The sequence below is a fragment of the Alkalisalibacterium limincola genome (genome assembly GCF_008017755.1).
Classification (GTDB): domain Bacteria; phylum Pseudomonadota; class Gammaproteobacteria; order Xanthomonadales; family Xanthomonadaceae; genus Alkalisalibacterium; species Alkalisalibacterium limincola.
Map to the genome: position 1 here is coordinate 56,279 of NZ_VRTS01000003.1, position 114,086 is coordinate 170,364.

Annotated in this window: 96 protein-coding genes, 1 other RNA gene and 11 pseudogenes (2 of these 108 running past the window's edge); 59 read left to right on the forward strand and 49 right to left on the reverse strand. The window is 68.8% G+C overall.

Annotated elements, in window-relative coordinates:
- Window positions 1–1,611 carry the 3' portion of an alpha/beta hydrolase family protein gene (locus tag FU658_RS05395; RefSeq protein WP_147891148.1) on the forward strand. Its footprint begins 666 nt before the window's first position, so 1,611 of the gene's 2,277 nt are visible here — the last part of the coding sequence; its start codon lies beyond the left edge, outside the window; its stop codon occupies window positions 1,609–1,611.
- A gap of 22 nt (window positions 1,612–1,633) precedes the next feature.
- Here FU658_RS05395 and FU658_RS05400 read toward each other — a convergent pair whose 3' ends face one another.
- The 4 genes from FU658_RS05400 to ypfJ all read right to left on the reverse strand — a co-directional run bounded on the left by FU658_RS05400 (window position 1,634) and on the right by ypfJ (window position 7,254).
- Complete coding sequence (locus FU658_RS05400; RefSeq protein ID WP_147891149.1) at window positions 1,634–2,143, reverse strand: hypothetical protein; 510 nt, start codon at window positions 2,141–2,143, stop codon at window positions 1,634–1,636.
- An 87-nt stretch (window positions 2,144–2,230) separates the two neighbouring features.
- The gene (locus FU658_RS05405) at window positions 2,231–3,610 is read right to left on the reverse strand and encodes a DUF3999 family protein (protein WP_147891150.1); all 1,380 of its coding nucleotides are present in this window, start codon (window positions 3,608–3,610) and stop codon (window positions 2,231–2,233) included.
- Window positions 3,607–6,291 carry a DUF2339 domain-containing protein gene (locus FU658_RS05410; RefSeq protein WP_147891151.1) on the reverse strand — a complete coding sequence of 895 codons (2,685 nt, stop codon included), beginning with the start codon at window positions 6,289–6,291 and terminating at the stop codon, window positions 3,607–3,609. The genes FU658_RS05405 and FU658_RS05410 overlap by 4 nt, the downstream gene beginning before the upstream one ends.
- A gap of 114 nt (window positions 6,292–6,405) precedes the next feature.
- Window positions 6,406–7,254, reverse strand: a complete 849-nt coding sequence (gene ypfJ / locus FU658_RS05415) for a KPN_02809 family neutral zinc metallopeptidase (protein ID WP_147891152.1) — start codon at window positions 7,252–7,254, stop codon at window positions 6,406–6,408.
- Between the two features lie 235 nt (window positions 7,255–7,489).
- Between ypfJ and FU658_RS14695 the strand changes: the two genes are divergently transcribed.
- The 4 genes from FU658_RS14695 to FU658_RS05430 are packed head-to-tail and all read left to right on the forward strand — an operon-like array spanning window position 7,490 to window position 8,960.
- On the forward strand, window positions 7,490–7,630 hold the full coding sequence (locus FU658_RS14695; protein ID WP_222708361.1) for a hypothetical protein: 141 nt from the start codon (window positions 7,490–7,492) through the stop codon (window positions 7,628–7,630).
- The gene (locus FU658_RS05420) at window positions 7,618–8,352 is read left to right on the forward strand and encodes an SDR family oxidoreductase (RefSeq protein ID WP_147891153.1); all 735 of its coding nucleotides are present in this window, start codon (window positions 7,618–7,620) and stop codon (window positions 8,350–8,352) included. The genes FU658_RS14695 and FU658_RS05420 overlap by 13 nt, the downstream gene beginning before the upstream one ends.
- Before the next feature lie 37 nt (window positions 8,353–8,389).
- Complete coding sequence (locus tag FU658_RS05425) at window positions 8,390–8,617, forward strand: ChaB family protein (protein WP_147891154.1); 228 nt, start codon at window positions 8,390–8,392, stop codon at window positions 8,615–8,617.
- 52 nt (window positions 8,618–8,669) lie between these two features.
- A complete protein-coding gene (locus FU658_RS05430; protein ID WP_147891155.1) occupies window positions 8,670–8,960 on the forward strand; it encodes a hypothetical protein in 291 nt (96 codons plus the stop codon).
- Between the two features lie 45 nt (window positions 8,961–9,005).
- Here the strand turns inward: FU658_RS05430 and FU658_RS05435 are convergent, their stop codons facing one another.
- Window positions 9,006–11,114, reverse strand: a complete 2,109-nt coding sequence (locus tag FU658_RS05435) for a catalase (protein WP_147891156.1) — start codon at window positions 11,112–11,114, stop codon at window positions 9,006–9,008.
- Between the two features lie 455 nt (window positions 11,115–11,569).
- On the opposite strand from FU658_RS05435, the pseudogene proB reads away from it, so the two are divergent.
- From proB to FU658_RS05450, 3 genes and pseudogenes are all read left to right on the forward strand, one after another.
- Window positions 11,570–12,688, forward strand: a pseudogene (gene proB, locus FU658_RS05440) (glutamate 5-kinase); the annotation flags it as partial.
- A 101-nt stretch (window positions 12,689–12,789) separates the two neighbouring features.
- The gene (locus FU658_RS05445; protein ID WP_147891158.1) at window positions 12,790–14,052 is read left to right on the forward strand and encodes a glutamate-5-semialdehyde dehydrogenase; all 1,263 of its coding nucleotides are present in this window, start codon (window positions 12,790–12,792) and stop codon (window positions 14,050–14,052) included.
- 90 nt (window positions 14,053–14,142) lie between these two features.
- On the forward strand, window positions 14,143–14,409 hold the full coding sequence (locus FU658_RS05450) for a DksA/TraR family C4-type zinc finger protein (RefSeq protein WP_147891159.1): 267 nt from the start codon (window positions 14,143–14,145) through the stop codon (window positions 14,407–14,409).
- Between the two features lie 24 nt (window positions 14,410–14,433).
- Here FU658_RS05450 and FU658_RS05455 read toward each other — a convergent pair whose 3' ends face one another.
- The 3 genes from FU658_RS05455 to FU658_RS05465 form a co-directional block, all read right to left on the reverse strand.
- Window positions 14,434–14,772 (reverse strand): YkgJ family cysteine cluster protein, encoded by a 339-nt coding sequence (locus FU658_RS05455; protein ID WP_147891160.1) that lies wholly within the window; start codon window positions 14,770–14,772, stop codon window positions 14,434–14,436.
- Window positions 14,773–15,010: 238 nt separating this feature from the next.
- The gene (locus tag FU658_RS05460; RefSeq protein ID WP_147891161.1) at window positions 15,011–15,400 is read right to left on the reverse strand and encodes a DUF1622 domain-containing protein; all 390 of its coding nucleotides are present in this window, start codon (window positions 15,398–15,400) and stop codon (window positions 15,011–15,013) included.
- Between the two features lie 114 nt (window positions 15,401–15,514).
- On the reverse strand, window positions 15,515–17,923 hold the full coding sequence (locus FU658_RS05465) for an SUMF1/EgtB/PvdO family nonheme iron enzyme (protein ID WP_147891162.1): 2,409 nt from the start codon (window positions 17,921–17,923) through the stop codon (window positions 15,515–15,517).
- A gap of 404 nt (window positions 17,924–18,327) precedes the next feature.
- Between FU658_RS05465 and FU658_RS05470 the strand changes: the two genes are divergently transcribed.
- Complete coding sequence (locus FU658_RS05470; protein WP_147891163.1) at window positions 18,328–18,765, forward strand: hypothetical protein; 438 nt, start codon at window positions 18,328–18,330, stop codon at window positions 18,763–18,765.
- On the opposite strand, the gene FU658_RS05475 is transcribed toward FU658_RS05470, so the two are convergent.
- Both FU658_RS05475 and FU658_RS15115 read right to left on the reverse strand, forming a co-directional pair.
- Window positions 18,648–25,385, reverse strand: a complete 6,738-nt coding sequence (locus tag FU658_RS05475; RefSeq protein ID WP_255505436.1) for a glycoside hydrolase family 94 protein — start codon at window positions 25,383–25,385, stop codon at window positions 18,648–18,650. The genes FU658_RS05470 and FU658_RS05475 overlap by 118 nt on opposite strands.
- On the reverse strand, window positions 25,279–27,471 hold the full coding sequence (locus FU658_RS15115; protein ID WP_255505437.1) for a protein kinase family protein: 2,193 nt from the start codon (window positions 27,469–27,471) through the stop codon (window positions 25,279–25,281). Before FU658_RS15115 ends, FU658_RS05475 begins: the two co-directional genes overlap by 107 nt.
- Before the next feature lie 137 nt (window positions 27,472–27,608).
- Here FU658_RS15115 and FU658_RS05480 point away from each other — a divergent pair, with 137 nt between their 5' ends.
- Together FU658_RS05480 and FU658_RS05485 are read left to right on the forward strand one after the other, a co-directional pair.
- Window positions 27,609–28,157: a YaeQ family protein gene (locus tag FU658_RS05480; protein ID WP_147891164.1), complete on the forward strand. Its 549-nt coding sequence runs from the start codon at window positions 27,609–27,611 to the stop codon at window positions 28,155–28,157.
- Between the two features lie 8 nt (window positions 28,158–28,165).
- Window positions 28,166–29,068 carry a pseudouridine synthase gene (locus FU658_RS05485; protein ID WP_147891165.1) on the forward strand — a complete coding sequence of 301 codons (903 nt, stop codon included), beginning with the start codon at window positions 28,166–28,168 and terminating at the stop codon, window positions 29,066–29,068.
- 4 nt (window positions 29,069–29,072) lie between these two features.
- On the opposite strand, the gene FU658_RS05490 is transcribed toward FU658_RS05485, so the two are convergent.
- Window positions 29,073–29,489: a hypothetical protein gene (locus tag FU658_RS05490; protein ID WP_147891166.1), complete on the reverse strand. Its 417-nt coding sequence runs from the start codon at window positions 29,487–29,489 to the stop codon at window positions 29,073–29,075.
- 140 nt (window positions 29,490–29,629) lie between these two features.
- On the opposite strand from FU658_RS05490, the gene FU658_RS05495 reads away from it, so the two are divergent.
- The 3 genes from FU658_RS05495 (at window position 29,630) to FU658_RS05505 (ending at window position 31,705) form a co-directional block, all read left to right on the forward strand.
- Entirely contained in the window at window positions 29,630–30,565 is a 936-nt protein-coding gene (locus FU658_RS05495; protein WP_147891167.1) for a substrate-binding periplasmic protein, read from the forward strand.
- Between the two features lie 82 nt (window positions 30,566–30,647).
- Window positions 30,648–30,869, forward strand: a complete 222-nt coding sequence (locus tag FU658_RS05500) for a hypothetical protein (protein WP_147891168.1) — start codon at window positions 30,648–30,650, stop codon at window positions 30,867–30,869.
- A gap of 14 nt (window positions 30,870–30,883) precedes the next feature.
- Window positions 30,884–31,705: a spermine/spermidine synthase domain-containing protein gene (locus tag FU658_RS05505; protein WP_147891169.1), complete on the forward strand. Its 822-nt coding sequence runs from the start codon at window positions 30,884–30,886 to the stop codon at window positions 31,703–31,705.
- Here FU658_RS05505 and FU658_RS05510 read toward each other — a convergent pair.
- Window positions 31,697–32,476, reverse strand: a complete 780-nt coding sequence (locus FU658_RS05510; protein WP_147891170.1) for an N-formylglutamate amidohydrolase — start codon at window positions 32,474–32,476, stop codon at window positions 31,697–31,699. The two genes, FU658_RS05505 and FU658_RS05510, sit on opposite strands and share 9 nt — an antisense overlap.
- A gap of 60 nt (window positions 32,477–32,536) precedes the next feature.
- Between FU658_RS05510 and FU658_RS14700 the strand changes: the two genes are divergently transcribed.
- The 4 genes from FU658_RS14700 to FU658_RS05525 are packed head-to-tail and all read left to right on the forward strand — an operon-like array spanning window position 32,537 to window position 34,710.
- Window positions 32,537–33,241, forward strand: a complete 705-nt coding sequence (locus FU658_RS14700) for a hypothetical protein (RefSeq protein ID WP_222708362.1) — start codon at window positions 32,537–32,539, stop codon at window positions 33,239–33,241.
- The gene (locus tag FU658_RS14705; protein ID WP_222708363.1) at window positions 33,196–34,092 is read left to right on the forward strand and encodes a peptide ligase PGM1-related protein; all 897 of its coding nucleotides are present in this window, start codon (window positions 33,196–33,198) and stop codon (window positions 34,090–34,092) included. The genes FU658_RS14700 and FU658_RS14705 overlap by 46 nt, the downstream gene beginning before the upstream one ends.
- Before the next feature lie 56 nt (window positions 34,093–34,148).
- Window positions 34,149–34,520, forward strand: a complete 372-nt coding sequence (locus FU658_RS05520; RefSeq protein ID WP_147891171.1) for a DUF2237 family protein — start codon at window positions 34,149–34,151, stop codon at window positions 34,518–34,520.
- A gap of 7 nt (window positions 34,521–34,527) precedes the next feature.
- A complete protein-coding gene (locus tag FU658_RS05525) occupies window positions 34,528–34,710 on the forward strand; it encodes an oxidoreductase-like domain-containing protein (RefSeq protein WP_255505438.1) in 183 nt (60 codons plus the stop codon).
- A gap of 1 nt (window position 34,711) precedes the next feature.
- Here the strand turns inward: FU658_RS05525 and FU658_RS05530 are convergent, their stop codons facing one another.
- A complete protein-coding gene (locus FU658_RS05530; protein WP_147891173.1) occupies window positions 34,712–35,323 on the reverse strand; it encodes a hypothetical protein in 612 nt (203 codons plus the stop codon).
- 144 nt (window positions 35,324–35,467) lie between these two features.
- Between FU658_RS05530 and FU658_RS05535 the strand changes: the two genes are divergently transcribed.
- Window positions 35,468–37,498 carry a S9 family peptidase gene (locus FU658_RS05535; RefSeq protein WP_187265941.1) on the forward strand — a complete coding sequence of 677 codons (2,031 nt, stop codon included), beginning with the start codon at window positions 35,468–35,470 and terminating at the stop codon, window positions 37,496–37,498.
- Window positions 37,499–37,548: 50 nt separating this feature from the next.
- Here the strand turns inward: FU658_RS05535 and FU658_RS05540 are convergent, their stop codons facing one another.
- Both FU658_RS05540 and FU658_RS05545 read right to left on the reverse strand, forming a co-directional pair.
- Entirely contained in the window at window positions 37,549–40,047 is a 2,499-nt protein-coding gene (locus tag FU658_RS05540; RefSeq protein WP_147891175.1) for a M14 family zinc carboxypeptidase, read from the reverse strand.
- A gap of 113 nt (window positions 40,048–40,160) precedes the next feature.
- Complete coding sequence (locus FU658_RS05545; RefSeq protein WP_187265942.1) at window positions 40,161–40,943, reverse strand: TrmH family RNA methyltransferase; 783 nt, start codon at window positions 40,941–40,943, stop codon at window positions 40,161–40,163.
- Between the two features lie 109 nt (window positions 40,944–41,052).
- On the opposite strand from FU658_RS05545, the gene FU658_RS05550 reads away from it, so the two are divergent.
- From FU658_RS05550 to FU658_RS05565, 4 genes and pseudogenes are all read left to right on the forward strand, one after another.
- A complete protein-coding gene (locus FU658_RS05550; RefSeq protein WP_222708372.1) occupies window positions 41,053–42,732 on the forward strand; it encodes an ABC1 kinase family protein in 1,680 nt (559 codons plus the stop codon).
- Window positions 42,733–42,761: 29 nt separating this feature from the next.
- Entirely contained in the window at window positions 42,762–43,127 is a 366-nt protein-coding gene (locus FU658_RS14345; protein WP_187265943.1) for a DUF6164 family protein, read from the forward strand.
- A gap of 120 nt (window positions 43,128–43,247) precedes the next feature.
- A pseudogene (locus FU658_RS05560) lies at window positions 43,248–43,969 on the forward strand (YiaD family glycine zipper/OmpA-like lipoprotein).
- A 64-nt stretch (window positions 43,970–44,033) separates the two neighbouring features.
- Window positions 44,034–45,209, forward strand: coding sequence for an aminopeptidase (locus FU658_RS05565; RefSeq protein ID WP_255505440.1), 1,176 nt, complete (start codon window positions 44,034–44,036; stop codon window positions 45,207–45,209).
- On the opposite strand, the gene FU658_RS05570 is transcribed toward FU658_RS05565, so the two are convergent.
- Window positions 45,122–45,556 (reverse strand): FKBP-type peptidyl-prolyl cis-trans isomerase, encoded by a 435-nt coding sequence (locus FU658_RS05570; RefSeq protein WP_147891179.1) that lies wholly within the window; start codon window positions 45,554–45,556, stop codon window positions 45,122–45,124. The genes FU658_RS05565 and FU658_RS05570 overlap by 88 nt on opposite strands.
- 86 nt (window positions 45,557–45,642) lie before the next feature.
- Here FU658_RS05570 and FU658_RS05575 point away from each other — a divergent pair, with 86 nt between their 5' ends.
- Together FU658_RS05575 and FU658_RS05580 are read left to right on the forward strand one after the other, a co-directional pair.
- Window positions 45,643–46,332, forward strand: coding sequence for a TVP38/TMEM64 family protein (locus FU658_RS05575; protein WP_187265944.1), 690 nt, complete (start codon window positions 45,643–45,645; stop codon window positions 46,330–46,332).
- Window positions 46,333–46,393: 61 nt separating this feature from the next.
- Window positions 46,394–47,356, forward strand: coding sequence for an aldo/keto reductase (locus FU658_RS05580; protein WP_147891181.1), 963 nt, complete (start codon window positions 46,394–46,396; stop codon window positions 47,354–47,356).
- Window positions 47,357–47,371: 15 nt separating this feature from the next.
- Here FU658_RS05580 and FU658_RS05585 read toward each other — a convergent pair whose 3' ends face one another.
- The gene (locus tag FU658_RS05585) at window positions 47,372–49,162 is read right to left on the reverse strand and encodes a M14 family zinc carboxypeptidase (protein WP_147891182.1); all 1,791 of its coding nucleotides are present in this window, start codon (window positions 49,160–49,162) and stop codon (window positions 47,372–47,374) included.
- Between the two features lie 69 nt (window positions 49,163–49,231).
- Window positions 49,232–50,008, reverse strand: a complete 777-nt coding sequence (locus tag FU658_RS05590; protein ID WP_147891183.1) for a ferredoxin--NADP reductase — start codon at window positions 50,006–50,008, stop codon at window positions 49,232–49,234.
- 127 nt (window positions 50,009–50,135) lie between these two features.
- Here FU658_RS05590 and FU658_RS05595 point away from each other — a divergent pair, with 127 nt between their 5' ends.
- From FU658_RS05595 to FU658_RS05605, 3 genes are all read left to right on the forward strand, one after another.
- A complete protein-coding gene (locus tag FU658_RS05595; protein WP_147891184.1) occupies window positions 50,136–51,719 on the forward strand; it encodes a protein adenylyltransferase SelO in 1,584 nt (527 codons plus the stop codon).
- A 161-nt stretch (window positions 51,720–51,880) separates the two neighbouring features.
- Entirely contained in the window at window positions 51,881–53,110 is a 1,230-nt protein-coding gene (locus tag FU658_RS05600; protein ID WP_187265945.1) for a cyclic di-GMP phosphodiesterase, read from the forward strand.
- 19 nt (window positions 53,111–53,129) lie between these two features.
- The gene (locus tag FU658_RS05605; protein ID WP_147891186.1) at window positions 53,130–54,362 is read left to right on the forward strand and encodes a putative bifunctional diguanylate cyclase/phosphodiesterase; all 1,233 of its coding nucleotides are present in this window, start codon (window positions 53,130–53,132) and stop codon (window positions 54,360–54,362) included.
- A gap of 33 nt (window positions 54,363–54,395) precedes the next feature.
- Here the strand turns inward: FU658_RS05605 and FU658_RS05610 are convergent, their stop codons facing one another.
- The 3 genes from FU658_RS05610 to FU658_RS05620 form a co-directional block, all read right to left on the reverse strand.
- Entirely contained in the window at window positions 54,396–54,587 is a 192-nt protein-coding gene (locus FU658_RS05610) for a hypothetical protein (RefSeq protein ID WP_147891187.1), read from the reverse strand.
- 147 nt (window positions 54,588–54,734) lie between these two features.
- Window positions 54,735–55,628: a PhzF family phenazine biosynthesis protein gene (locus FU658_RS05615; protein WP_147891188.1), complete on the reverse strand. Its 894-nt coding sequence runs from the start codon at window positions 55,626–55,628 to the stop codon at window positions 54,735–54,737.
- A 24-nt stretch (window positions 55,629–55,652) separates the two neighbouring features.
- Window positions 55,653–57,056, reverse strand: coding sequence for a mechanosensitive ion channel family protein (locus FU658_RS05620; RefSeq protein WP_147891189.1), 1,404 nt, complete (start codon window positions 57,054–57,056; stop codon window positions 55,653–55,655).
- Window positions 57,057–57,182: 126 nt separating this feature from the next.
- Here FU658_RS05620 and FU658_RS05625 point away from each other — a divergent pair, with 126 nt between their 5' ends.
- Window positions 57,183–57,902, forward strand: a complete 720-nt coding sequence (locus tag FU658_RS05625) for a pseudouridine synthase (protein ID WP_147891190.1) — start codon at window positions 57,183–57,185, stop codon at window positions 57,900–57,902.
- 3 nt (window positions 57,903–57,905) lie between these two features.
- On the opposite strand, the gene FU658_RS05630 is transcribed toward FU658_RS05625, so the two are convergent.
- Window positions 57,906–58,907: a cysteine synthase A gene (locus FU658_RS05630; RefSeq protein ID WP_147891191.1), complete on the reverse strand. Its 1,002-nt coding sequence runs from the start codon at window positions 58,905–58,907 to the stop codon at window positions 57,906–57,908.
- Between the two features lie 127 nt (window positions 58,908–59,034).
- Between FU658_RS05630 and FU658_RS05635 the strand changes: the two genes are divergently transcribed.
- Window positions 59,035–59,622, forward strand: a complete 588-nt coding sequence (locus FU658_RS05635; RefSeq protein ID WP_187265947.1) for a bifunctional nuclease family protein — start codon at window positions 59,035–59,037, stop codon at window positions 59,620–59,622.
- Here the strand turns inward: FU658_RS05635 and FU658_RS05640 are convergent.
- The 11 genes and pseudogenes from FU658_RS05640 to FU658_RS05685 form a co-directional block, all read right to left on the reverse strand.
- Window positions 59,612–60,793, reverse strand: coding sequence for an MFS transporter (locus FU658_RS05640; protein WP_187265948.1), 1,182 nt, complete (start codon window positions 60,791–60,793; stop codon window positions 59,612–59,614). The genes FU658_RS05635 and FU658_RS05640 overlap by 11 nt on opposite strands.
- Before the next feature lie 100 nt (window positions 60,794–60,893).
- Complete coding sequence (locus tag FU658_RS05645) at window positions 60,894–61,283, reverse strand: DUF4785 family immunoglobulin-like domain-containing protein (RefSeq protein WP_147891194.1); 390 nt, start codon at window positions 61,281–61,283, stop codon at window positions 60,894–60,896.
- Complete coding sequence (locus tag FU658_RS15955; protein WP_425477592.1) at window positions 61,283–61,744, reverse strand: DUF4785 domain-containing protein; 462 nt, start codon at window positions 61,742–61,744, stop codon at window positions 61,283–61,285. The genes FU658_RS05645 and FU658_RS15955 overlap by 1 nt, the downstream gene beginning before the upstream one ends.
- Before the next feature lie 26 nt (window positions 61,745–61,770).
- Window positions 61,771–62,145 (reverse strand): annotated as a pseudogene (locus FU658_RS15960) (DUF4785 domain-containing protein); the annotation flags it as partial.
- A gap of 11 nt (window positions 62,146–62,156) precedes the next feature.
- Window positions 62,157–63,001, reverse strand: a pseudogene (locus tag FU658_RS15725) (hypothetical protein).
- 180 nt (window positions 63,002–63,181) lie between these two features.
- The gene (locus FU658_RS05660) at window positions 63,182–63,865 is read right to left on the reverse strand and encodes a DUF2461 domain-containing protein (RefSeq protein WP_147891196.1); all 684 of its coding nucleotides are present in this window, start codon (window positions 63,863–63,865) and stop codon (window positions 63,182–63,184) included.
- Complete coding sequence (locus tag FU658_RS05665) at window positions 63,862–64,152, reverse strand: hypothetical protein (RefSeq protein WP_147891197.1); 291 nt, start codon at window positions 64,150–64,152, stop codon at window positions 63,862–63,864. The genes FU658_RS05660 and FU658_RS05665 overlap by 4 nt, the downstream gene beginning before the upstream one ends.
- A 23-nt stretch (window positions 64,153–64,175) precedes the next feature.
- The gene (gene sbcB, locus FU658_RS05670) at window positions 64,176–65,618 is read right to left on the reverse strand and encodes an exodeoxyribonuclease I (RefSeq protein ID WP_147891198.1); all 1,443 of its coding nucleotides are present in this window, start codon (window positions 65,616–65,618) and stop codon (window positions 64,176–64,178) included.
- A pseudogene (locus tag FU658_RS05675) lies at window positions 65,615–67,013 on the reverse strand (FAD-dependent oxidoreductase). Before FU658_RS05675 ends, sbcB begins: the two are co-directional and overlap by 4 nt.
- Before the next feature lie 26 nt (window positions 67,014–67,039).
- The gene (kynU, locus tag FU658_RS05680) at window positions 67,040–68,317 is read right to left on the reverse strand and encodes a kynureninase (RefSeq protein WP_147891199.1); all 1,278 of its coding nucleotides are present in this window, start codon (window positions 68,315–68,317) and stop codon (window positions 67,040–67,042) included.
- 25 nt (window positions 68,318–68,342) lie between these two features.
- Entirely contained in the window at window positions 68,343–69,353 is a 1,011-nt protein-coding gene (locus FU658_RS05685; protein WP_147891200.1) for an amidohydrolase family protein, read from the reverse strand.
- A 73-nt stretch (window positions 69,354–69,426) separates the two neighbouring features.
- Here FU658_RS05685 and FU658_RS05690 point away from each other — a divergent pair, with 73 nt between their 5' ends.
- A complete protein-coding gene (locus FU658_RS05690) occupies window positions 69,427–69,954 on the forward strand; it encodes a hypothetical protein (RefSeq protein ID WP_147891201.1) in 528 nt (175 codons plus the stop codon).
- Here the strand turns inward: FU658_RS05690 and FU658_RS05695 are convergent.
- The 11 genes and pseudogenes from FU658_RS05695 to asnS form a co-directional block, all read right to left on the reverse strand.
- Window positions 69,942–70,463, reverse strand: coding sequence for a 3-hydroxyanthranilate 3,4-dioxygenase (locus tag FU658_RS05695; RefSeq protein ID WP_147891202.1), 522 nt, complete (start codon window positions 70,461–70,463; stop codon window positions 69,942–69,944). The two genes, FU658_RS05690 and FU658_RS05695, sit on opposite strands and share 13 nt — an antisense overlap.
- Before the next feature lie 31 nt (window positions 70,464–70,494).
- Window positions 70,495–71,460 carry a sodium-dependent bicarbonate transport family permease gene (locus tag FU658_RS05700; RefSeq protein WP_147891203.1) on the reverse strand — a complete coding sequence of 322 codons (966 nt, stop codon included), beginning with the start codon at window positions 71,458–71,460 and terminating at the stop codon, window positions 70,495–70,497.
- 7 nt (window positions 71,461–71,467) lie between these two features.
- Window positions 71,468–71,896, reverse strand: a complete 429-nt coding sequence (locus FU658_RS05705) for a RidA family protein (protein ID WP_147891204.1) — start codon at window positions 71,894–71,896, stop codon at window positions 71,468–71,470.
- Window positions 71,893–72,575 (reverse strand): annotated as a pseudogene (gene can, locus FU658_RS05710) (carbonate dehydratase). Before can ends, FU658_RS05705 begins: the two are co-directional and overlap by 4 nt.
- 3 nt (window positions 72,576–72,578) lie before the next feature.
- A complete protein-coding gene (locus FU658_RS05715) occupies window positions 72,579–74,024 on the reverse strand; it encodes an aldehyde dehydrogenase (RefSeq protein WP_147891205.1) in 1,446 nt (481 codons plus the stop codon).
- A 53-nt stretch (window positions 74,025–74,077) separates the two neighbouring features.
- Window positions 74,078–74,200: a hypothetical protein gene (locus FU658_RS15135; protein ID WP_255505443.1), complete on the reverse strand. Its 123-nt coding sequence runs from the start codon at window positions 74,198–74,200 to the stop codon at window positions 74,078–74,080.
- Between the two features lie 71 nt (window positions 74,201–74,271).
- Window positions 74,272–74,400 (reverse strand): annotated as a pseudogene (locus FU658_RS15965) (PilZ domain-containing protein); the annotation flags it as partial.
- A gap of 12 nt (window positions 74,401–74,412) precedes the next feature.
- Window positions 74,413–75,198, reverse strand: a complete 786-nt coding sequence (locus FU658_RS05725; RefSeq protein WP_147891206.1) for an SDR family oxidoreductase — start codon at window positions 75,196–75,198, stop codon at window positions 74,413–74,415.
- Between the two features lie 67 nt (window positions 75,199–75,265).
- On the reverse strand, window positions 75,266–75,571 hold the full coding sequence (locus tag FU658_RS05730) for a hypothetical protein (RefSeq protein ID WP_147891207.1): 306 nt from the start codon (window positions 75,569–75,571) through the stop codon (window positions 75,266–75,268).
- Between the two features lie 19 nt (window positions 75,572–75,590).
- A complete protein-coding gene (locus FU658_RS05735) occupies window positions 75,591–75,875 on the reverse strand; it encodes a hypothetical protein (RefSeq protein WP_147891208.1) in 285 nt (94 codons plus the stop codon).
- Window positions 75,875–77,275, reverse strand: coding sequence for an asparagine--tRNA ligase (asnS, locus tag FU658_RS05740; RefSeq protein ID WP_147891209.1), 1,401 nt, complete (start codon window positions 77,273–77,275; stop codon window positions 75,875–75,877). The genes FU658_RS05735 and asnS overlap by 1 nt, the downstream gene beginning before the upstream one ends.
- Window positions 77,276–77,428: 153 nt before the next feature.
- On the opposite strand from asnS, the gene FU658_RS05745 reads away from it, so the two are divergent.
- The 11 genes and pseudogenes from FU658_RS05745 to FU658_RS05795 all read left to right on the forward strand — a co-directional run bounded on the left by FU658_RS05745 (window position 77,429) and on the right by FU658_RS05795 (window position 89,969).
- Window positions 77,429–77,767 carry a HesB/IscA family protein gene (locus FU658_RS05745; protein WP_147891210.1) on the forward strand — a complete coding sequence of 113 codons (339 nt, stop codon included), beginning with the start codon at window positions 77,429–77,431 and terminating at the stop codon, window positions 77,765–77,767.
- Window positions 77,768–77,933: 166 nt separating this feature from the next.
- Window positions 77,934–78,380 carry a 30S ribosomal protein S6 gene (rpsF, locus tag FU658_RS05750; RefSeq protein ID WP_147891211.1) on the forward strand — a complete coding sequence of 149 codons (447 nt, stop codon included), beginning with the start codon at window positions 77,934–77,936 and terminating at the stop codon, window positions 78,378–78,380.
- Between the two features lie 25 nt (window positions 78,381–78,405).
- Window positions 78,406–78,635 (forward strand): annotated as a pseudogene (gene rpsR / locus FU658_RS05755) (30S ribosomal protein S18).
- Between the two features lie 95 nt (window positions 78,636–78,730).
- Window positions 78,731–79,183 carry a 50S ribosomal protein L9 gene (gene rplI / locus FU658_RS05760; protein WP_147891212.1) on the forward strand — a complete coding sequence of 151 codons (453 nt, stop codon included), beginning with the start codon at window positions 78,731–78,733 and terminating at the stop codon, window positions 79,181–79,183.
- 222 nt (window positions 79,184–79,405) lie between these two features.
- Complete coding sequence (locus tag FU658_RS05765) at window positions 79,406–80,794, forward strand: replicative DNA helicase (RefSeq protein ID WP_147891213.1); 1,389 nt, start codon at window positions 79,406–79,408, stop codon at window positions 80,792–80,794.
- A gap of 81 nt (window positions 80,795–80,875) precedes the next feature.
- Window positions 80,876–81,961 carry an alanine racemase gene (alr, locus tag FU658_RS05770; protein ID WP_147891214.1) on the forward strand — a complete coding sequence of 362 codons (1,086 nt, stop codon included), beginning with the start codon at window positions 80,876–80,878 and terminating at the stop codon, window positions 81,959–81,961.
- 444 nt (window positions 81,962–82,405) lie between these two features.
- Window positions 82,406–84,064: a S8 family serine peptidase gene (locus tag FU658_RS05775; protein WP_187265949.1), complete on the forward strand. Its 1,659-nt coding sequence runs from the start codon at window positions 82,406–82,408 to the stop codon at window positions 84,062–84,064.
- Window positions 84,065–84,141: 77 nt separating this feature from the next.
- Window positions 84,142–84,789, forward strand: a complete 648-nt coding sequence (locus tag FU658_RS05780) for a PPC domain-containing protein (protein WP_147891216.1) — start codon at window positions 84,142–84,144, stop codon at window positions 84,787–84,789.
- Between the two features lie 234 nt (window positions 84,790–85,023).
- Window positions 85,024–86,868, forward strand: a complete 1,845-nt coding sequence (locus tag FU658_RS05785) for a S8 family serine peptidase (protein ID WP_147891217.1) — start codon at window positions 85,024–85,026, stop codon at window positions 86,866–86,868.
- A gap of 148 nt (window positions 86,869–87,016) precedes the next feature.
- Window positions 87,017–88,465 carry a cryptochrome/photolyase family protein gene (locus FU658_RS05790; RefSeq protein WP_147891218.1) on the forward strand — a complete coding sequence of 483 codons (1,449 nt, stop codon included), beginning with the start codon at window positions 87,017–87,019 and terminating at the stop codon, window positions 88,463–88,465.
- A gap of 49 nt (window positions 88,466–88,514) precedes the next feature.
- Window positions 88,515–89,969 (forward strand): WS/DGAT/MGAT family O-acyltransferase, encoded by a 1,455-nt coding sequence (locus tag FU658_RS05795; protein ID WP_147891219.1) that lies wholly within the window; start codon window positions 88,515–88,517, stop codon window positions 89,967–89,969.
- 45 nt (window positions 89,970–90,014) lie between these two features.
- Here FU658_RS05795 and ssrA read toward each other — a convergent pair.
- Both ssrA and smpB read right to left on the reverse strand, forming a co-directional pair.
- Window positions 90,015–90,374, reverse strand: a transfer-messenger RNA (tmRNA) gene (gene ssrA / locus FU658_RS05800).
- Window positions 90,375–90,451: 77 nt separating this feature from the next.
- Window positions 90,452–90,949 carry an SsrA-binding protein SmpB gene (gene smpB / locus FU658_RS05805; protein ID WP_147891220.1) on the reverse strand — a complete coding sequence of 166 codons (498 nt, stop codon included), beginning with the start codon at window positions 90,947–90,949 and terminating at the stop codon, window positions 90,452–90,454.
- 61 nt (window positions 90,950–91,010) lie between these two features.
- Here smpB and FU658_RS05810 point away from each other — a divergent pair, with 61 nt between their 5' ends.
- Together FU658_RS05810 and FU658_RS05815 are read left to right on the forward strand one after the other, a co-directional pair.
- On the forward strand, window positions 91,011–91,439 hold the full coding sequence (locus FU658_RS05810; RefSeq protein WP_147891221.1) for a type II toxin-antitoxin system RatA family toxin: 429 nt from the start codon (window positions 91,011–91,013) through the stop codon (window positions 91,437–91,439).
- Complete coding sequence (locus tag FU658_RS05815; RefSeq protein ID WP_147891222.1) at window positions 91,432–91,719, forward strand: RnfH family protein; 288 nt, start codon at window positions 91,432–91,434, stop codon at window positions 91,717–91,719. Before FU658_RS05810 ends, FU658_RS05815 begins: the two co-directional genes overlap by 8 nt.
- 20 nt (window positions 91,720–91,739) lie before the next feature.
- Here the strand turns inward: FU658_RS05815 and FU658_RS05820 are convergent, their stop codons facing one another.
- Window positions 91,740–92,066 carry a hypothetical protein gene (locus FU658_RS05820; protein WP_147891223.1) on the reverse strand — a complete coding sequence of 109 codons (327 nt, stop codon included), beginning with the start codon at window positions 92,064–92,066 and terminating at the stop codon, window positions 91,740–91,742.
- 34 nt (window positions 92,067–92,100) lie between these two features.
- Window positions 92,101–92,475, reverse strand: coding sequence for an outer membrane protein assembly factor BamE (locus tag FU658_RS05825; protein WP_147891224.1), 375 nt, complete (start codon window positions 92,473–92,475; stop codon window positions 92,101–92,103).
- A 100-nt stretch (window positions 92,476–92,575) separates the two neighbouring features.
- On the opposite strand from FU658_RS05825, the gene fur reads away from it, so the two are divergent.
- Window positions 92,576–92,983 carry a ferric iron uptake transcriptional regulator gene (fur, locus tag FU658_RS05830; RefSeq protein WP_147891225.1) on the forward strand — a complete coding sequence of 136 codons (408 nt, stop codon included), beginning with the start codon at window positions 92,576–92,578 and terminating at the stop codon, window positions 92,981–92,983.
- A gap of 41 nt (window positions 92,984–93,024) precedes the next feature.
- Here fur and recN read toward each other — a convergent pair.
- A pseudogene (gene recN / locus FU658_RS05835) lies at window positions 93,025–94,715 on the reverse strand (DNA repair protein RecN).
- Between the two features lie 131 nt (window positions 94,716–94,846).
- Here recN and hrcA point away from each other — a divergent pair.
- The 14 genes and pseudogenes from hrcA to FU658_RS05905 form a co-directional block, all read left to right on the forward strand.
- A complete protein-coding gene (gene hrcA, locus FU658_RS05840; protein ID WP_147891226.1) occupies window positions 94,847–95,896 on the forward strand; it encodes a heat-inducible transcriptional repressor HrcA in 1,050 nt (349 codons plus the stop codon).
- Window positions 95,897–95,974: 78 nt separating this feature from the next.
- A complete protein-coding gene (gene grpE, locus FU658_RS05845; RefSeq protein ID WP_147891227.1) occupies window positions 95,975–96,529 on the forward strand; it encodes a nucleotide exchange factor GrpE in 555 nt (184 codons plus the stop codon).
- A gap of 111 nt (window positions 96,530–96,640) precedes the next feature.
- Window positions 96,641–98,568, forward strand: a pseudogene (gene dnaK, locus FU658_RS05850) (molecular chaperone DnaK).
- A gap of 100 nt (window positions 98,569–98,668) precedes the next feature.
- Window positions 98,669–99,793 carry a molecular chaperone DnaJ gene (gene dnaJ / locus FU658_RS05855; protein WP_147891228.1) on the forward strand — a complete coding sequence of 375 codons (1,125 nt, stop codon included), beginning with the start codon at window positions 98,669–98,671 and terminating at the stop codon, window positions 99,791–99,793.
- A gap of 50 nt (window positions 99,794–99,843) precedes the next feature.
- Complete coding sequence (gene dapB, locus FU658_RS05860; RefSeq protein WP_147891229.1) at window positions 99,844–100,563, forward strand: 4-hydroxy-tetrahydrodipicolinate reductase; 720 nt, start codon at window positions 99,844–99,846, stop codon at window positions 100,561–100,563.
- A 177-nt stretch (window positions 100,564–100,740) separates the two neighbouring features.
- Window positions 100,741–101,871, forward strand: a complete 1,131-nt coding sequence (carA, locus tag FU658_RS05865) for a glutamine-hydrolyzing carbamoyl-phosphate synthase small subunit (protein ID WP_147891230.1) — start codon at window positions 100,741–100,743, stop codon at window positions 101,869–101,871.
- A 27-nt stretch (window positions 101,872–101,898) separates the two neighbouring features.
- On the forward strand, window positions 101,899–103,827 hold the full coding sequence (locus FU658_RS05870; protein ID WP_147891231.1) for a S9 family peptidase: 1,929 nt from the start codon (window positions 101,899–101,901) through the stop codon (window positions 103,825–103,827).
- A 4-nt stretch (window positions 103,828–103,831) separates the two neighbouring features.
- Window positions 103,832–107,067, forward strand: a pseudogene (gene carB, locus FU658_RS05875) (carbamoyl-phosphate synthase large subunit).
- A gap of 52 nt (window positions 107,068–107,119) precedes the next feature.
- On the forward strand, window positions 107,120–107,596 hold the full coding sequence (greA, locus tag FU658_RS05880; protein WP_147891232.1) for a transcription elongation factor GreA: 477 nt from the start codon (window positions 107,120–107,122) through the stop codon (window positions 107,594–107,596).
- A 6-nt stretch (window positions 107,597–107,602) separates the two neighbouring features.
- Complete coding sequence (locus FU658_RS05885) at window positions 107,603–108,535, forward strand: phosphoglycerate mutase (RefSeq protein WP_147891233.1); 933 nt, start codon at window positions 107,603–107,605, stop codon at window positions 108,533–108,535.
- Window positions 108,532–110,256, forward strand: coding sequence for a single-stranded-DNA-specific exonuclease RecJ (gene recJ / locus FU658_RS05890; protein ID WP_147891234.1), 1,725 nt, complete (start codon window positions 108,532–108,534; stop codon window positions 110,254–110,256). The genes FU658_RS05885 and recJ overlap by 4 nt, the downstream gene beginning before the upstream one ends.
- A 72-nt stretch (window positions 110,257–110,328) precedes the next feature.
- Window positions 110,329–111,454, forward strand: a protein-coding gene (gene prfB, locus FU658_RS05895) for a peptide chain release factor 2 (RefSeq protein ID WP_147891235.1) whose coding sequence is annotated in 2 segments (ribosomal slippage) — window positions 110,329–110,403 and window positions 110,405–111,454 — 1,125 coding nt in all. Because the reading frame shifts where the segments join, the coding sequence is not laid out codon by codon here.
- Window positions 111,455–111,534: 80 nt separating this feature from the next.
- The gene (gene lysS, locus FU658_RS05900; RefSeq protein WP_147891236.1) at window positions 111,535–113,046 is read left to right on the forward strand and encodes a lysine--tRNA ligase; all 1,512 of its coding nucleotides are present in this window, start codon (window positions 111,535–111,537) and stop codon (window positions 113,044–113,046) included.
- A gap of 78 nt (window positions 113,047–113,124) precedes the next feature.
- Window positions 113,125–114,086, forward strand: the 5' portion of a protein-coding gene (locus FU658_RS05905; RefSeq protein WP_425477593.1) for a response regulator. Its footprint extends 100 nt past the window's final position; only the first 962 of its 1,062 coding nucleotides appear in the window; its start codon is at window positions 113,125–113,127; its stop codon lies beyond the right edge, outside the window.

Sequence of the window (114,086 nt, forward strand, 5' to 3'; positions counted from 1 at the left end):
GAGGAAACGGCCGACGGCGGCCGCAGCTTCAGCCAGAAGCGCTTGCCGGTGGGCATGGTGGTGCATTTCCTGCCACGTGAGCCCAACCACATCCTGTATGCCTCGCAACTGCGCCGAAACAGCAGTGGAACGGGCGGCGGCATGATGGTGCATCGCATGGACATTTCCAGCGACGCGGCCATCGACGCGTTCAGGTCGACCATGAACACGCGTTTGAACGCGGGATTGCGGGACGATTCGCGCTGGCTGTTCGATGGCGAGGGCAGGCTGCGTGCGGCGGTGGTGCAGCGCGACGACGAGGCCTTCCTGGTGCACGGCCAGGAGCACGACTTCCAGGATGTGATGAAGCTGTCCGGTGACCGCGACCTCGATCCGGTGGGCCTGTCCTACGATGCCAGCAGGATCTACGGCATCACCGACCGCGACCGCGAGCAACGCGAGCTGGTGGCCTTCGACGTGGCGTCTCGTCAGATCACCGAAACCCTGTTCTCGCGCGAAGGCAGCGATGTGGTCGGCGTGCTGTGGGACGACCGGCAGGAACCGATCGGCGTGTCCTACTACGAGGGCGGTCGGCTGGTGAACGAGTATTTCACCGAGGCCGACAACACGCTGGAGCAGCGTCTGCGGCAGGCGTTTCCGGGCCGCACGGTATCGATGACGGCACGCAGCCGGGATCGGCAGCAGGTCATGCTGTGGGTCGATGGGGGTGACCAGCCGCTGCAGCTTTTCCACGTGGACGTGGCCCAGGGCCGGGCCAGCCTGGTGGCCGACGACCTGCCCTGGCTGGAGGACACGGTCTTCGCCCCGACCGAGGTGGTGTCGTTCACCTCGGCCGATGGATTGGCGATGGAGGCCTTCCTGACCTTGCCGGAGGCCGCGGGCAAGCGGCCACTGATCGTGTTTCCGCATGGTGGACCGGTGGGCGTGGCCGATACCCTCCACTTCAATCGCGAGGTCCAGTTCCTGGCTTCGCTGGGTTACGCGGTGCTGCAGGTGAACTTCCGCGGCTCGGCGGGCTACGGGCGCGCATTTCGCGAGGCGGGCATGCGCAACCACGGCACGCTGATCGAGGACGACATCGATGCCGCCATGCAGCACGTGCTGGCACGCTTTCCCCTCGATGAGACGCGCATGTGCGCGATGGGCACCAGCTACGGTGGGTATTCGGCGCTGATTTCGTCGATCCGCTGGCCCGGGCGCTTCAAGTGCGCCATATCGATGGCCGGTGTCAGCGACCGCATCCTGTTCTATACCGCCAGCGACGGTGGCCGCAGCGAGCAGGGCCGCGAGTTGCTGGAGCGTTTCATCGGCAATCCGAAGACGGACGAGGCCGAAATGCTGGCCGTGTCACCGCTGTACCAGTTCCGTGAACTCAACGTGCCGGTGATGCTGGTGCATGGCCGCGAGGATCGGCGCGTCGACTTCGAACACAGCCATCGCCTGCTGCGGTTGCTGGACATGGCCGGGCGCACGCCGGTCGGCTCGTGTTCGACGAGGAGGGACACGGGTTCGGCGACGTCGACAATGTCCATGCGATCTGGCGCGGCGTGGCCGGGTTCCTGCGCGAACACCTGGATTGACGGCCGCTCGGGTGCCCGAGCAGGGTCGTGAGCTTCGGCCTTCGGTTGACCGGCTAGTGGAGCAGGTCGCCGATGTCGTTGTCTTTCCAGGGCTCGGGCAGGCTTGACTGCTCGCACAGGCGTGCGCGGACCTCCCAGCCTTCTTCGTTGGTGCGTTCGAAGCTGGTCGGGCTGGTGATCCGCCAGGTCGACTGGCTGTCGACGACCCATGCGCGTCCGCCCTCGCTGACTTCACAGCTCTCGTGCACCTGCCATGTGTCGGAGGCGATCTGCAGGACCTGCTGGAAACTGCACAGGTCGCGCGAGCCGCTGATGGCTGCGCCACGGAACAGCAGCAGCGAGGCTGCGGAGGCTTCGCCGCAGGCCACCTCGGGGTGGACGTAGAAGCCGCGCTTCAATGGAAGATGCGCGGCGCCATTCTGGCCCACGCGCGGCGCCTGCCCCTCGGGGGACCCTGCACCCCGGGGCGGATCGATGGACGCGATGGCCGAAGCGCCGGTGCCGAGGGCTGCGCCGAGGACGACGAAGGCCGCGCATTTCTTCAGCTGCTGGAAATCGCACATGAGCCGTCCTCCCTGGTCCTACTCCCGGAACGTACCGACCGTTGCCGGAGGGACAGCGCTGCATGCAGGAGAAGGGGCCGGAGCGGGCTATTGGCCGCGACGCGGTGCCCGCAGCAGCCCGAATGCCAGCCACGCGACCAGAAGGCTGCCCAGGACCAGAATGCTCCACATGACCCAGTGGCTGTAGCGCCGGGGCTCCCGCCCGGGCTCGAGCGCCGCAGCGCCTGCCAGCGCGGCGGGCACACCCAGCCTGGCTTCGCTTGCGACCCAGTCGGCGCCGTAGCGCTGGCGCTGGGCGGCCAGCATGTCGTCCATCGGGGCATCGGCACGGTAGCTCCGCGCGCTGCCCGCGACGAGCGAGTAGGGCTTTTCCCCGCGCGAAAGGAACACCAGGGTCTCCGGCGTGTAGCCGAGCCGGATCTCCGGCGCCTCGTCGATCCGACCGTCGCTGGTCAGGCGCCACTGGGTATGGCGCGTGGGCGAGCGCAGGGTGATGGCGGGCGAGTGGCTCTCGCCTTGCGCGTCGCGCAGCCGGTAAGCCACGGTGCCCGTGTCATGGGTAAGCCAGCGGTCACCGTCGCGATCGCGGCTCTGCAACTGCCAGCGCTGCGCGGTGTTGGGACGCGGCCACACCTGCACCGCACTGACCGGATAGCGGCCCGGACTGGTGAAGACCACGCTGGCCTGCCCGTCCTCTTCCACCACCCGGCCCTGCAATTCCACCCATTGCCGGTCGGGTGGGGACAGCGGCGAGGCCAGCCCCCCGCGGACCGCGCTGATCCGCAGCGGCCTTTGGCCACCCGCGTGACGCAGGCGCAGGTAAGGCGCACTGCCGGCGCGCGAGAGTTCGATGCGCCTGCGCTCGATGCGCATGCCCTGGTTCGCCAGGTCGATGAGGCGGGCCGTCGTTCCGTCCGGCTGCCAATCGTCGAGGTCGTTGCTGTGCTCGACGACGAAGCGCGCATCGATGGGTTCCGCCTGCGGCGGCCAGTCCAGTTCGATCCAGGTCAAGGCGGCGCCGGCCTGGCTGGCGTCGATCAGCAGATCGGTCGTTTCCGGGGCGCGGGTGCCGGCCTCGAGCACTTCGGTTTCCACCTGTTGCACGCGGGCATCCGGGCCGGTGCGGGTGACCACGCGCCAGCGCTGGGAGGCGGCCGAAGCCGGTGCCGGCGGGATGGGAAACCACGGCAGCTCGACCGTGGACGCAGCGGTGTCGTCGAGCGAGCGGTGCGCGACCAGCGTGGCGGGTTGCAGGTCGCCGTCGGCATCCATGACGGACACGTCGCGCAAGGCGGGGTCGATCGCTGTTTCATAGACGCTCGCGTCGAGCACCACCCGGTATACGCCACTGTCCTCGCGCTCCACCGACAGCGGCCATCGCTTCGCGAACGCAGCGTCCTCCGCCATCGCGGGTGCCGCGAGCATCGCAAGCGTGATTGGGACGACCAGCCAGGCAGGTCTTTTCACGAGGCCTCCGGTGCGGTGGCGGTGGGGGATGTCGGCGGCCGGGGCGGTGCCGGCGCGAAGTAGCCCACTGCCGTGCACAGCAGGCCGTAGCCGATGAACGAGGCGATGCCGGCCAGGTTGCCCAGGTGCTGGCGGTCCACCAGCACCAGCTTCACCAGCACCACGCCCATGAGGACGGCGCCGGCCAGCCAGACGGCGCGCTGGCCGCGCCGCGACCCGAGTATCCACGCGGCCACGCCCAGCACGCTCCACAGCAGCGTGAGGCTGGACTGTGCGACCGCCGTGCGCAGCATGGCTTCGCTCCACGGGATGCCGGCGAAGTGATGGACGCCGCGCAGGGTCATCATGCTGAGCGTGATGAACAGCACGGCGGGAAGGATCGCGCTGCGGCGCTCGTGCAGCGCAGGCGGGGCCAGTCCGGACCACAGCCAGGCGGCGAGCAGGCCGACCAGGCCGGCGCTGGCCAGTTCCACCGGATTGAGCAGCGGGACGTGGGGCAGGGGCTGGCTGCCACCGGGGTGGGTCAGCAGCGAGAGCCACACGATGCCGGCGATGCCAAGCACCACCGAGGCCAGCTGCGGCTGCCACAGCGCCACGCGGTGCCGTAGCGGTACGCCGATCCAACCAGGCGCGAACAACACGCCGGCCAGCACGGCCATCCACGGCAGGGCGAACGCCGCCGGTTGCCAGCCACTGCCTGGCGCCAGCAGCGAGGCTGCGTGCGTGAGGCCCAGCGACACCGCCAGGGCCCAGCCCAGCAACCACAGGCCCAGCGCCCAACGGACCGCCGGGGCGGGCGCGTCGCGCAATGCCGCCAGGGCAAAGACACCCAGGGCGAGATGCGCCATCCATGCCCATGCCGCATGGCCGTGGAAGGGGTGGGGCAGCAACTCCATCTGACCCAGGGTGGCCAGCACCACACCGGCCAGCAGCGCCACGGCCGTCCAGGGCAGTGGCCCGAACGTGCTGCGCCGCAGGGCGAGGCCCAGCAGCCCCAGGCCGAGTGCCAGCCAGGCAAGCCACAACGTGGCGTGATGCGGTGCCGCGGCGAAGCGGTCGATCTCCGTGGCACCAGCGAACGTCCACCAGGCCAGGCCCCACAGGTAGAACCACAGCGCCGCGGTGTCCCGTTCGGCCTGTCGGCAGCTCCATGCGCTCGCCAGACCGGCCGCGCTCAACAGCAGGGCGCCGATGAAACCGGGGTTGAGCCAGGGCGCTTCATTCATCGTGGCACTGAAGCCGACCAGCAGGGCCAGTGCCGCCAGCATCTGCAGCGCGACGCCGGACCACAGCGGCAGGCGCCGCCCCTGGCGCAGTCCCAGCCAGACCAGCGCCGCACCCTCGAGCGCGAACACGCTGGCCGTGGCGCGCGCCGACAATGCCAGCGGTACGGCCAGCGTGGCGAAGCCCGCGCCCAGGACGGCCCAGGACTCCGCCAGTGGCGTGTAACGCTGCCTGCGAAACAGCGTCCACGCCAGGCCCACGTAGAGCAGGGCCAGGCCCAGGGCTGCGAACGCCAGTGGCATGCGCTGTCCGTCCAGCAACCCGGCCAGCAGGGCGAACGAGACCAATGGGTTGCCGAACACGAGGCAGCCGTCGACCAGGTCGCGCCGAAGCGCGCCGCGACGCCGCGCGTAGAGCAGCGGGATGACGAGATAGAGCGCGAAGAACAGGACCAGGAAAGGCAGGGTGCTGGGAAGGTGTTCGGGGCGGTAGGCCAGCACGCCCCAGGCCACGCCGATGCCGAAGGTGAACGCGAAGCCCATGAGGTTGAGTGCACGCCAGGGCCGCAGCCACGCGATCGCCAGGATGCCGAGGTTGAGCAGGGCGTAGTAGCTGAAAAGCGCGACGTGGCTGCCTTCCCCGGTCGACACCAGCACCGGTGTCAGGAAGCCGGCCAGGATCGCCAGCACCGCCAGCGCCCTGGCGTCCTGCCGTACCGCCAGCACGCCGGTGCCGGCCACGAGGACCAGGCTGATCGCGAAGGCCGCCCCGGAGGGAATCAGCCCGAAGACGCGGAACGCGGCGAACACGGTCATCAGCAGGATGCCGATGCTGCCGCCCTGGAGGCTGAGCGCAAAGCTGCGTCGGCGTTCGCGCTGCTGCCAGCCCCATGCCAGCCCGGCGGTGGCGGCCAGGGCGATGCCGGCCAGCCTGAGCTCCAGCGGCAGCGTCATCCAGCCCTGGTCGCTGGCGTACTTCAGCAGCGCCGCGACCCCGGCGAACAGCACCAGCATGCCGATCTTCACCGGTACGTTGCCCTCGGTGAACCAGCGCCGCACGAACCGCGTCGCGGTGTCGAACATGCCCGGTTGCGACGGCCCCGAGGGCCGTTGGCGTGGCGTCGGAGCAGCCTCGGGTCCGCGAGGGGCGGCTGCGGGCGCCGGGCCTTCGGGCGTGGCAGGCGTATAGGCCGCTGAAGGGCTGGCGGCAGGGGGCGCAGGGGTCTCGCTGGTGCGGGGCGAGACACCCTCCGCGGCAACCGGACGCACGGTGGCGGGCTGAGCCCGGGGCGCGGCGGGTTCCGGTCGCGAGGCCGGGTTCGCCGCGCGCAGGCTGCGCAGCTCCAGTTCCAGCGCCCGCGTCCGCCCGCGCAGCGATCCCAGCTGCACCAGCACCACCAGCAACAGTACCGGTACCGACACGACAGCCAATACCAGGATGACGACGATGCTTTCCATGGGCCCCCACGCTCCGACCGCCGGCTCCCCCCGGCAGGTGAAGCTTACACAGCCGTTCCGGGCGTCGCTTGCCCCGTCGGCCGCGCATCGCGGGGGGCCGGGCGGGGTCCGGCGCTAGACCTCGGGCGCGGCGAAGGTGTCGCAGCGGGCCGGGTCGCCGACGTCGAAGCCGGTACGGAACCAGCGCACCCGTTGCTCGGAGCTGCCGTGGGTGAACGTATCCGGCACGATGGTGCCCTGCGACTGCCGCTGCAGCGCGTCATCGCCGATGGCGCTGGCGGTGGCCAGGGCCTGCTCGATCTCGCCCGGCTCGAGCCAGTCGTGCCGGCGCTGCGCGTGATGCGCCCAGACGCCCGCGTAACAGTCCGCCTGCAATTCCTGCCGCACCAGCAGGCCCTGTTCGCCGGACACGTTCTGCCCGCGGCTGCGGGCCTGGTTCACGCGCTGCGATACACCGGTGAGGTTCTGCACGTGGTGACCCACCTCGTGGGCGATCACGTAGGCTTCGGCGAACTCGCCACCACCACCGAGGCGACGCTCCATCTCACGGAAGAAGCCCAGGTCGATGTAGACCTGCTGGTCGGCGGGGCAGTAGAAGGGGCCGACCGCCGCATTGGCGCTGCCGCAGGCCGACGTGACCCGGTCGTTGAACAGCACCAGCCGGGTCGGGGCATAGCGGCTGCCGTTGCGTTCGAACAGCATGGCCCAGACGTCCTCGGTTTCGCCAAGGATGGAGGCGATGAACTCGGATGCCTCGTCGTCGATGGGAGCCGAGGTCGTGGTCGTCGACGGGCCCTGCACCTGGCTGAGCAGACCCAGCATCTCCAGCGGGTTCTTACCCAGGACGAGGCTGATGAGCACCACCACCACCACGCCGCCGATCCCGATGCCGCCGATGCTGCCGGCACTGGCCCCGCGTCGATCCACCACGTTCTCGCTCTTGCGCGCACGACGCCATTTCATTGCTGGTCTCCAGGGGGCATGGCCGCCCCTCGGGGTGGCATGCAGGGTAGTCAACGTGGAATACGGACCCGACCAGCCGTTCGGGCAGCCTGCAGGGAATTGAGGGCCCCACGCTGCATCCTGCAATGCCGGGAGGCGTCGTCGCACGGTGGAACCGGCATCCTGCGGGAGGGCTGCAGGCTGGCACGTGTGCTGCATGGTGCTTTTCGAACCAACGCTACAAGCGAGGCGCACGATGTCCAGCAAGCTCGACCCGAACCAATCCGGCCAGACCCAGCCCCGCCAGCCGGGGCGCGAGTCACGGATGGATCCCGAACCGCTGACCATCCGCGGGGACTATGCGGCAAGCGGGCGCTCGAGGGAATGGTGGCGCTGATCAGCGGTGGCGACAGCGGGATCGGTCGGGCCGTCGCGGTGCACTTCGCCCGCGAGGGGGCCGACGTGGCCATCGCCTACCTCGAGGAGGATGCCGATGCCGAGGCCACGCGTGACATGGTGCAGGACGCCGGACGACGCTGCGAACTGATCCGGGGCGACCTGGGTGACCCGGCTCACGCCAGGTCGGCGGTCGAGCGGACCGTCGACAAGCTCGGGAAGCTCGACATCCTGGTCAACAACGCCGCCGAGCAGCACCCGGTCGATGCCCCCGAGGACGTCACGCCGGAGCAGGTCGAGAAGACCTTCAGGAGCAACGTGTTCGCCTGCTTCCACCTGATCCAGGCCGCGCTGGAGCACCTCGGCGAGGGCGGAAGCATCATCAACACCGGGTCGGTGACCGGTGCGCGCGGCCACGCCGAATTGCTCGACTACGCCTCGACCAAGGGAGCGATCCAGGCGATGACGTTCTCCTACGCGCAACGCCTGGCCGAGCGTGGCATCCGCGTGAACGCGGTGGCGCCGGGTCCGATCTGGACACCGTTGATCCCCGCCACCTTCGACGAGGACAAGGTGGACAAGTTCGGGAACAACACGCTGATGAAACGTGCGGGTCAGCCTGCGGAGGTGGCGCCGGCCTACGTGTTCCTCGCCAGCCAGGACGCCTCCTTCATCACCGGGCAGATCATCCACGTCAACGGCGGTGGCCACGTCAGCGCCTGAGCCCAGTCCTCATCCAGTCCATCCAGGGAGGCCGGACATGCCCTACGACACGATTTCACAACTTCCCGATGCCGTGCGCGACAACCTGCCCAAGCACGGGCAGGAGATCTACAAGAAGGCGTTCAACAGCGCCTGGGACGAGTACGCCGACCCGGATGATCGACGCGGAGACGATTCCCGCGAGGAGGTGGCCCACAAGGTGGCCTGGTCCGCGGTGAAGAACGAGTACGAGAAGGACGCCGACGGACGCTGGCAGCGCAAGTGAAGCCAGTGGGAACGGCCCACTCCCCCCACTTTCGATGAGATGAGGAATCCGCATGGACATGCTGCGCGTACGTATATCCGGGCCCCGGTCGGTCGTCGACCAGCTCGTCTTCCTGCTCGGTGACATCCAGGGCGTCGAACGCGTCGAGGTGATCGACGACCTGATGCCGCACATGGATGACGAGGACTCCAGTTCGGCTGGTCTCGCCGAGAACCAGGGCGACGAGGTGGCCCAGGTGGAGATCGAGGCCGAGGACGAGGCCACGCTCGTGCGGGCCCGGGACCTCGCGTTCGAGGGCGCGCGTCGGGCTGGCCTGGCCCTGGAGGTCGTCGAGGAGTTCTGAATCCGACCCCGCGGGCGGTGCTCGCCGCCCGCGGGGCCGGGGCATTCAGGCCAGCAGCCTGAGCTTCGGCTCGCGATCCCACTGGCGGGTCTTGGCGGCCTTGATGAAGCCCTTGGTGTCGGAGGCCTTCACCACGCCGGCATCGGGGTCGATGCCGCCGGCATCCAGCACCGCCTTCGCGCCGGCGTCGAAGGCGATCGCCTTGAGGTGGCCGAACGCGTCGCGCACGAAATCCACCGCCGCCGCTTCGCGTGCCAGCTGCTTCCCCGCCTTCTCCGACAGCACGACCGCGACGGCATCGAACACGGTCGAGGGCGTGCCGGCGAGCTGGCCGTCGGCGGGCATGCGCTTGCCGTCCGACAGCTTCGCGCCACCGAGTTTCGGCGCCACGATCTTGACCATGGCGCCGGCATCCGCGGCCGCCTTCTTCAGGGCCGACACGGCACCGGCGTCGGACCCGTCGTCGACCAGTATCCCGACGGCACGCCCTTCGAGCGTCGACTTCATGCGCCCGATGATCTGCAATGCGGGCGATTCGGGCATGTCGTGCGGCTTGAACTTCGCCGGCGGAGCCGGGGGCAGGGCATCCATGCCCAGGCCGTCCGCGACCCGCTTGGCCAGCCCCGGGTCGACATGACGCAGGTGGCCCACGATCGCTTCGCGCACGTGGGCGGTACCGACCTTGGAAAGTTCGAAAACCAGCGCCGAAGCCATGTGCGCCTGCTCGATGCTGGTCTGGCTACGGAAGAACAGCCGGGCCTGTGAGTAGTGGTCGGCGAAGCTCTCGGGCCTGACGCGTCCCTTGCCGGCGTCCTCGCTGCGCGTGGCGTGGTGGCGATAGCCTTCCTTCGCTTCCCGTGGCGCATCGGACTGCAGGGAACTGGGCTCGTAGTTCACCCGGCCCTTGGGCACGTTCATCTGCATGTGGCCGTCGCGCTGCAGGTTGGCGAACGGACACTTCGGCGCGTTGATCGGGATCTGGTGGAAGTTCGGGCCACCAAGCCGCGACAGCTGCGTGTCGAGGTAGGAGAACAGTCGCCCCTGCAGCAGCGGATCATTGCTGAAGTCGATGCCCGGGACGATGTTCGCAGGGCAATAGGCCACCTGTTCGGTCTCGGCGAAGAAGTTGTCGGGCCAGCGGTCCAGCACCATGCGACCGATCATCGTCAACGGAACGACCTCCTCCGGGATCAGCTTGGTCGGGTCGAGGTGGTCGAAGTCGAACTCGTCGGCTTCCTCCTCCGTGAACAGCTGCACGCCGAGCTCCCACTCCGGGTATTGGCCGGCCTGGATCGCCTCGAACAGGTCGCGGCGGTGGAAGTCGTTGTCGGCCGCCTGCAGCTTGAGCGCCTCGTCCCATACCGTGGACTGGATGCCGAGCTTCGGGCGCCAGTGGAACTTCACGAAGGTGGAGTTCCCCTTGGCGTCGAGCAGGCGGAAGCTGTGCACGCCGAAGCCTTCGATGGTGCGCAGCGAACGCGGGATCGTCCGGTCGCTCATCGCCCACATGATCATGTGCATGGCTTCGGGCGTGAGCGAGATGAAGTCCCAGAACGTGTCGTGTGCGCTGCCGGCCTGCGGGAAGCCGCGGTCGGGCTCCATCTTCACCGAGTGCACCACGTCGGGGAACTTCATCGCGTCCTGGATGAAGAAGACCGGGATGTTGTTTCCGACCAGGTCCCAGTTGCCTTCCTTGGTGTAGAACTTCACCGCGAACCCGCGCACGTCGCGTGGCGTGTCGACCGAGCCGGCCCCGCCTGCCACGGTGGAGAAACGGGTGAACACCGGGGTCTTGACGCCAACCTCGGTCAGGATCTTCGCGGTGGTGTACTTCTTGAGCGACTTCGTCAGCTCGAAATAGCCGTGCGCCGCCGAGCCGCGGGCGTGGACGATGCGCTCGGGAATGCGCTCGTGGTCGAAGTGGGTGATCTTCTCGCGGAGGATGAAATCCTCCAGCAGGGTGGGGCCGCGCGGCTCGGGCCGCAGGGAGTTCTGGTTGTCGGGCACCGGGATGCCCTGGTTGGTGGTGAGCGGCGGATGCTTGCCCGACGCCTTGCGATGGAGTTCGCCACCATTTCCGATGCTGTCGGATCCCGACGTGCCTGGGCCGGCGGACTTCTTCGTCGACGTGCCGGGTGCCTTGCGACTGGCCATGCGCTCGCTCCTTGCGATTGGGGGGACTCCCCATCGTCTCCACCGGTCCGTTAACTCGCCGTGCAAGTCGCAGCCGGCGAGCGCCCGATCTCATGGTGCAGCGCGGCATGCCGGTGCCTCTTTCCCAGCGGGGCATCCCAGCCCCGGCTGGCCTGCAGGTGCCGGAAATGTTAGGCTTCCGGCCATGTTCGATTCGTTCGAAATGCAGACCGCATCTGCATCGTAGTCCCGGACAGACCGCAGGCTCGCCATTGCCGAGCCCCGAGATGCGTCGCTAGACCCGGTGAGGGGTCGCAACGCAAGGCCGCGGTCTCCCGCCTCCGGGATCCGACTCCAAAATTCAATGCGAGGGCGATCCGTAGCGCTCGACAAGGACGTTTGGCTCGGCCAGGGGATGCTGCGCTGCATCATCTCCAGCCCTCCCTCCATGCAACTCCAGGGGAGATATCCGCACCATGACTTCAGCTTTTCCCGCACAAACCCTTCCGCGCTGGCGGCGAGCCGTGATCAAGGTGGGCAGCAGCCTGTTGAGCGATGGCCAGGGCGGGCTGGGCAAGCAGAATGCAGCGGCGCTGGCCAGCCTGATCTCGCGCTTCCATGCGCAGGGTCGCGAGGTGCTGCTGGTGTCCTCCGGGGCGGTGGCCGCCGGACGTGGCCTGGCCGCCAACGCCGGAGGTGACCTCGGACAGCGCCAGGCGCTGGCGGCTTTGGGCCAGGTGCCGATGCTGTCGCTTTGGCAGGGCCTCGTGGAACGCCCCGTCGCGCAGGTCCTGTTGAGCCACGACGACCTGTGCAATCGCCGACGCTACCTCAACGCCCGCTCCACGCTGTGCGAGCTGATGAAGCTCGGGGCGCTGCCGATCGTCAACGAGAACGACACCGTGGCGATCGACGAACTCAAGCTGGGCGACAACGACAACCTGGCCGCTGCCGTGGCCACGCTGGTCGGGGCGGACATCCTGATGATCGCGACCGACATCGAGGGCCTCTACACCGGGCACCCCACCCGCGACCCCGAGGCGCGGCCGGTGCCGCGGCTGGAGGAGATCACCCCCGAGGCGATGCTGATGGCCCAGGGTGGGGCGGGTTCGCTCGGCACCGGTGGCATGTACACGAAGCTCGAGGCGGCCATCAAGGCCGCGGCCGCGGGCATCGACACGGCACTGTTCTGCGGCCACGACCACGAGACCGTGGCGGCGCTCGGCGAGGATCGCCTGCGTGGCACCTTCATTCCCGCCCATGGCGAGCGCCTGGATGCGCGCAAGCTGTGGCTTCGCCATACCCCGCCCAGCGGCGGTGCGATCCGGGTCGATGATGGCGCGGTCGAGGCCCTGCTGGAGCAGGGTGGATCGCTGCTTCCCGGTGGGGTGGTTGCCGTGGAGGGCGACTTCACCACGATGGCGATGGTCGACGTGCTCCCGAAGCATGGCCACGGGCGCATCGCCCGGGGCCTGGTGCAATACCGCTCCGACGACCTCAAGCGCATCGTTGGCCTGCACAGCAGCGAGATCGAGCCGGCGCTGGGCTTCAGCAACTGCGAGTCCGTCATCCGTCGCGAAGACATGGTGCTGCTCAGCGAGGCGGCTGCCGCACCCACGCCGGAGCTCTTCATGGCCTGCATGACCGGCCCCGCACGCCCGGAGCGCACCCCCGACACCCTACTGGAGACCGTCCGATGACAGGTTACGTACGCAATCTGGCCGAGCGCGCGCGCTTGGCCCAGCGCGAGATCGCCGCGCTTGATTCACCGTCCCGCGTGGCGCTGCTCGAGGCCATGGCCGATGCCGTCGATGCGGGCCGCCAGGACATCCTCGACGCGAACGCGAAGGACATGTCCCGGGCCGAAGGCAAGGGCACCCAGGGGGCGATGCTGGATCGCCTGAAGCTGGATTCCGCGCGCGTGGACGGCATCGTCCAGGCCTTGCGTGAGGTGGCGCAGTTGCCCGATCCGGTGGGCGAGGTGACGCGCAGCGAGGAACGCCCCAATGGCCTGCGGGTGGAGAAGGTGCGCATCCCGCTCGGCCTCATCGCGATGATCTATGAGGCACGCCCGAACGTGACGGCCGACGCGGCGGCGCTCTGCCTGCGTGCCGGCAACGCGGTGCTGCTGCGGGGCGGCTCGGAGGCCTGCGACTCCAATGTCGCCATTGCGCGCTGCCTGCACCGCGCGCTCGAGTCCCGCGGCCTGCCCCCCGAGGCGGTCTCGCTGATCGAGGACACCGGGCGCGAGCATGTGCTGGAGCTGCTGCAACTCAGTGACCTGATCGACCTGGCGATTCCACGGGGTGGCGAGAAGCTGATCCACTTCGTTGCCGAGAACGCACGCGTGCCGGTGATCAAGCACTACAAGGGCGTGTGCCACCTTTACGTGGACAGGGCCGCCGACCCCGACGTGGCCACCCGCCTGGCCATCGACGGCAAGCTGTCGCGCCCCGGCGTGTGCAATGCGCTGGAGACGATGCTGGTGCATGCCGACATGGCGGCCGACTGGCTGCCCACGGCGCTGGCCGGACTGGCATCGCGCGGTGCCGAGATCCGTGGCTGCGAGAGGACGCGCAAGGCATTTCCCGAAGCCCGGGCTGCCAGTGACGCGGATTGGGATGCGGAATACCTTTCGCCGATCCTCTCGGTGCGCGTCGTGGATTCGATCGAGGACGCGATCGCCCACATCCAGCGGCATACCTCCGACCATACGGAAGTGATCGCGACCGCGGACGACCAGGCTGCCGAGCACTTCATCCGCGCCGTGCGCAGTTCGGCGGTGTCGGTGAATGCCTCATCGCGCTTCAACGACGGCGGCGCACTCGGGCTGGGTGCGGAAATCGGGATCTCCACGACCCGCCTGCACTCCTACGGCCCGATGGGCCTGGAGTCGCTGACCATCGAGCGCTACGTCCTGCGCGGGCAGGGCCACGTGCGCCATCCCGACCTGCAATAGCGGCTTGCCGGGGCTGCACCGGTCGGCCCCGGCTCGCGGACTGTTCATCCGCGTCGCGATACATTGGGGTCGCACGGGCAGGAGGATCCGATGGCTACTGGTTGGGCTGGCGACGGGGCGGTGCAGGATCAGATCGACGCGACGGTGAAGGACGCGATCAAGCGTGCCCGCAGCCAGTTGCGCGAGGGCCCTGGTCGCACGCACTGCGAAGAATGCGAAGCACCGATCCCCGAGGCCCGTCGCAAGGCGGTCCCGGGCGTCCGCCTGTGCGTGGCCTGCCAGGAGGCCGAGGATCGCGACGGCGCCGCAGGCACCGGGTACAACCGCCGCGGGAGCAAGGACAGCCAGTTGCGTTAGGTCCCCCGGGCCCGCCCAAGGGTGTCAGATCAGCTTCAGCGCCACGGTCTTGGCATTGTCGCGGGCGTAGTTCTCGCGCTCGGCGACGCAGTAGGCGCTGCCCATGGCGAACTTCCGGCACACGCCGGGGCGGTCCTCGTAGATGCCGCAGCGCATGTGCCGCTGGTCGACCGCGACGCACCAGCCGTCCTCGTCCCGGGCCATCACCTCCAGGCCCTCCTTGTTGCGCGTCACCATGTGCCGCGGAACGCCGCGGTCCTCGGGCATGACCATGACGGTCAGGCGGCAGCAGACCGCATCGCAGCGGCTGCAGGAAACGGTGGAGTCGATGCAGGTGAGGTCGTCGACGCTGTACTGGCTCATAAGGGGATCCGAAGGTGCCGGGGTGGCCAATGGGGGGGGGGCGGATCCACGCCGGAACCCCGGCACGGCAGGCGCGGGCGGCGTTGCGGGTCTTTTCGCAGGCAGGGGCGTGGTCGCCGGTGCAAGGCACCGGGCCGGGATGCCCGGGTCCATGCTACGCCAACCCCGCAGGCATGCCAGAAAACCGGCGCGCGGTGTTCAGGTGGGGTTGGCGCTCACGGCCGGCCCACCTTCGCATTCACGTCGATCCGGGATCCTGCTTCGCGAGCGGCCCGGACCGCTTCCTGCCGGGCTGCCAGGGCAGATGGCCGTCGATCTCCAGGTGCAGGGAGAACACCAGGAAGGTGCGGATCACAACGATCAGGCCCAGCTCCAGGAGGCTGGAGATCGAGTAGTCCATCGTGACCGTCTTGATGATGTCGGCCGCGACAAGGAACTCCAGGCCGAGGATCAGGCCGCGCACGCTTCGCCGGCGGTACTGCAGGTAGGCGGCGTGGGTGGTTTGCCGGCGAAAGCGGAAGAGCCACTGGACGGTCGCGATGATGAATCCGATCACGATCACGGCCACCCCCGTGAGCTCCAGGAAGGTGATCACCGTTTCTATGATCGGTACGAATCGATCGCCCATGGCCTTGCCCCGCCTCGTGGTGCCGGCGCGTCGCCGGCTCCGCCAAGGGTGCCCGCCGCAGGGGTGTCGCGTCGAGCCTTGCGATGAAAGTGCCTGCGTGGAGCAGCCGCGCGCTCAGTCGTGCTGCGGATCGGCCGTCGGATTGCGGGCCACCAGCCCGTCGGCGACCGGTCCGAGCCAGGTGTCCGCCCAGGCCACCAGCTCCCGCGAGACCTGCAGGTAGCCCGGTGGCAGATGCCCCCAGTCCAGGGCGACGTGGCGCTTGTGCGCGGAAGGCGTGCCCAGGCGCTCGAAGAAGGGGCGCTGCGAACGCTCCAGCGGGAAGGTGAAATCCTCGCGGCCATTGAGCATCAGGACCGGGACCTTCACCCTTGGAAGGTAGTCCTGCGGCTGGATCTCCTCGGCCAACGCCCGTGCCGGAATGCCGGCGGAGATCAGCATGGCCGTGGCGAAGCGTTCCTCCACGGCAAGCACGTAGGGGGCGCGCCAGCCGCCATAGCTCAGGCCGTGGAACGCGATCCTCTGCGTGTCGATGTCGTCGCGGGTGTGCAGGTAGTCCAGCGTCCGCCGCAGGTCCTTGACCTGCTGGATCAACAGGTCCCGGCTGGCGATCGGTCCGGAGGGCGGGTTCCCGCGACGGTGGAAGGTGCCCTTGTAGACCGGATAGACCACCACGCGCGCGCTGCGCAGGAAAGGTTCCACATGCAACAGGCCGGCATCGTCGATGGAGTCGAGCATCAGCGCATCGCCGCCGGGAAAGTGGACCACCGACTGGTACGGAGGCTGGCTGCGGTAGGGGATCAGGACATCCACCAGTACGCGCTCGCCGCCGTAGGCCGCATCGAAGCTGACCCGCTCGCGGCGCCAGGCGTCATGGTGTTCGACGGATTCCAGCCGCGCCTCCAGCGGGGTCTCGTCGTAGTCGAACAGGCGACTGAGCAGCGCGAAGGTGCGGTCGTCCACCGGCTCGGGCAGTTCGTTCTGGACATGGGCGATGTCGGCCCCGTCGGCCGGGTCCACGGGCGCCTCGTTATGCACCAGCCGCATTCCGAAGCCCGGTCGGCGCTCGTGCGGCGGCATCGCGTTGGGGCTGCTGAACTGGTAGGGATTGTCCATCCAGGACCCCCCCAGCAGGTGGCGTCGCTGGTCCACCGCGTTCGCGCACCATTCCCATACGTTCCCCGCCATGTCGAGGGTGCCGTACGGCCCCAGGCCACCGCTGGCCCCGACGGGCGTCGTGCCGCGCCCGTTGAAGTTGCTGGCCACCAGGATGTCCGAGAAATTGGCCGCCTGGGCCGTTCCCAGTCCAGCTGCACGCGACCACTGGAAGACGTTGGGAAGCGCAGCTCCCGAGAAGGCGGCGAAGGCGGAGGCCTCGTACCAGCTGATGCCCTCCACGGGATGGTCTGCCTCGTCCTGCGGCCAGTGGCCATTGGCCCAGCGCATGGGCCCGGGCGCACCGGTGGCGTCGACGAAGTCGGCGACGACCTCCTCGAATGCCGCGCCCGGATGCGCCGCCAGTGCCTCGCTCCAGAATTCGGGCCGCGAATAGCCGCCGGCATCGACGAAGGACTTGAATTCGCGGTTGGTGACCTCGTGGCGACCAATCCAGAAGCCGGGAAGGCTGCGGTCCACGTCGAGGTAGCGCACCTGGCCGGGGGGGACATAGACCATGCCCTCGGGGATCTCTTCGGATCGATGCAGGTGCAGGGTCTCGGGAATCGGCAGCACGCTTGGCGCAAGTTCGAGATCGGCATGCCCGGGCAGGCGCGCCCGCAGGCGGAACATCGTCAGTGGCAGGCGCATGCCGTGGAGCGGGGTGTGGCCCAGCGCCAGCCAGTCGTCGTCCCCACCGCCGTAGGCGCGAACCGACACTTCGGCGCCGACGGGCTCGCTGGTGATGTCCACCGGCAGCGTGAGGTCGAGCCAGACCTGTTCCAGCGCGGGGTCGTCGTGCCAGGTGCCTCGCGCCTCGTGGACCAGGCGGAACGCGCTGAAGACGTCCTCCTGCGATTGCGCCCGGATGCCCGGCAGGGTGTCCAGGTGCAGGCGTTGCCAAGAGGGGTCGGCACCGAGGGGCGGGGAAGGGGTGCTGGCGACGACCAGCGCGACGGCCAGCAGCATGGCGCCTGCCCTGAAGAAGCTGCCGGGCGTTGCCGGGTGTGATCGATCAGGGGTGGGTTCGCCGGGCGCGGCGCCGTCCTCGCCGGGGTCGACGCGTTGCACCGGGCAAGCCATCCGGTACCCGCGCCGATGCACCGTTTCGATGTATCGCGGGGCATGGGCGTCGTCGCCCAGGGCATGGCGAAGTTCGCTGATGGTCTGGGGCAGGGCGTTGGCCGAAATGGCCGTCCGTCCCCAGGCCTGGTCCAGCAAAGTGTGGTGGTCAAGCAGCTCCGGCGCGTGCTCCAGCAGCACTTCGGCCAACCGGAATGCCTGTCGGCGCAGGGGGATGGGTCCCTCCGGCCCGGTCAGCGTGCCGGTGCGTGGATCGAGCTGGAAGGGTCCGAATCGGTAGGCCATGGCTCGCAACCGGGGGCGGGGACCGCAACTGGGCCGTCACAGGCGGAAGGCCGGGACCCAGCCCGGCGACACCTGTTATGACGCGAATTCCGCCCGAAACCGGAAGATTTCAGGTTCTGCTGACGTTTTCCTGAGGGTTTTGGCAAGTCTCGGGGCCCCGAATGCGCCAGATTCCATGCCGGGCCCGCCGCCTCAACGGTGCCGTGGCCCGACCCCGTCGCGTCCAGGAGGAGACCGAGATGAGCAAGAGAACCCCCATTCGTTGTGGAATTTTTGCGATGTGCTGCCTGGCAGGCGCCCTGGTCACAGGGGCCAGCGCCATGGCCCGGCCCGGGGCAAGCCCCGCGGGGCCGGGCAATTCCTGCCGCGGCGCCGGCATGCCGCCGCATTGTCCGGACCGCGGGATGCCGGCGGAGATCCGTGCGCAGTTGGCGCTGTTGCGCAACGCCTCGTCGGCATTCTTCAGCTTCGACGTCGCCCAGTCCGCCGGCTGGTTCGCGCAGCTTTCGGACTGCGTGGAGTCGCCCGCCGGCGGCATGGGCTACCACTACGGCAACCCGGACCAGCTGGCCAACGAAGGCAACCTGTCCCTGCTGCGGCCCGAGGTCCTTGTCTACGTGCCGATGGAGGACGGGTCGATGCGTTTCGGTGCGGTGGAGTACATCATCGCCGCTGCCGACTGGCCGCATGTCGAGCCGCCCGAGTTCATGGGGCAGCAGTTGGGCTACAACCCCCATCTCGACATCTGGGCCCTGCACGTGTGGATCGGCATCGACAACCCGGCAGGCATCTTCGCGGACTTCAATCCCGAAGTGAGCTGCGAGTTCGCGCCGGAACCCTGAGCCGGTCGCCGGGCATCATGGCGGGGCCGGGGGGGTATCCCGGTCCTGCCGTGGATGCATCGGCCAGGCGAGGGCGACGCGGTGTTCGATCCCGTCGTCGACCAGGGGGAACGCCGCTGTGTCCTGCGGCACGCCATCGAGTTCCAGTCGGGCCGGCCGGTGGCGACGAGTTCGACCTTGATCCGGTAGCGCGTGCCGCCGTGGCGATAGTCCATGCCGAAGCCCGGCCAATCCGGCGGCACGCAGGGCTCGAGGTGCATCACGTCGTCGATGCGGCGCAGGCCCAGCAGGGATTCGATCATCATCCGGTACATCCAGCCGGCAGATCCGGTGTACCAGGTCCAGCCCCCCCGTCCCGTGTGGGGGGCGACGGCATAGACGTCGGCGGCCATGACGTAGGGCTCCACCCGGTAGCGCGCCACCCCGGCAGCATCGCGGGTGTGGTTGACCGGATTGATCATGCGCGCCACCTCCCAGGCCGAGCGTGCATCGCCCAGTTTCGCGAAGGCCATCGCGGCCCAGACGGCGGCGTGCGTGTACTGCCCGCCGTTTTCCCTCACCCCGGGCACGTAGCCCCGGATATAGCCCGGGTCCGGGTCGGCCCGGTCGAAGGGAGGGTCGAGCAACTGCACGAGGCGGGAGTCGCGCTTCACCAGGTGGGTGGCAAGTGATTGCATCGCCTGTTTCGCACGCGTGGGGGGAGCGACCCCCGAAAGGACCGACCAGCTTTGCGCGATCGAGTCGATGCGGCACTCCTCGTTCCCCTTCGACCCCAGGGGTGTCCCATCGTCGAACCACGCACGGCGATACCACTGCCCGTCCCAGCCATGGGCCTCGAGGTTGCGTGCCAGGTCGCTTGCGTGCTGCGTGCATTCCTCCGCCATCTCGTGGTCCCCCCGCTGGCGCGCGACGCGGGTGAAGTCGCCCAGGACCGAATGCAGGAAGAAGCCCAGCCAGACGCTCTCGCCGATGCCGGCCTCACCGACCCGGTTCATTCCGTCGTTCCAGTCGCCGGTGCCGATCAGCGGCAAGCCGCGTCCGCCCAGCAGCGTGGTGGCCCTGCGCAGCGCCAGGACGCAGTGCTCGTAGAGGCTGCCGACCCGATCGGAAACGGCGGGAAGGTCGTAGTACGACTCCTCGTCGACGTTGACCTGTCGCCCCTCGAGGAAGCCTGCCGACGCATCGAGGATGGACGTGTCCCCGGTGACGTCGAGGTAGCGGCAGGTCGCCACGGGAAGCCACAGGTAGTCATCCGAACAGCGCGTGCGCACGCCGCGTCCGCTGGGCGGGTGCCACCAGTGCAGCACGTCGCCCTGGGGGAACTGCTTGGACGCGCACAGCAGCAGGTGCTCGCGGCTCAGCGCCGGGTCGGCATGCACCGTGGCCATCGTGTCCTGGAGCTGGTCGCGGAAGCCGAACGCCCCGCCGGACTGGTAGAAGCCGCTGCGGGCCGCGTAGCGGCAGCCCAGGGTCTGGTACATCAGCCAGCCGTTGGCCAGCACGTCGAAATCGGGTTCGGGGGTGCTGACCCGGACGGTATCGAGCAGCCGGCCCCAGTGGTCGCGTGTCCGGGCTAGGGCCTCCCCGGCACAGGCATGCGAACGGGTGCGCTGGGCCAGGTGCATCGCATCGGGCGCGGAGCGGGCTGCACCGAGACGGAACACCACGGTGGTTTCGCCCCCGGGGGGCAGCGTGAGGCTGCGCTGGATCGCCGCGCACGGGTCCACGCCCACTCCCAGTCGTCCGGAAAGCTGCTCGCGGCCAAGCGCAGCGGGAGCGCTGGGATCGCCATTGCGGCCAAGGAACTCGGTCCGGTCGGTGGTGAAGGTATAGGGCCCCGCATCGATGGCGAAGAAAGCGACGCGGCCCGCGAACTCGCTGTTGTAGTGGTTGCGCGCGACCAGAGCGCCACTGCCGGACTCGGTCGCACTGGCGACGTGCATGTGCGAGCGCGCACGCAGGTCGCCCAGCACCCATTCGACATAGCCGGTCACGCTCAGCCGTCTCGGCGTGTCCGACCGGTTCTTCAACCGCAGCTGCAGGTACTTCACCGGCTCGTCGCGATCGACGTGGACCCAGAGCTCGCTCTCGATGCCCTTGGCGGTGTAGTGGAAGACCGTATAGCCGAAGCCATGCCGGATGCGGTAGGTGCCCGGACCGCGGCAGGGCAGCGGCGTGGGTGACCAGACGTGGCCGGACTCCTCGTCGCGCAGGTAGAGCGCTTCGCCGGACACATCGCACACGGGGTCGTTGTGCCAGGGCGAGAGCCGGAACTCGTGCGCGTTCTCGAACCAGGTGTAGCCCAGGCTGCTTTCGCTGATGACCGTGCCGAAGCCGGCATTCGCAAGCACGTTGCTCCATGGTGCCGGCGTGGTGTCGCCTTCGTCGAGCGTTATCAGGTACTCGCGGGCATCCTGGCTGAATCCGCCCAGGCCATTGTTGAACTTCGCCGGCGCAGCGGCGTCGCCCGGGCCTGCTGCCGGGTGGGTCGGGATGGCGGGGAGGCGGCGCTCCCCGGTGGCCGTCTCGGTGGCCTTGGGTGCCCGAAGGGCGGTGGCGGCGGAGGGAGCAGGGGCGCTGATGCTGGAGAGTTGCTTCCCAACCTGGTCTTCCAGCGTGCCGCGACGGTCGCTCAGGATCACCCGTGCCACCGACTTGAGCAGGATCCGATCCTCCTGCTGGATCTGGTGGGCGCTGCGCACGAAGATGCCGCCTGGCCGGTCGAGCGCATGCGGCTCCGGGCCGGCCGACACCATGCCCAGGATGCGATCCTGGAGATGCTGTCGATAGATCGCCCGGTCTTCGTTCCAGATCACCAGGTCGGCCTCGAGTCCCTTGAGTCGCCAATAGGCGTGGGCCTGGATCATCTGCCGGACCAGTTCGATGTTGGCGGCATCGGCGATGCGCACCAGAGCGATCGGCAGGTCGCCGGAAATCGACTGCCCCCACAGGCCCGATTGCCCGCGGCGGTTCTGCTGCAGTATCGCCGGGCGCGCGCGCAGCAACGGACTGGCGTAGACCATCAACCCGGCGAGGCGTTCGTACGACTGGGCATCGGCCTGGCTGGCATTGATCTGGCGGCGCACCACCTGCGCCTGGGTCCAGGCCAGTTCGAACACGCGGTTGGCGAGCCGACGGTCGCGGTACTTGTCGATGAGCGCCCGGCAGGCGGCCTGGTCGGGGCCGACGCCGCTGACCATGTCGAAGCACATGCTCTGTCCCGGCTTGAGGCGGACGCGGCAGCGGATGGCCACGATCGGGTCGAGCACCGAGCCTTCGCTGTCGCTCAGTACCTCGTCCTCGACAAGGGCCCGGGGCCGGCGCAGGCTGCGGGCGCGGCCGATGAAGCGGGCGCGGTCGGTTTCGTAGGAGATCGCCTCGACGTCGGCATCGTGGACCGCCACGAGGTGGAACATCCAGGGAGGTGCCTCCCCGTGCGATCGCTCCCTCCGGGTGCACAGCAGCGCCTGCTTGTCGCGCACGATCCGGGTCTGCACGAAGAGGTTGCTGAAGGCCGGGTGCATCTCGTCGGCAAGCGAGGGTGCCAGCACCACTTCGGCATAGGTGGTGATCTCGATGCTGCGCTCGGTCCTCGACCGGTTGCACAGCATCAGGCGGCGCAGCTCGATGTCGTCTTCCGAGGACACGGCGATCTCGAGGTGCGACTCGAAGTCCGACCGGCGGCCACGGAACTCGGCCTTGGCGTCGGAAAAGATTGCCTCGTAGCCATCCACCCGGGCGCATGTCGGCTGATGGGTGGCCGACCAGAAGTCGCCCGTGGCCACGTCGCGCAGGTAGCAGAAGCTGCCCCAGGGGTCGCGCGTGGCGTCCTCGCGCCAGCGGGTGACGGCGATGTCGCGCAGCCGGGAGTACCCGGACCCGGCACTGCTGAGCATGAGGTGGTAGCGGCCGTTGGACAGCAGCTGCACCGCGGGCCGCGGCGTGTCGGGGTCGTGCAGGATGCGCAGGCGCACCGGATGCTCGGCCGGCCCCAGGTCGGCTTCGTCCCGCTCCGCACGATGCGGGTGGAACACCGCGGCCCTCGGGATGCGCTCCTGCAGCAGCAGGAGCGTGGCCTGGATCTCGGGGTCGGCGACGAAGCGGCGCTGCATGGGCTGGTCGCGCAGCAGGTGCACCAGCCCGAGCAGGCCCATGCCCTGGTGGTGGGCCATGAACGACCTGACGATGGCCTGCTTGTCCCCGCCGGGGAGGCGCTCGGCGGTGTAGTCGACGGCCTCGTAGAGCCCGAAACGGCCCGCCAGCCCGTCCGCATGCAGGCGCTGCAGGTTCTGGCAGGCCGGCACCGGGCTCACCGCCAGCGCCATCATGCTGGCGTACGGCGCGATGACCAGGTCCTGCGACAGCCCGCGCTTGAGGCCCAGTCCGGGCACGCCGAAGGCCCGGTACTGGTAGTTCATCGCCGCGTCCACTGCGTTGTATCCCGACTCGGAGACCCCCCAGGGCACCCCGCGCCGGCCGCAGTAGCGGATCTGCGCGGTCACCGCATGCTGCAGGGTCTGGTGGATCAGCGTGCCGGGGTAGCTGGGCATCACCAGGTCCGGCATCAGGTATTCGAACATCGACCCGCTCCAGGACAACAGGGTCGATTGGCCTTCGACCTCGGTCAGCAGGCGTCCCAGCGAGAACCAGCTTTCCTGCGGCAACTGGCCACGGGCGATCGCGACGAAGGTACCCAGACGCGCCTCGGAAGCCAGCAGGTCGTAGAAGCCGGCATCGAGCTGGTTCTCCTCGACGTTGTAGCCGATCGAGAGCAGGTGGCGGTCCGGGTCGTACAGGAAGGCCTGCTCCATGTCGGAGAGGCGACCTGCGCGATCGGCGAGTGCTCGCAGGGCCTGCACGCGTTCGCGCGCCCAGTCCGCGACCGGGCCCTGTGCTGTAGGCGCCGCGAGGCTGCCCAGCGTCACCGTCCCTCCGTTCTCCTGCGCGGGCCCCAGGCGGGCTGCTTCCGACCGGGCCGCATCGCAGGCCGCCACCAGGGCGGCCGGCCAGTCCGGGCTGGCGAGCACTTCGTCGCTTGGGCGGGCCGGCACCTGGCGGGCGATGGCCTGTGCCAGGCCCCGGAGCGTGAGCAGGGTGGATTCGTTGGGTCGCGCCTCGGCGGACGCCCCCTTGCGCAGCGATTCGAGCCGTTGCTCGAACGCGTCGATTGCTTCGGCGAGACCCGAAGACCGCCCCGGGGTGGCTGCCAGTTCTTCCCGAAGCACGGCCACCGTGTCGGCCAGGCCATCGAGCAGGTTCACCGGCAGCAGGGGAGCCTCGGCCAACGCCAGCAAGCCCTGGCGCAAGGTCACCAGGTGGCCGACGAGGTTTCCGCTGTCGACGCTTGAAACGTAGCGCGGGGGCAGGGGTTGCAGGGTCAGCGTGTCGTACCAGTTGAAGAAATGCCCGCGGTGGCGGGCCAGGCGATCGAGCGTGTCGAGCGTGCGGGTGGTGCGGTCGATGACCCCCGACACGGTGAGGTAGCCCATGTCGTAGGCGGCGAGGTTGGCCAGCAGCGCGAGCCCGATGTTGGTCGGCGACGTGCGATGGGCCACGACGGCCGTCGGGTGCTCCTGGACGTTGTCCGGCGGCAGCCAGTGGTCGGGCTCGCCGACGTGGACTTCGAAGAAGGCCCAGGTGCGCCGGGTCAGCCGGTGCAGGAACGCCTTCTGGTCCGGGGCGAGCGGGGCGCGTTCCTCGCGGAGCGGTTCGCTCAGCCAGTGCATGAGCCAGGGCGAGACGAACCAAAGCAGCAGGATCGGCAGGGCGACAGGCAGTGCCCGGGCGTTGAAGAGGACGATCGCGACGCTGGCGACGAGGGCGGTCGCCGGCGCTGCCCACATGCGCGCCAGCTCCGCGGCCGCGCCCCGTCCGAGGCGGCGCTCGGCCTCGCTGGAGGGGCACCACTGCAGGAGCCTGCGACGACTTACCAGGACCCGCCACAGTGTCCGGGCGATGGCATCGACGCTGTACCAGGCTTCATGTGGCAGCAGGGCCACTGCGACGGCCGCCCGCTTGAGCTGGCGCATGCCGGCGCGTGCCACCTGTCGCAGGTGGATGCCGGGGGCCAGGTCCAGGGGTTTGGCCAGCACATCGCGCAGGGTCGGAATCGCCACCGGCAGCAGCCACAGGCAGAGCAGCCAAAGCGTCCAGGGCACGGCGCGGTCGAACATCACCCAGCCTGAAACCAGCAGGACCGCCATCGAGGCGGGCACCAGGCTGCGGCGCAGGTTGTCGACCAGTTTCCCGCGCGAGAGCAGCGACAACGGGTTGCGCTCGCGCGTCCCGTCCATTCTGCGGATCCAGGGCAGCAACCACGGCAGCAACTGCCAGTCGCCACGGATCCAGCGGTAGCGTCGGCTGACGTCGGCTGCGTAGCGCGATGGGTAGTCCTCGTAGAGCTTGATGTCGCTGACCAGTCCGGCGCGGGCATGGCAGCCCTCCAGGAGGTCGTGGCTCAGGATCCGGTTCTCCAGGAAGCGTCCGTCGAGCACGCGTTCGAAGGCGTCCACGTCATAGATGCCCTTGCCGACGAACGAGCCTTCGCCGAACAGGTCCTGGTAGACGTCCGACACGGCGCGGGTATAGGGATCGATTCCCGGTTCGGTGCCCAGCAACAAGGCGTAGCGCGAGCTCCGCGAGGCCCCCCATGCTGCTGCCGACACCCGGTTGCAGGATGCCGTAGCCCCGCACGATGCGGCGGCGCACGGGGTCGAACTGGGCGCGGTTGAGCGGGTGGGCGAGGGTGGCGACCAGCTCGCGCGCGGCATCGCGCGGCAGGCGGGTGTCGGCGTCGAGCGTGATGACATAGCGGGTGCCGACCAGGTGCCCGGGATCGCCGGCGATGCGGATGAACGCGTCGGTGGCGCCGGTGAGCAGGAGCTTGTTGAGCGCGGCGAGCTTGCCGCGCTTGCGTTCGCTGCCCATCCAGACGCCCTCGCCCCCGTTCCAGACGCGGGGCCGGTGCAGCAGGAAGAAGCGATCCACGCCCTTGGACGCATGGCGCTCGTTGAGCTCGCCGACCCGCTCGGCGGCGTGTTGCAGCAGGGCCTCGTCCGCCGGAAGTACGCTGGTCTCGGCGTCGAGGAAGTCCGACAACAGCGCGAACTGGAGGTTCGGGTCGCGGTTGGCGAGGTAGCGCACTTCCAGTGCCTCGACCAGCGCATCCACGCCGACCTGGCTGCCGAACATGCAGGGGACCACGACCAGGGTCCGGCACGGGGAAGGGATCCCGCGGCTGAAATCCATCCTGGGCAGCGGGCGCGGCGCGACGATGACGGTCGCCCCCCAGTTGACCAGCGTGATCGCGAGTTCGCTGAAGACGATGGCTGCCAGCACCGACAGGATGACTGTCAGGACGCCAAAGCCGGTTGTGGGCGAGGCGGCGGACAGCAGGGCCACGGTGAAGGCGGCGGTCAGGAAGGCGATCGGGAGCAGGTAGGCGGGAAGCGGCACGCGCGGCCTGCCCACGCTCAGCGGTTTGGCGGGATTGGCCTCCCGCAGGACCTCGCGCAATTCCACCAGGCCGTCGTCGACCAGGTAGTAGCCGACGTGCGAAGCCGCACGCGTCGGATCCGGGTGCGCCTGCGCCAGTCGCACCGCGTGCCGTGCCACGTCGGCCTCGCGGTGGTCCCCGAGGCGCGCCAGACGCTCGACCACATGGCGGTAATGGTCGCGGGTCAGGAAGTCCATCTGCGGATACACGCCCGAGGGGTCCTCGCGCAGCGCCTGGTCGACCGCGCTGAGGCCCTCGACGAAGTCGCGCCAGTCCATCTGCGCCAGGAACCGCAGGCTGCCGATACTGTTGCTGACCGACACCTGGTCGGCCGCCTGCTGCTGGCTCTCGGCCTGGATCAGCGCCTCCACGCCGTGGCCGGCGTCCTGGGCCCAGTGTTCCAGCCACGCCATCGGCATGCTCAGCGCCACGCTGCGGCCCTGCAGGCCCCGCGAGAGGGTCGACACGAAGGAGCCGGAAACCGGCGGCGCGGTTCGCGCCATCTCGGCCAGTTCCAGCACCAGGTCCTTCGGGCGTGTCTCGGCCACGTGGGCGAGTCGGGCGGCCCATTCGCCGGCCAGGCGCCGGTCGTCGCCGTCGCGCATGACCTGCGCGGCCATGCGCCGCAGGTTTTCCAGGATCGCGAGCCGCAACATGATCGGCACGGCCCACAGCTCGCCCAGGCGCAGGGGTTCGACTTCCTGGTAGGCGGAGATGAAGCGGCGGATCGTTTCGGTGTCCACCCAGCCATCGCCGTGCGCCACGGCCTCCAGGGCGAGGTGGTAGACGCGCGGGAGTCCGGCGGGCCCGCCCTGCACGAGTACCGGCAGCTCGCGGCTGTAACCCTTGGGCAGGTGCAGGCGCGCGGTGCGCACCTGTTCCTCGATCAGGTGGAAGTTGTCCAGGAACCATTCGCCGGCCGGCGTGATGCGCACCTTGTCGCGCACCATCGAGGCCAGCGAGGCGTTGGCCTGGGCCAGCAGGGCTTCGTTCTGGCGCAGGCGGGCGATCAGGGCGTCGCTGCCGGCGCGGGTCTCCACCTGATGGACCCGGGCCAGGGCACGGCCGCGCACTTCCATCTGCTCGGCATTGAGCAGTTCCGCCCGCAGCGGCGGGTCCCGGGGATCCGCTGGACCGGACGGGCCCGAGGGCCCGGTTCCACGGGCGTGGAGTCCTAGCCATCGGCGCAACGCGTTGGAGCTGGAAGGCATGCAGGGTCCCTGCTGATCGAACGGCGGGACACCCCGTGGGGGCGGGGGGCGGCAGGCGGCGCGGCGTAACCCAGCTTACGCCGGTTGCCCGGAGGGGTGGCGGTACAATCCACGACCTACATGAACCGGTGGCACCGATGTCCCTGAAATCCACCGTGGTGAAGGCCGAGCTGCAGGTCAGCGACATGGACCGCAACTACTACGCCAGCCACAACCTGACCCTCGCCCAGCATCCTTCCGAAACCGACCAGCGCCTCATGGTCCGGTTGCTGGCTTTCGCACTGCACGCCGACGAGCGGCTGGAGTTCGGGCGTGGCCTGAGCACCGACGACGAGCCGGACCTGTGGCGGCGCGACTACACCGGCGACATCGAGCAGTGGATCGACCTGGGCCAACCCGACGAGAGCCGCCTGAAGAAGGCCTGTGGCCGCGCGCGCGAAGTGGTGCTGGTGACCTACAGCGGCCGGAGTGCCGGGATCTGGTGGGGAAAGCACGGCAACGCGCTCAAGCGCCTGAAGAACCTCACGGTCATCGACATCGATGCGGCGGCGGTCGAGGCCGTGGCCGGGTTCGTCCAGCGCAGCATGCGCCTGACCGCGATGATCCAGGACACCGAATTGCAGCTCATGAGCGACAGCGCCACCGTGGCCCTCACGCCACGCGTGCTGCACGCACCGCAGGGCTGAGGCTGGCGATGCGCCGGCGGCCACCCGTGGTGGACGGTCTCGCCGCGAGCCGCCTGCAGCTTCCGCCCGGGCCCTGGCCAAGCGTGCTCGACGCCCTGTGCGCGCGTTTCCCCGGGGTGTCGCGCGAACAATGGCGCGACCGCATGGCCCGCGGTCGGGTGCTGGGGCCGGAGGGCGTCGCCGTCCGGGCCGACACGCCCTATCGCGTGGGCCTGGAGATCAGCTACTACCGGGAAGTGCCCGATGAACCCCGGCTGGCGCTGGAAGAGGGCATCGTGCATCTCGACGCGCATGTGCTGGTGGCCGACAAGCCGCATGGACTTCCGGTGACCCCGGCGGGCACGGCGGTTCGCGAGACGCTGCTGGCGCGCCTGGTGCGGCGCGTCGGCAACGAGGCATTGATCCCGCTGCACCGGATCGATCGCGATACCGCCGGGCTCGTCATGTTCTCGACGAATCCTGAAACCCGGGCGGCCTACCAGGCGTTGTTCCGCGAACAGCGCATCCAAAAGTACTACCAGGCGCTGGCGCCCCCGCTGCCCGGCCTGCAGTGGCCCCGTGTCCATCGCAGCCGGCTCGCCCGGGGCGAACCGTTCTTCCGCATGCACGAGGTTCCGGGAGAGCCCAACAGCGAGACGCGCATGGACGTGCTCGAGCGGGGCGGCCAGGCCTGGCGGTACCAGCTCGAGCCGGTGAGCGGCCGCAAGCACCAGCTGCGCGTGCACATGGCGTCCCTGGGGGCTCCGATCCTGGGCGATCGCCTCTACCCGCAGCTGCAGCCTGGCCACCACCAACCGGCGGCAACCGCGCTGCAGTTGCTGGCAGCCGGACTGGCGTTCATCGATCCACTCGACGCGACGATGCGCCGCTTCGACAGCGGACTCACGCTCCCGGCCCCGGCGAGGGACTGATCGATCAGGCCCGGGCGTGGGTGCGCAAGGCGGAGTCGGACGGGAAGATGTCGCGCTTGGGCACGGCGGCCAGGTCCACCCGGTTCTCGTCCTTGGGGCCGGACTTGTCGCCGGCGGCCTGGGCACCGCGCTGGGCCGCCTTGTGCGGGATGTGCCACAGCTCGTCGGCGGAGTAGAAGGACGTGCCGCGCGTCCAGCGCCCGTGGCCGCGCTTGTCGGCCTCCTGGATCGGCAGGCGGTCCTGGCCGCGGGTCAGGTAGAGCGGCGTCCAGAACGCGCCCTTGTCATCGGCGCTGATGCACAGGAAATAATGCTGGGCGGCGACCGCTTCGTCGGGCTCGGCGGTATGGCTGGCGCCGAAGCGAAGCAGTTCGTCGGGGTACATGTGCAGCACCAGGCCGGGGCCGTAGGTGTGGGCCATGTTGGTTTCCTTGCAGGCGCGTAGGAGTCACGCACCCCATCGTAGTCCGGATGGGGATGCAGCGTACGGAGCCCGCGGCCGTTTGGTGGCGGGCAGCCGACGCGATAGCCTGAGCGCATCGTCGCAAGGAGGTCGCCCGAGTGATTCTTCCACCACAACTGCGTCTGGTCGCCGCGCTGGCCCTGTCCAGCTGTCTCGTGCTGACGGCGTGTGGCGCCGCCCCGCGGCCGGCAGGCGAGGGGGTGTCGGGGCGGGTGACGGAGGCCCCGGTAGCCACGCAGGCTGGCGGTCTGTCGGGCTCGTCGTTCCAGGAGGCGACCGCGCGGGGCCGGGCGGAACTGGTTTTCGCCTTCGTGCCCGCGCCGGGCTTCGCCTACCGGGATGGTGCGGGCCGCCCCACCGGTGTCACGGTCGAACTGCTGCGGGACTTCGCGACCTGGCTTGCCGCGGCCCACGACCTCGATGTGGAGGTGTCCTGGCACGAGCAGCCCTCGTGGTCGACGTTCTACGGCGAGGTCCGCGACGCGAACGACGGCGTCCTGGGCGTGGGCAATGTGACCATCACCGGGCAGCGCGGGGAGGAGCTGGACTTCTCGCCGCCCTACATGAGCAATATCGCGGCACTGGTCACCCATGCATCGGTGCCGGAGTTGCCCGCGATGGCACTGATCGGGGAGCGCTTCTCAGGACTCACCGGCCTGGTGATCCCGGCGACCCTCCACGAGGCGCGCCTTGCGGCGATCCGCGAGGAGCACTTCCCGGGCCTGGCGACGCGCCCGGTGGAGTCCAATGATGAGCTGGTGGCGCTGCTTGCCGCGGACGAGGGCTATTTCGGCTACGTCGACATCTACAACTTCTGGCGTGCCGAGCAGGCCGGGCAACCCTTGCGCCGGCACCCGGCAGGCGACGACGCGTCGGAAACCTTTGGCGTGATCCTGCCCGACGGCTCGGACTGGACGCCGGTCATCGCCGAGTTCTTCGCCGCCGACGGCGGCTACGTGGGCAGTGCGCGTTTCCGCACGCACATGCAAAGCCACCTGGGGAAAGGGCTGGCCGACCTCCTCCTGGAACCGTGATGACGACACGCACCAGCCCGGGGATCGGGTACATTTCCCCTTGTGGCCCGTTCCGGGCCAGCGACGTATCGAGGATCCAGCGGTGAAGACGGCAGCTTGCGTGGTGTGGATGGCGGCAGTGGCGGTGCTGGCGGGCTGTGCCGGCGGGCCGGCGGTCAGCTGGGGGAATACCGATCGCAGCGATGAGAAGCGCGCCGAGGCCTTGTGCCGTGCCGAAGCGGGCAGGGGCCCCGGGACCGCCGGCGCCGAAGCCGCATACCAGGCCTGCATGGCGGAGTTCCGCCGGCCCGACCGCGAAGACTGATCCGGCGCGCGGGCATGGCGGCCGACCACGGCAAGGGCTGGCTGAAGCGGCTGGCGGATCGTCTGCGGGCAGGGCCGCCGCCGGAAGCGGGCGAGCCCGGCCTGGCCCGGCCCTTCGTGCGTCGCGGTTGGCGCACCACCTCGCTGCAGTTCAATGCGGCCGATGCGCAGAGCCGGATGCTGTGGTTCCAGCCCGACCGGCTGCTGATCGACTACACGCGCACCATGATGGGCGCACTGTTGTTCAATCCGCGGCCTGCGCGCATTGGTGTCATCGGCCTGGGCGGTGGATCCCAGGTCAAGTTCTGCCATCGCCACCTGCTGCACTCCCGGATCGAGGTGGTCGAGAACAACCCTGGCGTGATCGCGCTGCGGCGGCGCTTCAGGGTGCCCGACGACGACGCGCGTCTGCAGGTGGCGCTGGGCGACGGCGCGAACTGGGTGCGCGAGCGCCCGGGTCGCTTCGACCTGTTGCTGGTGGATGGCTATGACGAGGGTGGCATCCCTGCGGTGCTTTCGACCCAGCGCTACTACGAGGACTGCCGCAACGCCCTTGCGCCCCACGGCGTCATGGCCAGCAACCTGTATTGCGCAGATGCCGACCGGCACGTCAATCGGCTGCGTCGTGCCTTCGACGAGCGTGTCCTGGTGCTCGAGGAGCCCGGTCAGTCCAACCGGGTCGCCTTCGCCTGGGTGGGGGACCCGCTTCCCCCGGGCCCGATCGACGTGCACGGGGCGCTGGCGAAACTGCCGCCCAAGGCGCGCAGCCAACTGGTCGACGTGTTCCCCCGGGTGGCACGGGGCCTGGGCCGGATCCGGGTGCAACGCTCACGCTGACGTCGGCGGGCCGATCACGCCGGTTTCCAGGATCGCCTGGGCCAGGTCGCGTCCCCAGCGCTCCTGCTGCTCGTCGAGCAGCAACTGGTCCTGGCGGATCTCGAACAGTACGTGCGGCAGGCCGCGTTGCAGGCCGTGGTACTCCAGCGTGAAACCCAGCGTGTCGTGGCCGTCGTAGGGCTGGTTGTCCCCGATCTCCACCCCGCGCTGCGCGAACCACGACAGCAGCCGGGGCACCCAGTCGCGATGCTCCTTCCACATCAGCCCGATCGGCCACGGCCGAAGCATGCCGAGCATTTCCGGGGTGAACGAGTGCACCGACAACAGGGTGGGGCGCGTGCCTGCGGCATCGAGCCGGTCCAGGTAGGCGTCCAGCGCATCGTGATAGGGATGGAAGTAGCGCTGCAGGCGCCGTTCGCGCTCCTCGGGGCTCACCCGGAGGTTGCCCGGCACCGGGTGGCCACCGCTCTCGGGCAGCACCAGGTGTGCCGAGTCCGGGTGCCGGTTGAGGTCGACGACCAGCCTGGAGCTGCCGCCATGGAACGCGGGACAGCCCAGCGCCGTCGCGAGGGCCTGCGCCACCCGGGCGGCCCCGGGATCCCAGGCGATGTGGTCGCGACGCTGCCCTGGCGACAGGCCGAGGTCGCCGAACTCCGGGGGTAGTGCCCGGCTGGCGTGGTCGCACACCACCAGCACGTCGCTGCGCTGTCCCGGTTGGAAGTGAAACGGTGCGCTGTAGACGGGGTCTGTGTCGGCCTGGCTTCGCGTCATGCCCACACGATGCCAGAAAGTGTGGTTTACGATCAGGGTCCGCAGCGAGGGAGCACGCCAATGGGAGCGACCGAAGCCATGCCGGCAGCGGGGAGCCGCGAGGAACGCGAGCGCTTCGAGGGATTGCAAAAGCACCTCGCCGTGCTGTTCCGCGATGTCCTCGAGGCCCCGGACGCACCGCGCACCGTGGTGGTGGTTCCCGGGCTGAGCCTCGACCCGGACGTGCTGGAGAAGGTGCCGGCGTTCCGCTGCTACGAGGAGCGGCTGCTGAGCATGCTGATGTTCCTGCGCCAGCCCAACACCAAGGTGGTGTTCGTCACCAGCGAGCCGATCAGCCAGGTGATCGTGGACTACTACCTCAGCTTCCTCTCCGGTGTGCCGGGCGAGCATGCCCGGCAGCGGCTGGTCATGCTTTCCGCCCACGACGCCTCGCCGGTTTCGCTCACGCGCAAGATCCTCGACCGCCCGCGGCTGCTGGCCCGCATCGCCGCGGAGGTGCGCGACCCGCAGGCAGCCTACCTCTCGGTGTTCAACGCCGGCGATGAAGAGGTGACGCTGGCCACCCGGCTGGGCCTGTGCATGTACGCCTGCGACCCGGCCCTGGCGCATTGGGGTGGCAAGACCGGCAGTCGCCAGGCCTTCGCCGAGGCTGGTGTCGCGATGCCGCCGGGAGAGGAGGGCTGCCCGACCTCGAGTCGGCCTGCGCGGCGATCGTGCGCATGCGCGAGACGGACCCCGGGCTCGCGCGGGTGGTCATCAAGGTGAACGAAGGCTTCTCGGGGGAAGGCAATGCGTTGCTGGACCTGCGCACGCTCGGTGCCCTCGGCGATGCCTCGCACCTGCTGGCGGCCTTGCCCGATGCCCTTCGTTTCGAGGCCCGCGGCATGGAGTTCGAGGCCTTCGATGCGCTCTTCAAGCGCCACGGCGGCATCGTCGAGGCCTGGATCGAGGGTGCGGACAAGCGCACGCCGTCGGTGCAATTGCGCATCACCCCGGTGGGCGAAGTGGAATTGCTGTCCAGCCACGACCAGGTGATGGGCGGGCCCAGTGGCCAGGTCTTCAAGGGCAGCACCTTTCCAGCGGACGGGCGATATGCGCGCGACATCCATGCCCTGGCGGCGCGGGTGGGCGAGGTGCTGCGCGACAAGGGCGTGATCGGCCGCGCCGCGGTGGACTTCGTCAGCGTGCCGGTCGCGGACGGCCATGAACACCATGCGATCGAGATCAACCTGCGCAAGGGAGGCACCACGATGCCGTTCCAGATGCTCGAGTTCCTCACCAACGGGCATTACGACCCGGAGCAGGCGTGCTTCGTGTCGCCCATGGGGCAGCCGCGCTACTACTACGCCAGCGACAACGTGGACAATCGCGATTACCGCCGCCTGATCCCGAATGACCTGATCGACATCGTGGTGTCGCGGCGCCTGCACTTCGACGAAACCCGGCAGCAGGGCGTGGTGTTCAACCTGATCGGGGCGCTGTCGGAATACGGAAAACTGGGCATGATCTGCATCGCCGACAGTCCGGAGGAGGCCGAGGCGATGTTCACGCGCACCGTGGCGGTGCTGGATGAGGAGGCGGCGGCCGGCGTGGAGGGCTTGCCACCGCAACTCTAGACACCGTCTTTCCCCCGGTCGTGTTCTGATGGGGTACGGCAACAACGGAGGCGACCATGTCGGCACTCAATGTCCTGGGACAACCGCTACAGGCGTGTGGCTTCAATCCCGTCACGGGCTACTTCCGCGACGGGTGTTGCCACACCGACCCCAGTGACCGCGGCCTGCACGTGGTCTGCGTGGTGGTGAGCGAGCGCTTCCTCGAGTTTTCACGCATGCGCGGGAACGACCTGGTCACGCCACAGCCCCAGCTGTCCTTCCCCGGGTTGAAGCCGGGGGATCGCTGGTGCCTGTGCGCCCGGCGCTGGGTGGAGGCCTGGGAGGCGGGCGTGGCGCCGGCGGTGGTCCTGGAGGCCACGCATCTCCATGCGCTGGGCGTCGTGCCCCTGGACGAGTTGCGCGCCTATGCCGTCACCAATACCGTCTGATCGCCGGGTGTCGGCCGAGGGCCCGGCCGGGAACGATCCGCGCCCGGAGCCGCCGGAAAAGCCGTTGCCGTCGGACTGCTGCGAAGGCGGCTGCGACCCCTGCGTCCATGACACCTACCAGGAAGCGCTGGAGCATTACGCGCGCGAGCTGGCGCGTTGGCGCGAGCGGCATCCGCACGCCGACGCCTGATTCAGTTGCGCAGGTTCAGGTGGCGGCGCACCAGCGGTTCGGGGTCGAACTCCAGTCCCACCTCGTACAGCAGGGCTGCTTCGTGACGCTCGCCGGAGCTTGAGAGCGAACCATCGGCGTGGCGCAGGAAGTAGTCGTGCCCGAGCGGCGCGAACAGCGGGGCGCAGTCGGGCACCACGACGGTGGAAACGCCCATCGGCGTGTCCATGCGGCCGTCGTCGTCGGTGCGCAGCAGCATCACCCGCAGGCCTTCGAGTGTGTAGTCGTCGTTGAGGCGTTCGGCGATGCGCTCGGCTTCGCAACCGTGCCGGCAGCCCGTGGACGTGGCGACCACCAGGGTCAGCTTCGCACCACGCATGTCGGGGTTCGCCACCCGCAGGCCGCGCCCGACGCACTGGGCGGCGCGCTCGCGGCGCTGCCGCACGATCTCGCCGGCCAACTCGGCCCGGGTCGGCTGTGCGTCGACCGCGGTCGGCGGGGCCGGATTTCCCGCGGCGGATACCGACGTCGGAGCAGCGGGAGCGGGGTGCACCTGGGCCAACTCCCAGGCCAGCCACAGCAGCGCGCCGGGCACGGCGACCAGCATGATGAAAAGACGGAGCGCGACGCGCATGGACCCTCCCCGGTATCCCCGGCTCGACGATACCCGTTAGTTGGCCGCGACACACGTGTGCACGGGGAGCCGCGAAAGCGCTGTGCAAGAATGAAGGGGTTGCCCTTGCGCACGTCCCAATCCACATACCCACGGAGCAATCGCATGATCCGATGGCTTTTCCTTGTCGCAGTTTTCGTCCTTGTGTCCGCGGGCCAGCCGGTTCTCGCGGCCGGCATGAGCCTGGAGCAGATCGCGAAGACGCAGTTCGTCACCGACGCCCAGGCCAGTCCCGATGGCAGCCGCATTGCCTACGTGCTGTCCGTTCCGCGCCAGCCCGGCGTGGATGCGGATGGTCCCAACCGCACCGAGCTCCACGTGGTCGATGCCAACGGCGACAGCCGCCGCTTCGTCGGCGAGGCCGCTTCCGTGGCGTCCGTGCGCTGGCACCCCGACGGTGACGGGATCGCGTTCATCGGCAAGCGCGAGGGCGATGAACATCGCTCCCTGCACCTGATTCCCCTGGACGGCGGCGAGCCGCGACGCCTGGCGAAGGCCGCGGCGGACATCCGGGCCTATTCCTTCGCGCCCGATGGACGCGAGGTGGCGGTGCTGGTGCAGGCCCCCGAGTCGGCCGACGCGCGCGCCCTTCGCGAGAAGGGCTTCAGCCAGAAGATCTTCGAGGAGGACTGGCGGCCGGTGGAGGTCTGGATCCACGGGCTGGGAGATGATCCGGCCGAACCGCGCCGACTCGAGCTCGAAGGTTCGGTCCAGGGGGTCCATTGGAGCCCCGGCGGTGATCGCCTGGCGGTGGCGATCGCCCCGCGCCAGGTCGTGGACGACACGCTGATGTTCGTGCGCGTGCACATGGTCGCCCGCGACGGTCGCGTGCTTGGCGAGGTGGACACGCCGGGCAAGCTCGGCAACATGGCCTGGGCACCGGACGGCAGGCACCTGGCCCTGGTGGCCACCGAGGACGTGCATGACCCCCGCGAAGGCCGGCTGACGGTGGTGGGGCGGGACGGAGGCACGCCCCGCAACCTCCTGCCGGACCTGGAGGGACACGTATGGCACGTCGACTGGTCGGGCAACGACCGGATCGTGTTCATCAGCTACGAGGGCGTCGAGGCACGCGTGGGCGAGATCGGCGTGGACGGTGGCTCGCAGCGCGACCTGGTGGCCGCGGGTGGACCCATCTGGAGTGGCCTGAGCGTGGCCCGCAGCGGCGACATCGCCCTGGTGGCGAATGCACCCGGCCACCCGGGTGAGGTCTTCCGCCTCGCCCGGGGGCAGGGTGAACCGCAACGCCTGACCGACTCGAACCCGTGGCTTGCCGACGTCGAACTGGCCCGCCAGGAAGTGGTCCGTTACGCCGCCCGCGACGGGCTGGAGATCGAGGGCATCCTCTACCACCCGCTGCAGCGCGCCGGCAATGCGCGCGTGCCGCTGATCCTCGCCGTGCATGGCGGTCCGGAGGCGCACTACTCCAACGGCTGGCTGACCAGCTACAACCTGCCGGCCCAGCATGCGGCCAGCCGGGGCTTCGCGGTGTTCTACCCGAACTACCGGGCCAGCACCGGGCGCGGCGTGGAGTTCTCCCAGCTCAACCACGGGCGCCCGGCGAAGGAGGAGTTCGACGACCTGGTGGACGGTGTCGACCACCTGATCGAAACCGGGCTGGTGGACGGCGACCGCGTCGGCATCACCGGTGGCTCGTACGGGGGGTATGCCAGTGCCTGGGGCGCGACCTACTACAGCGAGCGTTTCGCTGCCGCGGTCATGAACGTCGGGCTGTCGGACAAGATCGGGATGATGGGCACGACCGACATCCCGCAGGAACTCTACCTGGTGCACTACCTGACCTGGCCGTGGGAAGACTGGACGATGTACACCGAGGCCAGCCCGATCTACTACGCGAACCGGTCGCGCACGCCGACGCTGATCCTGCATGGCGAGGCGGACACGCGGGTGGACGTGACCCAGTCCAAGACGATGTACCGGTTCCTGAAGCTGGCCGGACAGGCGCCCGTGCGCCTGGTGCTGTATCCGGGCGAGGGCCACGGCAACGTGCGCGCGGCCTCGCGCTGGGACTACTCGCTGCGCCTGATGCGCTGGATGGAGCATTACCTGGTGGGCGAGGGCGGCGACATGCCGCCCTACGAGATCGACTACCGGCTGCAGTCCGCGGAGGACTGAGCCGGCGGCACGGGCACCGGTGCTGCACCGGTGCCCGCGTCTGACGGGGCTCAGTAGTCGGCCGTGACCTCGGCGGAGCAGTCGCTGCTTCCCGCGTCGCACACGCGGAAGGAAAGCACGCCGGGCTGGCGTTCGCTGAAGGCCAGCGAGCCGGTATTGGCCACGCGCTGCCACACGCTGCCATTGCGATGGACGTCGACCTCGTCGGCACCGCCCACCCATGCGAGCGTGATGGTTCGCGTCATGCGGCTGCGGGCCTGCACCTCGGCCGTGAGCTCGCGGGGGCCGGGAGGCAGGAGGCCTCCCTCGTGGCCGCCGACCAGCGTGACGCCCGAGAACGCGGTGTAGGGATGGATCCTCACGAACCAGGGCCCCGGGGTGCTCGGGATCGGGTGCGCGGCCGTGCCACAGGTTTCCTCGTTGCCGTTGAGGTAGGGACGGCAGTCGTAGGCGCTCAGCGTCGGCAGCTCGGCATGGCGCACGTAGAGGTCGGCATCGCCCGTGCCTCCCGAGATCGAGAAGCGCAGGTCGCTGGCGCCTTCCGGCACGTCGAGCCGGAAGTACAGCGGGCCACCGGATGCGGCGAGCCCACCGACCGGTTCGCCATTGGCCAGCACGCCGTCGAGTTCCACGACCGATACCGCCGCCGACGTGGTGGCCGACGCGCCCTGGTCGTCCTCGACGTCGAGCGAGACGATGTAGGTGCCCGTCGCGGAGTACGCATGCACGGGGTTGCGCTGGGTGGATACGTTGCCGTCGCCGAAGTCCCAGGACCACGACGCCACGTCCCCGTCCGGGTCGGTCGACAGGTCGGTGAAGCTGGCCTGCAGGCCATCGGTCTGGACGTCGAACGCGGCGTCCGGTGCCTGGTTGTCGACGTCCCCGACCATGAACATCGCTGCGTTGGGCGTACCGCGGGCGCCACTGGCGTCGATGCCCTGGACGAAGACCAGGTGCCTTCCGGGTGGCAGTCCGGCGGTATTGATGCTGCCGGCGACCATGGCGACCGGACCGTCGAAGGCGCCGCCCAGCGGTTGCAGCGGGATCGGCACGGCTCCCTCGTCCCAGGGCGTGGTGCCGAGGAAGGCCTCGGCGGCGACGATGTCGTGGACCGGCTCGCTGCCGTTGCTCTGGTTGAAGCCGCGGTCGTCGACCGTGGCGGTGACGGTCAGCGTCGTGCCGGCGACGACGCTGGCGTAGTCCACGGACACCGCGGTGGTGTCGGGCCCCGACGGCAGCAGGTAGGGCGCCTGCAGGCTGCGTGCGGCATAGCGCATCGAGGCCAGGTTGTCGGGCAGGGTCTGCGAGTGGAAGGTGTCGCAGTCCTCGAAGAAGCTGATGCCGAACTCGTAGGTGTAGGAGGGCACGCCCAGCTTTCCGTAGAAAGTGTCGTCGGTGGTGCCGTCGGTGGGATACAGCTCGATCGCCTGCTGCGGGCGGTAGCCGTTGAACCACGCCAGGCGTCGACCCAGCGTGCGCATGGCGGTGCCATTGGCGGTGGGCTGGTTGGTGTCGCCCCATGACCAGAGCACCAGCTTGGAGAAGCTGTGGTTGTCGAAGAACAGGCCCTGGTAGTCGACCGGCGCGGGCGCGTTGCGGTCGTCGTCGCGACGGTCGGGGAACACGCCGCCCTGGTAGACCCCGTTCGCGTCCGGGGTGCCCGCCACGTATTCGATGATGTTCCGGGTTTCCGGTTCCGACGCGGCGGTCGGGCCTCGATAGGTCGTCGCGCAGGGGTTGCCGCTCGACCCGTTGGCGGTGCCGCCCCAGCCGTAGACGAAATTGCGGTTGAGGTCGATGCCGTCGGCATTGAGTGGACAGGCGCCATTGAGGTCGTTGGTGTTCTTGCGCCAGGAGATTCCGCTTTCGGCGCGCTTGCGGCCATCGGGATTGGCCTGGAGGATGAAGTGGAACTCGAAGTTGTCCAGCAGCCACGTGGCCTCGGCATCGCTGCCGTAGCCGGCGAGGAGTTGCTCGGCGAAGCGGGTGGTGAGTTCGGCCGTGGTGTATTCGCGCGCATGCAATGCGCTGAGCATGACCATCGCGGGCTTGTCGGGAACGTCCACGTCGGTGGCGGAATTGGTCAGCTTCAGCACGCGCATCTCGTAACCCGCCTGGGGGTCCTGGCTGCGCTCCCAGCTGGGTCCGATGTCGATGACGGAGGCGAAGCCGGGGGCGGTGGCGGCCATCGCATCCATGGCCTCGTAGGTTTCCTCCACCGTGCGGTAGCAGGCAAAGCCCGGTATCGACTGGACGCCGCCTGCGCGGGTGGCGGCGAGCTGGTGTGCGCGCATGCGCGAGGTGGCGTACTCGTCGACTTCCACGCGCAGCCCGCTTCGCTGCAGGAAATGGATGTCCTCGCTGCTCGCTTCGGCGCGCACGAGGCCTTTCTCCCGGTCCACGTCGAGGTGTTGGAAACGCACCGCGATCCGCTCCAGCTGGGCCTGGCTGGTGAAGTGGGCGTGGATGAAATAGTCGCCCTCGCCGTGGCCCGCGGCAGGGACGGACAGGCCCAGCAGCACGGCGGCCGCGAGTGATCGTACGAACATTGTTTGGTGTCTCCCCGGGAGGGCCGCGCGCCGCGGAGGCGGTCGATGCGGCCTGGATTCACACCGGTTGTAAGGGCAAAGCACGCGGCGGGTCAAACGCCACGCGTCGGCAATCAGGCCGGATCGGCGAGTAGCTGGCGACGCCGCTCGAACAGGCATATGGCCGCCGCCGCGGCGACGTTGAGCGATTCGATTCCGGCCTGCATCGGGATATGCACGCGCAGCGTTGCGCGTCCGGCGACGGCGTCGGACACGCCACGACCCTCCGCACCGAGCGCCAGGAGCAGATCGCCGCGCAGGTCGAGCCCATAGAGGCTGCGTGCCTGGTCGAGCGTGGTGATCGCACGCGGACCGGCGAAGGCATCCATTGCCGCGGCGCAATCCACGCGCTCGATGACGGGGATGGCGAAATGGGCACCCATGGCGGCGCGCAGCACCTTGGGCGACCAGGCATCGGCGCACCCCAGGCCCAGCCAGGCCTGGTCGATCCCGGCGGCCGCGGCGGTGCGCAGTATCGTCCCGACATTGCCGGGATCCTGGATGCCATCGAGCAACACGCAGGCGCCGTCGCGACGCAGTGCAGGTGGCTCCGGCAGCGTAGCCAGGGCAAGCAGTCCGGTCGGGCTGGCCATCTGCTCGATCTCGTCGAACAGCGCGCCGGACAGCACGACTGCCGGGGCCCCGGCCTGGCCGACCACCTGCTCGACCTCGGGCTGTCCGACGTGTCCCTCGCGCAGCAGCACGCGTTGCAGGGACCAGCCCGCGTGCAGTGCGCTGAGCGCCAGGTGCGTGCCCGACAGCAGCACCAGCCCGCTCTTGAGACGCTCGCGGCGGCTTTCCGACAGCTTGAGTGCCTGTCGGAAGACGGGGTTTTGACGCGAGTGGATGATGTCCAAGGCGGGCGGTCCGGCGGCAGTCGGTGGCCCATTATCACCGCTGCACCGATGACGGCCAGCAGCGCGCGCCGTATGCTGGCGCGGCACGGACCAGGGGTGGGAACGCATGTTGTGGGAAGGCATCACGGCGGCACGCGACATCGGACGGCTGCAGACCATCGCCGCCGTGCTCATCCGCTACGGCTTCGGCGACATCGTCGGCCGCCTCGGGATGGCCGGAATGCTCAGGCGCGCCGGCAAGGTGTTGCCGCTGGAGCATCTCGAGGAACTGGTCGCGTTGCCCGCGCCGGTGCGGGTGCGCCGCGCGCTGGAGGACATGGGCCCGACCTTCGTGAAACTGGGCCAGATCCTGGCCACGCGCGTGGACATCTTCGCGCCCGAGTGGATCGAGGAGTTCAGCAAGCTGCAGGGCAACACGCCTCCGGTGGCCTTCGATCGCATCAGGCCGCAGATCGAGGCCGACCTGGGCATGCCTCCCGAGCAGGCGTTTGCCTTCTTCGACACCACGCCCATCGCGGCTGCGTCGATCGCGCAGGTGCATCGGGCACGCCTGCACGACGGTACCGAGGTCGTGGTCAAGGTGCGGCGCCCCGGTATCGAACCGGTGGTGGAGGCGGACATGCGCCTGCTGCAGCGGCTGGCGCAGATCGCCGAGGAGGAGTCGCCGGAGATGCGTCGCTACCAGCCCCGTGCGGTGGTGCGGCAGTTCCAGGCCTCGCTGACGCGCGAGCTCGACCTGGCCGCGGAGTGCCGGCATGCCGAGCGCATCGCCACCAGCTTCGAGGACGACGAGGAGCTCGTCGTGCCCCGTGTGTACTGGGAATTCACCGGCAAGCGCATGAATGTCCAGGAATACATCGACGGCATCCGCATGTCGGACATCGCCGCGATCGAGGCCGCGGGGCTTGATCGGAAACTGATCGCACGGCGTGGGGGGCAGGCCGTCCTGAAGATGATGTTCGAGGATGGTTTCTTCCACGCCGACCCGCATCCGGGCAATGTCTTCTGCCTGCCCGGGAACCGCATCGCATTGATCGACTACGGCATGGTGGGACGCTTGTCGGAACGACGTCGGGCGCAGCTGGTGACGCTGCTGCATGGCATGGTCCAGCGCGACGTCGACCGGGTGACCGAGGTGCTGCTGGACTGGGCGGCCGAGCCCACGGTGGACGACGGGCAGCTGACCCAGGATGTCGATGCCTTCGTGGACCGCTACCACGGGGTGCCGCTCGAACAGCTGGACCTGTCGATGATGCTGGTCGAGGTCACCACGATGCTGCGCGAGAACCGCCTGGCGCTGCCGCCGGACCTCGCGCTGCTGGTCAAGGTGTTCATCACGCTGGAGGGCATGGGCCGGCGGCTGGATCCGGACTTCGACATGGTGGGGGAGTCCGCGCCGTTCCTGCAGCGGGCCTTCGTCGCCCGGTATGCCCCGAAGGCGGTGCTGCGCAAGGGCTGGCAGGTGCTGTCGGATTCCGCCTCCGTCGCCGCGGAGCTGCCGCGCGACCTGCGCCGGCTGATGCGCTCGGCGCGGGAAGGACAGGTCAGGATCAAGGTGGACGTCGACCGGCTGAAGCAGTTCGGCGAGCAGGTCGACCACTCCGCCAACCGGCTGACGGTCGGCCTGGTGACGTCGGCGCTGATCGTCGGCTCCTCGATCGCGCTGACCGTCGACGCGGGCCCGACCCTGTTGGGGCTTCCCCTCTTCGGCCTGCTGGGCTTCATTGGTGCGGGCATCGGTGGCGTATGGCTGCTGGTGTCGATCTGGCGCAGCGGCGGCGGGACCTGAGGCAGGGCCGCGGTTGCTATGATGGGCGCATGTCGAAACTCCTGCTCAACCTGCGCCACGTTCCCGACGACGAAGCCGCCGACGTGCGCAAACTGCTCGATGAGCACGGGATTGCCTGGTACGAAACCGATCCGGGCAACTGGTGGATCTCTGCCGGCGGCATCTGGGTCAAGCAGGACGCCGATTTCCCACGCGCCAAGGAGGCGATGGCCGCCTACCAGGCACAACGCGCGAGCGCGGCACGCGAGGCGCATGCCCGTGACGTGGCCGAGGGCAGTGCGGAAACCTTCTCCGATCGGCTCCGGGCCGACCCGGCCGGCGTGGCGGTGCGTGTCGCCGGCATGCTGCTGATCCTCGCGCTGATGGCCCTTCCCGTGGTGCTGCTCTTCCGCTGAACCGGCACGCGTGGCCGAGCGTCATGACCCGTCGTTCAGGTTTGTGGGCGTTGAATACGTCTTGCAACCGGCCCTGGACGTCAGCCGGTCAGCGACCATCGACCCAAAGGGAGATTTGACATGCAAACCACGCTGAAGCCCCGCCACCTGTTCCTTGCCATCGGCAGCACGCTGGCCCTCGCCGCTTGTGCGCCGCAGCAGACCTATCGCACCCCGCCGCCGCCGGGCCCGCAGCAGCAGCCGCAGCAGCAGCCCACCGAAGGCCAGCGCAGCCGCACCGCGACCGGTGCCGGCATTGGCGCCCTGGCGGGTGCCGTGATCGGCGCGATCAGCGGCGATGATGCCCGCGAGCGACGCCAGCGTGCGCTGGTGGGTGCCGGCGTGGGCGCACTGGCCGGCGCCGGCGTGGGTACCTACATGGACCGCCAGGAAGAGCGCATGCGCCGCGAGATGGAAGGCACCGGCGTGGAAGTCGTGCGCCAGGGCGACGACCTCATCCTGAACATGCCCGAGAGCATCACTTTCGGCTTCGACAGTGCCGAACTCAATCCGCGTGCGCTGGGCGTGCTCGATCGCGTCGGCAGCGTGGCCGCCGAGTATCCGCAGACCCTGCTGGAGATCGCCGCCACACCGACAGCGTCGGCTCGGATGCGTACAACGACCGCCTGTCCGAGCGTCGCGCGCAGGCCGTGGGCAGCTACCTGCGCGGCCGTGGCGTGGCCGACCAGCGCATGATGATCATCGGTGCCGGCAAGCGCTACCCGATCGCCAGCAACAATACCGAACAGGGTCGCGCGCAGAACCGGCGCGTGGAGCTCACCTTCATGCCGATCCGCGAGTAACGCGCGGCGGCTGGCTGCCCGCAGGCAGCCACCGCTTGCGGGACCGGATGCACGGGTTATGTTGATGCCCATGCCTCCGGTCCCGTTTTCGTTGTGGTCCCCCGCCTTGCCCTCCGGGCCGAGAACGCTGCTGGCGCTGGCGTGCCTGGTGCTGCTGGCCGGCTGCCAGAGCCTGGGCTACTACGCCCACGTGGCCGGGGGACACGCCCGCTTGCTGGGCGAGCGACGGCCCATCGAGGAGGTGCTCGCCGATCCGGCGACGCCGGCTGCACGTCGCGAGCAACTGCAGGCCATTGTCGAGGCGAGGCGGTTTGCGACGCAGGACCTGCAACTGCCGGCGAACGCAAGCTACCTGCGTTTCGTCGACCTCGACCGGCCGTTCGTGACCTGGGCGGTCTTCGCCGCACCGGAGTTCTCGGTGCAGCCCCTGCTGCACTGCTTCCCGATCGTGGGTTGCGTGGCCTACCGCGGCTACTTCGACGAGTCGCGTGCGCAGGCCCTGGCACGTGAGCTGCAGTCGCAGGGGCTGCAGACCTGGGTGGGTGGCGTCGGAGCCTACTCCACGCTGGGGTGGTTCGACGATCCACTGCTGAGCACGATGCTCGACGGCGGGGTCGATGCCGCCGTGTCGACGATGTTCCACGAACTGGTCCACCAGAAGCTGTTCGTGCGCGATGACACGGCGTTCAACGAATCGCTGGCGGTGTTCGTGGAGCGCGAGGGGATGCGGCAATGGCGCCGCCAGCAGGGGTGGCCGGAACCGGATCCGGGCGCGCAGGCGCGATCGCGGGAGTTCACCCTGCGGGTGCTGGCCCTGCGCGACGCGCTCGACCGGCTCTACCGCAGTGGGCTTGACGAGCAGCGCATGCGCCTGGCGCGCGAGCAGCAAGTCAACGCCTTCCGCGCCGACTACAGGCGCCTGCGACAAACCCCTGGCTGGCGCGACGACGCCCGTTACGACCGCTGGGTCGCTTCCGGGATCAACAACGCCAGCCTGTTGCCCTTCGGGCTCTACGACCAGTGGGTGGACGCCTTCGCCCAACTGTTCGACGATGCAGACCGCGACTGGGGCGCCTTCTACACGGCGGTGGAATCCCTGGCGGCGCTGACGCCGGAGGCGCGTGCGGCTGCGCTGTCGGCGCTGATGGCGCGTCAGTCCGCGCGGACCTCCAGCAACTCCACCTCGAACACCAGCGAGGCTCCCGGGGGGATCCGGTTGCCCGCGCCCCTGGCGCCGTAGCCGTAGTCGGCGGGCAGCATCAGCACCCGCCGCCCGCCCTCGCGCATCCCGACGAGGCCCTCGTCCCATCCGCGGATGACGCGGCCGGCACCAAGCCGGAAGCCGAAGGCTTCGCCGCGCTCGAGCGACGTGTCGAAGCGTTCCCCGCGCTGCTGGTCGGCGCGCTCGTCGTAGAGCCAGCCGGTGTAGTGGACGCTGACCTCGTCGCCGGGGCGAGCCTCGGTGCCTTCGCCCTCCACGAGGTCCACGGTGTGGAAGCGTTCGATGTCGCCTCCGGCATACGGAGGCGGGGAGGGCTGGCATGCGGCCAGCAGGGCGAGGGCGAGGCAGGCGAGAAGGACGCGCATCGTCGTTCCATGGCGGGAAGGGGGCCATGAGGATACCGCTTCGACGTATCGACACGCCCGGCGTCGCGCCGTGTAGGCTTGCGTCCATGTCGGAACATGCAAACCCCACCCGCAGCCGCCGAGCCTTCTGGCTGGTGCTTGCCGGCAAGTCGATGATGGTGCTGGCGCTGGCTGGCATGGTGTACCTGCTGTGGACGGCCTGGGACCACGAGGCGTTCGTGCGCTGGAAGGAACAGGCTGGCCCGGTGCCGTTCTTCGCCGTGATGGCGATCCTTCCTGCCATCGGCTTTCCGGTGACCCCGTTCTTCATCCTCGCCGGGGCCACTTTCGGCGTGACGGTGGGACTGGGTGGTTCCCTGCTGGCCTTGCTGGCGAACTTCAGCCTGTGTTTCTGGCTGGCACGCAGCGGGTTTCGTCCGGGCATCCTGCGTTTGCTCGAGCGCTTCAGCGTCAAGCTCCCCCGGTTCGACGGGGACCACAAGCGCGCGCTGAGCTTCGTGCTCATGGTGAAGTTCACCCCGGGGGTCCCGGCCTTCGCGAAGAACTACCTGCTGGGTGTGGCCGGGGTGCCGTTCGCGCTCTACCTCACGGTATCGATGCTGGTGACCGGCCTGTATGCGGCAGCCTTCGTGGTGCTGGGCGAATCGGTCCTCGAGCACGACGTGAACCGTACGGTCATCGCCGCCGCAGTCATCGTGCTGGCCGCGGTGGGGTTCTGGTGGTGGCGGCGTCGCAAGGCCGGCGTGGCTGGCGCCGATGATGCCGGCACCGCATGAGCGGCCATGGCGTGGCTGGAGTATCTTTTCCCCAGCACCGCCACTTTCGGACGAGGATCCGATGACAGGTGATGACACCCTACTGACCCGCCGGGCGCTGCTCGGCGCAAGCGCCGGACTGGGCCTCGGCCTGCTCGGTGCCACGCTGCCGATCGGCTGGGCACGGGCGGTAGCGGCGGGCAGCTCGGCCGCATTGGTCACCCGCCCGATTCCTTCCAGTGGCGAACACGTGCCGGTTGTTGGGATCGGGACCGCCCGGCGCTTCGACGTGGGCAGCGACGCGATGCAGCGCCAGCCGCTACGCGAGGTGCTCGACGCGTTCGCCCGCATGGGAGGGCGGGTGGTCGATACCGCGCCGTCGTACGGGAATGCCGAATCGGTGGTGGGCGACCTGGTCGATGAGCTGGGCGTACGCGGGAAGCTGTTCCTTGCCACCAAGGTCGATGCCGGTCGCGAGGGGAGGGATGCAGGCGTGGCCCAGATGCACGCGTCCCTGGAGCGCCTTCGCGTGGACAGCGTGGACCTGATGCAGGTGCACAACCTGATGGGTGCCGAGGAGATGCTCGCGGTGCTCTCGGAGTGGAAGGAGGCGGGACGCGTGCGCCATGTCGGCATCAGCACGTCTTTCAAGAACCAGTACGACGACCTCGTGCGCGTCATGCGGCGCAATCCGCTCGACGTCATCCAGGTCGACTACGCCATCGACAACCGCGAGGCCGAGCAGCGCATCCTGCCCCTGGCCCAGGACCGGGGCATGGCGGTCATGGTGAACCTGCCGTTCGGTCGCGGCCGCGTGTTCCAGGCCTTCGGCGATCGGCCGGTGCCCGACTGGGCCCGGGCCTGGGACATCGACAGCTGGGCGCAGTTCGCGTTGAAGTTCGTCGTGTCCCACCCCGCGGTCACGTGCGCGATTCCCGGGACCGCGACGATGCGCTACCTTCGCGACAACCTCGCCGCGGCGCGTGGGCGCATGCCCGATGCCGCCACGCGCGCGCGCATGGCGGCCTTCATCGAGGCGGGTTGATGCCGGGCGGCCGGATCACTCCCCGGTGAGGGAGGCGGCCGCGGCCGCGTCCAGGCGCAGCACCGGATAGCGGTTCAACGCGTCGTCGAAGAACGGAGTGCGCTGGTAGAAGAAGCGCAGGATGGCCCGCGGATCGCCGGCGAACTCCGGATCCTCGCGACGCTGCTCGAACTCCGCGCGCAGGGCCGGGTCGGCGGCCAGCATCTCCCGGGCCATCGCCTCCATGACGCGTGGTTCGGTGTACTCCTTGTCCTCGAAGATGGCGTTGAACAAACCCCAGTACAGCAGGGAGTCCGGGGCCTCGGGTTCCAGCAGATGCACGGCGGTGTTCGCCTTGGGCTGGTCGAGCCGCACCAGCACGCTGCCCGCCGGCACTTGTCTGCGCTCGACCGCCAACGCGGCGTTGAATCCGGTCACCACCTGCCGTCCCTCGACGGGGCGGGGGCTGAAGGTCACGTCCTGGAAGCGGTATACCCCGGCCTCGACTTCGCCGCCCGACGCGATGCGCTCGATGGCGATGTCGTGGAACTCGAGTCGCTCGATCACGGCACTCCACTCCGCGGGCACGAGGTAGGCGGCGGGCAGGGCGACGCGCCGGGTGACTTCGAACCGGTCGCGCATCGGGATGCGGAAGGTGCGCGGGCTGTCCTGGTCGTAGGTCACCCAGGTACCGCCGGAGAGCTCGCTCTCGCGCGTGGTGTACTCGTAGCCGAGGAACTCGACGTCGCGCGTTTCGTCCGTGGTGCGGAACGCGACGTCGAGCGCGGCGTCGGCCCGGCCGGCGCGGGCGACGGTCTCGGCATCGGCACGGCGCACCGCCTCACGCAGGCTCCCGGGCTCGTGTGCGAGCGCCTTGAGCAGTTCCAGCAGCATCGCCTCGTTGACCTGGGTCCGGGTGCGGAAGTCCTTGAGCATGTGGGTTTCCAGCAGCAGCCCGGCGCGGTTCTCCACCGCCGCGAAGCCGGTGGAGTAGCGCGGGCTGGAGGCCCACTCCAGCAGTCCGGCGCGGATGTCGTCGCGGTCGGTCATCATGACGTAGGTGAACAGCGGCCAGCCCTGGGCGGCCATGGCCGGGGCGATGCGGCCATTGAACCGGTCCTCCTGCCAGGCCGCGACCGCGGGGTGCAGGTTGCCCGCGCGCTCGAACGCCCAGGTGAGGGCGTACTGGTAGTCCGCGCCGTTGGTGTTGTGCATGTCGACCAGCAGGTCCGGGCGCCATGCGTTCCACAGTCGCAGCCAGGCCTGCATCTCCGGGGTGTCGGCCTTGGCGAAGTCGCGGTTGAGGTTGAGGTTGTTGGCCGTCACCCGCCAGCCCATCTCCTCGGGCCCGTTCTGGTTGATGCGTCCGTACGGCGAGAAGCGCTCGTGTCCATCGACGTTGAACACCGGGAGCAGCACCAGCACCACGTGTTCGAGCAGGTCGTGGTGGCGGCCGTGCACCGCGATGTCGCGCACGAGGGCCATCAGCGCGTCCTTGCCCTCGTTCTCGCCGGCGTGGATGGCGGCCTGGATCAGCACGACTTCCTTCCCGGAGTCCCTGGCAGTCTCTGCATCGAACTCGCTGCCCGTTGCCACGATCACCAGCGGCATCGTGCGTCCCTGGGGCGAGGTGCCAAAGCTGTCGACATGCACCAACGGGCTGATGCGGGCCAGGTGCTCGAACCACTCCAGCGTCTCGTCCAGCCGGGGCGTGCGCGTGTAGTCGCTGGCCTCGGCAGGCGTCTGCCAGGCCGTGGGCACCGGGTCGATGGTGGCCGTGGCCGGCGCGGAGGCCAGCGCCAGGGCAAGCAGGATCGGATTGAGCATCGTCGGGTCCAGGTTCGGCGATCGGGCCCGGCAGTGTAACGGGACGGGCCGCCGGGGCAGCCCGGCGGTCTACTTCTCGACGAAGGCGCGCTCGAACACGTACTGCCCGGGAACCCCGATGCGCGGCGCCGCGGTGAAGCCCCGGGTATCGAGGATCGCGCGGAAGTCGGCCAGCATCTGCGGGCTGCCGCAGATCATCGCCCGGTCGAGCTCCGGGTCCAGCGCCGGCAGGCCCAGGTCGGCCATCATCCGGCCGCTGTCCATCAGGTCGGTCAACCGGCCCCGGGTGGTGAAGTCCTCGCGCGTGACCGCCGGGTAGTACAGCAGCTTCTCGCGGATCACGTCGCCCAGGTACTCGTGGTTCGGCAGCTCGTTGAGGATGTAGTCGCGGTAGGCGAGGTCCTCCACGCCGCGCACGCCATGGGTCAGGATGACCCGGTCGAAGCGCTCGTAGGTTTCCGGGTCCTTGATCGTGGCCAGGAACGGGGCCAGGCCGGTGCCCGTGGCCAGCAGGTAGAGATTGCGGCCCGGCCACAGGTCGGAGATCAGCAGGGTGCCGGTGGGCTTGCGGCTGACCAGCAGTTCGTCGCCCTCCCGGATGTGCTGCAGGCGCGAGGTCAGTGGGCCGTCGGGCACCTTGATGCTGAAGAACTCGAGTTGCTCCTCCCAGTTCGCGCTGGCGATCGAATACGCGCGCAGCAGCGGTCGGCCTTCGACCATCAGCCCGATCATGACGAACTGGCCGTTCTCGAAGCGCAGGCCGTCGTCGCGGGTGGTGGTGAAGCTGAAGTAGGCATCGGTCCAGTGGCGCACCGCCAGGACCTGTTCGACTGCAACGCTCGACATCGTGCTCGGGCTGGGTTCGGAGGAAGGGCGCTCGCCGCGGGGCGACGCGAAGCCGTCCATTGTAGCGGCTCGCGCGGGTCGATGAGAGACCACGCGCCCGTCGCCCGGGGGGCGCTACGCTGTGCACATGGACGGACTTCGCTTCGACAATGCATTCATCCGCCAGTTGCCGGGCGATTCCAGGAGCGACCGGGAACGGCGGCAGGTCGCCGCCGCCTGGTCGCCGGTCTCGCCGGAGCCGGTGCCCGATCCGCGCCTTCTGGCGGTCTCCCGGGAGCTCGCCGGGCAACTGGGACTCGATCCCGAGGTGATGGGCCGGCAGCGCTTTGCCGAGGTCTTCGCCGGCAATGCCCTTGTTCCGGGCATGCAGCCCTGGGCTGCGAACTACGGCGGTCACCAGTTCGGCCACTGGGCAGGCCAGCTCGGCGACGGACGCGCCATCTCGCTGGGCGAACTCCTGGCCGCCGACGGCTCGCGGCACGAACTGCAGCTCAAGGGCGCGGGGCCGACCCCGTATTCGCGCGGCGCGGACGGACGCGCCGTGCTGCGCTCGTCCCTGCGCGAGTTCGTCTGCAGCGAGGCGATGCACCACCTGGGAATCCCGACCACCCGGGCCCTGAGCCTGGTCGGCACGGGTGAGCAGGTCGTGCGCGACATGTTCTATGACGGCCATCCGGCGCCCGAGCCCGGTGCCGTGGTGTGCCGGGTCTCGCCCTCGTTCATCCGCTTCGGCAGCTTCGAACTGCCTGCGGCGCGGGGTGATTCCGGGCTGCTGGGTCGCCTCGTCGAGTTCACCATCGATCGCGATTTCCCTGGCCACGACGCCAGCGACGAAGCCGGCCGCGCGCGCTGGTTCGCCGAGGTCTGCCGGCGGACCGGCGTGCTGATGGCGCACTGGATGCGGGTGGGCTTCGTGCACGGCGTCATGAACACCGACAACATGTCGATCCTGGGCCTGACGATCGACTACGGTCCCTACGGTTGGCTCGACGACTTCGATCCCGACTTCACCCCCAACACCACCGACGCCCAGCATCGGAGGTACCGCTACAGTGCCCAGCCGGAGATCGCCTGGTGGAACCTGGGACGGCTGGCCGGTGCGCTGTCGGGACTGTTCTCGTCCCAGGCACCGCTGGAGGCGGGATTGCAGGCCTACGTGTCGGCCTTCCACGAGGCCCAGGCGCGGATGCTGGCGGCGAAACTGGGACTGGACCCGGGCGTTGGCGGCAACGGGGTGGAGGAGGGACAGGACACGGCGATCGGACTGGCGCGCGAGCTGTTCGCCCTGATGCACGCGGACGGGGTCGACATGACGCTGGCCTTCCGTCTGCTTGCGCAGGTGGACCCGGATGCTCCCGATCCCGGCGTGCTGGCCGAGGCGTTCTATGACCCGGGGAAACTCGAGGAGGGGAGGTCGCGCTGGGTCGACTGGCTGTCCCGGCTGGCATCGTGCTGGCGCCGGCAGGCGCTGCCGGAACCCGACCGCGTGTCACTGATGCGCAGGAGCAATCCCCGCTACGTATTCCGAAACTACCTCGCCCAGCAGGCGATCGATGCGCTGGAGCAGGGCGACGACACGGTCCTGGCCGACCTGATGCGGGTATTGGCCGCGCCCTACGAAGACCATCCAGGCCTGGAACAGCTGGCTTCGCGTCGTCCGGAATGGGCTCGCCAGCGCGCCGGTTGCTCCATGCTCTCTTGCAGTTCGTGATGGAGGTCACAGATTGCGAGGGGTGATGTTGCGCTCCCGTGCCGGGGGCGCGAACGCTGGCATCGTCCTCCATGACCGGAGGCCATGATGATGCTTCTGGGGGATGGTTGAAGACGCCCCAGTCGTGCATCATCGTGGCGGGGATAGCAGGGGATCGATTCGTGGAGATCGAAGAAAGGAAAATCGAGGTCGAGGCCCTGGCCCGCGGGATGTTCGTATGCCGCCTCGACCGGCCGTGGGTTGAAACGCCCTTCCTGCTCCAGGGCTTCCTGATCGACAACGTCGAGCAGATCGACCAGCTTCGCCGCTTCTGCAGCCACGTCTACATCGACGTCCACAAGAGCACCGCGGACGTGGACCAGCACCTCCGGTCGTTGGGCACGTCCCATGCGCACGCGCGGCTGGGGGGCGGTGTCGGCAGCGTGAGCTATGCCAACCGTGTCGATGTCGAACAGGAAGTCCCGCTGGCGCGCAGGGCGCGCGACAACGCACGCTCCCTGGCGCGTCGGATCGTCGATGACGTCCGCGAACATCGTCGCCTGTCACCCGAGGCGGTCACCGATGCGGTCGAGCCGATCGTGGAGAGCGTCATCCGCAGTGCCGACGCCTTCTTCTGGCTCGAGGCGCTGAGCAAGCGCGACAGCTACAACTACAGCCACGCGATCAACTGCTGCGCACTTGCCGCAAGCTTCGGACGCCACCTGGGCCTGCCCAAGGAGCTGATCGTCGAGCTTTCCACCGGCGGCATGCTGATGGATATCGGCAAGGCGGCCCTGCCCGAGGGCACGATCGACCACGGCAACAGCCTGGATGCCTCCCAGCTCAAGGCGATGCGCAGCCACGTCGGCCTCGGCATCACCCTGATCGAGCAGGCCGGCATCGGCAGCCTGGAACTGCTATCCATGGTGTCCACGCACCATGAGCGCCATGACGGCTCGGGCTATCCGAACGGCCTGTCCGGCAGCCAGATTCCACTCTATGGACGGATGCTGGGGATCATCGACACGTACGACGCGATGTCGAGTACCCGCAGCCACCAGCCCGCCAAGGCGCGGCACGAGGTCCTGCAGACCCTTTACCGCGAGCGCGACCGGCTGTTCCAGGGGCAGCTGGTGGAGCAGTTCACCCAGTGCCTGGGGGTCTATCCCACCGGGTCGCTGGTGGAGCTGAGCACGGGCGAGGTCGCGATCATCATGGCGCAGAACCCGGCGCGCAGGCTTTTCCCGCGGGTCACCGTGCTGACGAAGTCGGACAAGTCGATCGATCCGGCATTCCGCCAGCTCGACCTGCTCCTGGAGTCGATGACGCCGGACCCGGCGAACCAGATCCGCATCGCCAGGGCCCTGCCACCCGGGGCGTATGGGCTCGATGCCGCGGAGCTCTATCTGTGAGGGCTGAAGGGGGTCGGCTGTGCTGAATCGGTCCCGGTTGTTCGAACGCATCGATGAAGCCACCCAAAATGGCAATTCGCCTTCAACCGGCGTGTTGCTGTTGCGCGTGGACCGCTTCCACGAACTCTGTGGCTTCCTCGGCTATGAGATCGGCGATGCCTTGTGCGACGAGGTGCGCGAGCGGCTGTGCGGTGCCTTGCGCGAGAGCGACTGGCTGGTCCCGGTCGGGGACTGCGACGTCGCCGTCGTGTTGTCGGGCCTCATCAGCCCGAACCACGCAGCGCTTGCCGCACAGCGTCTGTTGCGTGAGTTCGAACTGCCCTTCGAGAGCGATGGCCGCTCGATCAAGCTGCAGGCGCATGTGGGGTATTCGGTGTTCCCCTTGCATGGGCAGCGGCCCGAGGACCTGTGCCGGGGCGCCGAGCGGGCGCTGGCGATCGCCCGCTCCAGCGGGATCGACTGGGCGATGGCGGACGAGTCCGAGGACGAGGCCGCGCTGTACCAGGACCTGCGCCATGCGTTGATGGAGAACCTGCTCCATGTGCACTTCCAGCCCGTCATCGAGCTCAAGCAGGGCCGCCTGGTGGGTGTGGAGGCACTGGCGCGCTGGGACTGTCCGCGCCGCGGCTCGATCCGGCCGGACCGCTTCATCACTCTGGCCGAGCAGACCGGCCTTGCGGGAGAACTGACCCGCTGGAGTGTCAACGCCGCCTTGCGCGAACACGCCAGGTTGCGCGCACTCGACCCCGACCTGCGATGCTCGATCAACCTCTCGTCGAAGGCCTTTCCGCAAGCCGGCCTGGTCGAGCAGATCCTTGATGCGGTGGCGCTGTGGGATACGCCGCCGGCCTCCGTGGTGCTGGAGGTGACGGAAACGGCGATGATGGAGAACCCGGAGCTCAGCGCCCGGGTGCTGCAGCGCCTGGACCATGCCGGACTGCGCATCGCCATCGACGATTTCGGCAAGGGGTACTCGTCGCTGTCCTACCTCAAGCACTTCCCGGTACGCGAACTCAAGATCGACCAGAGCTTCGTCAGGGACGCCGGCAGCGACCCGCGATCGGCGCGGCTGGTGAGCTCCATGGTCGAGCTGGCCCATCACCTGGGCATGGAGGCGGTCGCCGAGGGAATCGAGGCCGAGGGCTCGGCGACGCTGTTGCGGGAGATGGGCTGCGATCGTGCGCAGGGCTACCATCTCGGACGTCCGATGCCGACGGAAAGCCTCCTGGACCTTCTGCGCAAGACGGCCTGATCCAATCCAGCCGGGAACCTCCCCGCGAGGGGGTCAACCGGTCGCGGCGATTGACTTCAGGATCTCCGGGGTCGCGGTGGCCGAGACCAGGCGACGCTGGCATTCGGCGTCGAGACGATGGAACTCCTCGCTGCCGTCCTCGCCGGAGAGCGCCATGTCGTACAGGCGGGCGACCAGGGTTTCATCCGACAGTTGGGTGGTTGGAAACGCGCTCACACTGGACATCTTTGTTCTCCCCCGTGTAATCCCGGGAGAAAAAGCAGGAACCGTGCCATCCATCACTAGTTTGGCCTCCGGGCATTTTCGCCCGGGGCGGGGTGACGCACAGCGGCAGGCATGCGCGGTCTGCGTCAAGTTCCAGGGGGCCTGGAACTACGCATCCACTGCGGATGGCCAGTCCAGCGTCCCGCTGACCACGACATGGGAACGTCCACCGACCCAGATGGTGCCGTCCCCGTCGATGTCCACGCTCATGCGCGCGTCGCGACCGATCTCGCGGCCCTGGCTGACGTGATAGCCCGACGCCAGGGGGCCCTCGGGTTCGGCCTGTGCGAGGTAGGCCCCGATGAGCCCGTTGGCGGCGCCCGACGCCGGGTCTTCGACAATTCCCACGCCTGCCGGGAATGCGCGTACCACCAGTCCGAAGGCAGGGTCGTCGCTTCGTGCAAACACGCACAGGCCCAGGCTGTCGCTGGCATGGGCCAGGGCAGCGATCGCGGCGTGGTCGGGGTGCCAGCCTCGCAACGCGTGCTCGTCTGCGAATTCGGCCAGCCACCAGCGGCGCCCGCCCTCGACGAAGGCCGGAGGAAGCGGGCCCAGGCGGATGCCGTCGAGAAGGCCGGCGAGGCCCGGATCGGCGTCCAGGCCGGTGCGCAGCACCTGGGCCGCCGGCGCCTGCACGGCCAGCACGACCTCGCGACCCGTCCCCGACACCCGCAATGGCAACACGCCGGCGTCGCATTGCTGGTGCAGCAGGCCATCGCGGGCCTCGGCCACGCCCTCGTGCAGGACCGCGCAGGCGCTACCGACACTGGGATGGCCGGCGAAGGCGATCTCCCGGTGGGGCGTGAAGATGCGCAGCCGGTAGCTGGCGCCGTCGAGCGAAGGCGGCAGGACGAACGTGGTCTCGACCAGGTTGGTCCACGTGGCGAAGCGTTGCATCGCCTGCGCACTCCAGTGGTGCGCACCGAAGACCACGCCCAGCGGATTGCCGCCACCGGGCTGGTCGCAGAACACGTCGAGCTGCAGGAACCTGAGTGCATCCATGGATCCGTCCTTGATGGGCCGCGACTATTCGCGCCGGGCGTTGGGGTCGAGCAGGTCGCCGTCGATCATGCCCGTGCGCTCCTCGTCGACCTGGCGGTCGATGTGCCGCTCGGGACTGAGGTCTGCGACGGTGGTGTCTTCCGGCTCCAGTGCAGGCGCGGGGAGCTGTGCCGGCGTGGGCGTGCTGTCCGGATCCGGCACCGCGTCGCTGCCGCCGAGGTCGACACGGTAGCGGGTGTCGGGCACGCCCAGGCCGTGCTCGATGAAGGCGCGCCGCACCAGCCGGATCGCTTCGCTGCGCGCCCGCCCGAAGCTGGTCTCGCGCTGGTCCACCCAGGCGCTCAGCCTGAGCTGGGTGGTGGAGTCGGACAGGCCGAGCACGGATACCGCCGGCGCGGGCTCCTCGAGCAGGCCGTCGATGCCGCCCAGGCACTCCCGGGCGACCTGTTGCGCGCGCGAGATCGAGGCGTCGTTGCCTACCGAGAGGTCGAAGCTCAGGCGCCGTGTCGGATTGCGCGAGTAGTTGAGCATGACGCCCTTGAAGACCTGGGCGTTGGGCACGCGCAGGTGGTTGCCGTCCAGCGTGATCAGGATCGTGGCGCGCGAGGTCAGTGCCGCCACCTTGCCCTCGTGGCCATCGATGAGCACGTGGTCGTGCGGTGCGAAGGGCTGGCGCAGGCTCAGCAGGATGCCGGCGATGTAGTTCTCCGCGACGTCCCTGAAGGCGAAACCCACGGCGATGCCGATGATGCCGGCCGTGCCCAGCAGTGCGCCGACGAGCGCCGTGGCATTGAGCAGGTCGAGCGCGATGACGACGCCGACCAGCACCACCACCAGCTGCACGGCCTGGCGCGAGAGACGGTCCACGAACGGGTTGCCGTGGGGGCGGCGCAACAGCCTCAGGTGCGTGGACAGCCAGCGGCCCAGCAGCGCGCTGCCCCATACGATCAGCAGCGCCAGCACGAACAGCGGGATGGCGGAGACCAGCCGGGACAGCGTTTCGCGCGCGTGTTCGAAGACCGGTGCGGTGCGCACGGCCACCGTGGTGTCGATCGACAGCTGGTTGTCGACCTGCAGCACGCCTTCGGCCTGTTCGGCGATGGTCCCGGCCAGTTGCCTGCGGGCGTCGTCGGCTGCCTCGCCGCGGAGGCGCACCAGGCCACCGGTCACTTCCACCCGGGTCTTCTCCAGGCCCGGGATCACGGCCAGCCGCGCCGCCAGGCGCTCACGCAGCGCCCGGTCGCTTTCGCGCAGCGCCGCCACCTCTTCGGGGTTGGCGATCGCCGCGGCTTCGTCGGATTCCTCCGCGGCCTGTGCGGGCGTGTCGGCGACTGGCGGCTGGCTGGCAGGCTGGCGGGCCGCCACCGGCCCGTGGACCGCAAGGGACAGCAGCACCAGCAACACGATGATGTGGGAGAGTCGGGGCATGGGCGGGCCGTGGTGTCGAGGGATGCAGTGTGGTGCACGCGCCCGCGTCTTTCCAGCACCGCGCCATGACAGTGGCCGGCGACTGTGCCAGCATGCACACCCGCCGGATACCGTCGGCAGCCGGGGTTGCGCATGAGGCTCAACAAGTACATCAGCGAGAGTGGCCACTGTTCGCGGCGCGAGGCCGACCAGCTGATCGCCGACGGGCGCGTGTGCGTGAACGGCGAGGTGGCCGGCATCGGCGTGCGCCTGGGCGACGACGACGAGGTGACGGTCGACGGCCAGGCGCTCAAGGCGCGGCCGCGGCGCAGCAGTGGCCGCCGGCACGTCTACATCGCGCTGAACAAACCCGTCGGCATCACCTGCACCACCGACTCCTCGGTCAAGGGCAACATCGTCGACTTCGTCGGGCACGAGCAACGGGTGTTCCCGATCGGGCGGCTGGACAAGGATTCGGAGGGCCTGATCCTGCTGACCAGCAACGGCGACATCGTCAACGAGATCCTGCGCGCGGAGAACTCGAAGGAAAAGGAGTACCTGGTGGCGGTGAACAAGGCGGTGACGCCCGAGTTCCTCACCGGCATGGCGCGTGGGGTCCGCATCCACAACCAGACGACGAAGCCCTGCCGCACCGGCCGCCTGGCCAAGTTCGGCTTCCGCATCGTGCTGACCCAGGGCCTGAACCGGCAGATCCGGTTGATGGCTGCCGCGTTCGGCTATCGCGTGACCCAGTTGCGACGCGTGCGCATCGTCAACGTCAAGCTGGGCGCGCTCAAGCCCGGGCAGTGGCGCAACCTGACCGATGCCGAACTGCACGGGTTGCTGCCCGAGCGGACCGACTGGTGAGCCTCAATCGAACCAGGGCGGCATCGGCAGCCCCTTCGATTCCATGAACCCACGGTTGAACAGTCGCGACTCGTAGCGGCTGGCGGAGTCGCACAACACGGTGACGATGGTGTGCCCGGGCCCCAGTTGTTCGGCCAGGCGGATCGCGCCGGCGACGTTGATCGCGCTGGACGCACCCACGTAGAGGCCTTCGCGGCCGATCAGTTCCCACAGCACGGGTACCAGTTCGCTGTCGGGGATCCGGAACGCATCGTCGATGAGGGCGCCCTCCAGGTTGCCGGTGACCCGGTTCTGGCCGATGCCCTCGGTGATCGAGCTGCCCGAGCTGCGGATCTCGCCGAACTTGATCCAGTCGTGGATGCCCGCGCCCTCCGGGTCGGCCGCGGCGGTGACGATGCCCGGGTTCCTGGACTTCAGGTACTCCGAGACGCCGGCCAGCGTGCCCCCGGTGCCCACGGCACAGATGAAACCGTCCACGCGGGCCCCGGTCTGCTCCCAGATCTCCGGGCCGGTGCTGGCCAGATGGCCTTCGCGGTTGGCCGGGTTGTCCCACTGGTTGGGATACACGACGCCATGGGCCGCGCCATCCGCCATCGATTCGGCCAGGCGCCGGGCCTGGTGGACGTAGTTTTCCGGGTTTGCATAGGGCACTGCCGGCACGGTGCGCAGCTCGGCGCCCATGCCGCGCAGGGCCGACTGCTTCTCGGCCGACTGGGTTTCCGGCATCAGGATGATCGTCTTCAGGCCCAGCGCGTTGCCCGCCAGCGTCAGGCCGATGCCGGTGTTGCCGGCGGTGCCCTCGACCACGGTGCCACCGGGCTCGACCAGGCCCCGCTTGAGTGCATCGAGCAGGAGGTATTTCGCCGCGCGGTCCTTTACCGAGCCGCCCGGATTCATGAATTCGGCCTTGCCCAGGATCGTGCATCCGGTGCGTGCGGAAGCCTCGCGCAGGTGGATCAGGGGCGTGTTGCCGACGTGTTCGAGGAAGGGGGGCAGGGTATCCATGGGCACAAGTTGGCCCGTCCTGGCCGCGAAGGGCAAGTGAATTGTCCGTCCAGGCCCCGCGATGCACACATGTTTTTTGCAAGTCGCGGCGTATGCTGGACGGGCGATCCACACCCGGGAGTCGGCCATGTCCATCCTTCGCCGTCCGTTGTTGGCCCTGCTCGCGATGCTGGGGCTGATGGTCATCAGCGTGGCCCTGTTGCGCTCGCCCGAGGCGATGGGTCGCGATCTCGCCGTCCCGGTCGACAGCCTGGTGGAGGCTGAAGTGGTCGGTGTCGGCGCGCTCCCGGGACAGCCCCTGGCCGTCGTCCTGCTGCGCGTGGAGGGCGAGGCGGATCCAGTGGCGATCTTCGTGGGACTCGCCGAGGCCGAGGCGATCGCCCGGGCGCGCGAGGACATCAAGCCGCCGCGGCCACTGACCCACGAGCTCAGCCTGGGCTTGCTGGATGCATCCGGTGCCCGCGTCGAGCGGCTGGTCGTGGACGAGATGCGCGAGGGCGCCTACCTCGCTGCGATCGAGCTGCGGCTTCGCGACCGCCGCCAACCGGTCTGGGTGGATGCGCGGCCCTCGGACGGGCTGGCGCTCGCGATCCGCCACCAGGCCACGATCCTTCTGTCTCCGCAGGTGATCGAGGCCGGTACGTCCCTGGACCCCGGATCCGGCGAGCCGGACGCCACGTTGACCGGGCGGGGCAGGGCGGGGCTCAGGCTGTAGCGCTCAGGACAGCCTTGCAGCACCCGATGCGGCCGCGCGGGCCAAGCGCCCGCGGCGATGGATGAACCAGGCCAGCGCGGTCACGCCGGCCGCCCCCAGGAAGGTCAGGCGTCCACCACCGACATCCCAGGCGGCGGCGGCCAGCAATGCGCCGACAGCCCGCCCGCGCCCGAGCCCAGTGAGTACAGACGCTTTGTCCGGCCCCGAGGCTGCGTCCGGGGAAGAACTCCGCCAGCATTCGCATCGAGGCCGAATGGAAGGCACCGAAGCTGAAGGCGTGCAGCAGCTGTACCGGGAACAGCACGGCCAGCTGGGTGGGGAACAGTGCGATCAGCAGCCAGCGCACCACGGTCAGGGCCAGGCACAGGCCGAACAGCCGTACCGCGCCGAGCCGCTGCATCAGGCGCGGCATGTACCAGAACACGACCACCTCGGCCAGCACGCCCACCGCCCACAGGCTGCCCACCACGAGGCCGCTGTGGCCACTGCGCAGCATGTACAGGGTAAAGAACACGTAGTACGCGCCGAACCCCAGCTGCATGAGGCTGGCCACCAGCAGGAAGCGGCGCACGCCGGGCTGGCGCAGCAGGCCGCGAAGTCCGGGTCCGCCCCGCACCATGGGTGCCGCCGGTGCCTGGCGGTGGGTCCACGCCACCGCTGCCATCAGCACCAGCAGCGGCAGCACCAGCAGCGGGAAGCGCGCATCGCCCCAACGGTCCAGGGCCCAGCCGAACACCAGGACGGTGAGGATGAAGCCGATCGAGCCCCAGGCGCGCAGCCGCCCGTAATGCGCCTGCCGGGGCCCCAGCGCATGCAGCGTCATCGCTTCGAACTGCGGCATCACCGCGTTGTAGAACAGGCCGAACACCAACAGCGCGAAGAACAGCGCGAAGAACCCCGTGGCCGGGACGAGCAGTGCGAACCCCAGGGCACTCATCAGGCTGCCGGCGAACAACCAGCGCCCGGGACGCGGGCTGTGCGCATTGAGCAACCCCCAGCCAAGTGGCCCCGCTACGCGCGTGGCCCACATCAGCCCGACCAGGATGCCGATGGCATAGCTGCCATGGCCGATCCCGTCCAGCCACCGCGACACGTAGGGGCTGTAGGCCCCCAGGGCAGCGTAGTAGAGGAGGTAGAAACCGGCGAAGCGCCAGTACTGGTGCGGCGGCATCGGGGCATTATGCCGGTGCGGCGCGTGGAGCGGCCTTTCCAGACGAGGACGGCGCACCCTGCCGGGTGCGCGCCGGTGTTCCGCGCTCGGGCGTCCCGGCTCAGCGCCGGGGCATGCGCCGTTGCGGAGCCTCGAGCCGCGGCCCGTTCGCGCGGTGCTCCAGCCGGGCGATCCGGCCCTGGTCGGACAGGGCGAGTTCGCGCAGCTCGAACGGGGCCCGGAAGCTGCTGCCCATGACGTCTGCCGGGAAGTGCAGCCCGATCGTGCCGCCCCCCTGGTCCAGCCAGGCCGCCGAGTGGGCATTCGCCATCGGTCGCAACTGGCCACTGCCATCGGTGCCGAACAGCACCGCACGCACCTCGTAGCGGCCCTCGGTCGCCGTTTCGACGTCGAAGTCGAAGCGCAGTCCATCGCTGCGGTCGACGCGGTAGTCGCCGGCCAGCCGGCCGGTCGGCGCGACGACCGACACCGCGGTCTTTGCATCACGCATCAGCGTCGCCCGCGACCCTCGTGGACGGCGAACGCGTGAACTTCCCACAAGCCGGGCACGGCCGAAGCCGCTTCGGGCAGGTCGACGCGGGCCAGCAGTTCGCCGTCGGCGTTGCTGCTGAACTCCAGGTCGAAGCTCCGCCCGTCCGGAGAGGTCAGAAGCCCGCCCAGGCGCCGGGCCTGCAGCGGACGATCGCCCTCGAACAGGCGGCCACTGATCTCCAGCTGTCCACCGTTGAGCGCCAGGTCGCGGCCACTGGTGAGCAGCATCCGCACCGGGCTTTCCGGCTCGAACACGTGCACCAGGTAGCGGCCACTGGCGTTTGCGTTGCGAAGTTGCACCGCACCGTCCCCAAGTTCAGGACGCAGCCGGAACGCGATGGTGCCACTGGGGAAATCGGTCCCGGCCGCCTGCAGCGCCGCGTGGTCGGCGGCCACCTCGAACGCCTGCTTCGCGGGCAGTTCGCGGCCGCGACCTGCAGCTGGAAGTCGTCGATCGCCAGCGGCGTCGGCCGTGCACCCAGCGCCGGGCTGATGCGGATCACCGCACCGGGTGCGGTGGTGTCGATGCGCAGTCCGCGCTGGAGCTCGGCGGCCTCGACATTGGTCCAGTATTCGCGGCTTTCCTGCACGAAGGGCTGCGGGGCCTCGATGGCCTGGCCGGGATTGAGGCGCCAGGCGAACTGGACCGGCTCGCGCTCCAGGGCGAAGGCCGGCGGCGGCGCCGCGGACAGGGTCGCCGGCACCAGGTCGGTGCCAGAAGCGACCGGCAGCGTGCCGGCCTCCGATGCGTGGGCGAAGGGAAGGGCCAGGGCCAGCGCAATGGCGAGGGCCGGGCGATGGAATCGGAACATGATGGTCATCGTCGGTTTCCTCACAGGTCGTTTCGCAGCACGACATCCAGGCCGAAGCACTGGCGGCGGCTCTGGTTGTGGTTGAGGCGCTTTCCGAAGGCCTGCGTGTCGGTGAACCAGGTGGAACCCGCCGCCCGCTGGCTGGTGCAGTTGAGGAAGCCGTCGGAGCAGCTGTTGAGCCACCATTGGGTGATCTCCAGACCGACGCTCTGGAAGTAGCCGCCGCAATAGGCGTCGCTGTTCCACACCGCCGAGACCACGTCGGTGCCGACCACGTTCCAGAAGCCCTTGGGCAGCGCCGGACGGCCCGACGTCCCATACAGCCAGTTGGCGTTGTAGCTGGCCATCCACGACACCTGCTGCTGGCGCACCGCGTCGTTCTGGTAGCCCAGCAGCCAGCCCAGCGCCGCCTCGAACACGTTTCCGTTCATGACCGCGTCGGCCAGCGGCGTGCCGCCGGAGGAGGGCGCAGCGCATTGACCCAGCGGGTGCGCTGGATGATGAGCGGGTAGCGGCTGTCCCAGGTCGGATTCGACATGATCCAGCGCATCACGTTGCCGCCGTTGGAGTGGGTGATGACCACCAGGTCGGTGATGCCGCGGGTGGTGATGAAGTTGTGCAGCACGCCGGACAGGCAGCCGGCGGCATTGGGGTCCCACATGTACTGGTCGAACGCGCAGTTCACCACCACGTAGTTGTTCTGGTTCGGCAGCCCCTGGCGGACCGAGTTGACGAAGCCACGGGTCCAGTAGTCGTCGAGTGCGTTGGTTTGATTGCTGGTGCCATGCACGAAGGCGACACCGGTATTGGCCTGGGCCGTGACGGCGCAGGCGGCCAGCAGGATGCCGGCAAGCAGTCTGAACATTTCTCCCCTCCCCGAGTGTGACGGCCGCGGCGTGGTCGCTTCCTGCGTTGCCGCGTGCCGAACGACGGATCGGCCACCCTCCCGTGGCCAGTCCGTACCCGACCGTATAGGAACCATACGGGGGAGTCATGTTGCGTTGCAGCTGCTGCGGTGCCGCAATGTCGCGCGCCTGCGGGACGCTCAGAACTCCAGGTCGAGCGCTGCGCAGAGGTAGTCGACCAGCGGTGCGACGTCCTTGAAGCTGGCGGCGATGGTCTCCAGCAGGGCCGGGCCGACCACGTCGGCATCGTCCAGGTGCAGGGACATGACGAAGTCCTTGCGCTTGAGATCCTCGATCAGCGGATGGTCGGCCGGGTAGCCCTGGGGCGTTCGGACCAGGCTGTCGCCGCCCCAGTTGAAGCGCTCACGGAAGCCGTGGCTTTGCGTGGCCCGCGTCCATGCGTCCGGGTTGTCGACGATGAAGTCGCGGATGCGTCGCTGGGTGGCGGTCTCCGGGTGCCACAGGCCGCCACCGATGAAGTTGTTGCCCGGCTCGATGTGGATGTAGAAGCTGGGGCAATGCACCTGCCGGGCGCGCTCGTGGTAGCAGCGCGCGCCACTCCAGGTCTTGTAGGGCGCCTTGTTGTTGGAGAAGCGCACGTCGCGGTGGATGCGGAACAGCGAGCCGCCCATCTTGCGCGGGTTGGCGATGTAGTGCGGGCTGATCTCGGCGATCGGCCCCTGCAGGTCGCCGATCAGGCGCAGGAAGGGTTCGCGCAGGTGGGCCTCGTAATCGGCCTTGTGCTCCTGGAACCATTCGCGCTCGTTGTGGCGCGCCAGCGCGCGAAGGAAGCGAAAGGTCTTCGGCGTGAAGTAGGTGCTCATGGATCGAGGGTCGGGTGCGAGGAGACCAGCAGCGACTGCACGAGGGCGAACAGGCACACGACGGCGCCGGCCAGCACCAGGCGCATCGCCCGGGGTGTCGGGCTGGTGGTTGCACCCTGGCGGGAAATCCGGTCGCCGATGATGCCGAAGGCGGCTGCCGCCAGGCCGACCAGGGCCGTGCCGCGCGAGGCGGCAAGCAGGCCCACCAGGTTAAGGTTGATCGCCGCCAGGCCGAGGAAGGTCGCGGCAATGCCCGTGAAGATCGCGCGGAAGATGGCAGGCGTCATCGGTACTCGCAGTGCGGGGGAGGTCAGTCTCGAAGCGAGGCCTGGATCTGGCGCCCCCAAGCTTCAAGGGCGTCGAGCAGGCCGGTCACGCGCGCGTCGCCGGCATGCTCGACCCGCAGTGTGCCTATCGTTTCGAAATAGGCCGTGAAGTCGAGTTCCGACCAGCCGCGGTCGGATTCCAGCCGCAGGCGACGATAGTCGTCCCATCGACCCCGCTCCGCCGCGGACAGCGTGTCGGGCCAGTTGCGCGCCCGATAGCGGAACAGCAGTTCCACCAGCCGCGCGTCGGCGAAGGGGAACGACTCGGTGCCCAGCCGGTCCGGCGGGGTTGCCCGGATGCGCGGGAACAGCCGGCGGTCGGCGTCCGGCAGGAACCCGTCGTACAGCGAGGCGTCCACATCATCGGCCGGGTCGCGTTGAGGCCGGTCGAACACCCGGCGCACCTTCTCCGCCACGCCGTCGCTGCGGCGGATCTGCTCGGCATGGGCCAGGCAGCGTTCGATGTCGATGCCCAGGCGCTGGAAGTCCGGTTCGCGCAGGTAGTTCAAGGGCACCAGCGCCGGCACCTTGTTGAGGTGGATCTCCTTGAGCGGCACGCGTGCCACGCCCTCGGGCAGGTCGGCGGCCGGGGTGTAGAGGCGGTCGGCGATCCTGCCGGCACCTTCGTTGAGCAGGTCGGCCGGATCGGTGTCGAGGTCGTAGGCGATGACCCGGCTGTCGATCTGCGGATGGCGAGTGATCGGCAGCACCAGCGCGGCGCAGTGGCGGCTGGCCGGGTAGCGGCCGGACACGTGCAGCAGGGGCACCTGGTTCGCGACATCCACGTGCTTGCCCGCGGCGCGCTTGTCGCGCAGCGTCAGCGCGTAGTCCCACAGCCGCGGCTGGGCAGCGCGCGCGACGCGGGCCAGCGCGATGAGCGCCTCGACATCGGCCAGCGCGTCGTGGGCGCGGGCATGCTCGATGCCATTGGCGGCACTGAGGTGCTCGAGCCTGAACGAAGTGAAGCCATCCTCGCGCTTCGGCCAGACGATGCCTTCCGGACGCAGCGCGTGGAACAGACGCATCAGGTCGAGCAGGTCCCAGCGCGAGTTGCCATTGCGCCACTCGCGCTCGTAGGGATCGTGGAAATTGCGGAACAGGCCGTGGCGGATGAACTCGTCGTCGAAGCGCAGCGAGTTGTAGCCCACCGCGCAGGTGCCGGGCTGGGCGAGCTCCTCGTGCACGCGGGCGATGAATTCGGCTTCGGGAAGACCCCGTTGCGTGGCCATCTGCGGGGTGATGCCGGTGACCAGCGTGGCGCCCGGCGAGGGCAGCAGATCGTCGGCGGGGCGGCAGAAGAACTCGACCGGCCCGCCCACCGGCCGCAGCTCGGTGTCGGTGCGGATCGCGGCGAACTGGGCGATGCGGGTGCGGCGCGGGTCGGTGCCGAAGGTCTCCAGGTCGTACCAGAGGAAGCTGGCCATCACGCCGCGTCCAGCGGCACCAGTCGCTCGGCCACCAGGGCGTCGGCGCGGTCCAGGTCCACGTCTTCGAGCCGCTCGACGCCACGGGTCAGTTCGACCAGGATCCCGCGCTGCACCTGGCCGCGCGCGAAGGCCGTGGCGTACGGGACCAGCGTGAAGCTGACCATCGCGTAGCGCGGCACGAACACGCCGGGGTGGCGGTCGGCCAGCACGCGCTCCAGCGCCCGCTGCAGCAGGAAGTCGGCGTCGTCGACGCGGTCGCGCATCTCGACGTAGTTCTCCAGCGCCATGCGCTGGATCGCCTCGGCGTTGGGTCGCCGTTCGGCCTCGAAGGCGGCCAGCGCCTCGCCGGTGTCGCACAGGCCGTCGTCGCACAGCTTGTCGGCCAAGCTCACGCAGTCCTCGAACGCACAGTTCATGCCCTGGCCATGGAAGGGCACCATCGCGTGGGCGGCATCGCCCAGCAGTACCGCGACATCACCGTGGCACCAGCGGTCCAGGTAAAGCGTCGACAGGCCGCTGGTCGGGTTGTCGACGAAATCGCGGTCGAAATCCGGCAGCAGCGGCAGCAGGTCGGGGAAGTCGCGATCGAACAGGGCGCGGGCATCGGCGACCGTCGGGATGGTCTGGAAGCTGGCGACCGGGCCACTGTCGGGGGCCGGCTCGCCCTCCGGCGGATGGGTGGGCAGGAACAGCGTGACGGTGAAGCTGCGCTCTGTGTTCGGCAGCGCGATGCTCATGTAGCCGCCGCGCGGCCAGATGTGCAGCGCGTTGGCTTCCAGCATGAAGCTGCCGTCGCTGCCCGGCGGGATCTCCAGCTCCTTGTAGTCGTGGCCCAGCGGCTCGATGCGCTCGCCCAGAGGGGCCACCGCGTCCATCGCCCGGCGCACCGCCGATCCGGCACCATCGGCCCCGACCAGCAACTCGAAGGGTTCGCAGAACCGGCTGCGCGCGTGGTCGTCGACCAGCTCCAGCGTGCGGCGCTCGAAGTCCACGCCATCGATGCGCCGGTTGAAATGGATCCTCGCGCCGGCGGCTTCCGCGGCATCGAGCATGACGATGTTGAGCCGGCCGCGGTGGACCGACCAGATCACCTCGCTGTCATCGCGGCCATAACGCTGCAGCTGGGTTTCCCCGCTGGCGAAATGAACCATGCGCCCGCGCATCATCACGGCCTGCTCCATGACGGCGGGCTCCAGCCCGGCACGGCGCAGGCGGCCACGCCGCGCGAGGCGAGGGCCAGGTTGATCGAGCGGCCGCCCTCGTAGCCCTTGCGCCGTGGGTCCGGGCGCCGCTCAAGAACCTCCACGTCCCAGCCGCGGCGGCCAGCAGGGTGGCCAGCAGCGCGCCGGCAAGCCCGGCACCGGCGATGGTGATGCGACGCGGTTTCAGGCTCATCGGCTCGGGTCCTTGGTTCGGTCGGTTCAGCCGCGCGTGTCGCGCCAGGCCTGTACGCAGGTGACGAAACGCAGCACGTCGATGAAGCGGTTGTACAAGGGGGCGGGCGAAATCCGGATCACGTCGGGCTCGCGCCAGTCGCCCAGCACGCCGTTGGCGGACAGGTGCTCGAACAGCGCACGACCGGCCTCGCGGCCGGCACGCACGCGCAGGCTGAGCTGGGCCCCGCGCCGGGCCGGATCCGGGGGCGTGAGGATCTCCAGCGTGTCGGCGAGGTGTTCGCCGACCAGCGCGTGCAGGTAGCCGGTGAGCTGCTCGGACTTGCGCCGCAGGGCCGGCATCCCGGCGGCCTGGAACAGCGCCAGCGAGGCGCGCAACGGTGCCATGCCGAGGATCGGCGGGTTCGACAACTGCCAGCCGTCGGCACCGGGGCTGGGTACGAACTCCGGGCCCATCTGGAAGCGGGTGTGCTTGTCGTGCCCCCACCAGCCGGCGAACCGGGGCAGGCCGGCCTCGGCGTGGCGTGCGTGCACGAAGGCGCCGGCCACCGCCCCGGGACTGCCGTTCATGTACTTGTAGTTGCACCAGGCGGCGAAGTCGGCGCCGGAGTCGTGCATCTGCAGGTGCAGGTTGCCGGCGGCATGGGCGAGGTCGAAACCCACCGCGCAGCCCCGGGCCCTGGCCAGCCGGGTGATCTCGGCGATGTCGAAGGCCTGGCCGGTGCGGTACTGCACGCCCGGCCACAGCACCAGCGCGATGCGATGGCCGTGCTCGGCCAGGCAGCGCTCGATCGCCTCCATCGAGACCGTGCCGCCGGGTTCATCGCCCTGCAGCTCGATCAGGTCGGTGGCGGGGTCGAATCCGTGGTGGAGCACCTGCGACTCGGCCACGTGGCGGTCGGAGGGAAAGGCGCCGGCCTCGATGAGGATGGCGGGGCGCTCCGGGGTCGGGCGGTAGAAGCTGACCATCAGCAGGTGCAGGTTCACCGACAGCGTGTTCATCGCGGTGACTTCGATCGGCTCCGCCCCGAGCACCTCGGCCAGACCGTCGCGCAGATGCTCGTGGTAGTGCATCCAGGGCGGGTCGCCACGGAAATGGCCCTCCACGCCCAGCCGGGCCCAGTCGTCCATCGCCGCCTGTACCGCTGCGGCCGCGCCCCGCGGCTGAAGTCCCAGGGAGTTGCCGACGAAGTAGGTCAGCTCGCCATCCCCGTGCGGGGGAATCAGGAATTCGCTGCGGAAACGGCGCAGCGGATCGGCCGCATCCTGCGCCAGGGCATGGTGCTCTGAGAAAATATCAGTCATTAATCAAGTGCTTGTCGTGTTTTATTCAAGTAAAACGTGATGCAGGCAGGCCCAGCCATTCCAGTGCCGTGCCGTGGAAAAGGCGGGCCTGGGCGGTGTCCTCGAGTCCCAGCGCGCTGATGCCGGCGCCTGGCTCCTGCTCGCCCAGCGGGAACGGGTAGTCGGTGCCGAGCATGACCGTGTCCACGCCGGCCACGTCGATGAGGTAGCGCAGCGCGGCGTCGTCGTGCACGCAGGAGTCGAAGTACAGCCGGCCGAAGTACTCGCGCGGGTTGCGCGGATTGTCGGTGGCGACGAGGTCCGGGCGCATGCGGAAGCCGTGCTCGATGCGGCCGATCGTGTAGGGGAAGCTGCCGCCGCCATGGGCCAGGCACACCCGCAGCTTCGGGAAGCGTTCAAGCACGCCACCGAAGATCAGGCTGCAGGCCGCGCGCGACTGCTCGGCGGGCATGCCCACCAGCCACGGCAGCCAGTACTTGGGCATCGTCTCGGCGCCCATCATGTCCCACGGGTGGACCAGGATCGCGGCGCCCAGCGCCTCGGCGGCCTCGAAGAACGGGGTCAGCTCCGGGGCGTCGAGGTTCCACTCGTTGATGTGCGAGCCGATCTGAACGCCCTGCAGGTCGAGCTGGTCGATGCAGCGTTCCAGTTCCTGCACCGCCAGCTGCGGCGACTGCAGCGGCACCGTGCCGATGCCGGCGTAGTGCCGGCGGTGGTTGCGGCAGGTTTCCGCCATGTGGTCGTTTAGCGCCTTGTGCAGCTCCAGCGCATGGTGGCCCTTGGCGCGGTAGTTGAACATCACCGGCACCGTCGAGATCACCTGCACCTGGACGCCGAAGCGCGCGTAGTCGGCGATGCGCTCCTCCGGATCCCAGGTCTTGGGCCAGATCTCGCGGAAGAACTTGCCGTCCTTGTAGATCCGCGCACGGCCGTCGTCGCCGTGGTGGATGACCGGAAAGCGGGTATCGCCGTACTTGGCCGCCAGATCGGGCCAGGTGCGGGGCAGGTAATGGGCGTGTGTGTCGATTTTCAGCATGGGCTGGGAGTGTAGACCAAAGCCCACCCGGGCCGCCCGTGCACGGGCCGGCCATGCACGGCATCATGTCGGCATGCCGCGATCGATCGCCACCACCGGCCGCGCCAGTCCGCCGTGGCCGGGCTATGGCGCACGAGGCACCCTGGTCCTGCCGCTTCCCGGGTCGTGGCTTGAGTCGCTGCCACCCTTGCTCGAGGTGGATGGCGTGGTGCTGGGACGCAAGTCCGAGGCCCACCTGACGCTGCTCGATCGCAAGGCCGCTGCCCAGGTGCGCCGCGCCTGCGCCGAAGCGGTGGTGCGCGCCGCCTTCCTGGCCCAGGACTGGTCCATGCAGGCCACGGGCGAGCGATGGCTGCTGCGCAAGGACCTGCCTTCGGGACGGACGGCGCACGCGCTCATCACGATGGTGGACGCCCCTGGATTCGCCGCGTTCCGGGCCGCACTGGGGAGGGCATGCGGCGTCGAGCTGCCCGAAGCCATGGCGCACGTCACGCTGTACGTGGCCGGCAAGCCCACCGGCATCGGGTTGCCGGACGTGGCGGCGTTCCACCGCCTGCGCGTGAAACGTGTCGACGCCGGTGGTGCCCCTCAGGCGTCGTAGCGGGCCGGAGCCGGGTTGACGTGCCCGCACTGCGCGCAGGTGCGGTTCTCGCGCGAGCCATAGAAGCGATCGAACACCGGCGGGAAGTCGTTCTCGATGTCCCGGAGCTCGAAGAACTCCTCGTACACGAGGTGGTTGCATTGTTCGCAGAACCACATCAGGCCATCGAGTTCGCCCGGCTGCCGCCGGCGTTCGATGACCAGGCCGACCGAGTCCGCCGCGCGTTGTGGTGAGTGCGGCACCTTCGGTGGCAGGTAGAACACCTCGCCGGCGCGGATCGGGATGTCGCGGGCCACGCCATCCTCCTGCACCTTCAGCACCATCTCGCCTTCGAGCTGGTAGAAGAACTCCGGGCCTTCCTCGTAGTGGTAGTCGGTGCGCTGGTTGGGTCCGCCGACCACCATGACGATGAAGTCGCCGTCATAGACGCACTTGTTGCCCACGGGCGGCTTGAGCAGGTCGCGGTGCTCGTCGATCCAGCGCTGGAAGTTGATCGGTGGGCTCAGCATGGCGGTTGCTCCGTCGTGCGGGTGGACGCCCCTATCGTGCCAGCCACAGGGCCATCCATGCATACAGCGGGATGCCGATGGCCAGGTTGAACGGGAAGGTGATGCCCAGTGCGGCGGTGATGCAGCGTCCGGTGTCGGCCTCCGGCAGGCCGGTGCGCACCGTGGCCGGTGCGGCGATGTAGGACGCGCTCGACACCATGGCACCAAGCACCGTGGCGCCGGACGCCGACAACCCGACCATGTGCCCCAGCAGCACGCCACCGGCACCGTGCAGCAGCGGCAGCGTGGTCGCGAAGAGCGTCAGCTTGAGCCAGCCGCTGCGCAGCGCCGCCAAGCGTCCGGCGGCCAGGATGCCCATGTCGAGCATGAACAGCATCAGCACGCCCTGGAACAGCGCGAAGTACATCGCATCCACGGATTTGATACCGCCGGGGCCGGCGATCACACCGATGGCGAGGCCGCCGACCAGCAGGATCACCGATTTGCCGGTGAAGACCTCGCGCAGCGTGTGGTGGCGCGCTGCCGGGTCGACCGGGCCGTTGCTGCCCCGGTGTGCCAGCCACAAGGCCAGCAGCAGGGCAGGCACTTCCAGCGCCACCACCAGGGCGACCAGTACACCCTCGGCCGGGGCACCGGCGCGCTCGACGAACTGGTTGGCCGCGATGAACGTCACCGCCGATACCGAGCCGTAGTGGGCGGCCATCGCCGCGGCATTCGTGCGGCCATCGCGCAGGATCCGGCGGGCGATGAAGTAGGTGGTGAAGGTCGTCACCACGCCGGCGGCGATCGTGATCGACAGCAGCAACAGCAGTTCGCCCGGCGCCTGGCCGCGCAGCGCGACGCCACCCTTGAGGCCGATGGCCAGCAGCAGGAAGATCGACAGGTAGGCCTGGATCTGGGGCGGGATCTCCAGGTCGCTGCGTACCGCCCGGGCAATGAGGCCCAGCGCGAACGCCAGCACCACCGGCGAGGAAAGGTTGGTGAGGAGCAGTTCCATCAGTCGTCTACCGGGCCGCAGCTGTGCATTTGAGTTCGATCGCGATCGGTGTGGGTAGGGCGGTGATGCCCAGCGTGGTGCGGCAGGGCGCGCTCGCCGGGTCGGGGAAATACTCCTTCCACACCTCGTTGTAGGCCGCGAAGTCGCGCTCCATGTCGGTCAGGTAGACGGTCACGTCCACCAGGTCCTCCCATTGCGCGCCCGCCGCCTCCAGCACGCGGCGCACGTTGGCGAACACCGAGTGGGTCTGGGCGACGATGTCGTAGTCGTCGAGCAGGCCGTTGTCGTCGTAGACGTTGCCCGGGACGGCATTGGACTGCGGATCGCGTGGGCCCAGGCCCGACAGCAGCAGCAGGCCGCCGACGCGGCGGGCGTGGGGGTAGCTGCCAACCGGGCGGGGCGCCTGGTCGGCCTGGATGCCATCGTCATTGCTCATGCTTCGAGTTTCTCCGATCCCGGGACACGACGGCCGCTGCGTACGCTTTCCACGGCGCGCGCGTAGTTTGCCGCCAGCGAGGACGGTTCGCCCGTGCCCAAGCCCAGCCTGCGGATGCGACCGTCGAACAGCGCGTAGATCCACGCGTGCACCGACAGCGGCTGGCCGCGGTCCCACGCGTCCCTGACGATGGTCGAGCGGCACACCGTGTACGCCTGCTCGATCGTGTTGAGTTCGCACAGGCGCGCGTGGCGCAGCGACTCCGAATCAACGCCTGCCAGCAGGTCGCGTGCTTGTCGGCGACGTCGGCCACGTGCCGCAGCCAGTGGTCGGCCAGGCCCACCCGGGTATCGGACATCGCGGCATGCACGCCGGAACAGCCGTAGTGGCCACAGACGATGATGTGCTCGACCTTGAGCACGTCGACGGCGAACTGGATCGTGCTCAGGCAGTTGAGGTCGGTGTGGACGACCACGTTGGCGATGTTGCGATGGACGAAAACCTCGCCCGGCTGCAGTCCAGTCACCTGGTTGGCGGGCACGCGCGAGTCGGAACAGCCGATCCACAGGTATTTCGGGTTCTGTTCCTCGGACAGCCGCTCGAAGAACCCGGGGTCCTCGTGCTGGACCCTCTCGGCCCAATCGCGGTTGCGCGTCAGCAGGTCGTCAATTGCGGTCAAGACTCACTCCAGTGAAAGACAGATATTGCGGGGCTCGGTGAAGAAGCGCATCGCCTCCACCCCCCCTTCGCGGCCGAGGCCGGACTGGCCCATGCCGCCGAAGGGCGTTCGCAGGTCGCGAAGCATCCAGGTGTTCACCCAGACGATGCCCGCGCGCACGTCGCGTGCGACGCGATGTGCGCGGGCCACGTCGCCGGTCCAGATGCTGGCCGCCAGGCCGTAGTCGCCGGCGTTGGCCAGGCGCAGCGCATCGGCCTCGTCGTCGAAGGGCTGCAGCGTGACGACCGGGCCGAAGATTTCCTCGGTATTGGTGCGCGCGTCCGGGCCCAGGCCCTCGATGACGGTCGGGGCGATGAAGCGACCCCCGGCGCAGCGGCCGGGGAGCGACACCGCGTTGCCGCCACACAGGATCGTGCCGCCCTCGGCGCGTGCCAGGTCCAGGTATCCGGCGACCTTTTCGAAGTGGGCCTTCGACACCAGCGGGCCGGTCGTGGTGCCGGCTTCACGCGGGTCACCCACCACGAGGCGTTGCGCCGCGGCCACGAACTGGTCGCGGAACGCTTCGTAATAGCCACGCTGCACGAGGATGCGGGAGGCGCACAGGCAGATCTGCCCGCTGTTCTGGAACGCCGCGCGCAGCAGCGTGTCGATCACGCGTGCGCGGGGCGCGTCCTCGAAGACGATGGCGGGGTTCTTGCCGCCCAGTTCCAGTGACACCTTGCGGAACATCGGCGCGGCGCGCGCTGCGATGTCGCGGCCCACGGCGGTGGAACCGGTGAAGCTGATCGCGTGCACGTCCGGGTGGCCGACCAGTGCAGGGCCCAGCTCCGGGCCGCGGCCATGGACGATGTTGAGCACACCGGGCGGCAGGCCGATCTCGCGGCTGGTCTCTCCGAGCATCCAGGCACTCAACGGCGTGACTTCCGAGGGCTTCGCCACGACGCAGTTGCCGGCAGCCAGCGCCGGGGCGATCTTCCAGGTGAACAGGTAGAGCGGCAGGTTCCATGGGCTGATGCAGCCGACGACGCCGAGCGGTTGCCGCAGCGTGTAGTTCAGGCCGGCCTCGCCGTGGTGGCTTTCGCTGCCGAACTGCATCGCCGAGGCGGCGAAGAAGCGCAGGTTGGCGATCGCCCGGGGGATCTCGATCTCGCGGACCAGCTTCAGGGGCTTGCCGGTGTCCAGCGACTCGGCCTGGACGAAGTCCTCGGTACGCGCCTCGATCGCGTCGGCGAGGCGGTTGAGCCAGCCCGCACGCCACGAGCCGGGAAGTGCCGACCAGGTCGGGAACGCGTGCCGGGCGGCGTCCACCGACGCCTCGACGTCGGCGGCGGTGCCGTCGGGGCACAGGGCATGGACGCTGGCGGTGGCCGGGTCCTCGACCTCGAGCCAGCCACCGGAACCCGCGGGCCGCTGGTGTCCGCCGATCAGGTGCGAAAGGTGCGTGGGCATGCGTGAAGCTTACCCGTACGCAGCCACGTACGGACAGGTCGGGAAGGGCTGGTTCAGAGGTAGAGCGCGATGTCGACGTCGACCATGACCACGCCACCGGGGGGCACGGTCTGCGGTTCGTGGTACTCGAAACCGACGCTGCCGTCCTCGGTGCGGGCCACGCGGGCGCCCGCCACGTGGGCGGTCCGGGCGAGCCATGGAAGTACAGGGTGACGATTTCGGCGACCTGCAGGTCGAAGCCGGGCGGTCGGAAGATGCCGCAGCCGCCCTCCGACATGTCCTGGATCTGTGCCAGCCAGGCACGCTCGCCGTGGCTGATCAGGACGTGCGCGGCGAAGGGCACGCGCTCACCCCAGCGCTGATCGAACTCTTCCACGACACACCCCCTCTAGAGTGAACGCGTGCGTCCGCCGTCGACAGGCAGGTTCACGCCATTGATGAAAGCCGCGGCCGGGGAGCACAGGAAGGCGATGGCGGCTGCCGTTTCACCGGCCCGGGCAAAGCGGCCGGCGGGTACCGTGGAAAGCATGCCGGCGGCCACGTCCTGTTCGGATGTGCCGCTCTTGGCCGCGTTGGCCTTGATCAGGCTCGACAGGCGCCCGGTGTCGGTGAAGCCCGGCAGCACGTTGTTCACGGTGATGCCATGCGGCGCCAGCTCGCTGGCCAGCGTCTTCGCCCAGGCCGCCACGGCGCCGCGCACGGTGTTGGAGACGCCGAGGTTGGGGATGGGTTCCTTGACCGAGGTCGAAATGACGTTGACCAGGCGGCCGAAGCCCGCCTCCTTCATCGCCGGCAGCACCAGGCGCAGCATCGTCTGTCCCCCGATGAGGTGGCGGCGGAACGTGCCCAGGTAGGCGTCGTCGTCGGCATCCGCCGCCGGGCCGCCCGGTGGGCCGGCGGTGTTGTTCACCAGGATGTGGACGGGATGCTCGCGTACCAGCGCGGCGACCGCCTGGGCCAGGCCCGCGGTGTCGTCCATGTCCACGGCGAGGTGGCGATGGCGCTGGTTCGAGGGGCGGGGCAGGGCATCGCTGACCTCGGCCAGCACGTCGCCACGCCGCGCCAGCACGGTGACTTCCGCACCCAGCAGCGCCAGCTCGTGGGCAGCCGCCGCGCCGATGCCTTCGGAGGCGCCGCACACGAGGGCATGGCGGCCGGTCAGATCCAGGTCCATCGCTCACTCCCGGTTCGTTCGCGGCGTCGGGGCCGCAGGGATGGGAAAGTGTGCCGCAATCCGGGGCTCAGCGCCTCGGCAACGCCTGCACCATCTTCGGGGCGAGTGCGTCGTCGTCCTTGGCCTCGGGCGGGTCGAGCGCCTCCAGCGACAGGCCCCAGGCTTCGGCGTCGGCCTCGTCGAGCCCGTCGAAGGAGCGGTAGTCGGCGTCCAGCAGCGCCGCGCGCGCGGTGTCGATGTTCTCGTACACCAGCGTCCGGCCATCGCAGTCGAGCACGTCGGCGGTGCCGGCATCGAGCTCGCGCAGACGCGCCCACATCAGCGTGTCGCCGATCACGTAGAGCCACCACTGGATCATCGTCGTTTCGCCCATGGGGTTTCCATCAGTCAGGTCAGAACTGGGCCACCAGCCAGGCCAGCACGCCCAGCGTGCCCAGCAGGCAGGTGGCCAGCAGCCAGCGTGCCGGCATCGCCAGCTTCGGCAGGATCGGGTCGGCGTGGTAGCGGTAGCGGGCCGTCAGCACCCAGCGCAGGAACACCCAGTCGAAGGCGGAGTCACCCACCGCGGTGCGCCGGTCCTGCATGTGCCGGTAGCTCAGCGGCCCGAAGATCGCGTAGCCCGACAGGCCGGAGATGGCCAGCGCCAGCGAACTGAGCAGGAACAGCAAGCCGCCCATCAGAACGTCGCGTGGCCGGGCGTGCGCGGGTAGGGGATCGCGTCACGGATGTTGTTGAGCCCGGCCACGTAGCACACCAGGCGCTCGAAGCCGAGGCCGAAGCCGGCGTGGGGCACGGTGCCGTAGCGGCGCAGGTCGCGGTACCACTGGTAGTGCTCGGTCTCGATGCCGAACTGGGCCATGCGCCGGTCGAGGAAGTCCAGGCGCTCCTCGCGCTGGGCCCCGCCGATGATCTCGCCGATGCCCGGGGCCAGCACGTCCATCGCCGCGACCGTCTTGCCGTCGTCGTTGAGGCGCATGTAGAAGGCCTTGATCTGCTCGGGGTAGTTCATCACCACCACCGGGCGGCCGACGTGGGTCTCGGTCAGCCAGCGCTCGTGCTCGGTCTGCAGGTCCAGGCCCCATTCCACCGGGAACTCGAACTTCACCCCGGAGTTGCGCAGGATCTCGATCGCATCGCCGTAGTCGATCCGCTCGAACGGCATCGAGACGAAATCCTCGAGGCGTGAAATTGCATTCTTTTCAACACGTTCGGAAATAAACTTCAAGTCATCCATGCGCTCGTTCAGCACGGCGCGGAACAGGTACTTGAGGAAGTCCTCGGACAGTTGGGCGATGTCGTCGAGGTCGGCAAAGGCCACTTCCGGCTCGATCATCCAGAACTCCGCCAGGTGGCGTGCGGTGTTGGAATTCTCGGCGCGGAAGGTCGGCCCGAAGGTGTAGACCTTGCTCATCGCCAGGCAGTAGGCCTCGACGTTGAGCTGGCCGGATACGGTCAGGAACGCTTCCTTGCCGAAGAAGTCGCGCTTGAAGTCGACGTCGCCGGCTTCGGTCCGGGGCACGTTGGCCAGGTCCAGCGTCGAGACGCGGAACAGCTGGCCGGCGCCCTCGGCGTCGGACGTGGTGACGATCGGGGTGTTGATCCAATAGTAGCCGTTCTCGTCGAAGAAGCGGTGCACCGCCTGCGCCAGGCAGTGGCGGATGCGGGTGACCGCGCCGAACAGGTTCGTGCGCGGCCGCAGGTGCGCGACCTCGCGCAGGAACTCCAGCGAATGCGGCTTGGGCTGGATCGGGTAGGTTTCCGGGTCGTCGACCCAGCCGGCCACCTCGATCTGCTCGGCCTGCAGTTCCAGGCTCTGGCCCTTGCCCTGGCTGGCCACCAGCGTGCCCCTGGCGATGATCGCGCAGCCCGAGCCCAGGTGCTGCACCGCCTCGGCGTAGTTGGGCAGGGTGTTTGCCGCCACCACCTGGATCGGGTCGAAGCACGAGCCGTCGGTGAGGTTGATGAAGCTCAGCCCGGCCTTGGAATCGCGCCGGGTGCGCACCCAGCCGCGGATCGTGACCTGCGTGCCCGGGGACAGGTCCCCGGACAGTGCCTGCTCGACGCTGACCACCGTCATGCCTTGTATCTCCAGAGGTGTTGGGCCGGCTGGCCGCTGCCAGGGCCGTCAAGCGCCGTAGCATAACGGATACGCTGGTCGGGATTCAGCGTCTTCACGCGCATCGGCGGTATCATGGAGGCGTTGCGATCCACCCGATTCCAGAGGACTGCCATGGCCATCACGCTGAGCACCGCTGCCGCCGAACGCGTCAAGCACTTCGTCGCCGAGCGCCCGGAGGGCCTGGGCCTGAGGTTCGGCGTCAAGCGCACCGGCTGCTCCGGCTGGGGCTACGTGACCGAGCTGGCCACGGCACGGGCCGCAGACGACGCCGTGTTCGAGGACCAGGGCGTACGCATTTTCGTCGACGCGCAAAGCCTCGCGCTGGTGGATGGCACCCGCATCGACTTCCAGCGCCAGGGCATCAACCACGTGTTCACCTTCGAGAACCCGCGTGCGGCTGCCGAGTGCGGCTGTGGCGAGAGCTTCACGACGGACGAGCAGGCGGCCTGAGCGGCGGCCACCGGCGTACCGGCCGCGCAGTTGCGCGCGGCCTGCACTGCTGAGACAATGGCGGGCTCCCCCGAGTGGGAGTCCCTTGCTCCACCGCGTCCGTTCCGGGCGACGGGGAGCTGACCCGACCGGCCAGCAGGCCGGCGTCATCCGCAAGGAGTCAACAATGCGTCACTACGAAGTCGTGTTCCTGGTCCATCCGGACCAGAGCGAGCAGGTCAACGCCATGGTCGAGCGCTACAAGGCGACCATCGAGGGCGAGAACGGTGGCACGATCCACCGCCTGGAGGATTGGGGCCGCCGCCAGTTGGCCTACCCGATCAACAACCTGGTCAAGGCCCACTACGTCATGATGAACATCGAGTGCAGCCAGACTGCGCTCAACGAGCTGGTCGAGGCGTTCCGCTTCAACGACGCGGTGCTGCGCCACATGGTCGTCAAGCGCGAAGAGGCCGACACCGAGCCGTCGCACATCATGAAGAGCAAGGACGAGAAGTCCGACCGTCCGGAGCGTGGCGAGCGCCGTCGTCGTGACGACGAGGGCAGCAGCAACGACACCGCGTCCGACAAGGACGACGACAGCAGCGACGACGACAAGTCCGACGCCGCCTGATCACTGACGATTTCGGAGACCACACATGTCCAAGTTCTTTCGCCGCCGCAAGTTCTGCAAGTTCACCGCCGAGGGCGTCAAGGAGATCGATTACAAGGATCTCAACACCCTGCGCCAGTACCTGACCGAGAACGGCAAGATCGTTCCCAGCCGCATCACCGGCACCAAGGCCAAGTACCAGCGCCAGCTGCGACCGCCGTGAAGCGTGCGCGCTTCCTGGCCCTGATCCCCTACACCGACAACCACGACATCTGAACCCAGCGGCCCCGCCACGGTGGGGCCGGCCGTCCGTTCGGACAGCTGGAACAGCTGCGGGCCCGTGCGCCCGCTAACGAATACGGAGCACTACCATGGAATTGATCCTCCTCCAGAAGGTCACCAACCTGGGCAACCTGGGTGACAAGGTCAGCGTCAAGCCCGGCTACGGCCGCAACTACCTGATCCCCTACGGCAAGGCCGTTCCGGCCACCGCGCAGAACCTGGCCGACTTCGAGAAGCGTCGCGCCGAGTACGAGGCCAAGGCCGCCGAGCAGCTGTCCGGTGCCGAGGGTCGCAAGGCCAAGCTCGAAGGCGCCAGCGTCACGATCAAGGCGAACGCCTCGACCGAGGGCAAGCTGTTCGGCTCGGTCGGTCCGCGCGACATCGCCGAGGCTTTCACCGCGGCCGGCATCGAGCTCGAGAAGGGCGAGGTCGTGATGAGCGACGGCCCGATCCGCACGATCGGCGAGTTCGACATCGAAGTGCGCCTGCACGCCGACATCGAGACCACCGTCAAGGTCGTCATCGAGGGCGAGCTGGTCTGAGCACCGCTCCACCGTTGCACGGAAAGGGCGCCTTCGGGCGCCCTTTTTCGTGGAGGTCTCAGCCCCTGAGACGGCGCAGGGATACAACCCGCAGGGTTGTCCACCAGTTGTCCACAGGGTTGTGCATAACGCTCCGGCCGCGCCGGAGGCTAGCATTGGCGGCCGCGTGCCACCGGCCCGAGTCCGGCCGCCGCCCACGCCACACCACGCAGCGAGAACACCATGGCCCTGAGCCCGGAACGCAAGTCGTCCGACGCCACGATCGAAAGCCTGCGCCTGCCCCCGCAGTCGCTGGAGGCCGAGCAGGCCGTGCTGGGCGGGCTGATGATCTCGCCCGATGCACTGGACCGGGTCGGCGACTTCCTCAAGGTGGAGGACTTCTACCGGCGCGACCACCAGCTCATCTACCGCGGCATCCTGGAGCTCTCGGAGAAGAGCCGCCCGTTCGACGCGGTGACGCTGGGGGAGTGGTTCGAGGCCAATGGTTTGTCCGAGCAGGCGGGCGGGACCGGTTACCTGATCGAACTGGCCAACACGACCGCATCGGCGGCAAACATCACCGCCTACGCCGAGATCGTGCGCGAGAAGGCGGTGCTGCGGCAGCTCATCGAGGCGGGTACCGACATCGTCAACGACGGGTTCCAGCCCGGCACCCGGCCGATCAACGAGGTGCTGTCGGATGCCGAGCAGAAGGTCTTCCGGATCGCCGAGCAGGGCGCGGCGGGGCGGCGCAACTACGTCACCTTGAAGGACGCGATGCGCGATGCGTTCACCCAGCTCCAGGAGCGCTACGAGAACCAGGGCCAGATCACCGGCCTGCCCACGGGTTTCACCGACTTCGACGAGCTGACCGCGGGCCTGCAACCGTCCGACCTGATCATCCTGGCCGCGCGCCCGGCGATGGGCAAGACGACGCTGGCGCTGAACATCGCCGAGTTCGCCGCGCTCAAGACGAAGAAAGCCTGCGTGGTGTTCTCGATGGAGATGTCCGCCTCGCAGCTGGCCTTCCGCCTGATCTCCTCGATGGGCCGGGTCAATGCCACGCGCCTGCGCAACGGCATGCTGGAGGACGAGGACTGGAGCCGGGTGAACTCGGCCATCCGCATGCTCTCGGAGGTGAAGATCTTCATCGACGACACGCCGGCGCTGAGCCCCAACGACGTGCGCTCGCGCTGCCGCCGGTTCAAGCGCGAGCACGACCTGGGCCTGGTGGTCATCGATTACCTGCAGCTGATGCAGGTGCCGGGCAGTTCGGAGAACCGCACCAACGAGATCTCCGAGATCTCGCGCGGGCTCAAGGCGCTGGCCAAGGAACTGCACGTGCCGGTCATCGCGCTCTCGCAGCTCAACCGCGGCCTGGAGTCGCGCACCGACAAGCGCCCGGTCATGAGCGACCTGCGCGAATCGGGTGCCATCGAGCAGGACGCCGACATCATCGTCTTCATCTACCGCGACGACTACTACCACAAGGATTCACCCGACCAGGGCCTGGCCGAGGTGATCATCGCCAAGCAGCGTAACGGCCCGACCGGTACCGCGAAGCTGAAGTTCTTCGGCGAGTACACGCGCTTCGACAACCTGGCGCGCGACAACGTCGGCAGCTTCGAGTAGCGCCCGCGAACGGCCACGATCCGCCTGTGCCGCGCCCGGCATATCGATCACAATGGGCCTCCGCACACCCTGGACCTGCCCGTGTCACGACCTGCCGTTGCCCGCATCCACCTCGACGCGCTGACCCACAACCTGGGCGTGATGCGCGCCCGCGTCGGGGGTGCCCGGGTGATGGCGGTGGTCAAGGCCGACGGGTACGGCCACGGACTGGAGCGGGTGGCCGCGGCACTGGCTGGTGCCGACGCGTTCGGGGTCGCCTCGCTCGAGGATGCCGAGCGCCTGCGCGCGGCCGGGCACACGCACCGCATCGTGCTGCTGTCGGGCTTCGTGGAGCCGGCCGACCTGCCACGACTGCGCGAGCTCGACCTGGACTCGGTCGTACACCATCCGGCACAGATTGAAATGCTGGAAGCACATCCGCCCGGGCCGGGCGACGAGCGCCTGCGAGTGTGGCTCAAGCTGGACTCCGGCATGCACCGGCTGGGGTTCCCGGCCAGGGACGCTGCGCACGTCCACGCCCGCCTGCGGGCCTTGCCGGGCATCAACGGGGACATCGTGCTGATGACCCACTTCGCCAATTCCGACGTCTTCGACGACGAGCAGACCCGGCGGCAACTGGCCACGTTCGACCAGGCCACGCAGGGACTGCCGGGCCAACGCTCCCTGGCCAATTCCGCGGCGGTGCTGGGATGGCCCATGGCGCAGGCGCAGTGGGTGCGTCCTGGGGGAGCGCTGTACGGCATCTCCGTGGTCCCGGGGATGCCCGGCACGGCGTTCGGGTTGCGTCCGGCGATGACGCTGGCCTCCAGGCTGATCGCGATCAACCCCGTCGAGGCGGGTGAGCCGGTGGGATACGGGGCGACCTGGCATGCGCCCGAGGACATGCGCATCGGCGTCGTCGCGCTGGGCTACGGAGACGGCTATCCGCGTGCGGCGAAGACGGGCACGCCGATGCTGGTGGACGGCATCGAGGTGCCGGTGGTGGGGCGGGTGTCGATGGACCTGATCACGCTGGACCTTAGGAACGCCCCGGCCGCCGCGATCGGGAGCGAAGTCGTTGCGTGGGGGCAGGGCCTTCCGGTCGAGCGCGTCGCCGAGCATGCGGGGACGATCGGCTATGAGCTGGTGTGCTCGATCACGCGACGGGTACGCTTCCTCGAGACGTGATCGCCACGAGGGCTCGACGGCTCGGGCTTAACGAAATAATTACAGGATTGGCCGCCAACCCCTTCCGCGGATGGGGGCCATCGAGGGTTCTGGCTTCGCCGATTCCCAAACCTGTTTTGCGCTGAACGCAAACGCTGGCAACGTTCTCCTGTCAAGCATCCATGCCGTGGAGGCGATATGCCCTTTTCATCATTCGTTCATATGTTGTAGGTTCGACGACGCGGCAGAAAGAGTGACGTGGTTCACACGCATGCGAGGGAACGCGTTACATGTGTCTTTACACGCTCGTTTGAGCAATCTGGGGAAAGATCGAATATGAAGAAGAGGATGTTGGTCACTGCCATGGCCGTGGGCCTGGCGGCAACCGCAGGTGCGGGCTCCGCATTTGCGAAGGACGCGGGTGAGCGCGTCTGGATCGGTTTCCACGACGGTCAGCAGGTTTCCATGCAGCGGACACTCCAGCGCGAAGGCGCCGAGGTCCACTTCGAATTCAACGAGATCGGTGCGGTGGTCGCGACGCTGTCGCAGGACGCCATCACCCGACTCAAGGAAAGCGGCGCGGTCAAGTACATCGAGCCCGACCACAAGCGCTACCCGATGGGCTCGATCGTGCCCTACGGCATCGACCTGGTGCAGGCGCGCGACGTGTGGGATTCCAATCGTGACGGCAGCATCGATGCCGGCGCCCCGACGGGCGAGGGCGTCACCGTGTGCGTCATCGACTCCGGCCTGACGGCGGGCCACCAGGATTTCGCGAACATCGACGTGATCGGTGGCTATCCCGAGGGCTGGGACAACGACCGCTGCGGCCATGGCACGCACGTGGCCGGCAGCATCGCCGCGGACTTCAATGGCGAGGGCGTGGTCGGCGTCAGCCCGGGCGCGGTGTCGCTCTACATCGTCAAGGTCTTCGGCAATTCCAGCACCGCCAGCTGCCAGTGGAGCTACAGCTCCACGCTGGTCGATGCCGCACAGCGCTGCGCCGACGCAGGCGCCAGCGTCATCAACATGAGCCTGGGTGGCGGTGGTTCGTCCACGGCCGAAGGCAACGCCTTCCAGGCCCTGCGTGACCAGGGCGTACTGAGCGTCGCCGCGGCCGGCAATGGCGGCGACACCTCCCTGAGCTTCCCGGCGTCCTACGACGCGGTGGTCTCGGTGGGCGGCGTGGACTCGCAGAAGAACCACTACACGGCTTCGCAGCGCAATGCCCAGGTCGAGCTGGCGGCGCCCGGCGTCGGCGTGCTCAGCACGGTGGGTTACTCGGACTCCGACTTCAGCGTCGCCGGCTCGGGCTACATGGTCGGCGCGATGGATGGCACCGTCGAGGCCACCGCGAGCGGTGACCTGGCCGAAGGTGGCTTGTGCCTCGAGGCTCTGAGCGACGTGGACGGAAAGATCGTGCTGTGCGAGCGCGGACAGATCTCCTTCGCCGACAAGGCGCTCAACGCGGTGGCCGGTGGCGCTGCGGGCGTCGTGGTCTACAACAACGCGCCGGGTGGTTTCTCCGGCACCCTGGGTGGCGTGGCGGTTTCCGTCCCGGTGCTCAGCCTGAGCCAGGAAGACGGCCAGGCGCTGGTGGCCGACAGCCTCGGCATGTCGGCGTCGGTGAGCACGATCTTCACCTACCCGGCAAACGGCTACGACACCTACAGCGGTACCTCGATGGCGTCGCCGCACGTGGCGGGTGCCGCTGCGGTGGCCTGGAGCGAGGACCCGGAGCTGAGCCTGACGCAGGTGCTCCACGCGTTGATCGCCGGTGCCGAGGACCTGGGTGCCGAAGGCCGCGACCACCTCTTCGGTCATGGCCTGATCCAGCTCAAGGACACCATCGACATCATCCGCAGCGGTGATATCCCCGAGCCGCCGCCGCCGCCGCCGCCGCCGCCGCCGCCGGAGTCGACCGCGCTGGTCAACGGTGAGCTCGTCGAGCTCGACCCGATCCCGGGTGGCCAGTGGGCCCGCTACTACATCGACGTCCCGGCCGGTGCCGAAAACCTGGTGATGGAGCTGCGTCCCCTGGAAGGTGCCACGGGCGATGGCGACATCTACGTGCGCTTCGGCGACATGCCGTCCACGACCGAGTACGACTGCGTCCGTGGCTGACCGGCAACACCGAGACCTGCACCTTCGAGGAGCCGGAGGAAGGTCGCTACTACGTCTGGGTGCAGGCGTTCGGTTCGGTGGAGGTCAGCAATGTCTCGCTGGAAGCCCGTTTCGAGGGCGGTATCGACCCGGATTACCCGTTGCAGCTGCAGAACGGCGTTCCGGTCGAGATCGACTTCATTGAAGCCGACGGCTGGCGCTACTTCTACATCGACCTGCCGGAGGGCAACAGCAACGCGGAGTTCAACCTCAGCGAGCTGGAGGGTACCGAAGGCGATGCCGACCTGTACCTGGGCATCGGCTTCCTGCCCGACGAGACGGATTTCAGCTGCCGCTCGTGGGCTGCCGGAAGCAACGAGTCCTGCTTCGCGATCGATGGCGCGGAACTGCCGGCGGATCGTTACTACATCGGCATCCACGCGTGGCCGGGTGACGGCGACGTGGCGAACGTCGAGGTGGAGGCGAAGTTCGACGTCGAGGTCGTGGGTCCGAACCCGACCAACCTGACGGGAACGACCAGCGGTGCGCGTATGCGTCCGACCCACCACCTGAGCTGGGATGGTGGTGAGGATCAGGTCGACGTGTGGCACAACGGCGTGATCGTCCACACCGGCGTCAACGGCGGCGAGTTCTCGAAGCAGATGACCCCGGGCAGTGGCATGTCCACCTGGCAGGTCTGCAACGCGGGCACGGACGAGTGCAGCGACGAGATGCAGATGCGTTGATGCACGCGTGAAACGCGGTCGGTCCACGGACTGACCTTGAAGGGCCCGGCCTCAAGCCGGGCCCTTTTTTTTGCGCCCAGGCCCCGCTGTTTCCTGGTGCGATCGCAGGGGGACACCATTGCTGCGGCGCGTCATTCGCGCCCAGGAAAGCGTGCTAGGTTTGGCGCTTGGATAAAGGGCGCAGGGAAGACAGATGCCCGCAATGCGACACTATTTCGGGGAGTCAAACGACACATGAAGCAACGCACTCTGGTAACGGCGTTGGGCCTCGGCCTGGCGATGGCCTTCAGCGCAGGCGCGACCGCGGGCGAAGGCCCGGATCCTGACCGCGTCTGGGTCAAGTTCAAGCCTGGCAGCCAGGCGCAGGTGGCCCAGTCCCTGCGCGGGGCAGGCGGACGCATCCACCACCAGTTCGACGAGCTCGGCGCCTTCGCCGTCTCGGTGCCACAGCAGGCGCTGCAGGGCCTGCGCAACAATCCGAACATCGAATACATCGAGGCTGATGCACCGCGCTATCCGATGGCGCAGATCCGTCCCTACGGCATCGACATGGTGCAGGCGCCGCAGGCCTGGGCGAGCGGGGCGACCGGCGGCGGGGTGATGGTTTGCGTCATCGACTCCGGCATCCACGCCGCGCACGAGGACTTCCAGGGCGTGAACCTGGTCGGCGGGTATCCGACCGGCTGGAACACCGACTCCTGCGGCCACGGTTCGCATGTCACCGGCACCATCGCGGCAGCCGACAACAACGTCGGCGTGGTCGGCGTGGCCACCGGCGAGATCGACATCTACACCGTCAAGGTCTTCAACGGATCCAACTGTGGCTGGAGCTACAGCTCGACCCTGGTGGACGCAGCCAACCGCTGCGCGAACGCCGGCGCGAAGGTCATCAACATGAGCCTGGGCGGCGGCTCCTCCTCGACCACCGAGCGCAATGCCTTCCAGAACCTCTACAACGCGGGCGTGCTCAGCGTGGCTGCCGCCGGCAACGGCGGCAACACGCAGATGAGCTATCCGGCGTCCTATGACGCCGTTGTCTCGGTGGCGGCCATCGACCAGAACAAGGCCCATGCGAGCTTCTCCCAGCGCAACAGCCAGGTCGAACTGGCGGCACCGGGCGTGGGCGTACTGTCCACCGTGCCGTTCGAATCCGCATCGGCGACGATCGGCGGGACGGGCTACATCGTCGAAGGCATGGACGGCACCTTCCAGGGCACGGGGTCGGGCACGGTCGTCAACGGCGGCCGTTGTCTTTCCTCCGGCTCGTGGAGCGGCCGCGTCGTCATGTGCGAGCGCGGCGACATCAGCTTCGCCGACAAGGCCGCCAACGTGACGGCCGGCGGTGGCACCGCCGCGGTGATCTACAACAACGAGCCGGGCGGCTTCGGTGGCACGCTGGGTGCCGGCGGCTCGTCGATCCCGGTCGTGTCGATGACCCGCGAGGATGGCCTGGACGTGGTCGGCAGCAAGCTGGGCACCCAGGGCAGCGTCAGCACGGTGGTCAACAACCAGGGCAACGGTTACGCCTATTACGACGGCACCTCGATGGCCAGCCCGCACGTGGCCGGTGTCGCGGCCGTCGTGTGGAGCGCGGTGCCGACCGCCACCGTCGGGCAGATCCGCGAGGCACTCGCGGTGACCGCGGAGGATCTGGGTGCTTCCGGCCGGGACACCCTCTACGGTTGGGGCCTGGTGCGCACCAAGGCCGCGATCGACTACCTGACCGGCTCGGGTGGTGACCCGGATCCGACCGATCCGGACCCGACCGACCCGGACCCGACCGACGTGGTAGCCAAGGTGGGCAACATCAACCTCAGCCATGTCTCGCGGGGACCGAACACGAACACCACTGCGGCGGTGACCATCGTCGACCAGAACGGGCAGGGCATGTCCGGCGCCAGCGTGACCGGCTGTTTCTCCGGTTCGGTGAGTGGGTGTGCGGTCGGTTCGACGAACGCTTCGGGCGGCGTCAGCTTCTCCACCGGCAACTACCGGGGGACGAACCTGACGTTCTGCGTGACCGATGTCACGGGCCCGAACACCAGCTTCGACGACACCAACGCCTGCCGCAGCCGCTGATTTCCCGGCGGATTGCGTGAAAACGACGCCCCGGCCCGTGCCGGGGCGTCTTCGTTGACGGGGGCCACACAAGCGGCTCGGCAGACTGGCCGGCAGAACCGGCGTGCCCGTGCGCCCGACCGTGCCGTCCCCGCCACTGGAGCCCCCGATGAGCCACGCCCTGGTGTGGATCCGGCGAGACCTTCGCCTCGCCGACAACCCCGCCCTGCGTGCTGCCCTGGAGGCGGGCCACGCGCCGATCTTCGTGTACGTGCATGCGCCGCAGGAGGAGGGCGACTGGTCCCCAGGCGCCGCCAGCCGGGCCTGGCTGGGTCGCTCGCTGCTGGCGTTCGAATCCCGGCTGGTCGAACATGGTGCGTCGCTGGTGGTGCTCGAGGCTGCCTCGGATGACGCCCTAGCATCCCTCGCGGCCCGGGTCGGCGCGGTGGCCGTGTACTGGAACCGGTGTTACGAGCCGGCGAGCATCGCGCGCGACAAGCAGGTCAAGATGCGCCTGCGCGACGAGGGCCTGGAGGCCCGCAGCTTCAATGGCGCGCTGCTGGTCGAGCCGTGGCAGGTGCACACCGGGGAGGGCGGGCCGTACCGCGTCTTCACGCCTTTCTGGCGGAAGGCATCCGGCCTGCTGGCCGACCCTGCGCGATGGACGCCGCCGGCCCGGCTGCCGGCGCTGCCCGACGCCATTTCCGGGCACGAGCACGGCCCCCGGGCCATCGAGGCCCTGGGTCTCGGGCCCCGGTTGGATTGGGACGCAGGCTTCTGGAAGCGCTTCGAGCCCGGAGAGGCCGGCGCCGTCGAGTTGCTCGATGCCTTCATCGAGGGCGCGGCCGGAAGCTACCTGGAGCAACGCAACCTGCCTGACAGGGCCGGCACGTCGCGTCTGTCCCCGCATCTGCATTTCGGCGAGATCGCCCCGTGGCGCATCGTCGACGCCTTGCGCCGCGCCGGCTTCCCGAAGGGTGCGCAGCCACAGGTCGATGGCTACATCCGCGAACTGGGGTGGCGGGAGTTTTCCCACCACCTGCTGTTCCACTACCCGGATACAGCCACCGGGAACCTCAACCCCCGCTTCAACGATTTCGACTGGTCCGATGCGAAGGAACACGCTGCCGCGCTGGAGGCCTGGCAGCAGGGCCGGACGGGCGTGCCGATCGTCGATGCCGGGATGCGCGAGCTGTGGCAGACCGGCTGGATGCACAACCGGGTGCGAATGATCGTGGCCAGCTTCCTGACCAAGAACCTTCGCCTGCGATGGCAGCACGGCGCACGCTGGTTCTGGGACACGCTGGTCGATGCCGACCTGGCCAACAACACCCAGGGCTGGCAGTGGACGGCCGGGACCGGCGCGGATGCGGCACCTTACTTCCGTATCTTCAATCCGGTGACGCAGGCCGCGCGCTTCGATACGCGGGGCACCTACATCCGGCGCTGGTGCCCTGAACTCGCGGACTTGCCCGACAAGGCGCTGTATGCGCCGTGGGAGCACGAGGACGAGCGCAAGCTACGTGCCCCGTCGTGGCCGGCGCAGCCTGTCGTCGACCTCAAGGCCTCGCGCGAAAAGGCGCTGGCGGCCTACCAGCGCACCACCGCTTCGCGTTGACGCTCGCAAGGGGGCGTGATTCACTCGCCCACACGGCAGGGAGGGGCGGATGAGCGAGCAGCGCGCAAGCGGGTCCAAACGCGAGTCGATGTCGAAGGTCGACACCGCCTGGCTCAGGATGGAACGCCCCACCAACCTGATGATGATCACCGGCGTGCTGATGTTCGCCGAGCCGGTGACGCTGGAGAAGCTGCGCCGGATCATCGAGCAGCGCTTCCTCGCCTACCCGCGCTTCAACCAGAAGGCGGTCGATACCGCCACCGGCGCCTCCTGGGTCGTCGACGAAGACTTCGACATCGACTACCACGTCCGCTTGACCGCGCTGCCGGGCACGGGTGGAAAGAAGGAGCTCGAGCGCCTGGCCAGCCAGCTGGCCTCCACGCCACTCGACCACTCCAAGCCCCTGTGGCAGTTCCATCTGGTGGAGCGCTACGACGGCGGCAGTGCGCTGATCTCGCGCATCCACCACTGTTATGCGGACGGCATCGCGCTGGTGCAGGTGTTGCTGAGCCTGACCGATGTCAGCCGCCGCCCGGGCCGAGGTCGCGACCTGCAGCGGGCGTGGCTGAAGGAGGATGGCGCCGGCGTCGCCAAGCGCGTCGGTGCGATGGACCGCTACATCAAGATGGGCGGAAAGATGCTCGAAAAGAGCATGGAGATGTACCGCGACCCGACACTGCCGATGGTCCTGGCGCGCGAGGGCAGCGAGATCGCCCGCGAGCTGGCCACGGCGCTGAGCCTGTCGGACGATCCGCAGACGGTGCTCAAGGGACGGCTGGGCGTCAGCAAGCGCGTGGCCTGGGCGGAGCCGCTGGACCTCGAGGAGGTCAAGGCCGTCAGCCGGGCGTGCGATTGCACGGTCAACGACGTGCTGCTGGCCGCCGCCACCGGTGCGTTGCGCAGTTACCTCATCGAGCGGGGCGAGGCGATCGATGGCCTGACGCTGCGCGCCACCGTGCCGGTGAACCTGCGGCCGCTGGAGCACGCGCGCAAGCTCGGCAACCACTTCGGGCTGGTTTTCCTGGAGCTGCCGGTGGGAGAGGCCAACCCGATGGCGCGCCTGGAGCGCGTGGCCGCCCACATGCGCGAACTCAAGAATGCACGCCAGGCGATGGTCACCTACGGCCTGCTCGCGGCGGTGGGCATGACCACGCCCAAGGTGCAGCAGTTCGCGCTGGAGTTGTTCAGCCGCAAGGCCTCGCTGGTGGCGACCAACGTGCCCGGTCCGCAGATGCCGCTGTACATGGCTGGCAGCGAGATTTCCGAGATGATGTTCTGGGTGCCTCAGAACGGTTCGATCGGGCTGGGCATCTCGATCCTGAGCTACAACGGCCGGGTGCACTTCGGGCTGATCGGCGACGCGCGCCTCGTGCCCGACCCGGAGGCTGTGATCCAGCGCTTCAGGCCGGAGTTCGAGAAGCTGCTCTTCGTGGCGCTGATGGCGGACTGGGATGCGAAGGTGGACGCCGATTGCGCGGACAGCCTGGTGGGCTGTCGGTCCTAGCCGGGCAAAGAAAAAACCCCAGCCTGGCGGGCTGGGGTTCGGTGTTGGTGGAGGTGGGGGGAGTTGAACCCCCGTCCGAAGGCACTCAATCGCCGGATACTACATGCTTAGCCCGCCGTTGGATCTCGTCGTGGAGCAGTACGACGTGCTAGACGCACCCCACGACCAGCCTGCTTTGATTTAACCAGAATAGGGCTGACAGGCAGCCACCCTAGGCGATCCCGTGATAATGACCCTACACCGACGAGCACGAGCACAAGTGGGTTCGGGGCTTACGCCTTAAGCGGCGAGAGCGTAGTTGTCGTCGTTGGCAACTAAAAGTTTGCTGCTGGATTAACGAGGAAAGCCGCCCCCTCGGCATGCACCGGTCGAAATCGCGACCCCCGTCGAAGCCATGTCACCCCCGGGAAATCGTTTGTTCGTCCGATCACGGTCAAGTATGGGGGCGCGAGCCTGAACGGACAAGCACTTCCCCCACCGGATCAGGCGTTGGGATTGTGCCGGCGCATGACGCGCTGCTTGTCGCGTGCCCAGTCGCGCTCCTTGATGGTGGCGCGCTTGTCGTGGCTCTGTTTGCCCTTCGCCAGCGCGACCTCCAGCTTCACCTTGTTCTTCTTCCAGTACATCGCGGTGGGGATCAGGGTGTAGCCGTCGCGCTCCACCGCACCGATCAGCTTGTCGATCTCGTGGCGGTGCAGCAGCAGCTTGCGCGTGCGCCGGTCGTCGGCCACCACGTGGCTGGAGGCGGAGATCAGCGGCGGGATCTGCGCCCCGAACAGGTAGATCTCGCCGTTCTTTATCAGCGCGTAGGACTCCACCAGCGAGATGCGCCCCGCCCGCAGCGCCTTGACCTCCCAGCCCTGCAGCGCAAGCCCCGCCTCGAAGCGGTCCTCGAGGCTGTACTCGTAGCGCGCGCGCTTGTTCAGCGCGATCGTGGAGTCGCCTCCTGTATCCTTCTTGTTCTGCTTTTTCTTGGTCATTTTCCCTTCCTGACCGCGCATTGTCGCCGATGCGGCCGTGGCGGGCGAGGGTGGAGTCGCGATGAGTTCGATCCAGCGCAGCGCCCTGGTGCGGCAGTCCGCCGAACGCATGTTCGATCTGGTCAACGATGTGGGGGCATATCCGAGGCTTTTCGACTGGTGCGAGGCGTCCCAGGTGCTGGAGGCGAGCGATTCGCACATGGTGGCGACGCTTCGCCTGCGCGCCGCGGGCCTGCGCACCGGCTTCACCACCCGCAACCTGCTGGTTCCCGCACAGCGCATCGAACTCGACCTGGTCGACGGTCCGTTCCGGAGGCTCTCCGGGGCGTGGCGCTTCCAGGCGCTGGCGGAGGATGCCTGCAAGGTGTCGTTGAACCTGGACTTCGAGGTGAGCAACCGCGTCATGGGCTCGGCGCTGGCGCTGGGCTTCCAGGGCCTGGCCGACCGCATGGTGGACGACTTCTGCCGGGTGGGAATGCGCGATGGCTGAGGACGCCTGCATCCACGTGGAGGTGGTGCATGCGCTGCCGGGGCGGAGCTGGCGGGTGCGCGTGGCGTTGCCGGTGGGGGCCTGCGTGGCCGACGCGCTCGCCCAGGCCGACCTGGCGAAGCAGGTGCCGGGGCTGGACATCGATCCCGCCCGCCTGGCGGTCTTCGGGCGCCTGGTCAAGCCCCGTGATGAGCTCCACGATGGGGACCGGGTCGAGATACTGCGTCCACTTCTGGCCGATCCCAAACAGGTGCGGCGCGAGCGGGCGCGTCGATCCTGATTGGCGCCTGCCCCTGGGCTTCAGGAGCCCGGGTGGTTCGATGGGCAGTGGTCCAGCGCCTGCTCGACCCGTGCCTGCATGGCCTGTGGCGCGAGGTGGGCCTCTTCGCGGATCACGCGGCAGTCGCTGGCCTGACGCGCCTCCAGCACCTCCAGCAGCTCGGCTGTTTCACCCAGTTGCAGCGCTTCCATCTGGGCCGGTGCGGCCTCGACGTCGCTGAGCATGCGCTCCCAAAGGGTGCGGTCCTTCCACTGGAAGTGCACCCAGGCCAGCCAGGCCACGAACGTCACCCCGGCAAGCAGCAGCCAGGGCAGCACGATCAGGGAAATGCGCAGGGGACGATTCATGCGTGGCCGCGCCGAACGCGGGGGACCGATCGCCTCAGCGGCCACGCTCGCGCGGGAGGTTGCCGAAGCGGCCCATTTCGCGGGCCAGCGTCTGGTTCTGGTCCTGGAAGTACTCGCCCTCCCAGCCCGACACCACGTCGCCATCGAAGCGCACGGTGAGGTTCTTCACCTCCATTTCGCCACGACCGCGGCGCTGGCTGGAGACATAGTCCCAGCGGTCCTGGTGGAACGGGTCGGCAACCGACGGCGAACCCAGCAGCACCATGACCTGGCGGCGGGTCATCCCCACCTCGAGCTGGTCCACCTGGCGCGTTTCCAGCAGGTTGCCCTGGTGCACGGGCTGCCGGTAGATGAAGGCGCAGCCGGAGAGCATGGCCAGTACGATGACAGAGACGAACAGCTTCTTCATGCGGTCTTGTGGGCTCTGGCGGTAAACACCCGATGATACACTAGGGCGCGCGCTGCAAAGGCTGCGCCCGGTCCCGCATTCAACTTGGGTTTGACGACACATGGAATCACAGGATCTGCGCAACGCCGGACTGAAGGTCACCCAGCCCAGGATGCGCATCCTGGAAATCCTGGAGCAGGCCCGCCCGCGGCACATGACGGCCGAGGACATCTACCGCACGTTGATCGAGCATGGGGACGATATCGGCCTGGCCACCGTCTACCGGGTGCTGACCCAGTTCGAGGCCGCCGGCCTGGTCATGAAGCACAATTTCGAAGGCGGCCAGGCCGTGTTCGAACTGGACCGCGGCGAGCACCATGACCACATGGTATGCACCGAGACCGGAAAGGTTGTCGAGTTCTACAGCGAGGACATCGAGCGCCTGCAGCGCGAGATCGCCGCCAAGCACGGCTACACGATCGAGGACCACAGCCTGGTGCTCTACGTGCGCCCGATGAAGGGCAAGTAGGGCCCGGCAGGGGGCAGGGGCCGCGTGCCCCTTCGACAGCCTCAGGCGTCCTGCGGGCTTGCCGCCGCGGCGCGATCGAGCATCTGGCGCGCATGGGCGCGCGTCTCGCTGGTGATCTCCAGTCCGCCCAGCATCCGCGACACCTCCTCGACCCGGGCCTCGGGATCGAGTCGGCTCACGCGGGTGTGCGTGGCCTTGCCCTGTACCTGCTTGTCGACGCGATAGTGGCCATGGCCCTGGGCCGCCACCTGCGGCAGGTGGGTCACGCACAGCACCTGGCGGCGCGAGCCAAGTGCCCGCAGGCGCTGTCCCACCACTTCGGCGACACCGCCGCCGATGCCGGTATCGACTTCGTCGAACACCATCGTGGCCACGGCGTCGCGGTCCAGGCTGGCGACCTCGATGGCCAGGCTGATGCGCGACAGCTCGCCGCCCGACGCCACGCGTCGCAGGGGTCGCAGGGGCATGCCGGGATTGGCTGAAACCATCAGTTCGACGCGCTCGGCGCCGTTGGGGTCGGGCTCATCGCCTTCGATGGGTTCCAGGGCCACTTCCAGGCGCCCCCCCGACATGCCGAGTTCCTCCATCAGCCCGCTCACCGCCTTGCCCAGTCGCTTTCCCGCCTTGGCGCGCTTGCCGCCCAGGGCCTCCGCGGCTTCACGCCACTGCCGGGCGGCCTGCCCAAGCTCCTGGCGCAGCGTGTCCACGCCATCGACCGCCTCGCGGAGCCCGTCGAGTTCGTTGCGCAGCTGCTCGCGGTGCTCGTGCAGGTCGTCGATGCGCACGCGATGCTTGCGGGCGAGTTCGTGCAGCCGGCTCATGCGCTGCTCGAGTTCCTGCAGCTGGTCGGGGTCGAGCTCGAGTGCGTCGCGGATGCGCTCCAGCGCCGCGGCGGCCTCTTCGGCCTGCACGGCTGCACCTTCCAGCAGGTCCATGACCTCGTTCAAGCGGGGTTCGTCGCCAGCCAGGCGGGCCAGCGTGGCCTGGACCGCGCGCAGGGTGTCGGCCGGCGCCGCGCCGTCCTCGCCGGCCAGCGCCTCGCTGCTGCGTCCACAGCCCTCGATCAGCGTCGAGGCGTTGGCCAGGCGCTTGTGCTGCGCGAAGACGCCGGCGATGGCCTCCGGTTCCAGTACCTCGCCATCGAGCTCGCGCAACTGGTGGTCAAGGTAGTCGATGCGTTCGGCGACATCGCCGGCGGATTCGATGTCGGCCAGCCGACGCTGGATGCCCGCCACCGGCGGGCGTGCCCGGCAACCCCGGCGATGTCCGCCTCATGGCCCCCGAACCCGTCCAGCAGGGCCATCTGGTGGCTGCGCGAGAGCAGGGCCTGGTGTTCGTGCTGGCCATGGATCTCCAGCAGCCGCTCGCCGAGCTCGGCCAGCTGGCCCGCCGTGGCCGGACGGCCGTTGATCCACGCGCGCGAGCCGCCGTCGGCGCGGATGATCCGGCGCAACTGGCATTCCCCGGCCTCGGTATCGAGCTCCTGCGCGTGAAGCCATTCCCGGGCCGGTCCCGCATCGGCGAGGTCGAAGCTGGCGCAAAGCTCGGCCCGGTCGGCCCCGTGGCGGACGACACCGCTGTCGGCGCGGGCACCGCCGAGCAGCAGCAGGGCGTCGACCATCAACGACTTGCCGGCACCGGTTTCACCCGACACCACGGTCAGCCCGGGGCCGAAATCGACGTCGGCTTCGCTGACGACGGCGAAGTCCTTGAGGTAGAGGTGTGTGAGCATGCTGTTCCCGCGCTGGCGGCGAAACGCTAGCATGGCCCCCGACGCGCGCCAAGGCGGGAGAGGGGGCGGGGCTTGTCAGCGCCCCGGGGCGGCCTCATCTATATGGACACCATCGTGACGGCCCTGACCGAATGAAGACCGCATTGCCCGATCTCGATCCTCGTGCCCGCAGCCTGCTGCGCACCCTGATCGGCCAATACATCCGTGAAGGGGAGCCGGTCGGCTCGCGCACCCTGGCCAAGCGCTCGGGGCTGGACGTGAGCCCGGCGACGATCCGCAACATCATGGCCGACCTCGAGGAGGTGGGCCTGGTCTCCGCGCCGCACACGTCCGCCGGACGGGTGCCCACGGCCCAGGGCTACCGGGTGTTCGTCGACAGCCTGCTGCAGCTCAAGCCGGTGGGCGAGCGCGAGCTGGCGCGCCTGCGCCAGGGGCTGGCGGCGGGCTCCGGCACCCAGGCCATGCTCGGTTCGGCCTCGGAGCTGCTCTCGGCGATGAGCCACTTCGTCGGCGTGGTCAGCGTGCCCCGCCGCGAGCAGTTCGCGTTCCGGCACATCGATTTCGTCGCGATCGACGGCAACCGCGTGCTGGTCATCCTGGTCTTCACCGACAACGAGGTGCAGAACCGGATCATCAATACCCGCCGCACCTACACGCCCTCGGAGCTCGAGCAGACGGCGAACTACCTCAATGCCCACTTCGCCGGGCGCTCGGTTTCCGAGATCCGGGCGGCGCTGCTGCACGAGATGAACCAGGCGCGCCAGGCCATGGAGCAGGTGATGGCGAACGCGGTGGAGCTGGCGGCCCACGCGCTCGACCCGGACGACGACGACGTGCTGGTCGCCGGCCAGACCCGGCTCATGGGCGTACAGGACCTTTCCGACCTCGACCGCCTGCGGGAGCTGTTCGACACCTTCGCGCGCAAGCGCGAGATCGTGCAGCTGCTCGAGCGCTGCATCCACGCCCCGGGCGTGCGCATCTTCATCGGCGAGGAGTCCGGCGTGGCCCAGCTGGACGGCTGCACCGTGGTCACCGCGCCCTACCAGGCCCACGGCCAGGTGCTGGGCGTGCTGGGGGTGATCGGCCCGACCCGGATGGCCTACGACCGGGTGATCCCGATGGTCCAGGCCACCGCCGACGTGCTCGGCGCCGCCTTGAATCCCGGCCAGCCGGCCCAATAACCGCGTTGGGCGGATGGCTGCAGGCCTGCGGCCGTCCACGAGACCATTGTGCGCCGCTGGCGCAAGGAACCGCGAACCATGCACAACGACGAACACCGCGAGGACGCCGCGTCCAAGGACCCGGCGCAGGCCGGCCAGGCCGCCGAACACCATGAGGAAGCGCTGACCCCGGAGCCCACGCAGGAGGAGTTCGACCGCCTGCGCATCGCGCTGGCGACCGTGCGCGAGGACCAGCTGCGCGAGCGCGCCGAGCTCGAGAACCAGCGCAAGCGCATGGCGCGCGAGCTGGAACAGGCCCGGCGCTTTGCCAACGAGCGCCTGCTGGGCGCGTTGCTGCCGGTCTTCGACAGCCTCGAGGCGGGCCTGTCCGCCCAGGCGCAGGACGTGGAGAAGCTGCGCGAGGGCATGCGCCTGACCCTGCGGCAGCTGGGCAAGGTGGCCGAGGACAACGGCCTCACGGTGGTCGACCCGCTCGGAGAGGCCTTCAATCCCGACCAGCACCAGGCGATGAGCGCGGTGCCGACCAGCGAGCACGCACCGGATTCGGTGGTGCAGGTCTACCAGAAGGGCTACCTGCTCAACGAGCGCCTGCTGCGCCCGGCGCTGGTCGTCGTGGCCAAGGCCGAAGACTGAACGGAAGCCGATCGGCGGGCGCGCGCACTTGAACGCGCGGCCCCAACCCATACATAGGCATCAAGTCGCGGCCTTTCGCGCCGCCTGAAAATTCTCCGGGAGCACAGAACAATGGCAAAGATCATCGGCATCGACCTGGGAACCACCAATTCCTGCGTCGCCATCATGGAAGGCGGCAAGGCCCGCGTCATCGAGAACTCCGAGGGCGACCGCACCACGCCGTCGACCGTGGCGTTCACCAAGGACGGCGAAGTCCTGGTGGGAGCATCGGCCAAGCGCCAGGCGGTCACCAACCCGCACAACACCTTCTTCGCGGTCAAGCGCCTGGTCGGCCGCAAGTTCGGCGACGCCGAGGTCAAGAAGGACCTCGAGCTGGTGCCCTACAAGATCCTCGAGCACGAGAACGGCGACGCCTGGGTGGCCACCTCCGAGGGCAAGCGCATGGCGCCGCCCGAGATCTCCGCGCGCGTGCTGGAGAAGATGAAGAAGACCGCCGAGGACTACCTGGGCGAGAAGGTCACCGAGGCGTCATCACCGTCCCGGCCTACTTCAACGACTCCCAGCGCCAGGCCACCAAGGACGCCGGCCGCATCGCCGGCCTCGAGGTCAAGCGCATCATCAACGAGCCCACCGCGGCCGCACTGGCCTACGGCATGGACAAGAAGGGCGGCGACCGCAAGGTCGCGGTCTACGACCTGGGTGGCGGCACCTTCGACGTGTCGATCATCGAGATCGCCGAGGTCGATGGCGAGACGCAGTTCGAGGTGCTGGCCACCAACGGCGACACCTTCCTGGGTGGCGAGGACTTCGACAAGCGCGTCATCGACTACCTGGTCGAGGAATTCAACAAGGACCAGGGCATCGACCTGCGCAAGGACCCGCTGGCCCTGCAGCGCCTCAAGGATGCCGCCGAGCGCGCCAAGATCGAGCTGTCCACCAGCCAGCAGACCGAGGTGAACCTGCCGTACGTGACGGCCGACGCGTCGGGTCCGAAGCACCTCAACATCAAGCTGACCCGGGCCAAGCTCGAGTCGCTGGTCGAGGACCTGGTCAAGCGCACCATCGAGCCGTGCAAGGTGGCGATGAACGACGCCGGAGTGCGCGCCAGCGACATCGCCGACGTGATCCTGGTCGGCGGCCAGACCCGCATGCCCAAGGTGCAGGCCGCGGTGGCCGAGTTCTTCGGCAAGGAGCCGCGCAAGGACGTGAACCCCGACGAGGCCGTGGCGATCGGTGCGGCGGTGCAGGGTGGCGTGCTGGCCGGCGACGTGAAGGACGTGCTGCTGCTCGACGTGACCCCGCTCAGCCTCGGCATCGAAACGCTGGGTGGCGTGTTCACCAAGCTCATCGAGAAGAACACCACGGTGCCGACCAAGGCATCGCAGACCTTCTCGACCGCCGAGGACAACCAGTCCGCCGTGACCGTGCACGTGCTGCAGGGCGAGCGCGAGCAGGCCCGCTTCAACAAGTCGCTGGCGAAGTTCGACCTCACCGGCATCGACGCCGCGCCGCGCGGCATGCCGCAGGTCGAGGTCACCTTCGACATCGACGCCAACGGCATCCTGCACGTGTCGGCCAAGGACAAGAAGACAGGCAAGGAGCAGAAGGTCGAGATCAAGGCCGGTTCGGGCCTGAGCGACGAGGAGGTCGAGCGCATGGTCCGCGATGCGGAGACGCATCGCGAGGAGGACAAGAAGTTCCACGAGCTCGTCGCCACCCGCAACAAGGCCGACGCGCTGGTCCACTCGACCCGCACCGCGCTCAAGGAGCACGGCGGCAAGGTGCCGGGCGAGACCGTCGGCCAGGTCGAGTCGGCGCTTTCGGAGCTCGAGACGGCGATGAAGGGCGACGACAAGGACCAGATCGAGTCGCGCGCGACGGCGCTCGAGCAGGCCGCGCAGTCGCTGTTCGCCGCGGCGGCCCAGGGAGACCAGGCCTCCGCCGGCGGCAGCGAGGACGAGCCGGGCCCGCAGGCCCAGCCCGAGGACGTGGTGGATGCCGAGTTCACCGAGGTCAAGGACGACGAAGAGAAGAAGTGAGGCACGCAGGGGCGCGGCGGATTGACCGCCGCGCCCTTCGCCGTTGTCGGGTCGCGCACCGCGCGGCGCCCGGAAAGCCAGCGCAGGCGACCAAGCATCCATGAGCAAACGTGACTACTACGAAGTCCTCGGTATCGGCCGCAGTGCCGGCGAGGACGAGATCAAGAAGGCTTATCGCCGCCTGGCGATGAAGTACCACCCCGACCGCAACGGTGGCGACGCCGATTCCGAGGGGCGCTTCAAGGAGGCCAAGGAGGCCTACGAGGTGTTGTCGGATCCGGCCAAGCGCCGGGTCTACGACCAGCACGGCCACGCCGCGTTCGAAGGCGGCATGGGCGGCCGGGGCGGTGGCGGCGGCGGGTTCGGTGACGTCGGCGACATCTTCGGTGACATCTTCGGCGACATCTTCGGCGGCGGCGGCCGGCGTGCGCGCCGGGGCGCGGACCTGCGCTACATCGTCGAGCTCGACCTCGAGGAGGCCGTATTCGGCCTGGAGCGCGAGATCCGCGTGCCGACGCTGGTCGAGTGTGGCAGCTGCGATGGCTCCGGCTCGGAGGACGGCAAGGTCGACACCTGCACCACCTGCAACGGCCACGGCAGGGTGCGCATGCAGCAGGGCATCTTCTCCGTCCAGCAGGCCTGCCCGCATTGCGGCGGTCGCGGCAAGGTGGTGCGCAGCCCGTGCAAGCGTTGCCACGGCAATGGACGCGTCGAGGAGGAGAAGGCCCTGTCGGTGAAGATCCCGGCCGGCGTCGACACCGGCGACCGCATCCGCCTGACCGGGGAAGGCGAGGCCGGTCCGCCGGGCAGCACGCCGGGCGACCTGTACGTGGAGGTCCACGTGCGCGCGCACGACATCTTCGAGCGTGACGGCGACAACCTGCACTGCGAGGTTCCGATCCGCTTCTCGCAGGCGGCGCTCGGCTCGACGCTGAGCGTGCCCACGCTGGAGGGCGAGGTGGAGATCAAGGTGCCCGCCGAGACCCAGACCGGAAAGCTGTTCAGACTGCGCGGCAAGGGCGTGAAGTCGGTGCGCAGCCACTCCCGCGGCGACCTGCTTTGCCGGGTGGTCGTGGAGACGCCGGTGCGCCTGACCGCCCGCCAGCGCGAGCTGCTCAGTGAATTCGAGGCCACCTTCGACGGCGAGAACGCACGCCATCACTCGCCGCGCTCGAGCTCGTTCCTGGATGGCGTGAAGCGGTTCTGGGACCGGGTGACCTCCTGATGCGCATGCGCGGGCTTGCCAGCCCCGCTGGCGCCGGCTAGCTTCGCCGCATGGAATCGACACGAACCAGGGTGCTGGTGCACGGGGCGTCCGGCCGCATGGGCCGGGCCCTGCTGCGGCTCATCGCCGCCGATGCATCGCTTGAACTCGCCGCGGCGGTGACCGGGTCGGGCGCCCACGACCTGGGCGACGTCGTGCAATTGCCCGCCTCGCGCCTGGAGGACGCTCCGGACTTCGACGTGGTGGTCGACTTCAGCCTTCCCGCGGGTTTCGACGCGGTGCTGGCCCTGTGCCGGCAGCGTGGCCGGCCGCTGGTCTCGGGCACCACCGGGCTGTCGGATGCGCAACGCGAGGCGCTCGACCGCGCCGGACACGAGCTGCCGATCCTGTGGTCGGCCAATTTCAGCCTCGGCGTGACGGTGCTGGCCGAACTGGTGCGGCGCGCGGCGGCGGCCCTGCCGGGCTGGGACTGCGACATCGTCGAATCGCACCACGTCAACAAGCGCGACGCGCCCTCCGGCACGGCGCTGATGCTCGGCGAGTCGGTCGAGGCCGGTCGCGGCAGGCCGCCCGCCTATGCCAGCCTGCGGGCAGGCGACATTGTCGGGGAGCATCTGGTGCAGCTCGCCAGCGCCGGCGAGCGCCTGGAACTGGTACACCGTGCCACCGACCGCGAAATCTTTGCCCGTGGCGCGCTGCATGCCGCCCGCTGGATCGCCGGCGAGACACCGGGCCGCTATGCGATGAAGGATTGCCTCGGCCTGGACTAGGCCTTCCGGCACGGATCGGTTAAGCCCGCGCATGGACACGGGGGCGACTGCGCCGTATCATTTCCGCTCGCCTGCACACCGAAATCGCGACCCGGCCCGATGGCATCGGTTCCGGGGCTTCCTGCCGGCCGGCATCCGGCATACAGGCGCGAAATCCACCACCCAAGGCGAGACTCCGTGACCCAGCCTGCAATCCTTGTTCTCGAAGACGGCACAGTATTCGAGGGCCGTTCCGTCGGCGCGCCCGGCCTCAGCGTCGGCGAAGTCGTTTTCAACACCTCCATGACCGGCTACCAGGAGATCCTCACCGATCCCTCCTACGCCCGCCAACTGGTCACGCTGACCTATCCGCACATCGGCAACACCGGCTGCAACGAGGTCGACAACGAGTCGACCGCCGTGTACGCCGCCGGCCTGATCGTGCGCGACGTGCCGCGCCGGCCCAGCAGCTGGCGCAACCAGCAGTCGTTGCCGGAGTGGCTCATCGAGCGTGGGGTTGTCGCGATCGACGACATCGACACCCGGCAGCTGACCCGGCTGCTGCGCGACCGTGGTGCCCAGAGTGGTGCGTTGATGGCTGGCCCGGGGCTGGACGTCGACCGTGCCCTGGAGGCCGCGCGCAAGTTCACCGGGCTCTCGGGCCTGGACCTGGCGAAGGAGGTCAGCATCACCGAGCGCTACGAGTGGAGCGAGGGCCGCTACGACCTGGACGCCCAGGCCTTCACGTCCGTGGAGCTCCGCCATCATGTCGTCGCGTTCGACTACGGCGTGAAGCACAACATCCTGCGGATGCTGGCCGAGAGGGGCTGCAAGGTCACCGTGGTCCCCGCCCAGACGCCGCTCGATGACGTACTCGCGCTCAAGCCCGATGGCGTGTTCCTGTCCAACGGCCCCGGCGACCCGGCGCCATGCGACTACGCCATCGCCGCCATCCGCGGGTTGATCGAACGCCGGGTCCCGACCTTCGGCATCTGCCTGGGGCACCAGTTGCTGGCGCTGGCCGCCGGCGCGAAGACGCACAAGATGAAGTTCGGCCACCACGGTGGCAACCACCCGGTGCAGGACCTCGATAGCCGTCGTGTGCTGATCACCGCCCAGAACCATGGCTTCGCGGTCGACGAGGACAGCCTTCCGGCGAACGTGCGCGTGACCCACCGCTCGCTGTTCGATGGCTCCAACCAGGGCATCGAGCTCGCCGACGCGCCGGCCTTCAGTTTCCAGGGTCATCCGGAGGCGAGCCCGGGGCCGCATGACGTGGCCTACCTGTTCGATCGCTTCGTCCAGTCGATGCCCGCCACCCGGGCCTGAGAAATTCCCTCAAGGAGGAACGTGCCGATGACCCTGCTTCGCCTGATCCTGGTCGTGTTGTGCCTAGCGGTTTCGGCCGATGCCCTGTCGCGTGATGTCGACACCATCGAGTTCTTCAAGCGGCCCGAGTTCACCGAGGTGGGCCTGTCGCCCAAGGGTGACTACCTGGCGATCACCGTGCCGCAGGAGGACCGTACCGAACTGGCTGTGCTGCGCGTGAGCGATCGCCGGATCATGTCCAAGTGGGACTACGGCGCGAGGATGCATCCCTACGAGGTGCAGTGGGTCAGCGACGATCGCTTCATGGTCAAGGTCGCCGAAAAGACCAACTGGTTCGATGGGTACGTACTGACCGAGTACCGGGTGTTCTTCGCCAACGCCGACGGTGGACGCCGGTTCGCCGTGGAGCATGGGGCCACCTACACGGTGTTGAGCACCCTGCCCGAGGACCCGCGGCATATCCTGGTCCAGCGCAGCATCGACAGCCCGCACGTGTTCCGCATGGGCGTGGCGCGCGGCAACCTCACCCGCGTCGCGGTCAGCCCGATGGACAACGGCGGCTTCGCCATCGATGCCGATGGCCAGGTGCGTTACGCGATCGGGCAGGACCGCAGCCGCAAGCACACCCAGGTCCACCGCCGGGTCGATGACGGCTGGCAGCTGGTGAGCGAGTTCGACGCCTTCGGTCGCGGTGACTACCCGGTGGGCTTCGCCGAGGATGGCGTGCACGTATACATGCGCGGCGAGAGCGAGCAGGGCCTCGACAGTCTCTACCTGTTGAATCCCGAGACGGGCGAGCGCACCGATGTCTTCGCACACGACCAGGTGGACTTCGATGGTCTCGTGTATTCCGCCGATCGTCGCACCCTGCTGGGCGTGCGGGTGGAGCCAGGCAAGCCTGAGATCCATTACCTGCAACCCGACCACCCGGAAGTTCGGATCCGCGCGGGTCTCGAGCAGGCCTTTCCCGGCCACGCCGTCTGGATCTCCAGCCAAAGCCTGGACGGTCGACTGATGCTGGCGCGGGTCTACAGCGACACCAGTCCGGGCAAGGTCTACCTGGTCGACACGCAGACCGGACAGGCCACGTTCCTGCTGAGCAACCGCGACTGGATCGATCCGGAAAAGATGTCGCCGATGCAGCCCATCGCACTGATGTCACGCGATGGCAAGCCACTGCACGGATACATCACGATCCCGCGCGGCAGCGACGGTCGGAACCTTCCCCTCATCGTGAACCCGCATGGCGGTCCGCATGGGGTTCGCGACCGCTGGGGCTTCAATCCCGAGGTGCAGTTCCTCGCCAACCGTGGCTACGCGGTGCTGCAGGTGAACTTCCGCGGCTCGGGGGGTTACGGCTCGGAGTTCCTGTCCTCGGGGTACCGCAACTGGGGCACCACGATGCAGGACGACCTGACCGACGCGGTGAACTGGGCCGTGGCCCAGGGCGTGGCCGATCCGGACCGGGTGTGCATCTACGGCGCGTCCTATGGTGGCTACGCGGCCCTGATGAGTCCGATCCGGGCCCCCGGTCTGTACCAGTGCGCCATCGGCTACGTGGGTGTGTACAGCCTGCCGATGTTGATGACGCGTGGTGACATCCCGCAGACCGACTCTGGCCGGGCCTATCTCGCGCGGATAATGCCCGAGACGGACGAGGCCCGCCAGGCGCAGTCGCCGGCCTACCTGGTGGACCGGCTCGATATCCCGGTCATGCTCGTGCATGGCACCCGGGACCAGCGTGTGCCGCAAGCGCAGATGGACTTCCTGATCCGGCACATGGCCGCGGCCGGCAAGGCGCCCGAAGAAGTCCACGTGGAACGTCGCTCCGCCCACGGCATCTACAACCCCGAAGCGAACGTGGCCATGTACGACACGATGATCCGTTTCCTCGACCGCCACATCGGCGAGAGCCGACAGGGCGCGGTCGCGCAATCCGAAACCACGCCAGAGTAAATCCATGCCCAAGCGCACCGACATCAAGACCATCCTCGTCATCGGCGCCGGCCCGATCGTCATCGGCCAGGCCTGCGAGTTCGACTATTCCGGCGCGCAGGCCTGCAAGGCGCTCAAGGCGGAAGGCTTCCGCGTGGTGCTGGTGAACTCCAATCCGGCCACGATCATGACCGACCCGGAAACGGCGGATGCGGTCTACATCGAGCCGATCACCTGGCAGGTGGTGGAGCGCATCATCGCGAAGGAGAAACCCGATGCGGTGCTGCCGACGTGGGCGGCCAGACCGGCCTGAACTGTGCGCTGGACCTGGCCGACAACGGCGTGCTGGAGAAGTACGGCGTGGAACTGATCGGTGCCTCGCGCGAGGCGATCCGCATGGCCGAGGACCGCGAGCTGTTCCGAGTGGCGATGGGGGAGATCGGCCTGGAGTGCCCGAAGGCCGAAGTGGCCAAGTCGCTGGAGCAGGCCCTGGACATCCAGTCCCGGGTCGGCTTCCCGACCATCATCCGGCCCAGCTTCACGCTCGGTGGCTCCGGTGGCGGCATCGCCTACAACCGCGAGGAGTTCATCGAGATCATCAAGCGCGGCCTGGAGCTCTCGCCGGTCAATGAAGTGCTGGTCGAGGAATCGGTGCTGGGCTGGAAGGAGTTCGAGATGGAGGTGGTCCGCGACCATGCGGACAACTGCATCATCGTGTGCTCGATCGAGAACTTCGACGCGATGGGCGTGCACACCGGCGACTCGATCACCGTGGCCCCGGCGCAGACGCTGACCGACAAGGAATACCAGCGCCTGCGCGATGCCTCGATCGCGGTACTGCGCAAGATCGGCGTGGACACCGGTGGCTCCAACGTCCAGTTCGGCATCAACGCGGAGACCGGCCGCGTGGTCGTCATCGAGATGAACCCGCGCGTGTCGCGCTCCTCGGCGCTGGCCTCGAAGGCCACCGGCTTCCCGATCGCCAAGGTCGCCGCGAAGCTGGCCGTGGGCTACACGCTCGACGAGCTGCGCAACGAGATCACCGGTGGCGCGACGCCGGCCAGCTTCGAGCCGAGCATCGACTACGTGGTCACCAAGATCCCGCGCTTCGCGTTCGAGAAGTTCCCGGCCGCCGATGCCCGCCTGACGACGCAGATGAAGTCGGTGGGCGAGGTGATGGCGATGGGCCGCACCTTCCAGGAATCGTTGCAGAAGGCGCTGCGTGGACTGGAGACCGGCCACACCGGCCTGGATCCGACCGGGCTGGCGCTGGGCACCGAGGACGGCATGACCGCGCTCAAGCGCGAGCTGCGCGAGCCGCGTGCCGACCGCATCTTCCACATCGCCGATGCGTTCCGCGCCGGGCTCAGCGTCGAGGACGTGCACGCGATGAGCTTCGTCGACCCGTGGTTCCTCGACCAGATCGAGGACCTCGTGGCATTGGAGACCGACCTGATCGAGTCCGGTTTGTCCGGACTGGACAAGGCCCAGATCCGCCTGCTCAAGCGCAAGGGGTTCTCCGACGCCCGCATCGCCGAGCTGTGCGGCACCGACGAGCAGGCGGTGCGCGTGCTGCGCCACGCGTTCGGCGTGCGCCCGGTCTACAAGCGCGTGGACTCGTGCGCGGCGGAGTTCGCCACGTCCACCGCCTACATGTATTCGACCTACGAAGACGAGTGCGAGTCCAACCCGAGCGACCGCGACAAGATCATGGTGCTGGGCGGGGGGCCGAACCGGATCGGGCAGGGCATCGAGTTCGACTACTGCTGCGTGCATGCCGCACTCGCACTGCGCGAAGACGGGTTCGAGACCATCATGGTCAACTGCAACCCTGAGACCGTCTCCACCGATCCCGACACCTCCGACCGCCTGTACTTCGAGTCGCTCACGCTCGAGGACGTGCTGGAGATCGTCGAGCTGGAGAAGCCCAAGGGCGTGATCGTGCAATACGGCGGGCAGACCCCGCTGAAGCTGGCGCGCGCGCTGGAGGCCGCCGGGGTGCCCATCATCGGCACCTCCCCGGACTCGATCGACCTGGCCGAGGACCGCGAACGCTTCCAGCAGATGATCCAGAAGCTGGGCCTGCGCCAGCCGCCGAACCGCACCGCGCGCAACGCCGACGAGGCGACCGCGCTGGCCAACGAGATCGGTTACCCGCTGGTGGTGCGCCCGAGCTACGTGCTGGGTGGACGGGCGATGGAGATCGTCTACACCGATGCCGACCTGATGCGCTACATCCGCGATGCGGTGAAGGTGTCCAACGAATCACCGGTGCTGCTCGACTGCTTCCTCGACAATGCCGTGGAAGTCGACGTCGACATCATCGCCGACGCCGAGGGCAACGTGCTGATCGGCGGGTTGATGGAGCACATCGAGGAGGCCGGCGTGCACTCGGGCGACAGCTCGTGCTCGCTGCCGCCGTATTCGCTCAGCCCCGAGATCCAGGACGAGCTGCGCAAGCAGGTCGCGGTCATGGCGCGCGAGCTCAAGGTGATCGGCCTGATGAACACGCAGTTCGCGATCCAGGGCGAGGACATCTTCGTGCTCGAGGTGAACCCGCGCGCCTCGCGCACCGTGCCGTTCGTGTCCAAGGCCACCGGCGTGCCGCTGGCGAAGGTCGCCGCGCGCTGCATGGTGGGCCGCTCGCTGGCCGAGCAGGGCGCCACCCGCGAGGTGGTGCCGGACTACTACTCGGTGAAGGAGGCGATCTTCCCGTTCGCCAAGTTCCAGAACGTCGATCCCATCCTGGGCCCGGAAATGCGCTCCACCGGCGAGGTGATGGGCGTGGGCCGCACCTTCCCGAAGGCCTTCGCGCGGGCGCAGGAAGCGGCCAGCATCCGCACGCCGCCGGTGGGCAAGGCCTTCGTTTCCGTCCGCGACCCGGACAAGGCTCGGCTGAAGCCGGTGCTCGACATCCTCATCGAGCGCGGCTATTCGCTGGTGGCCACCTCGGGCACGGCGAAGTTCATCCGCGAATCGGGCTACGAGTGCCAGCACATCAACAAGGTGATCGAGGGCCGGCCACACATCGTCGACCTGATCAAGAACGGCGAGATCGCCTACATCGTCAACACGACGGAGGGCAAGCAGGCGATCTCGGATTCGTTCTCGATCCGCCGCGAGGCGCTGCAGCACCGGATCACGTACTCGACCACCATCGCGGGTGCGCGCGCCCTGCTGCTGTCCACTGAATTCCGTGGCGAAGGCAGCGTATCCTCGCTGCAGGAGCTGCATCGGGAGCTGGCCGGGTCGCAGGGCTGAGGTCCACCTCGCCAGCGCCGGGGTCCACAACGAACATGAAGGAGTGTCAGGCATGAGGTCACCCCTCACGGTCGCCGGCGCCAAGCGCCTGCGCGAAGAACTCGACCGGCTCAAGTCGGTCGAGCGTCCCAGGGTCATCGAGGCGATCGCCGAGGCGCGTGCGCACGGCGACCTCAAGGAAAACGCCGAGTACCATGCCGCGCGCGAGCAGCAGGGCTTCATCGAGGGCCGCATCAAGGAGCTCGAGAGCGTGTTGTCGAACGCCGAGCTGATCGACGTGACCAAGCTGTCGGCCGGATCGAAGGTGGTTTTCGGCGCGATCGTCACGCTGGCCGACGTCGAGTCCGACGAAGAGAAGACCTACCAGATCGTTGGCGACCTCGAGGCCGACATCAAGATGGGGCTGATCTCGATCTCCTCGCCGATCTCGCGCGCCCTGATCGGCAAGCACGAGGGCGACAGTGTCGTCATCAATGCTCCGGGTGGCGAGCGCGAATACGAGTTGGTCGAGGTGCGCTACGAAGGCTGACCGGCGATGACGCTGCGCCTGCTGCTGCCGGAACGCGAACGCATGCGCGGCGCCGCGGAGCCCGAAGCGCTGCGTCGCCTGCTGGGCCGGGCCGACCTGCCCGACGCCGGCGAGCCCGGTGGCCGCGCACAGCTGCTGCGCCACTGCCGCGTCGTGCCCAAGGGCTGGCCGATGGCCGCGCTGACGCGGCAGCTCGATTGCGGCGACGCGGCCGGGTATGCGTGGCTGCGTGCCGACCCGGTGCACGTGCGTGCCGACCTCAATGCGGTCCGCATGCTGGCCTGGGGCAACCTGCAGGTCGATGCGGCCCAGGCGCAGGCGCTGCTCAAGCCCCTGAAGCTCCTGTTCGGGGATGCCGGCTTTCCGATCTCGGCGCCGGTGCCCGAACGCTGGTACCTGATGATGCCGCGCGAGGCGAGGTTGCCCGCATTCGTCGATCCCGAGGACGTCCTGGGCGACGAGATCCACGACCTCCTGCCGCAGGGCGACGCGGGTCGGCGCTGGCGCCAGTTGCTCAACGAGGCCCAGATCGTGCTGCACAACCATCCCGTGAACGAGCGCCGGCTGGAGCAGGGCCTGCCGGCCGTCAACAGCCTGTGGTTCTGGGGCGGCGGCGTACTTCCCGACCAGGTGGCGATCGAGGCCACGAAGGTCTTCACCCGCGAGGTCGGGCTGGGTGCCTTGGCCACCCAGGCCGGCCACACGCCCCAGGTGCGGCCGTCGCGCTGGTCGGCCGACCTGGGCGACGCCCTGGTCGACCTTCGGGACATGCGCGATCTGGCGGCCGTGTCCGGCGACTGGATCGAGCCTGCCGCCGCGGCGGTACGCGACAAGCGCCTGGCTGGCGTCGACCTCGACTCTGCCGATGGCTGGCGCGCGGCGCTCCGGCCGGGCCAGCACTGGCGGTTCTGGCGAAAGCCACGCTCGCTGTTCCCATGAGCATCCCCGTGCCCAGCATCCGTCGGCGCGAAGGGGTGGATGCGTCGGGGTGGGACGATTCGGTTCCCGAGGTCCTGCGGCGCGTCTACGCCAGTCGAGGCATCGTGTCCGCCCAGGACGGCGAGCTGCGCCTGGCGCGCCTGCTGGCCCCGGACCTGATGGGTGGCATGCAGAAGGCCGCCGAGCTGCTGGCCCGGGCCATCCGCGACCAGGTGCGGATCGTCGTGGTCGGGGATTTCGATTGCGACGGTGCCACCGGGACCGCGGTGGCGGTACGCGGCCTGCGCCTGCTGGGCGCGGAGAATGTCGCCTACCGGGTGCCGCACCGGGTCGAGCACGGTTACGGGCTGTCGCCGGCGCTGGTCGCTGACATGGCGTCCATGGCGCCGGACCTGGTGCTGACGGTCGACAGCGGGATTGCCTGTGTTGCCGGCGTTGCCGCGGCCAGGGCGCGCGGCTGGCAGGTCGTGGTCAGCGACCATCACCTGCCGGGGCCGGTGCTGCCAGACGCGGATGCGATCGTGGACCCCAACCTGGACGGGGATGCGTTTCCGAGCAAGGCGCTGGCCGGGGTCGGCGTGGTGTTCTACCTGCTGCTGGCGATCCGCCGCGTGCTTCGCGAAGGCGGCGCGCCAGCCGCGGCGACTGCGGACCTGTCGCGCTTGCTGGACCTTGTCGCCGTGGGGACGGTCGCCGACCTGGTGCCGCTGGACTACAACAATCGCGTGCTGGTTGCCGCCGGCCTGCAGCGCATCCGGCGGGGCGAGTGCCAGCCCGGCGTGACGGCGCTGGCGGCGGTGGCCGGGCGGGCGCTGTCGACGCTGTGCGCCAGCGACATCGGTTTCGCGATCGCGCCGCGGCTCAATGCGGCCGGCCGCCTGGAGGACATGGCGGTGGGCATCGAGTGCCTGCTCACCGACGACCCGGTCGAGGCTGGGCGCCTGGCAGAGGCGCTGGACGCGATCAATGCCGAGCGTCGCGAGCTGCAGCAGCAGATGGTGGACCAGGCCGAGGCGCTGCTCGAGGCCTTGCCGATCCCCGAAGGCGGCCTGCCGCCGATCGTGTGCCTGCACGATCCGGGCTGGCACCCCGGGGTGGTCGGCCTGGTGGCCTCGAAGGTGAAGGAACGGCTGCATCGACCCGTGCTGGCGTTCGCGCCGGCCGAACCGGGCAGCGACCGCCTGCGCGGTTCGGCGCGGTCGATTGCCGGCTTCCACGTCCGCGACGCGCTGGCCGAGGTCGATGCGACCTGCCCCGGCCTGATCGAGCGCTTTGGTGGCCATGCGATGGCCGCGGGCCTCAGCCTGGCGGCCGGCAACCTCGAGGCGCTGGTCGAGGCCCTCGAGGCGGTGGCCGCCCGGCGCCTGGACCCGGCCTCGCTGGCGCGGGAGATCCTCAGCGACGGGCCGTTGGACGGAAGGGATTTCTCGCGGGCGCTCGCCGAGCAACTGCGGCTGGCCGGCCCGTGGGGGCAGGCGTTTCCCGAGCCGGTCTTCGACAACGAGTTCGAGCTGCTCGACTGGCGCACCGTCGGCGAGCGTCACCTGAAGCTGCGGGTGCTGGTGGAGGGCCGGCGCGAGCCCCTGTCGGCGATACATTTCGGCGGTTGCACCGGCCAGCCGCCGCCGCAGCGGCTGCGCATGGCCTACCAGCTCGACCTCGACGACTTCCGTGGGCGCCGCGACATCCAGCTGCTGGTCAGGCACATCGAACCCGCGTGAGCTGTCCACGGGTCCGTGCTCTGTTATCCTGAAAGGCTTTCGCACAGCATTTCCAACCACGGATCCGCGGACATGATCGAACTCAATCCCGTCCGTCAGCGCATCGCCGACCTGCAAGGTCGGCTGGATGCGCTGAGGGGGTATCTTTGACCTCGATGCCAAGGCAGAACGGCTCGAGGAGGTAAACCGGGAGCTCGAGCTCCCCGACGTCTGGAACGACCCGGAGCGGGCGCAGGCGCTGGGCCGCGAGCGCTCGGCGCTGGAGAAGAACGTCAATGGCATCCGCCAGCTCGACGAGGGCCTGGCGGGCGCGCTCGAACTCATCGAACTGGCCGAGTCCGAGGCCGACGAGGAGACCGCCCAGGCGGTCATCGACGACGTCGAGGGCTTCGAGCGCGACGTGGGCAAGCTCGAGTTCCAGCGCATGTTCTCCGGCGACCTCGACGGCGCCAACGCGTTCATCGACATCCAGGCCGGCGCCGGTGGCACCGAGGCCCAGGACTGGGCCGAGATGCTGCTGCGCATGTACCTGCGCTGGTGCGAGTCGCGCGGCTGGAAGACCGAACTGATGGAGGCCAGCGGCGGCGACGTCGCCGGCATCAAGTCGGCCACGATCCGGGTCGAGGGCGACTTCGCCTACGGCTGGATCAAGACCGAGACGGGCGTGCACCGGCTGGTTCGCAAGTCGCCGTTCGATTCCGACAACCGGCGCCACACCAGCTTCACGTCGGTGTTCGTTTCGCCCGAGGTCGACGACAAGATCGACATCGAGATCAATCCCGCCGACCTCAAGACCGATGTCTACCGGGCCTCCGGCGCCGGCGGCCAGCACGTGAACAAGACCGAGTCCGCGGTGCGCATCACGCACGTGCCGACCGGCACCGTGGTGGCGTGCCAGAACGGTCGCAGCCAGCACCAGAACCGCGACACCGCGATGAAGATGCTGGCCGCCAGGCTCTACGAGCTGGAGATGCAGAAGCGCAACGCCGAGAAGGATGCGCTGGAAGCGACCAAGTCCGACATCGGCTGGGGCAGCCAGATCCGCAACTACGTGCTCGACCAGTCGCGCATCAAGGACCTGCGCACCGGGGTGGAGCGTTCCGACACGCAGAAGGTGCTCGATGGCGACATCGACGAGTTCGTCGAGGCCGCGCTGAAGTCCGGCCTGGACGTGGGCTCCAAACGCATCGACGCCTGAACCGCCGCAAGACCGACCTTCCCACCCGAGTCCCCGGTACCCGCACCCGACGGGGCCACCGCATTCCCGAGCCGCACGCCATGACCGACAAGCAAGAAGCCCCCGTCACCGACGAGAACCACCTGATCGCCGAGCGGCGGGCGAAACTGGCGGGCCTGCGTGCGGCCGGCGTGGCGTTCCCGAACGACTTCAAGCGCGCCGACTACGCGGCCGACCTGCAGGCCGAGTACGCCGACGCCGAGGCCTTCGATGCCGAGGCGCTGGCGGCCACCGGGCGCCGGGTGGCGGTGGCTGGTCGCCTCATGGCCAAGCGGGTCATGGGCAAGGCCAGCTTCGCCCAGATCCAGGACATGAGCGGACGCATCCAGCTCTACCTGCAGGCCAGCGCGCTGGAGGAGGCCTATGCCAGCTTCAAGACTTGGGACGTGGGCGACATCGTCGGCGTGACCGGCACGCTGACGCGCACCCGCACCGGCGAGCTGTCGGTCCAGGCCGACGGCCTGCGGCTGCTGACGAAGTCGTTGCGTCCGCTGCCGGACAAGTGGCACGGCCTGGCCGACGTCGAGCAGCGCTACCGGCATCGCTACGTCGACCTGGTGGTCACGCCCGAGGCGCGCGAGGTGTTCATCACCCGCTCCCGGGTGATCGGCGCGATGCGACGCTGGCTCGACGCGCGGCGCTTCCTGGAGGTCGAGACGCCGATGATGCACTACATCCCCGGCGGCGCGACGGCACGCCCGTTCGTCACCCACCACAACGCGCTCGACCTCGACCTGTACCTGCGCGTGGCGCCCGAGCTGTACCTCAAGCGTCTGGTGGTCGGCGGCTTCGAGCGCGTCTACGAGATCAACCGCAACTTCCGCAACGAGGGCGTGTCGACCCGGCACAACCCCGAGTTCACGATGCTCGAGCTCTACGAGGCATACGCCACCTACCACGAGGTCATGGACCTGACCGAGGGTCTGATCCGCGACGTGGCGGTCGAGGTGCTGGGCACCACCGCCATGCACTGGGATGGCGCCGACATCGACCTGGGCCCGGCGTTCCGCCGCTGGCGCATGGACGAGGCGGTGTGCGAGCTCAATCCCGGCCTGTCCCTGGCCGACTGCCTGGACCGCGACGTACTGGCGGCGCACTGCCAGCGGCTGGGCGTGGCGGTGAAGCCGGGCTTCGGCTGGGGCAGGCTGCTGCTGGAGATCTTCGAGAAGACCGTGGAGCCCACGCTGGTGCAGCCCACCTTCATCACCCACTACCCGGTCGAGGTCAGCCCGCTGGCCCGCGAGTCCGACGACGAGCCCGGCATCACCGACCGCTTCGAGCTGTTCGTCAACGGCAAGGAGATCGCGAACGGGTTCTCCGAGCTCAACGACGCCGAGGACCAGGCGGCGCGCTTCCAGGCCCAGGTCGAGGCGAAGGAGGGCGGGGACGACGAGGCGATGCACTTCGATGCCGACTACATCCGGGCGCTGGAAACGGGCATGGCGCCCACCGGTGGCCTCGGCATCGGCATCGATCGCCTGGTCATGCTCTACACCGGCTGCTCGTCGATCCGTGACGTGCTTCTGTTTCCCTACATGCGGCCCGAAGCCTGACCCGAAACCTGTTCCGCTACCGCGGATGGGCATGTAAGCTGCCCGCAACAGCCAGCGCCACGGACGGCGACGGTTCGACTGCAGAGGGATTCGCACGTGAACGTACTGATCGTCGACGATCAACCATCGCAGCGCAGCATGTTGCGCCACCTGCTCGAGGACATCAGCCCCGAGCTGAAGGTCACCGACTTCGGCGACCCGGTCCAGGCGCTGCTGTGGTCGCAAAAGACGCCGACCGACCTGCTGCTGCTCGACTACCGCATGCCGAAGATGGACGGGCTGGAGTTCGCCCGCCGGTTCCGCCGCCCGCTGTCCCAACGCGACGTGCCGATCGTGCTGATCACCGTCGTCGGCGACGAGCCGGTGCGCAACGCCGCGCTCGAAGCCGGCGTCAGCGACTTCCTGGTCAAGCCGGTGCGACCGCGCGAGTTGCGCACCCGCTGCAAGAACCTGCTCGCGCTCAGGCAGCACCAGGAGTCGCTCAAGACCCGCGCGCGCAGCCTGGAGCGGCAGTTGCTGTCGAGCATGCACGAACTCGACGAGCGCGAGCGCGAGATCCTGACCCGCCTGGCCCAGGCCGCTGCCCGTCGCGAAGGGGGCGGGGGCGCCACGCTGGAGCGCATGTCGCGCTATGCCGGACTGGTGGCCGAGGCGATGAACCTGTCCGACGACGAGGTACGGGTCATCGAGCTCGCCGCGCCGCTGCATGACATCGGAATGATCGGCCTGCCCGACTCGATCCTGCTCAAGCCGGGTCCGCTCGACGAAGACGAGCGCGCGCTGATGCAGACGCACACGCGCGTCGGGCACGACATCCTGAAGGGGAGCACCAGCCGCTTCGTCCAGACCGGTGCGTCGATCGCGCTGTCCCACCACGAGCGCTGGGATGGCGGCGGCTATCCCGAGGGGCTGGCAGGGGAGGGCATTCCGCTGGCGGCACGCGTCGCGGCCGTGGCCGACGTGCTCGATGCGCTGAGCTCGAAGCGCTCCTGGCGGGACGCTTTCCCGATCGAGGAGGCCTTCGAGCAGGTCCTTGCCGG

Excerpts from the sequence above, each read along its gene's own strand:
- FU658_RS05735 (WP_147891208.1), bottom strand. The coding sequence starts at position 75,875 with ATGGGCGGCTTGCTGTTCCTGCTCAGTTCGCTGGCGCTGGCCATCTCC.
- FU658_RS05630 (WP_147891191.1), bottom strand. The coding sequence starts at position 58,907 with ATGGATACCCTGCCCCCCTTCCTCGAACACGTCGGCAACACGCCCCTG.
- FU658_RS05620 (WP_147891189.1), bottom strand. The coding sequence starts at position 57,056 with ATGCCCCGACTCTCCCACATCATCGTGTTGCTGGTGCTGCTGTCCCTT.
- FU658_RS05820 (WP_147891223.1), bottom strand. The coding sequence starts at position 92,066 with ATGAATCGTCCCCTGCGCATTTCCCTGATCGTGCTGCCCTGGCTGCTG.
- FU658_RS05565 (WP_255505440.1), top strand. The coding sequence starts at position 44,034 with ATGCCCATGCCTCCGGTCCCGTTTTCGTTGTGGTCCCCCGCCTTGCCC.
- FU658_RS05585 (WP_147891182.1), bottom strand. The coding sequence starts at position 49,162 with ATGCTCAATCCGATCCTGCTTGCCCTGGCGCTGGCCTCCGCGCCGGCC.
- FU658_RS05615 (WP_147891188.1), bottom strand. The coding sequence starts at position 55,628 with ATGGATGCACTCAGGTTCCTGCAGCTCGACGTGTTCTGCGACCAGCCC.
- dnaJ (WP_147891228.1), top strand. The coding sequence starts at position 98,669 with ATGAGCAAACGTGACTACTACGAAGTCCTCGGTATCGGCCGCAGTGCC.
- lysS (WP_147891236.1), top strand. The coding sequence starts at position 111,535 with ATGACCGACAAGCAAGAAGCCCCCGTCACCGACGAGAACCACCTGATC.
- FU658_RS05705 (WP_147891204.1), bottom strand. The coding sequence starts at position 71,896 with ATGAGCAATGACGATGGCATCCAGGCCGACCAGGCGCCCCGCCCGGTT.
- FU658_RS05410 (WP_147891151.1), bottom strand. The coding sequence starts at position 6,291 with ATGGAAAGCATCGTCGTCATCCTGGTATTGGCTGTCGTGTCGGTACCG.
- FU658_RS05685 (WP_147891200.1), bottom strand. The coding sequence starts at position 69,353 with ATGCTGAAAATCGACACACACGCCCATTACCTGCCCCGCACCTGGCCC.
- FU658_RS14345 (WP_187265943.1), top strand. The coding sequence starts at position 42,762 with ATGTCGAAACTCCTGCTCAACCTGCGCCACGTTCCCGACGACGAAGCC.
- FU658_RS05595 (WP_147891184.1), top strand. The coding sequence starts at position 50,136 with ATGGACGGACTTCGCTTCGACAATGCATTCATCCGCCAGTTGCCGGGC.
- FU658_RS15115 (WP_255505437.1), bottom strand. The coding sequence starts at position 27,471 with ATGCCTTCCAGCTCCAACGCGTTGCGCCGATGGCTAGGACTCCACGCC.
- FU658_RS05480 (WP_147891164.1), top strand. The coding sequence starts at position 27,609 with ATGTCCCTGAAATCCACCGTGGTGAAGGCCGAGCTGCAGGTCAGCGAC.
- asnS (WP_147891209.1), bottom strand. The coding sequence starts at position 77,275 with ATGACGGTGGTCAGCGTCGAGCAGGCACTGTCCGGGGACCTGTCCCCG.
- FU658_RS05715 (WP_147891205.1), bottom strand. The coding sequence starts at position 74,024 with ATGCCCACGCACCTTTCGCACCTGATCGGCGGACACCAGCGGCCCGCG.
- FU658_RS05775 (WP_187265949.1), top strand. The coding sequence starts at position 82,406 with ATGCAGCGGACACTCCAGCGCGAAGGCGCCGAGGTCCACTTCGAATTC.
- FU658_RS05490 (WP_147891166.1), bottom strand. The coding sequence starts at position 29,489 with ATGGCCCACACCTACGGCCCCGGCCTGGTGCTGCACATGTACCCCGAC.
- FU658_RS14705 (WP_222708363.1), top strand. The coding sequence starts at position 33,196 with ATGCGCGAGACGGACCCCGGGCTCGCGCGGGTGGTCATCAAGGTGAAC.
- FU658_RS05730 (WP_147891207.1), bottom strand. The coding sequence starts at position 75,571 with ATGGGCGAAACGACGATGATCCAGTGGTGGCTCTACGTGATCGGCGAC.
- FU658_RS05690 (WP_147891201.1), top strand. The coding sequence starts at position 69,427 with ATGCCGCGATCGATCGCCACCACCGGCCGCGCCAGTCCGCCGTGGCCG.
- FU658_RS05450 (WP_147891159.1), top strand. The coding sequence starts at position 14,143 with ATGGCTACTGGTTGGGCTGGCGACGGGGCGGTGCAGGATCAGATCGAC.
- FU658_RS05540 (WP_147891175.1), bottom strand. The coding sequence starts at position 40,047 with ATGTTCGTACGATCACTCGCGGCCGCCGTGCTGCTGGGCCTGTCCGTC.
- FU658_RS05765 (WP_147891213.1), top strand. The coding sequence starts at position 79,406 with ATGGCCCTGAGCCCGGAACGCAAGTCGTCCGACGCCACGATCGAAAGC.
- FU658_RS05420 (WP_147891153.1), top strand. The coding sequence starts at position 7,618 with ATGGTGGCGCTGATCAGCGGTGGCGACAGCGGGATCGGTCGGGCCGTC.
- dapB (WP_147891229.1), top strand. The coding sequence starts at position 99,844 with ATGGAATCGACACGAACCAGGGTGCTGGTGCACGGGGCGTCCGGCCGC.
- FU658_RS05785 (WP_147891217.1), top strand. The coding sequence starts at position 85,024 with ATGAAGCAACGCACTCTGGTAACGGCGTTGGGCCTCGGCCTGGCGATG.
- ypfJ (WP_147891152.1), bottom strand. The coding sequence starts at position 7,254 with ATGAAATGGCGTCGTGCGCGCAAGAGCGAGAACGTGGTGGATCGACGC.
- FU658_RS05535 (WP_187265941.1), top strand. The coding sequence starts at position 35,468 with ATGATCCGATGGCTTTTCCTTGTCGCAGTTTTCGTCCTTGTGTCCGCG.
- kynU (WP_147891199.1), bottom strand. The coding sequence starts at position 68,317 with ATGACTGATATTTTCTCAGAGCACCATGCCCTGGCGCAGGATGCGGCC.
- FU658_RS05885 (WP_147891233.1), top strand. The coding sequence starts at position 107,603 with ATGACGCTGCGCCTGCTGCTGCCGGAACGCGAACGCATGCGCGGCGCC.
- FU658_RS05645 (WP_147891194.1), bottom strand. The coding sequence starts at position 61,283 with ATGCGTGATGCAAAGACCGCGGTGTCGGTCGTCGCGCCGACCGGCCGG.
- FU658_RS05810 (WP_147891221.1), top strand. The coding sequence starts at position 91,011 with ATGAGTTCGATCCAGCGCAGCGCCCTGGTGCGGCAGTCCGCCGAACGC.
- FU658_RS05485 (WP_147891165.1), top strand. The coding sequence starts at position 28,166 with ATGCGCCGGCGGCCACCCGTGGTGGACGGTCTCGCCGCGAGCCGCCTG.
- FU658_RS05870 (WP_147891231.1), top strand. The coding sequence starts at position 101,899 with ATGACCCTGCTTCGCCTGATCCTGGTCGTGTTGTGCCTAGCGGTTTCG.
- FU658_RS05430 (WP_147891155.1), top strand. The coding sequence starts at position 8,670 with ATGGACATGCTGCGCGTACGTATATCCGGGCCCCGGTCGGTCGTCGAC.
- FU658_RS05590 (WP_147891183.1), bottom strand. The coding sequence starts at position 50,008 with ATGTCGAGCGTTGCAGTCGAACAGGTCCTGGCGGTGCGCCACTGGACC.
- FU658_RS05435 (WP_147891156.1), bottom strand. The coding sequence starts at position 11,114 with ATGGCCAGTCGCAAGGCACCCGGCACGTCGACGAAGAAGTCCGCCGGC.
- FU658_RS05530 (WP_147891173.1), bottom strand. The coding sequence starts at position 35,323 with ATGCGCGTCGCGCTCCGTCTTTTCATCATGCTGGTCGCCGTGCCCGGC.
- FU658_RS14695 (WP_222708361.1), top strand. The coding sequence starts at position 7,490 with ATGTCCAGCAAGCTCGACCCGAACCAATCCGGCCAGACCCAGCCCCGC.
- greA (WP_147891232.1), top strand. The coding sequence starts at position 107,120 with ATGAGGTCACCCCTCACGGTCGCCGGCGCCAAGCGCCTGCGCGAAGAA.
- FU658_RS05745 (WP_147891210.1), top strand. The coding sequence starts at position 77,429 with ATGGCCATCACGCTGAGCACCGCTGCCGCCGAACGCGTCAAGCACTTC.
- recJ (WP_147891234.1), top strand. The coding sequence starts at position 108,532 with ATGAGCATCCCCGTGCCCAGCATCCGTCGGCGCGAAGGGGTGGATGCG.
- hrcA (WP_147891226.1), top strand. The coding sequence starts at position 94,847 with ATGAAGACCGCATTGCCCGATCTCGATCCTCGTGCCCGCAGCCTGCTG.
- rplI (WP_147891212.1), top strand. The coding sequence starts at position 78,731 with ATGGAATTGATCCTCCTCCAGAAGGTCACCAACCTGGGCAACCTGGGT.
- smpB (WP_147891220.1), bottom strand. The coding sequence starts at position 90,949 with ATGACCAAGAAAAAGCAGAACAAGAAGGATACAGGAGGCGACTCCACG.
- FU658_RS05795 (WP_147891219.1), top strand. The coding sequence starts at position 88,515 with ATGAGCGAGCAGCGCGCAAGCGGGTCCAAACGCGAGTCGATGTCGAAG.
- FU658_RS05790 (WP_147891218.1), top strand. The coding sequence starts at position 87,017 with ATGAGCCACGCCCTGGTGTGGATCCGGCGAGACCTTCGCCTCGCCGAC.
- FU658_RS05520 (WP_147891171.1), top strand. The coding sequence starts at position 34,149 with ATGTCGGCACTCAATGTCCTGGGACAACCGCTACAGGCGTGTGGCTTC.
- FU658_RS05640 (WP_187265948.1), bottom strand. The coding sequence starts at position 60,793 with ATGCCGCCGCACCAGTACTGGCGCTTCGCCGGTTTCTACCTCCTCTAC.
- FU658_RS05470 (WP_147891163.1), top strand. The coding sequence starts at position 18,328 with ATGCCGGCGGAGATCCGTGCGCAGTTGGCGCTGTTGCGCAACGCCTCG.
- FU658_RS05465 (WP_147891162.1), bottom strand. The coding sequence starts at position 17,923 with ATGGCCTACCGATTCGGACCCTTCCAGCTCGATCCACGCACCGGCACG.
- FU658_RS05695 (WP_147891202.1), bottom strand. The coding sequence starts at position 70,463 with ATGCTGAGCCCACCGATCAACTTCCAGCGCTGGATCGACGAGCACCGC.
- FU658_RS05660 (WP_147891196.1), bottom strand. The coding sequence starts at position 63,865 with ATGAGCACCTACTTCACGCCGAAGACCTTTCGCTTCCTTCGCGCGCTG.
- FU658_RS05445 (WP_147891158.1), top strand. The coding sequence starts at position 12,790 with ATGACAGGTTACGTACGCAATCTGGCCGAGCGCGCGCGCTTGGCCCAG.
- fur (WP_147891225.1), top strand. The coding sequence starts at position 92,576 with ATGGAATCACAGGATCTGCGCAACGCCGGACTGAAGGTCACCCAGCCC.
- FU658_RS05455 (WP_147891160.1), bottom strand. The coding sequence starts at position 14,772 with ATGAGCCAGTACAGCGTCGACGACCTCACCTGCATCGACTCCACCGTT.
- FU658_RS05425 (WP_147891154.1), top strand. The coding sequence starts at position 8,390 with ATGCCCTACGACACGATTTCACAACTTCCCGATGCCGTGCGCGACAAC.
- grpE (WP_147891227.1), top strand. The coding sequence starts at position 95,975 with ATGCACAACGACGAACACCGCGAGGACGCCGCGTCCAAGGACCCGGCG.
- FU658_RS05580 (WP_147891181.1), top strand. The coding sequence starts at position 46,394 with ATGACAGGTGATGACACCCTACTGACCCGCCGGGCGCTGCTCGGCGCA.
- FU658_RS05510 (WP_147891170.1), bottom strand. The coding sequence starts at position 32,476 with ATGACGCGAAGCCAGGCCGACACAGACCCCGTCTACAGCGCACCGTTT.
- FU658_RS05400 (WP_147891149.1), bottom strand. The coding sequence starts at position 2,143 with ATGTGCGATTTCCAGCAGCTGAAGAAATGCGCGGCCTTCGTCGTCCTC.
- FU658_RS05725 (WP_147891206.1), bottom strand. The coding sequence starts at position 75,198 with ATGGACCTGGATCTGACCGGCCGCCATGCCCTCGTGTGCGGCGCCTCC.
- FU658_RS05610 (WP_147891187.1), bottom strand. The coding sequence starts at position 54,587 with ATGTCCAGTGTGAGCGCGTTTCCAACCACCCAACTGTCGGATGAAACC.
- FU658_RS05460 (WP_147891161.1), bottom strand. The coding sequence starts at position 15,400 with ATGGGCGATCGATTCGTACCGATCATAGAAACGGTGATCACCTTCCTG.
- FU658_RS05575 (WP_187265944.1), top strand. The coding sequence starts at position 45,643 with ATGTCGGAACATGCAAACCCCACCCGCAGCCGCCGAGCCTTCTGGCTG.
- FU658_RS05815 (WP_147891222.1), top strand. The coding sequence starts at position 91,432 with ATGGCTGAGGACGCCTGCATCCACGTGGAGGTGGTGCATGCGCTGCCG.
- FU658_RS05700 (WP_147891203.1), bottom strand. The coding sequence starts at position 71,460 with ATGGAACTGCTCCTCACCAACCTTTCCTCGCCGGTGGTGCTGGCGTTC.
- FU658_RS14700 (WP_222708362.1), top strand. The coding sequence starts at position 32,537 with ATGGGAGCGACCGAAGCCATGCCGGCAGCGGGGAGCCGCGAGGAACGC.
- FU658_RS05825 (WP_147891224.1), bottom strand. The coding sequence starts at position 92,475 with ATGAAGAAGCTGTTCGTCTCTGTCATCGTACTGGCCATGCTCTCCGGC.
- FU658_RS05505 (WP_147891169.1), top strand. The coding sequence starts at position 30,884 with ATGGCGGCCGACCACGGCAAGGGCTGGCTGAAGCGGCTGGCGGATCGT.
- FU658_RS05635 (WP_187265947.1), top strand. The coding sequence starts at position 59,035 with ATGTCCATCCTTCGCCGTCCGTTGTTGGCCCTGCTCGCGATGCTGGGG.
- rpsF (WP_147891211.1), top strand. The coding sequence starts at position 77,934 with ATGCGTCACTACGAAGTCGTGTTCCTGGTCCATCCGGACCAGAGCGAG.
- FU658_RS05665 (WP_147891197.1), bottom strand. The coding sequence starts at position 64,152 with ATGACGCCTGCCATCTTCCGCGCGATCTTCACGGGCATTGCCGCGACC.
- FU658_RS05570 (WP_147891179.1), bottom strand. The coding sequence starts at position 45,556 with ATGCGCGTCCTTCTCGCCTGCCTCGCCCTCGCCCTGCTGGCCGCATGC.